General features: G+C 39.9%; 102 protein-coding genes and 4 pseudogenes (1 of these 106 only partly in view). 77 read left to right on the top strand and 29 right to left on the bottom strand.

Annotation, left to right across the window (positions count from 1 at the left end; translation table 11 throughout):
• The 22 genes and pseudogenes from rlmD to ODU39_RS01925 all read left to right on the top strand — a co-directional run.
• Window positions 1-1,135 carry the 3' portion of a 23S rRNA (uracil(1939)-C(5))-methyltransferase RlmD gene (rlmD, locus tag ODU39_RS02030; RefSeq protein WP_398579739.1) on the top strand. It extends 227 nt beyond the left edge of the window, so the window shows 1,135 of its 1,362 coding nt (coding positions 228-1,362); the start codon falls outside the window, past its left edge; the stop codon is at window positions 1,133-1,135.
• A 210-nt stretch (window positions 1,136-1,345) separates the two neighbouring features.
• Window positions 1,346-1,519 (top strand): hypothetical protein, encoded by a 174-nt coding sequence (locus ODU39_RS02025; RefSeq protein ID WP_208563098.1) that lies wholly within the window; start codon window positions 1,346-1,348, stop codon window positions 1,517-1,519.
• On the top strand, window positions 1,516-2,334 hold the full coding sequence (locus ODU39_RS02020) for a replication initiator protein A (protein ID WP_398579738.1): 819 nt from the start codon (window positions 1,516-1,518) through the stop codon (window positions 2,332-2,334). The genes ODU39_RS02025 and ODU39_RS02020 overlap by 4 nt, the downstream gene beginning before the upstream one ends.
• Window positions 2,335-2,483: 149 nt before the next feature.
• Window positions 2,484-3,839, top strand: a complete 1,356-nt coding sequence (gene dcm / locus ODU39_RS02015) for a DNA (cytosine-5-)-methyltransferase (protein WP_398579737.1) — start codon at window positions 2,484-2,486, stop codon at window positions 3,837-3,839.
• The gene (locus tag ODU39_RS02010; RefSeq protein ID WP_253222009.1) at window positions 3,823-4,251 is read left to right on the top strand and encodes a hypothetical protein; all 429 of its coding nucleotides are present in this window, start codon (window positions 3,823-3,825) and stop codon (window positions 4,249-4,251) included. The genes dcm and ODU39_RS02010 overlap by 17 nt, the downstream gene beginning before the upstream one ends.
• A 10-nt stretch (window positions 4,252-4,261) precedes the next feature.
• Window positions 4,262-4,645 (top strand): hypothetical protein, encoded by a 384-nt coding sequence (locus ODU39_RS02005; RefSeq protein ID WP_253222008.1) that lies wholly within the window; start codon window positions 4,262-4,264, stop codon window positions 4,643-4,645.
• A gap of 8 nt (window positions 4,646-4,653) precedes the next feature.
• Window positions 4,654-4,887 carry a hypothetical protein gene (locus ODU39_RS02000; RefSeq protein ID WP_001005705.1) on the top strand — a complete coding sequence of 78 codons (234 nt, stop codon included), beginning with the start codon at window positions 4,654-4,656 and terminating at the stop codon, window positions 4,885-4,887.
• Between the two features lie 2 nt (window positions 4,888-4,889).
• On the top strand, window positions 4,890-5,474 hold the full coding sequence (locus ODU39_RS01995; protein WP_253222007.1) for a CPBP family intramembrane glutamic endopeptidase: 585 nt from the start codon (window positions 4,890-4,892) through the stop codon (window positions 5,472-5,474).
• A 77-nt stretch (window positions 5,475-5,551) separates the two neighbouring features.
• A complete protein-coding gene (locus ODU39_RS01990; protein WP_002936460.1) occupies window positions 5,552-6,040 on the top strand; it encodes a hypothetical protein in 489 nt (162 codons plus the stop codon).
• Complete coding sequence (locus ODU39_RS01985) at window positions 6,040-7,857, top strand: VirD4-like conjugal transfer protein, CD1115 family (RefSeq protein WP_253222006.1); 1,818 nt, start codon at window positions 6,040-6,042, stop codon at window positions 7,855-7,857. The genes ODU39_RS01990 and ODU39_RS01985 overlap by 1 nt, the downstream gene beginning before the upstream one ends.
• Window positions 7,858-7,874: 17 nt before the next feature.
• Window positions 7,875-8,117, top strand: a complete 243-nt coding sequence (locus ODU39_RS01980) for a hypothetical protein (protein WP_001072182.1) — start codon at window positions 7,875-7,877, stop codon at window positions 8,115-8,117.
• Between the two features lie 18 nt (window positions 8,118-8,135).
• Window positions 8,136-8,990: a conjugal transfer protein TrbL gene (locus ODU39_RS01975; RefSeq protein WP_253222005.1), complete on the top strand. Its 855-nt coding sequence runs from the start codon at window positions 8,136-8,138 to the stop codon at window positions 8,988-8,990.
• 61 nt (window positions 8,991-9,051) lie between these two features.
• Window positions 9,052-9,405: a PrgI family mobile element protein gene (locus ODU39_RS01970; RefSeq protein WP_001097574.1), complete on the top strand. Its 354-nt coding sequence runs from the start codon at window positions 9,052-9,054 to the stop codon at window positions 9,403-9,405.
• Entirely contained in the window at window positions 9,362-11,713 is a 2,352-nt protein-coding gene (locus ODU39_RS01965; protein WP_398579736.1) for a VirB4-like conjugal transfer ATPase, CD1110 family, read from the top strand. The genes ODU39_RS01970 and ODU39_RS01965 overlap by 44 nt, the downstream gene beginning before the upstream one ends.
• 1 nt (window position 11,714) lies before the next feature.
• Window positions 11,715-14,516: a phage tail tip lysozyme gene (locus tag ODU39_RS01960; RefSeq protein WP_398579735.1), complete on the top strand. Its 2,802-nt coding sequence runs from the start codon at window positions 11,715-11,717 to the stop codon at window positions 14,514-14,516.
• A 341-nt stretch (window positions 14,517-14,857) separates the two neighbouring features.
• Window positions 14,858-15,493: a hypothetical protein gene (locus ODU39_RS01955; protein WP_044684044.1), complete on the top strand. Its 636-nt coding sequence runs from the start codon at window positions 14,858-14,860 to the stop codon at window positions 15,491-15,493.
• Between the two features lie 158 nt (window positions 15,494-15,651).
• Window positions 15,652-20,547: pseudogene (locus ODU39_RS01950) on the top strand (SspB-related isopeptide-forming adhesin).
• On the top strand, window positions 20,548-20,739 hold the full coding sequence (locus ODU39_RS01945) for a thrombospondin type 3 repeat-containing protein (protein ID WP_105203073.1): 192 nt from the start codon (window positions 20,548-20,550) through the stop codon (window positions 20,737-20,739).
• Window positions 20,723-21,274: a hypothetical protein gene (locus ODU39_RS01940; protein WP_205027502.1), complete on the top strand. Its 552-nt coding sequence runs from the start codon at window positions 20,723-20,725 to the stop codon at window positions 21,272-21,274. The genes ODU39_RS01945 and ODU39_RS01940 overlap by 17 nt, the downstream gene beginning before the upstream one ends.
• A gap of 49 nt (window positions 21,275-21,323) precedes the next feature.
• Window positions 21,324-28,148, top strand: coding sequence for an SNF2-related protein (locus ODU39_RS01935; protein ID WP_398579734.1), 6,825 nt, complete (start codon window positions 21,324-21,326; stop codon window positions 28,146-28,148).
• A gap of 70 nt (window positions 28,149-28,218) precedes the next feature.
• Window positions 28,219-28,518 carry a DUF5962 family protein gene (locus tag ODU39_RS01930; protein ID WP_398579733.1) on the top strand — a complete coding sequence of 100 codons (300 nt, stop codon included), beginning with the start codon at window positions 28,219-28,221 and terminating at the stop codon, window positions 28,516-28,518.
• 13 nt (window positions 28,519-28,531) lie between these two features.
• Window positions 28,532-28,819: a DUF5966 family protein gene (locus ODU39_RS01925; protein WP_398579732.1), complete on the top strand. Its 288-nt coding sequence runs from the start codon at window positions 28,532-28,534 to the stop codon at window positions 28,817-28,819.
• Between the two features lie 135 nt (window positions 28,820-28,954).
• Here ODU39_RS01925 and ODU39_RS01920 read toward each other — a convergent pair whose 3' ends face one another.
• The 4 genes from ODU39_RS01920 to ODU39_RS01905 all read right to left on the bottom strand — a co-directional run bounded on the left by ODU39_RS01920 (window position 28,955) and on the right by ODU39_RS01905 (window position 33,998).
• The gene (locus ODU39_RS01920; RefSeq protein WP_398579731.1) at window positions 28,955-30,196 is read right to left on the bottom strand and encodes a hypothetical protein; all 1,242 of its coding nucleotides are present in this window, start codon (window positions 30,194-30,196) and stop codon (window positions 28,955-28,957) included.
• Window positions 30,193-31,782, bottom strand: a complete 1,590-nt coding sequence (locus tag ODU39_RS01915) for an AAA family ATPase (RefSeq protein WP_398579730.1) — start codon at window positions 31,780-31,782, stop codon at window positions 30,193-30,195. Before ODU39_RS01915 ends, ODU39_RS01920 begins: the two co-directional genes overlap by 4 nt.
• Before the next feature lie 713 nt (window positions 31,783-32,495).
• A complete protein-coding gene (locus ODU39_RS01910; RefSeq protein ID WP_001291561.1) occupies window positions 32,496-33,713 on the bottom strand; it encodes a tyrosine-type recombinase/integrase in 1,218 nt (405 codons plus the stop codon).
• A gap of 81 nt (window positions 33,714-33,794) precedes the next feature.
• Window positions 33,795-33,998 carry an excisionase gene (locus ODU39_RS01905; protein WP_000814511.1) on the bottom strand — a complete coding sequence of 68 codons (204 nt, stop codon included), beginning with the start codon at window positions 33,996-33,998 and terminating at the stop codon, window positions 33,795-33,797.
• Between ODU39_RS01905 and ODU39_RS01900 the strand changes: the two genes are divergently transcribed.
• On the top strand, window positions 33,982-34,233 hold the full coding sequence (locus ODU39_RS01900; protein ID WP_001845478.1) for a hypothetical protein: 252 nt from the start codon (window positions 33,982-33,984) through the stop codon (window positions 34,231-34,233). The genes ODU39_RS01905 and ODU39_RS01900 overlap by 17 nt on opposite strands.
• A gap of 225 nt (window positions 34,234-34,458) precedes the next feature.
• Here the strand turns inward: ODU39_RS01900 and ODU39_RS01895 are convergent, their stop codons facing one another.
• Window positions 34,459-34,689 carry a helix-turn-helix domain-containing protein gene (locus tag ODU39_RS01895; protein ID WP_000857133.1) on the bottom strand — a complete coding sequence of 77 codons (231 nt, stop codon included), beginning with the start codon at window positions 34,687-34,689 and terminating at the stop codon, window positions 34,459-34,461.
• Window positions 34,686-35,108 (bottom strand): sigma-70 family RNA polymerase sigma factor, encoded by a 423-nt coding sequence (locus ODU39_RS01890; RefSeq protein ID WP_000804885.1) that lies wholly within the window; start codon window positions 35,106-35,108, stop codon window positions 34,686-34,688. Before ODU39_RS01890 ends, ODU39_RS01895 begins: the two co-directional genes overlap by 4 nt.
• Window positions 35,109-35,612: 504 nt before the next feature.
• On the opposite strand from ODU39_RS01890, the gene ODU39_RS01885 reads away from it, so the two are divergent.
• Complete coding sequence (locus ODU39_RS01885) at window positions 35,613-35,966, top strand: helix-turn-helix transcriptional regulator (RefSeq protein ID WP_001227347.1); 354 nt, start codon at window positions 35,613-35,615, stop codon at window positions 35,964-35,966.
• 59 nt (window positions 35,967-36,025) lie between these two features.
• Here ODU39_RS01885 and ODU39_RS01880 read toward each other — a convergent pair whose 3' ends face one another.
• The 8 genes and pseudogenes from ODU39_RS01880 to ODU39_RS01845 all read right to left on the bottom strand — a co-directional run.
• Window positions 36,026-36,193, bottom strand: a complete 168-nt coding sequence (locus ODU39_RS01880; RefSeq protein ID WP_000336323.1) for a cysteine-rich KTR domain-containing protein — start codon at window positions 36,191-36,193, stop codon at window positions 36,026-36,028.
• A 118-nt stretch (window positions 36,194-36,311) separates the two neighbouring features.
• Window positions 36,312-38,231: a tetracycline resistance ribosomal protection protein Tet(M) gene (gene tet(M) / locus ODU39_RS01875; protein ID WP_000691736.1), complete on the bottom strand. Its 1,920-nt coding sequence runs from the start codon at window positions 38,229-38,231 to the stop codon at window positions 36,312-36,314.
• A gap of 15 nt (window positions 38,232-38,246) precedes the next feature.
• Window positions 38,247-38,294: pseudogene (locus tag ODU39_RS01870) on the bottom strand (hypothetical protein); the annotation flags it as partial.
• A gap of 313 nt (window positions 38,295-38,607) precedes the next feature.
• The gene (locus tag ODU39_RS01865; RefSeq protein ID WP_001224318.1) at window positions 38,608-39,540 is read right to left on the bottom strand and encodes a conjugal transfer protein; all 933 of its coding nucleotides are present in this window, start codon (window positions 39,538-39,540) and stop codon (window positions 38,608-38,610) included.
• Window positions 39,537-40,538, bottom strand: a complete 1,002-nt coding sequence (locus tag ODU39_RS01860; RefSeq protein ID WP_398579729.1) for a lysozyme family protein — start codon at window positions 40,536-40,538, stop codon at window positions 39,537-39,539. The genes ODU39_RS01865 and ODU39_RS01860 overlap by 4 nt, the downstream gene beginning before the upstream one ends.
• Window positions 40,535-42,712 (bottom strand): CD3337/EF1877 family mobilome membrane protein, encoded by a 2,178-nt coding sequence (locus ODU39_RS01855; RefSeq protein ID WP_000804748.1) that lies wholly within the window; start codon window positions 42,710-42,712, stop codon window positions 40,535-40,537. The genes ODU39_RS01860 and ODU39_RS01855 overlap by 4 nt, the downstream gene beginning before the upstream one ends.
• A gap of 2 nt (window positions 42,713-42,714) precedes the next feature.
• A complete protein-coding gene (locus ODU39_RS01850; RefSeq protein WP_000331160.1) occupies window positions 42,715-45,162 on the bottom strand; it encodes an ATP-binding protein in 2,448 nt (815 codons plus the stop codon).
• Window positions 45,146-45,445: pseudogene (locus ODU39_RS01845) on the bottom strand (conjugal transfer protein); the annotation flags it as partial. The pseudogene ODU39_RS01845 and the gene ODU39_RS01850, both read right to left, overlap by 17 nt.
• 97 nt (window positions 45,446-45,542) lie before the next feature.
• On the opposite strand from ODU39_RS01845, the pseudogene ODU39_RS01840 reads away from it, so the two are divergent.
• From ODU39_RS01840 to glf, 3 genes and pseudogenes are all read left to right on the top strand, one after another.
• Window positions 45,543-45,731, top strand: a pseudogene (locus tag ODU39_RS01840) (hypothetical protein); the annotation flags it as partial.
• Between the two features lie 12 nt (window positions 45,732-45,743).
• A complete protein-coding gene (locus ODU39_RS01835; RefSeq protein WP_398579728.1) occupies window positions 45,744-46,361 on the top strand; it encodes an SAP domain-containing protein in 618 nt (205 codons plus the stop codon).
• A 783-nt stretch (window positions 46,362-47,144) separates the two neighbouring features.
• Entirely contained in the window at window positions 47,145-48,257 is a 1,113-nt protein-coding gene (glf, locus tag ODU39_RS01830) for a UDP-galactopyranose mutase (RefSeq protein ID WP_398579727.1), read from the top strand.
• A 96-nt stretch (window positions 48,258-48,353) separates the two neighbouring features.
• Here glf and ODU39_RS01825 read toward each other — a convergent pair whose 3' ends face one another.
• From ODU39_RS01825 to ODU39_RS01815, 3 genes are all read right to left on the bottom strand, one after another.
• The gene (locus ODU39_RS01825) at window positions 48,354-48,899 is read right to left on the bottom strand and encodes an NADPH-dependent FMN reductase (protein WP_398579726.1); all 546 of its coding nucleotides are present in this window, start codon (window positions 48,897-48,899) and stop codon (window positions 48,354-48,356) included.
• A 62-nt stretch (window positions 48,900-48,961) separates the two neighbouring features.
• Entirely contained in the window at window positions 48,962-49,411 is a 450-nt protein-coding gene (locus ODU39_RS01820; RefSeq protein ID WP_009909619.1) for a MarR family winged helix-turn-helix transcriptional regulator, read from the bottom strand.
• Between the two features lie 512 nt (window positions 49,412-49,923).
• On the bottom strand, window positions 49,924-51,087 hold the full coding sequence (locus ODU39_RS01815) for an IS30 family transposase (protein WP_398579725.1): 1,164 nt from the start codon (window positions 51,085-51,087) through the stop codon (window positions 49,924-49,926).
• A gap of 176 nt (window positions 51,088-51,263) precedes the next feature.
• On the opposite strand from ODU39_RS01815, the gene ODU39_RS01810 reads away from it, so the two are divergent.
• From ODU39_RS01810 to ODU39_RS01725, 18 genes are all read left to right on the top strand, one after another.
• The gene (locus ODU39_RS01810; RefSeq protein ID WP_398579724.1) at window positions 51,264-51,761 is read left to right on the top strand and encodes a DUF5590 domain-containing protein; all 498 of its coding nucleotides are present in this window, start codon (window positions 51,264-51,266) and stop codon (window positions 51,759-51,761) included.
• Window positions 51,758-52,939 carry a pyridoxal phosphate-dependent aminotransferase gene (locus ODU39_RS01805; RefSeq protein ID WP_398579723.1) on the top strand — a complete coding sequence of 394 codons (1,182 nt, stop codon included), beginning with the start codon at window positions 51,758-51,760 and terminating at the stop codon, window positions 52,937-52,939. The genes ODU39_RS01810 and ODU39_RS01805 overlap by 4 nt, the downstream gene beginning before the upstream one ends.
• A gap of 14 nt (window positions 52,940-52,953) precedes the next feature.
• Complete coding sequence (gene asnS, locus ODU39_RS01800; RefSeq protein ID WP_105153407.1) at window positions 52,954-54,300, top strand: asparagine--tRNA ligase; 1,347 nt, start codon at window positions 52,954-52,956, stop codon at window positions 54,298-54,300.
• Between the two features lie 109 nt (window positions 54,301-54,409).
• A complete protein-coding gene (relB, locus tag ODU39_RS01795; protein ID WP_105139407.1) occupies window positions 54,410-54,637 on the top strand; it encodes a type II toxin-antitoxin system RelB family antitoxin in 228 nt (75 codons plus the stop codon).
• Complete coding sequence (locus ODU39_RS01790) at window positions 54,627-54,896, top strand: type II toxin-antitoxin system RelE/ParE family toxin (RefSeq protein WP_105178740.1); 270 nt, start codon at window positions 54,627-54,629, stop codon at window positions 54,894-54,896. The genes relB and ODU39_RS01790 overlap by 11 nt, the downstream gene beginning before the upstream one ends.
• 405 nt (window positions 54,897-55,301) lie before the next feature.
• On the top strand, window positions 55,302-56,621 hold the full coding sequence (locus ODU39_RS01785) for an MATE family efflux transporter (RefSeq protein WP_398579722.1): 1,320 nt from the start codon (window positions 55,302-55,304) through the stop codon (window positions 56,619-56,621).
• A 50-nt stretch (window positions 56,622-56,671) separates the two neighbouring features.
• Window positions 56,672-57,049: a RidA family protein gene (locus tag ODU39_RS01780; protein ID WP_029171852.1), complete on the top strand. Its 378-nt coding sequence runs from the start codon at window positions 56,672-56,674 to the stop codon at window positions 57,047-57,049.
• A gap of 21 nt (window positions 57,050-57,070) precedes the next feature.
• Window positions 57,071-57,958, top strand: coding sequence for an RNase adapter RapZ (rapZ, locus tag ODU39_RS01775; RefSeq protein WP_024412169.1), 888 nt, complete (start codon window positions 57,071-57,073; stop codon window positions 57,956-57,958).
• The gene (locus ODU39_RS01770) at window positions 57,955-58,929 is read left to right on the top strand and encodes a YvcK family protein (RefSeq protein WP_002937257.1); all 975 of its coding nucleotides are present in this window, start codon (window positions 57,955-57,957) and stop codon (window positions 58,927-58,929) included. Before rapZ ends, ODU39_RS01770 begins: the two co-directional genes overlap by 4 nt.
• A complete protein-coding gene (gene whiA / locus ODU39_RS01765) occupies window positions 58,926-59,843 on the top strand; it encodes a DNA-binding protein WhiA (RefSeq protein ID WP_398579721.1) in 918 nt (305 codons plus the stop codon). The genes ODU39_RS01770 and whiA overlap by 4 nt, the downstream gene beginning before the upstream one ends.
• 285 nt (window positions 59,844-60,128) lie before the next feature.
• Complete coding sequence (locus ODU39_RS01760) at window positions 60,129-60,824, top strand: Crp/Fnr family transcriptional regulator (RefSeq protein WP_014638193.1); 696 nt, start codon at window positions 60,129-60,131, stop codon at window positions 60,822-60,824.
• Window positions 60,825-61,085: 261 nt separating this feature from the next.
• Entirely contained in the window at window positions 61,086-62,315 is a 1,230-nt protein-coding gene (arcA, locus tag ODU39_RS01755; RefSeq protein ID WP_029694042.1) for an arginine deiminase, read from the top strand.
• The gene (locus ODU39_RS01750) at window positions 62,315-62,755 is read left to right on the top strand and encodes a GNAT family N-acetyltransferase (RefSeq protein ID WP_044768172.1); all 441 of its coding nucleotides are present in this window, start codon (window positions 62,315-62,317) and stop codon (window positions 62,753-62,755) included. Before arcA ends, ODU39_RS01750 begins: the two co-directional genes overlap by 1 nt.
• A gap of 18 nt (window positions 62,756-62,773) precedes the next feature.
• On the top strand, window positions 62,774-63,787 hold the full coding sequence (gene argF / locus ODU39_RS01745; protein WP_174853984.1) for an ornithine carbamoyltransferase: 1,014 nt from the start codon (window positions 62,774-62,776) through the stop codon (window positions 63,785-63,787).
• A gap of 314 nt (window positions 63,788-64,101) precedes the next feature.
• Window positions 64,102-65,049, top strand: a complete 948-nt coding sequence (gene arcC / locus ODU39_RS01740) for a carbamate kinase (protein WP_136670242.1) — start codon at window positions 64,102-64,104, stop codon at window positions 65,047-65,049.
• 342 nt (window positions 65,050-65,391) lie between these two features.
• Window positions 65,392-66,894, top strand: coding sequence for a YfcC family protein (locus ODU39_RS01735; RefSeq protein ID WP_024396021.1), 1,503 nt, complete (start codon window positions 65,392-65,394; stop codon window positions 66,892-66,894).
• Between the two features lie 118 nt (window positions 66,895-67,012).
• Window positions 67,013-68,353 (top strand): dipeptidase, encoded by a 1,341-nt coding sequence (locus tag ODU39_RS01730; protein ID WP_398579720.1) that lies wholly within the window; start codon window positions 67,013-67,015, stop codon window positions 68,351-68,353.
• A 371-nt stretch (window positions 68,354-68,724) separates the two neighbouring features.
• A complete protein-coding gene (locus tag ODU39_RS01725) occupies window positions 68,725-72,984 on the top strand; it encodes a family 16 glycosylhydrolase (RefSeq protein ID WP_398579719.1) in 4,260 nt (1,419 codons plus the stop codon).
• A gap of 289 nt (window positions 72,985-73,273) precedes the next feature.
• Here the strand turns inward: ODU39_RS01725 and ODU39_RS01720 are convergent, their stop codons facing one another.
• Both ODU39_RS01720 and queA read right to left on the bottom strand, forming a co-directional pair.
• Window positions 73,274-73,747, bottom strand: coding sequence for an arginine repressor (locus ODU39_RS01720; RefSeq protein WP_002941715.1), 474 nt, complete (start codon window positions 73,745-73,747; stop codon window positions 73,274-73,276).
• A gap of 63 nt (window positions 73,748-73,810) precedes the next feature.
• Window positions 73,811-74,839 (bottom strand): tRNA preQ1(34) S-adenosylmethionine ribosyltransferase-isomerase QueA, encoded by a 1,029-nt coding sequence (gene queA / locus ODU39_RS01715; RefSeq protein WP_024400153.1) that lies wholly within the window; start codon window positions 74,837-74,839, stop codon window positions 73,811-73,813.
• Window positions 74,840-75,185: 346 nt separating this feature from the next.
• On the opposite strand from queA, the gene ODU39_RS01710 reads away from it, so the two are divergent.
• From ODU39_RS01710 to dltD, 10 genes are all read left to right on the top strand, one after another.
• Complete coding sequence (locus tag ODU39_RS01710) at window positions 75,186-75,890, top strand: glucosamine-6-phosphate deaminase (RefSeq protein WP_398579718.1); 705 nt, start codon at window positions 75,186-75,188, stop codon at window positions 75,888-75,890.
• Window positions 75,891-76,350: 460 nt separating this feature from the next.
• Window positions 76,351-76,698, top strand: coding sequence for an SSU0592/SSU0593 family protein (locus ODU39_RS01705; RefSeq protein WP_398579717.1), 348 nt, complete (start codon window positions 76,351-76,353; stop codon window positions 76,696-76,698).
• A 407-nt stretch (window positions 76,699-77,105) separates the two neighbouring features.
• Window positions 77,106-77,420 (top strand): SSU0592/SSU0593 family protein, encoded by a 315-nt coding sequence (locus ODU39_RS01700; RefSeq protein WP_105249516.1) that lies wholly within the window; start codon window positions 77,106-77,108, stop codon window positions 77,418-77,420.
• A 431-nt stretch (window positions 77,421-77,851) separates the two neighbouring features.
• Entirely contained in the window at window positions 77,852-78,226 is a 375-nt protein-coding gene (locus ODU39_RS01695; RefSeq protein ID WP_044768161.1) for an SSU0592/SSU0593 family protein, read from the top strand.
• Window positions 78,227-78,335: 109 nt separating this feature from the next.
• On the top strand, window positions 78,336-78,686 hold the full coding sequence (locus tag ODU39_RS01690) for a hypothetical protein (RefSeq protein WP_105249515.1): 351 nt from the start codon (window positions 78,336-78,338) through the stop codon (window positions 78,684-78,686).
• 472 nt (window positions 78,687-79,158) lie between these two features.
• On the top strand, window positions 79,159-79,284 hold the full coding sequence (gene dltX / locus ODU39_RS01685) for a teichoic acid D-Ala incorporation-associated protein DltX (protein WP_002937209.1): 126 nt from the start codon (window positions 79,159-79,161) through the stop codon (window positions 79,282-79,284).
• A 16-nt stretch (window positions 79,285-79,300) separates the two neighbouring features.
• Window positions 79,301-80,836, top strand: coding sequence for a D-alanine--poly(phosphoribitol) ligase subunit DltA (gene dltA, locus ODU39_RS01680; RefSeq protein ID WP_136647366.1), 1,536 nt, complete (start codon window positions 79,301-79,303; stop codon window positions 80,834-80,836).
• On the top strand, window positions 80,833-82,074 hold the full coding sequence (gene dltB / locus ODU39_RS01675) for a D-alanyl-lipoteichoic acid biosynthesis protein DltB (protein ID WP_398579716.1): 1,242 nt from the start codon (window positions 80,833-80,835) through the stop codon (window positions 82,072-82,074). Before dltA ends, dltB begins: the two co-directional genes overlap by 4 nt.
• Window positions 82,075-82,116: 42 nt before the next feature.
• A complete protein-coding gene (gene dltC / locus ODU39_RS01670) occupies window positions 82,117-82,356 on the top strand; it encodes a D-alanine--poly(phosphoribitol) ligase subunit DltC (RefSeq protein ID WP_002937198.1) in 240 nt (79 codons plus the stop codon).
• Complete coding sequence (gene dltD / locus ODU39_RS01665) at window positions 82,349-83,614, top strand: D-alanyl-lipoteichoic acid biosynthesis protein DltD (protein WP_398579715.1); 1,266 nt, start codon at window positions 82,349-82,351, stop codon at window positions 83,612-83,614. The genes dltC and dltD overlap by 8 nt, the downstream gene beginning before the upstream one ends.
• A 258-nt stretch (window positions 83,615-83,872) precedes the next feature.
• On the opposite strand, the gene ODU39_RS01660 is transcribed toward dltD, so the two are convergent.
• Window positions 83,873-84,835 carry a glutathione S-transferase family protein gene (locus tag ODU39_RS01660; protein ID WP_398579714.1) on the bottom strand — a complete coding sequence of 321 codons (963 nt, stop codon included), beginning with the start codon at window positions 84,833-84,835 and terminating at the stop codon, window positions 83,873-83,875.
• 134 nt (window positions 84,836-84,969) lie between these two features.
• Between ODU39_RS01660 and ODU39_RS01655 the strand changes: the two genes are divergently transcribed.
• Both ODU39_RS01655 and ODU39_RS01650 read left to right on the top strand, forming a co-directional pair.
• Window positions 84,970-85,686: a pseudouridine synthase gene (locus ODU39_RS01655; protein WP_398579713.1), complete on the top strand. Its 717-nt coding sequence runs from the start codon at window positions 84,970-84,972 to the stop codon at window positions 85,684-85,686.
• Between the two features lie 13 nt (window positions 85,687-85,699).
• A complete protein-coding gene (locus tag ODU39_RS01650) occupies window positions 85,700-86,179 on the top strand; it encodes a glutathione peroxidase (RefSeq protein WP_105139421.1) in 480 nt (159 codons plus the stop codon).
• A gap of 18 nt (window positions 86,180-86,197) precedes the next feature.
• Here the strand turns inward: ODU39_RS01650 and ODU39_RS01645 are convergent, their stop codons facing one another.
• The 5 genes from ODU39_RS01645 to ODU39_RS01625 all read right to left on the bottom strand — a co-directional run bounded on the left by ODU39_RS01645 (window position 86,198) and on the right by ODU39_RS01625 (window position 91,559).
• The gene (locus tag ODU39_RS01645) at window positions 86,198-87,199 is read right to left on the bottom strand and encodes a FecCD family ABC transporter permease (protein WP_398579712.1); all 1,002 of its coding nucleotides are present in this window, start codon (window positions 87,197-87,199) and stop codon (window positions 86,198-86,200) included.
• Window positions 87,196-88,221: an iron ABC transporter permease gene (locus ODU39_RS01640; protein WP_105243424.1), complete on the bottom strand. Its 1,026-nt coding sequence runs from the start codon at window positions 88,219-88,221 to the stop codon at window positions 87,196-87,198. Before ODU39_RS01640 ends, ODU39_RS01645 begins: the two co-directional genes overlap by 4 nt.
• Before the next feature lie 13 nt (window positions 88,222-88,234).
• Window positions 88,235-89,164 carry an ABC transporter substrate-binding protein gene (locus ODU39_RS01635; RefSeq protein ID WP_398579711.1) on the bottom strand — a complete coding sequence of 310 codons (930 nt, stop codon included), beginning with the start codon at window positions 89,162-89,164 and terminating at the stop codon, window positions 88,235-88,237.
• Between the two features lie 12 nt (window positions 89,165-89,176).
• Window positions 89,177-89,962 (bottom strand): ABC transporter ATP-binding protein, encoded by a 786-nt coding sequence (locus ODU39_RS01630; protein WP_398579710.1) that lies wholly within the window; start codon window positions 89,960-89,962, stop codon window positions 89,177-89,179.
• A 151-nt stretch (window positions 89,963-90,113) separates the two neighbouring features.
• Window positions 90,114-91,559, bottom strand: a complete 1,446-nt coding sequence (locus ODU39_RS01625) for a UDP-N-acetylmuramoyl-L-alanyl-D-glutamate--L-lysine ligase (RefSeq protein WP_398579709.1) — start codon at window positions 91,557-91,559, stop codon at window positions 90,114-90,116.
• Between the two features lie 145 nt (window positions 91,560-91,704).
• Between ODU39_RS01625 and ODU39_RS01620 the strand changes: the two genes are divergently transcribed.
• The 7 genes from ODU39_RS01620 (at window position 91,705) to ODU39_RS01590 (ending at window position 98,579) form a co-directional block, all read left to right on the top strand.
• On the top strand, window positions 91,705-92,451 hold the full coding sequence (locus tag ODU39_RS01620) for a 1-acyl-sn-glycerol-3-phosphate acyltransferase (RefSeq protein ID WP_105120315.1): 747 nt from the start codon (window positions 91,705-91,707) through the stop codon (window positions 92,449-92,451).
• A 66-nt stretch (window positions 92,452-92,517) separates the two neighbouring features.
• Window positions 92,518-93,177: a helix-hairpin-helix domain-containing protein gene (locus ODU39_RS01615; protein WP_398579708.1), complete on the top strand. Its 660-nt coding sequence runs from the start codon at window positions 92,518-92,520 to the stop codon at window positions 93,175-93,177.
• A complete protein-coding gene (locus ODU39_RS01610; protein WP_398579707.1) occupies window positions 93,161-95,404 on the top strand; it encodes a DNA internalization-related competence protein ComEC/Rec2 in 2,244 nt (747 codons plus the stop codon). Before ODU39_RS01615 ends, ODU39_RS01610 begins: the two co-directional genes overlap by 17 nt.
• On the top strand, window positions 95,401-95,640 hold the full coding sequence (locus ODU39_RS01605; protein WP_398579706.1) for a transposase: 240 nt from the start codon (window positions 95,401-95,403) through the stop codon (window positions 95,638-95,640). The genes ODU39_RS01610 and ODU39_RS01605 overlap by 4 nt, the downstream gene beginning before the upstream one ends.
• Window positions 95,641-95,723: 83 nt before the next feature.
• Window positions 95,724-96,380, top strand: coding sequence for a CBS domain-containing protein (locus tag ODU39_RS01600; protein WP_002935353.1), 657 nt, complete (start codon window positions 95,724-95,726; stop codon window positions 96,378-96,380).
• Between the two features lie 94 nt (window positions 96,381-96,474).
• Window positions 96,475-97,302: a hypothetical protein gene (locus ODU39_RS01595; protein ID WP_398579705.1), complete on the top strand. Its 828-nt coding sequence runs from the start codon at window positions 96,475-96,477 to the stop codon at window positions 97,300-97,302.
• 5 nt (window positions 97,303-97,307) lie between these two features.
• Window positions 97,308-98,579 carry a toxic anion resistance protein gene (locus tag ODU39_RS01590; protein WP_105119667.1) on the top strand — a complete coding sequence of 424 codons (1,272 nt, stop codon included), beginning with the start codon at window positions 97,308-97,310 and terminating at the stop codon, window positions 98,577-98,579.
• Between the two features lie 37 nt (window positions 98,580-98,616).
• On the opposite strand, the gene ODU39_RS01585 is transcribed toward ODU39_RS01590, so the two are convergent.
• Window positions 98,617-99,483 (bottom strand): YitT family protein, encoded by an 867-nt coding sequence (locus ODU39_RS01585; protein ID WP_002935357.1) that lies wholly within the window; start codon window positions 99,481-99,483, stop codon window positions 98,617-98,619.
• 528 nt (window positions 99,484-100,011) lie between these two features.
• On the opposite strand from ODU39_RS01585, the gene tmk reads away from it, so the two are divergent.
• From tmk to ODU39_RS01540, 9 genes are all read left to right on the top strand, one after another.
• On the top strand, window positions 100,012-100,650 hold the full coding sequence (gene tmk / locus ODU39_RS01580) for a dTMP kinase (RefSeq protein WP_105119666.1): 639 nt from the start codon (window positions 100,012-100,014) through the stop codon (window positions 100,648-100,650).
• Window positions 100,647-101,531 carry a DNA polymerase III subunit delta' gene (locus tag ODU39_RS01575; RefSeq protein WP_398579704.1) on the top strand — a complete coding sequence of 295 codons (885 nt, stop codon included), beginning with the start codon at window positions 100,647-100,649 and terminating at the stop codon, window positions 101,529-101,531. Before tmk ends, ODU39_RS01575 begins: the two co-directional genes overlap by 4 nt.
• A 19-nt stretch (window positions 101,532-101,550) precedes the next feature.
• Window positions 101,551-101,868: a DNA replication initiation control protein YabA gene (gene yabA / locus ODU39_RS01570; protein WP_002935361.1), complete on the top strand. Its 318-nt coding sequence runs from the start codon at window positions 101,551-101,553 to the stop codon at window positions 101,866-101,868.
• Window position 101,869: 1 nt separating this feature from the next.
• Window positions 101,870-102,733: a 16S rRNA (cytidine(1402)-2'-O)-methyltransferase gene (gene rsmI, locus ODU39_RS01565; protein WP_398579703.1), complete on the top strand. Its 864-nt coding sequence runs from the start codon at window positions 101,870-101,872 to the stop codon at window positions 102,731-102,733.
• A gap of 468 nt (window positions 102,734-103,201) precedes the next feature.
• Entirely contained in the window at window positions 103,202-104,293 is a 1,092-nt protein-coding gene (gene serC / locus ODU39_RS01560) for a 3-phosphoserine/phosphohydroxythreonine transaminase (protein WP_398579702.1), read from the top strand.
• On the top strand, window positions 104,293-104,850 hold the full coding sequence (locus ODU39_RS01555) for a GNAT family N-acetyltransferase (protein ID WP_398579701.1): 558 nt from the start codon (window positions 104,293-104,295) through the stop codon (window positions 104,848-104,850). The genes serC and ODU39_RS01555 overlap by 1 nt, the downstream gene beginning before the upstream one ends.
• A 53-nt stretch (window positions 104,851-104,903) precedes the next feature.
• Window positions 104,904-106,085 (top strand): phosphoglycerate dehydrogenase, encoded by a 1,182-nt coding sequence (locus ODU39_RS01550; protein ID WP_014638089.1) that lies wholly within the window; start codon window positions 104,904-104,906, stop codon window positions 106,083-106,085.
• A gap of 2 nt (window positions 106,086-106,087) precedes the next feature.
• Window positions 106,088-106,594, top strand: coding sequence for a methylated-DNA--[protein]-cysteine S-methyltransferase (locus ODU39_RS01545; RefSeq protein ID WP_024413536.1), 507 nt, complete (start codon window positions 106,088-106,090; stop codon window positions 106,592-106,594).
• Window positions 106,578-106,931 carry an arsenate reductase family protein gene (locus ODU39_RS01540; RefSeq protein WP_002935368.1) on the top strand — a complete coding sequence of 118 codons (354 nt, stop codon included), beginning with the start codon at window positions 106,578-106,580 and terminating at the stop codon, window positions 106,929-106,931. Before ODU39_RS01545 ends, ODU39_RS01540 begins: the two co-directional genes overlap by 17 nt.
• Before the next feature lie 16 nt (window positions 106,932-106,947).
• On the opposite strand, the gene ODU39_RS01535 is transcribed toward ODU39_RS01540, so the two are convergent.
• Window positions 106,948-107,847: a cation transporter gene (locus ODU39_RS01535; protein ID WP_024407083.1), complete on the bottom strand. Its 900-nt coding sequence runs from the start codon at window positions 107,845-107,847 to the stop codon at window positions 106,948-106,950.
• A gap of 291 nt (window positions 107,848-108,138) precedes the next feature.
• Window positions 108,139-108,966: an exodeoxyribonuclease III gene (locus ODU39_RS01530; RefSeq protein WP_012775042.1), complete on the bottom strand. Its 828-nt coding sequence runs from the start codon at window positions 108,964-108,966 to the stop codon at window positions 108,139-108,141.
• Between the two features lie 155 nt (window positions 108,967-109,121).
• Between ODU39_RS01530 and ODU39_RS01525 the strand changes: the two genes are divergently transcribed.
• The 3 genes from ODU39_RS01525 (at window position 109,122) to ODU39_RS01515 (ending at window position 113,497) form a co-directional block, all read left to right on the top strand.
• Complete coding sequence (locus tag ODU39_RS01525; RefSeq protein WP_136671880.1) at window positions 109,122-110,783, top strand: hypothetical protein; 1,662 nt, start codon at window positions 109,122-109,124, stop codon at window positions 110,781-110,783.
• A 159-nt stretch (window positions 110,784-110,942) separates the two neighbouring features.
• A complete protein-coding gene (locus ODU39_RS01520) occupies window positions 110,943-112,331 on the top strand; it encodes an amino acid permease (RefSeq protein ID WP_398579700.1) in 1,389 nt (462 codons plus the stop codon).
• 329 nt (window positions 112,332-112,660) lie between these two features.
• Complete coding sequence (locus tag ODU39_RS01515) at window positions 112,661-113,497, top strand: DUF975 family protein (RefSeq protein ID WP_398579699.1); 837 nt, start codon at window positions 112,661-112,663, stop codon at window positions 113,495-113,497.
• 17 nt (window positions 113,498-113,514) lie between these two features.
• Here the strand turns inward: ODU39_RS01515 and ODU39_RS01510 are convergent, their stop codons facing one another.
• A complete protein-coding gene (locus tag ODU39_RS01510) occupies window positions 113,515-114,390 on the bottom strand; it encodes a lysostaphin resistance A-like protein (protein WP_398579698.1) in 876 nt (291 codons plus the stop codon).
• A 123-nt stretch (window positions 114,391-114,513) separates the two neighbouring features.
• On the opposite strand from ODU39_RS01510, the gene ODU39_RS01505 reads away from it, so the two are divergent.
• Window positions 114,514-115,164: a DUF3885 domain-containing protein gene (locus ODU39_RS01505; RefSeq protein WP_398579697.1), complete on the top strand. Its 651-nt coding sequence runs from the start codon at window positions 114,514-114,516 to the stop codon at window positions 115,162-115,164.
• Window positions 115,165-115,343 lie beyond the last annotated feature (179 nt).

Below are 115,343 nucleotides of genomic sequence, written 5' to 3'. Positions count from 1 at the left end.
AAGAACAGGTATTGCTGACTTGGGGCATCTCACTTATCCAGCCCAACTAGCTTTTAAGAAAAAACAAGTTGAGAATAATCTACGTAAGATTGCAGGTCTGCCAGAAATAGCAGTAGCAGATACTTTGGGAATGGACAATCCTCTTGCTTATCGCAATAAGGCAGCTGTTCCTGTTCGTCGTGTGAATGGGCAGTTAGAAACAGGATTCTTCCGAAAAAATTCACATGATTTAGTTCCGATTGAGGATTTTTACATTCAACATAAGGAAATTGATGCCTTGGTTCTAGCGACACGTAACCTGTTGAGAAAATTAGACTTGAAGCCTTACGATGAGAAAGAACAGACAGGACTTGTGAGAAATATTGTTGTTCGTCGTGGTCATTATTCAGGTCAGTTGATGCTAGTTTTAGTTACGACTCGTCCGAAGATTTTCCGTGTTGAAACCCTTGTTGAGCGTTTGACAAGCCAATTTCCAAATCTTGTTTCTATCGTTCAGAATATTAATGACCAGAATACCAATGCTATATTCGGTCAAGAATTCCGTCTTTTGCATGGCAGTGAAACTATTACAGATACCATGTTGGGTAATGAATTTGAAATTTCTGCACCGTCTTTCTATCAAGTCAACACAGAAATGGCTGAAAAACTCTATCAGACCGCCATTGACTTTGCAGAATTGTCGGTATATGATGTCGTGATTGATGCCTATTCGGGTATTGGGACAATTGGTCTCTCCTTTGCAAAACAAGTTAAGCATGTTTACGGTGTAGAAGTCGTTGAAAAGGCTGTCCTTGATAGTCAGAAGAATGCTGCTCGAAATGGGATTGATAATGTTACCTATGTCTGTGATAGTGCAGAATCCGCTATGCAAAAATGGGTGGCAGATGGAGTCAAGCCAACTGTGATTTTTGTCGACCCACCACGAAAAGGTTTGACAGAAAGTTTTATCAAAGCAAGTACTTCTGTAAAACCAGAGAAAATCGTTTATATCTCTTGTAATGTGGCAACCATGGCGCGTGATATTAAACTTTATGAGGAATTGGGGTACAAATTGACCAAGGTACAGCCGGTGGATCTTTTTCCAAATACGCATCACGTGGAGTGCGTAGTGTTGCTACAACGAAGCAAAGGATAAGAATCCTTTATTTTAAGCACTTTTTCAAACATTTTGTCTTTATTGAAAAGAGTGATTTTGACATAAAAAAGGTTCAAAAAAAGTACATTGATGTGAACGTCTGTTTGGATGTCGACTGCGTAGTCAAAAAATAGATACGTCATAAAATATAATAGTTCAGCGAGAACAATTTAATAAGTGTTCTCGCTTTTTTTATTTCAGGAGGAATTCATGCAAAAGAAAGAACAATCATCACGTCAAATGGTGATGTGTCATCTCGTGACTATCTTGGGAGTTGATATTGAGAAAGCAACGCAGCTAATTGATGAAATGGAACAAGTAGGTTTAGTCCGATTTGATGAATTTGGAAATGTTGGAATATTAGTCTTGGAGGGACAATCATGAAACGTATTACCGCTAATCAATATCAGACATCAGAGCGATATTATAAACTCCCCAAAGTTTTGTTTGAGAGTGAACGTTATAAGGATATGAAGCTGGAGGTTAAGGTAGCCTACGCGGTTTTAAAAGATCGTTTGGAGTTATCTTTGAGTAAAGGCTGGATTGATGAGGATGGGGCTATTTATTTGATTTATTCCAATTCAAATCTGATGGCACTATTAGGCTGTTCAAAGTCAAAATTACTCTCTATTAAGAAAACCTTACGTGAATATGGCTTGATTGATGAAGTCCAACAATCATCCAGTGAAAAAGGTCGAATGGCAAATAAGATTTACTTGGGAGAATTAGAACATGAACCTACCCCAGTCTTACATTCAGACGGGGCTAGTGTTAAAAAAATACTAGGGGGGTCTCAAAAAAAGACGGGGCCGGTCTTAAATTCAGCCCCTAGTGAGACTGAAGGAAGTGAGACTAAATATAGTGAAACTGAAGGGAGTGATTTCCTTATTGAGGACGAGGAGGAGAGGCAGCTAGTAGATGAAAAACAAGAAGAAAACTTTACTCCAAAAGTAGATGATGTGACCAAGTACGATCGAGACTATATTTGGGCTTTGGTTCATGACCAATTAAGACAATCAGGTCTATCTCAGTCGGCTAGTGACTATGCCATGATCTATTTCGGTGATCGTTATCAGTACGCATTGGAACATATGAGATTTGCTCGGTCAGCGGAAGTGATAGCTGAATACGTGTTTAATGGTGTGCTGTCAGAATGGACCAAGCAACTGAGACGACAAGAAGTAAAGGGAGGTGATTAAGATGATTTGGTGGATACTAGGTGGAATCTATTTGATTTCAATCATCATTTTGATTGTTGAAATCATCCGAGCACCAGAAATGGATGATCATATATAGGCAAGAGTTTTACAAATCGTAAGGTTCTTTTTTATTTGGAAAGAGAGGAAAAATGAAGTTTTTAGATTTATTTGCTGGGATAGGTGGTTTTAGACTAGGAATGGAATCACAGGGCCATGAGTGTTTGGGCTTTTGTGAAATTGATAAATTCGCTAGAACATCCTACAAAGCCATGTTTAACACAGAAGGAGAAATAGAATACCATGACATTAAAGAGGTCACAGACCATGACTTTAGACAATTTAGAGGGCAAGTGGAGGTTATCTGCGGGGGATTTCCTTGCCAAGCATTTTCACTCGCAGGCAGACGATTGGGATTTGAAGATACTCGAGGGACTCTCTTTTTTGAAATTGCTCGAGCGGCCAAACAAATCCAACCACGTTTTCTATTTTTGGAAAACGTCAAAGGCCTACTCAATCACGACAAGGGACGGACGTTCGCCACAATCCTCTCCACGCTGGATGAATTGGGGTATGATGTCGAATGGCAGGTGCTTAACAGTAAGGACTTCCAAGTCCCGCAAAACAGAGAACGGGTCTTTATTATCGGACATTCTAGAAGATACCGTTCCAGATTCATATTTCCTCTCAGAAGAGAAAACAGCCCAGCTCATCTTGAAAGGCTAGGCAATATCAATCCCTCTAAACGTGGTTTGAATGGTGAAGTCTATCTGACGAGTGGACTTGCTCCTACACTAACGAGAGGTAAAGGAGAGGGGGCAAAAATCGCCATTCCTGTCTTAACCCCAGATAGAATTGAAAAACGTCAAAATGGGCGTCGATTTAAGGATAATCAAGACCCTATGTTTACTTTGACCAGTCAAGACAGACACGGGGTTGTTGTCGCAGGAAATTTGCCGACTAGCTTTGACCAGACCGGAAGAGTATTTGACATTGCGGGCTTGTCACCGACCTTGACCACCATGCAAGGTGGAGATAAAGTGCCAAAGATTTTGCTGAGGGAGGAGCTGCCATTTCTGAAAATCAAGGAAGCCACAAAAAGAGGGTACGCAAAGGCAACTCTTGGAGACTCTGTCAATCTGGCTTATCCAGATTCAACCAAACGTAGGGGACGAGTGGGAAAGGGAATATCCAATACCTTGACGACTTCAGACAATATGGGCGTGGTAGTTGCTGCTCTGGAATATCGACAGGATAAGTGGTATGAAGTCACAGGCATTGTCTTAGAGGGGAAACTTTATCGCCTAAGAATAAGACGACTGACACCAAGAGAGTGTTTCAGACTGCAAGGCTTTCCTGATTGGGCTTATGAAAGAGCAGAGAGTGTTTCCAGTAAGAGTCAACTATACAAACAGGCAGGCAATAGTGTGACTGTCACAGTTATTGAAGCCATTGCGAGAGAATTTAGAAGAATGGAAGAGGAAGAAAAACATGAACCTACTACATAAGAAAAGTATCCTAGAGTGTACTGAATTAGAAGAACGTATTCACCAAGCTGAAACCAATCAGCTATTACAAAAGATATTGTCGCTCCCCAATTTTGATTGTGACTTTGAGGTTACTTTTGAAGATGATTACCACAAAGAGATGAATGATCCCCTATTCTACGAATCCAATCTTCATCGGATTTCGGATTTTTTGGAAACTAGGGATATTAAAAATGGTGTAGATACCCTATTGACGAAAGACAATCACCTAGCCTTTCGTGCCTTTGGTGAAAATTATTCTGCTAGGGGAAAGGAGGGCATTGTAACGACTCTAGTGACGGTCAAGTGCTTTGGTGAAGGACGGTTGCCCATTGATATGAGTCGCTATTTATCAACTTCTGAACAAACAGTTGAAAATAGCCTAACCCTATAAGGAGGAGCCTATGCTTGAGGTATATCTAGGAAATAATGCTAATACAAATCAAGACTTACTAACCATTTTGACGACCTATGGAGTGGCTTATCGTTGTACAAAAGCGTGTGATGTAAACCGTGAAATCTTACTGTCACTCTTTGCCAAAACAATGGATTGTTTTGAGTTATTGTCGCCACGATTTCTTCGCTTTAAACGTCAATATTCGATAAGTTTGAATGAGATGATTCAGCTTATTCTCCAAAAACCAGACCAAAACCTTCGTCTGCCCCTCATTGTCTGCCAAGATCATGTCTATCCAGCTATTGGGCTAGACGAAGTGAGAACCTTTCTTCCCAGACAGGTAAAAGAAGAGCTGTTTCAGGCCAGTCTGATAAAACAAGTGACAGGCTAGGTGTGAAGATGAATGAACGATTTTGGGACAATTTAGAAATCATTCTGGCAGAAAAAGACCTCACTTGGGCAGAACTAGCTCGCAAAGTATTCAAAGGTCAATATGTTTATCCAAGTGAGTTTAATCGCCTCTATCAAAAATTACGACATTACAAATCCAATCGTCTAATGCCACAGACAAGATGGGTTGAGCGAATTGTTTTGGTATTAGATATTGATTATGAAGATTTATTCAAGAGGTGACAATGATAAGGATAGTGTTGTTTTATCTAGCCATAAAGCTTAACGGTCTTCTGGTGAGTTTATACCTGAAAGAGTATCTGACAATTGAGGGTATAGTCTTGCTACAAATGCTTCTTTTAGGTGTAGCTTGTCTAGAGATTACTCATCACAAAACTATTCAATCAAAAAATATGACCATACAAAATCGCCTAAGATGGTTGCTTCTTGGTTTTGCGTGTATGGTTGCTTTTGCAGTCTTTATCAGTTTTCTATTTCCAGCTCAGACTAGGAATCAAGAGGTATTGGTAGAAGTTGGAAAGCAGGTTCCTCCTATTATCTTTTTATTGTTTCTGGTCAATGCAAGTATCCTTGAAGAGATTGTTTATAGGCAATTGCTGTGGGAAAAATTGACATTCCCTTTTGTACAAATAGGCGTGACCAGTTTTCTCTTTGTTCTATCCCATGGCCCCAATCAGTTAGGGAGTTGGCTCATGTATAGCTGTCTTGGCTTGACCTTGGCTGCTGTTCGATTGAAAACTGATTGTATGACGGCAATCATCTTACATTTACTTTGGAATAGTTTGGCTTATGTCGTAACTTTCTTGTGATACCAAAATCAAGAGTGTTTCCGTATTATGGAAACACCTTATGTTTGAGAGGGAATCGAAAAAAAGAGGAGGTCACCATGTCATCTGAACAACAAGAACGTCAAGCGATGCAATACGTGGAAAGAAGTAGTTTATTGACAGTTAGAACCCTCTTAAAGCTCTTAGAATGGTCGGCTAGGCAAGCCTTAGCTCAAGATTCAGCTTATAAGATTGGGGTTCAAAAACTGGAAGAACTCCTTCAAAGCCCTTACGCCATTGAAGCGATTGATGTTAGTAAAGACATTCTAGATAAGCCAATCGATGTGGAGAAATTTAAGGAGTTGATGGAGTCAGAAAAACTGCCAATCGCAATTAGTTGGCAAAAAGACTATCTCTACTTTTATGCCAAGGATAAGACCTTGCTCGATCATCACTTGGATGAATTGTTGAAGAAACTGATGTCTAATCCAGAGAAGCTAGAAGGTTTAACCTTTGATAAAACCTTGGACCAAGAGATAGAACTGGCCAAAGAGAAAATTAGAGTGACAGAACCTTCGGCAGTCAAAACCAAGGAGGTGACCTTGTAATGTATTCCAGGCAAAAAGCATTTGTCTTTGGACTCTTGGGTCTCGCCTTTGGCTATTTCTGCCATCGTCTAACCCTACTCTATGATAGTTTAACCAATGCCCCACCTATGGAACGTATTGCCTACCTCTTAGGAGAGGGGTTAAATAAGGTTTTCAATCCTTTATGGCTATTTTCCTTTACTCAAAAATCTTTTCTTGCCTTTATCCTTGGGGTTCTAACGATGACGCTAGTCTATCTTTATGTATCGACAGGACAGAAGGTCTATCGAGAAGGGGAAGAATACGGTTCTGCACGATTTGGAACCAGTAAGGAAAAGCGGAACTTTTACAGTAAGAATCCTTTCAATGACACGATTTTGGCTCGTGATGTTCGTCTAACCTTGTTGGAAAAGAAGAAACCCCAGTTTGACCGAAATAAAAATTTGATTGTCATTGGGGGTTCTGGGGCAGGTAAGACCTTTCGCTTTGTTAAACCCAACCTTATCCAACTTAACTGTTCCAATATTGTCGTAGATCCTAAAGACCATTTGGCCGAGAAGACAGGTAAACTCTTTTTGGAAAACGGTTATCAGGTCAAGGTTTTAGACTTGGTTAATATGACCAATTCAGACGGTTTTAATCCCTTTCGTTATGTAGAAACAGAGAATGATTTGAACCGCATGTTAACGGTCTATTTTAACAATACCCGTGGATCTGGTTCTCGCAGTGATCCATTTTGGGACGAGGCTTCCATGACATTGGTGAGAGCTATTGCCTCTTATTTGGTAGATTTTTACAATCCACCAGGAAGTTCCAAGCAAGAGCAGGAAGCAAGACGTAAGCGTGGCCGTTATCCAGCCTTTTCTGAAATTGGGAAACTCATCAAACTCTTATCAAAGGGAGATAATCAGGACAAAAGTGTTCTTGAAGTCCTGTTTGAAGATTACGCTAAAAAATACGGTCACGAGAACTTTACCATGAGAAACTGGGCGGATTTCCAAAACTATAAGGATAAGACCTTGGATTCGGTGATTGCGGTCACAACAGCTAAATTTGCCCTCTTTAATATCCAATCGGTGATTGATTTGACGCAAAGAGACACTATGGATTTGAAAACGTGGGGCACTCAAAAGACCATGGTCTATCTTGTTATTCCAGACAATGATACGACCTTTCGTTTTCTATCTGCTTTATTTTTCTCTACGGTTTTCTCCACTTTGACCAGGCAGGCTGATGTTGACTTTAAAGGGCAACTGCCGATTCATGTTAGAAGCTATCTGGATGAGTTTGCGAATGTCGGAGAAATCCCAGACTTTGCTGAACAAACCTCAACAGTTCGCTCTAGAAACATGAGCTTAGTTCCTATCTTACAAAATATTGCTCAACTCCAAGGACTTTATAAGGAAAAAGAGGCTTGGAAAACCATACTGGGGAACTGTGACAGTCTCCTCTATTTGGGTGGAAATGACGAGGAAACTTTCAAATTTATGAGTGGTCTTTTAGGCAAACAAACCATTGATGTCAGAAGTACCAGTCGTTCTTTTGGGCAGACGGGTTCAAGTTCCACCTCTCACCAGAAAATTGCTCGTGACTTGATGACGGCTGATGAAGTAGGGAATATGAAACGAGATGAGTGCCTCGTACGCATTGCTGGAGTTCCTGTTTTTCGAACCAAGAAATATTTTCCACTTAAACATAGGAATTGGAAATGGCTTGCGGATAAGGAAACCGATGTACGCTGGTGGAACTATCACATCAATCCATTGGCTAAAGAGGAAGAATTGGACTTGTCAGACTATCAAATAAGGGATTTAAGCACAGAAACGTCACTACATTAATAGAAATGAGGAAAAATATGAATCAAAAACTAACAGGCTTTGTTTACGGAGTGGACGCCAGCTCCATGTTCTCTCAAGCCATGTCTCTATTACAAAAAGGCTTAATTGCAGTAGGAGCCTTTCTTGTTGTCATGGGCATTATCAACCTTTCAACCAACATTAAAGATGGTGGGCCAGGTGTCCGAAATGCCATTCTAGAAATTGTTGGTGGGGTCATGGTGGGAGCCGCTGGTGCTTTTGTGACTCAGATTACCATTTAGGGGAGGACTGCACATGACATGATAATGAATTTTACGTCACCTTTTGTATTTCTAGCCTCAGAAAAAGTATCTAGCGATAGCCTTTTTGAAGGTTTTCAAGTGGATTTAGAATCAACTGCCAACTTGGTTAAGTCACTAGCGGACTTTAATCCGACGGTGTGGTCTTACATGACAGCCATTACCAAGGGGATTATGCAGCCCTTGGGAGTAGCTATTCTTGCGGTTGTTCTCGTACTCGAATTTTCAAAAATGGCCAAGAAAATCGCAAACTCAGGTGGTGCAATGACCTTTGAAGCCATGGCACCTATGATTGTCAGCTACATCATGGTCGCGGTCGTGATTACCAATACGACGGTTATTGTGGAAGCCATTATTGCCATTGCCTCTTATGTTATTGAACAAGTGGCAGGGCTTGTCACAAATGGTGGTGCTAATTACGATACCATCACAGGCATCAAGGGATCTGGGATTGTAGGAAAAATGATTATTGGCTTTTTTGCGATTCTCATTTGGTTGGTACGAATGGCCAGCATCATGGTTGTCAATATCTTGATTACCATTCGCTTTATCCAACTCTATCTGATGATTCCTTTTGCCCCTATTACCATTCCGACCTTCCTTAGTGATGACTGGAGAAGTGTTGGGATTGGTTACCTTAAAAACATCATGGTCTATGCAGTTCAAGGTATTTTGATTTTTCTAATTGTATCGCTTGTTCCCTTGTTTGAATCGGCTGGTAAGATTGCCGTATCAAATGGAGCTGGAGTCATGGAATCACTCGCCATTATGTTTGGTGGCTTGGTACAGGCCATATTGTTAATCATTGCCTTAGTTGGCAGTCAACGAACCGCCCGAAGTATTTTGGGGATGTAGGAGGAAGGGAGTCACTATCTCGCCTCCTCTTTTTATAGCTTACTTAGATTGGAGAACATTTATGAACACACGTGTCTTTAAGGACATCTCAAAGGTTCAACACAGGGCATGGTTAGGATTTACAACTAGACAGGTTATTTTTGTATTTCCAGCCGTCGCCATAACCATTTTGGTATTGGGCTTGAACCTATTTTACTGGCAATTTGGAGATTGGTTTGTCTATGGTTTTGTTTTTAGCATTACCATTCCACTCATGTTATTTGGGGTCTATCGACCCAATGACTTACCATTTGAAACCTATCTCAAGTACCGTTTTCATTATGAACTAACGGTGCCAGACCGCACATTTACTGGAAGAAAAGGAGACCAACGTGAAAAAATTAAAACACTCAATGAAACTAAAGACCTCTTCTAATGACAAAAAGCAAAAGACGAAAACACAGAAGCAAGAGATCAGACCTTCTACCGTAAATACGTTAGCCTATCAAGGACTTTTTCCGAATGGCCTTATGCAGATCAGTCCAAGCTATTTCTCACAAACCTATCTTTTAGGTGATGTCAATTATCAAACAGTTGGCTTAGATGATAAAGGAGCTATTGTTGAGAAATATTCCGATTTAATCAATTCACTGGATGATAAGACCAATTTCCAACTGACTATATTCAATCAAAAAGTTAATTTGGAAAAATTCCGTAAGAGTATTCTCTATCCCTTGCAGGAAGATGGGTTTGATGCTTATCGTGATGAATTGAATCGCATGATGGATGCCAACTTAGAGGCGGGTGAGAACAATTTTTCAGCCGTCAAGTTTCTTTCATTTGGCAAGAGCGACCAAACACCAAAACTAGCTTTTCGTTCTCTGTCTCAAATTGGAGAATATTTCAAGAGTGGCTTTTCAGAGATTGATGTATCTCTTGGTTTGCTCGGTGGAGAGGAGCGAGTGAATGTCCTTGCGGATATGTTACGAGGCGAAAATCATTTACCGTTTTCTTACAAGGATTTGACTCTCTCAGGTCAATCCACCAAACACTTTATTGCCCCAACCTACCTTTCCTTTAAACACAAGAATCATATTGAATTGGACGAACGATTATTACAGATTGTTTATGTTCGTGACTATGGCATGGAGTTAGGGGATAAATTTATTCGAGACCTCATGCAGTCAGATTTGGAAGTGATGATTAGCCTACATGCCAAAGGCTCTACCAAGTCTGAAACCATGACCAAGCTACGAACCAAGAAGACCTTGATGGAATCACAAAAGATTGGTGAACAACAAAAAATGGCTCGGACTGGAATCTATTTGGAGAAGGTCGGCCATGTTCTTGAGAACAACATCGATGAAGCTGAAGCTCTTCTTCAAACCATGACCCAAACAGGAGATAAACTGTTTGACACCGTATTTCTAATTGGAGTGCTTGCGGATACTGAAGACCAACTAAAACAATATCTTGATATTATCAAGCAAGTTGCAGGGTCTAATGATATGATTATTGATAATTTGACCTATATGCAAGAAGCTGCTTTTAATAGTCTCTTGCCATTTGGGAAGAACTATCTCGAAGGTGTTTCTCGGTCTCTATTGACTTCAAATATTGCCGTGAATGCACCTTGGACTTCCGTAGATATTCAGGACAAGGGTGGGAAATTTTATGGCATCAATCAAATCTCAAGTAATATCATCAGTATTGACCGAGGCAAGTTAAATACTCCGTCAGGTTTGATTTTAGGGACTTCTGGAGCGGGGAAAGGGATGGCGACAAAACATGAAATCATCTCTACAAAGCTCAAGGAAGCAGATAGTGATACTGAAATTATTATTGTTGACCCAGAAAATGAGTACAGTATTATCGGTCAAGCCTTTGGTGGGGAGAGTATTGATATTGCCCCAGACTCTACCACCTTCTTAAATGTTTTAGATCTATCTGATGAGAATATGGATGAGGACCCAGTTAAGGTCAAATCCGAATTTCTCTTGTCTTGGATTGGAAAGCTCTTGGACCGCAAAATGGATGGTCGTGAAAAATCCTTGATAGATCGTGTGACACGCTTGACATATAAGCATTTTGACACACCGTCCTTGGTCGAATGGGTCTTTGTCTTAGCTCGACAACCTGAACAGGAAGCTAAGGACTTGGCACTGGATATGGAACTCTATGTGGAAGGGTCGCTGGACATATTTTCACATCGTACCAATATTAAAACAGACAGTCATTTCCTGATTTACAATGTCAAAAAGTTAGGCGATGAATTAAAACAGATTGCCCTCATGGTTATCTTTGACCAAATTTGGAATCGGGTGGTCAAAAACCAAAAGCTAGGGAAGAAGACCTGGATTTACTTTGATGAAATGCAGCTACTCTTATTGGACAAGTATGCCTCTGATTTTTTCTTTAAACTCTGGAGTCGTGTCCGTAAGTATGGGGCGATACCGACAGGTATTACTCAGAATGTAGAAACGCTTCTATTGGATGCCAATGGCAGACGCATTATTGCCAATAGCGAGTTCATGATTCTTTTAAAACAGGCTAAGAGCGATCGCGAAGAATTGGTGCATATGCTTGGACTTTCTAAAGAGCTGGAGAAGTACTTAGTCAATCCTGAAAAAGGGGCAGGCTTAATTAAGGCCGGTTCCACCGTTGTCCCATTCAAGAATAAGATTCCACAACACACCAAGCTCTTTGACATCATGAGTACGGACCCTGAAAAAATGAGGACATGAGATGAAAGAGGATAAAAAGCTAGTCAAACAGGCTAGGCAAAACTTTCGAAGTAACTTAAAATCAGCCCGTATGCATTATCGGAAAGAAGTTAGAACCTTAAAACAGACTGTTCCTAAAAAAGGAAGATTTCTAAAATCAGCCAAAAATTCTCTGTTTCAGGGAAAGAAAACAGAGTTAAAAGGAAATCTACTCAGTAGCCAAAAGGAAGCAGAAGAGAAGTTTCTAAAGGAAATTACCTATGTTTCTCCTAGACTGTTGAAGGCAAAGGAAATCAAGAACTATCGACTTCCTCAAGCTCAAGAACGTTTGCGGACGGCAAGAAAACATCTGTCAGAAGTGAAACTAAGTGAGAAACAACAGGTAGTTAATCCCAAGTTTACTTTCCAAAAAGAAAATCCTTCCCTGAAGTCTCGCTTTCAGTTTCACCAAGAAAAATCATTTGATAGACTCAGTGCAGAAAAAGACGTAAGTTCTGCCAAGCGTGAGGTTAAACAACTCAAGAAAGTCCGAAAGTCTAAGAAAAACTCTACCAAAGTCAAAGTTGGATTAGGCTTAGCTGCATCTGAATCCCTTGACCTGATAGCACAGGAGGATGATTTAGATGGTCTAAGAACCATGAAGGATACTAGTTTGAAAGCCAGACGCTATGGAAGGTTTACCTTTCAAGCAGGTAAGGTGGTAGTAAAAAGTGGACAGACTGGTGTGCGGTTTACCAAAACAAAATTTTCTCATGGAAAGGAACGATTCCAGAACTTCAAAAAGGGAAAAGGATTCACACGCCAGCAACCTCTTAAACCAAGAAGACGCTACCAAACCTTTTTAAAGCTTGCCAGAAAACAAAGTGTCGCAGGTTTCAAAGGAATCGTCCAAGCCATTAAGGGAAGTCTGACCTTCTTTTCTGCAATTGCGGGAAATCCTTTGACTTGGATTGTCTCAGGCATTTTCTTGATACTCCTTTTGATGATGAGCTTTTTCATGAGTGTCTCAGGTAGCAGTGCCATTCAACAAGATGAGATGGAATTGACCAAGGCCTATACCCGCATGACGTGGGAAGATGCGGAACATACGAGAACCAACGAAAAAGGGATTGCCTACTACACCAAAATTGATGAGGTCATGGTTTACATGAATCATCAATACCAAGACTACAAGCTTGACGATTTCATGGAAAAAGGTGGTGCGACCTACAAAGTATTTCTCAGTCAAGTGTGGATGGACTTAAATGGTGGTGATTCTATTAAATCTATGTCTGACTTGTATAAAGAACCTGCTTACAAGCTGTCTGAGGAGGACCAGGAAGAGCTAAAGGAATTGACCGAAGAAGGCAACTATTTAGCCCTTCAAGAATTGGACAATCCCTTTCAGGGACAGACTGATGAAGATAGCTTAAACATGACCTACCGATATGGTTATGAGGTCATTGATGAAAAACCAACGCTTCATCACCATATCATCTTAGAAGCAAAAGAAGGTCAAGTCATTGTGGCTCCGATGGATGGCAAGGTATCTCTTGATGAGGAGAACGTTGTTTTGACATCTGGTAAGGGAGTCAATAAGACTAAACTAACCTTGTTTGGCATTCATTCAGGCCGAGTGAATGAACATCAAAAAGTCTTGGCAGGAGATATTATTGGTCAAACCAAGGATGGAACGGGTCTAAAACTCACCTATCAAAAGGTTGATGATGACACGGATAAGTTGGTCTATGTCAATCCAGCTTTCTACTTTCCAAAAGTAATCCAGGTTCAGACCACCATTCTTCCAACTATCGGTCAATTTGGTGGCGACGAGTTCGAGAGAGCAAAGGCTATTTATGACTATCTCAAAAGCAAAGGTGCGACCAATCAAGCTATTGCAGCCATTTTAGGAAATTGGTCGGTAGAATCCTCTATTAATCCCAAGCGTGCGGAAGGCGACTATCTATCTCCCCCTATTGGTGCGACAGACAGCTCGTGGGATGATGAGGGCTGGCTCTCACTTAATGGTCCAACGATATACAATGGACGCTACCCCAATATTCTCAAACGTGGTTTAGGCTTAGGACAATGGACAGATACCGCGGATGGGTCACGCAGACATACCTTATTGCTCGAATATGCCAAAGGAAAACATCAAAAGTGGTATGACTTGGGGTTACAACTGGATTTCATGTTGCATGGGGATAGTCCTTATTACACCAACTGGTTAAAGGACTTCTTCAAAAATTCAGGTAATCCAGCCAGTCTTGCCCAACTCTTTCTCATTTACTGGGAAGGAAATAGTGGTGATAAGCTACTTGAACGTCAGACACGGGCCAGTGAGTGGTATTACCAAATTGAAAAAGGCTTTAGTCAACCCAACGGTGGGACTGCACAAAGCGATCCAAAAGCACTTGAAGCTGTACGAGGAGATCTTTTTGAAAACTCTATTCCAGGAGGTGGTGACGGTATGGGTTATGCTTACGGTCAATGTACGTGGGGAGTCGCAGCCCGTATCAACCAACTGGGTCTAAAACTCAAAGGTAAGAATGGTGAGAAGATTCCAATTATCAGTACCATGGGCAATGGCCAAGATTGGGTACGAACAGCCGCAAGCCTCGGTGGTGAAACAGGCACGACTCCGAAAGCAGGAGCTATACTCTCATTTGCGGGTGGTGGACATGGTACACCAGCAGAATACGGACATGTGGCTTTCGTTGAAAAAGTCTACCCAGATGGCTCATTCCTTATCTCCGAAACCAACTATAATGGCAATCCCAACTACACCTTCCGTAAATTATCTGGAGTGGATAGTAGTTTGAGTTTTGCTTATACGACGAAATAAAAATATTAGAATACTTGTCTTCTTGTCCCAAATATTGTATGATATTTAGGACAAAGTGGTCATTTCATCTAAACTTTAAGCGTGAACATAGGTGTTGACAAATAAGGAATTATCCTGTATAATAAGGATAAATAAAGATTATAAATTACTTGTGGGCTAGTGGATATGGTCTGCACCCGCCTGTGGGCTCCGCACTCAGTTCAAACTGTTTGTTGAGAAAAAGAATAGCAGGACTGCCTACCCTTGAGGAATAGATAGGGCATATCTAGCGTGAGGTGAAACTCAATACGTGGAAGAGAAGGAAGCACCTGCTTCCTTCTCTTTTTTAGGAGAAAATTAGAATGACATATACTTTGGAATGGCTCGAGACCTTTGATGGAGAGATTGATATTCTCAATGTCGATATGTCTTGTTTGGCCAATACTATTGAGAAATATGTTTCTCAGTACAAATACGTTTATCAGACAAATATGGAGGACTATCCTAAAATTGTTCTCTCCGTCCCAAATTCCTCTATTCCCCATCTATTAGGATTATCAAGAGATCATCATGTCAATTTACCAACTAATAATGCAGGGAGTATTTTTGAAGGATTAAAGGATGATTGGACATTGCAGCGTCTAAATAAGGCTGATAATGGATGGTTTAACGAAAATAAATTCAAAATCGTTGGTACATTACTACTTTATCAAATGTTACATGTGATGGAATGTAAATTTTATACAACGGATGGTATTTTGAATAGAAAAGTTGGTAAACGATTTAGAAGAGATAATATTTATTTTGTGGTCTTCAAATTAAGTAATGGTATTAGTTACACCGTTGAATTATCACATGAACAAGGAAATCAATACTTTCCAAGAAGTCTTAAAATCAACGACACCTTAATTACAAATTGTAGAGAAATAGAGCTGAAACTTGTTGACAAGAAACGCTTTAAGACTGCTAAAGTTAGAAAGGTTAATTGGCCGTCTTAATGTAAAAATTGATTTGGTGATAATCAGGTCATCCACTTTTATGGGTGGCTTTTTTCTTTTCCCTGAACTTATTGTGATAACAAAATCAAGCCTTCTTTTTTATGATGAGGAAAGAGTGACAGTTTGTTGCTACAGAAAAAAGAAAAGAAGGACACATTATGACCAAAACATGTAATCATCACTTTCTTGTCAATCAGGAAAAAGGCGAGAAACACGTCTTTCGTAAGAGTAAAAAATACCGTACTCTATGTTCGGTTGCCCTTGGAACCATGTTGACCGCTGTTGTTGCTTGGGGTGGGACGGTTGCACATGCAGACGAAGTCACATCATCAGTTGACACCACCATTCAACGAACGGAAAATCCAGCCACGAATTTACCAGAAGCACAACCAAACCCTGTATCTGAACAAACTGAAAGTTTAGGGTCAACTGGACAATCTAATGGTGCAATCGCTGTCACCGTACCACATGATACGGTAACACAAGCAGTTGAAGTGGCCAAGGCTGAAGGTGTTTCTACGGTTGAAGATAGCCCAATGGATTTAGGAAATACAACTTCTGCGTCAGAGACCAACCAACAAATTTCAAAATCAGAAGCAGATGCCCAAACACAGGTTGAGGCTATCAATGAAGTCACTGAAACCTACAAAGCTGACAAAGCAGCTTATGAGGATGAAAAAGTCCGAATTGAACAAGAAAATAAGAAGCTGACACAGGCTTACCAAGGTGTCAACCAAACTGGTAAAGAGACAAATGCTTGGGTTGATACCAAAGTCAATGACTTAAAATCCCAGTATGCAGATGCTGATGTGACAGTAAAAGAACAAGTAGTTTCATCAGGAAACGGGACATCTGTCCTTGACTATACAAACTATGGCAAGGCTGTTGAAACCATTCAATCAACTAACGAATAAGCTGTAGCGGATTATCTATTAAAGAAAATCAAGGCAGATGATATTGTTGCAAAAAACCAAGCCATTCAAAAAGAAAATGAAGCTGGACTTGCTAAGGCAAAAGCAGATAACGAAGCCATTGAAAGGCGTAATCAGGCAGGTCAAGCTGCTGTAGATGCTGAAAATCGTGCAGGTCAAGCTGCGGTGGATCAGGCTAATCAGGAGAAACAACAATTAGTTTCAGAGCGAGCAGCTGAGATTGAAGCCATTACAAAACGCAATCAAGAAAAAGAAGTCGCAACTAGAAAAGAAAATGAAGCGATTGAAGCCTACAATGCCAAAGAAATGGAACGCTATCAACGTGACTTGGCCGAGATTTCAAAAGGTGAAGAAGGTTATATTTCTGAAGCCCTTGCTCAAGCCCTCAATCTCAATAATGGTGAACCCCAAGTACAACATGGGGCTATTACCCGAAATCCTGATCAGATCATTTCAACTGGCGATGCTATGCTTGGGGGCTACTCAAGAATCTTAGATTCCACGGGCTTCTTTGTCTATGATAGCTTCAAAACAGGTGAGACCCTTAGTTTTAACTATCAAAATCTTCAACATGCACGATTTGATGGGAAAAAGATTAGTCGTGTGACTTACGATATTACCAACCTTGTATCACCAGCTGGAACCGATGCCGTGAAATTGGTTGTACCAAATGATCCTACCGAAGGCTTTATTGCCTATCGAAATGACGGAAATGGTGACTGGCGAACAGACAAGATGGAGTTTCGTGTAGTTGCTAAGTATTTCTTAGAAGACGGTTCACAAGTAACCTTCTCCAAAGAAAAACCAGGTGTCTTTACACACTCGTCCCTCAATCATAATGACATTGGTCTAGAATATGTTAAAGATTCATCTGGGAAATTTGTGCCGATTAATGGCTCAACCGTTCAAGTGACTAATGAAGGTCTAGCACGTTCTTTGGGTTCCAACCGTGCAAGTGATTTGAACTTACCTGAGGAATGGGATACCACATCAAGTCGTTATGCTTATAAAGGAGCTATTGTCTCAACGGTCACATCGGGCAATACCTACACAGTCACCTTTGGACAAGGCGATATGCCACAGAATGTTGGATTATCTTACTGGTTTGCCTTGAATACCCTACCAGTGGCACGTACAGTAACACCTTATAGTCCCAAACCTCATGTAACGATGGAACTTGAACCCGTTCCAGAACCGATTACGGTAACACCTGATGTTTATACACCAAAAACCTTTACACCAGAAAAGCCTGTAACCTTCACGCCAAAGCCTTTGGAAGAAGTGGTGCAGCCTAGTCTAACTTTGACCAAGGTAACCTTACCTGTTAAACCTATTCCAAAAGAACTTCCAACACCACCACAAGTACCGACTATCCATTATCATGCGTACCGTTTGACGACAACTCCAGAGATTATGAAAGAAGTGATCAATAGTGACCAAGCTAATCTTCATGATAAAACTGTCGCAAAAGATTCAACGGTGATTTATCCCTTAACAGTTGATGCCTTATCATCCAATCGTTCTAAAACGACTAGTCTCATTTTTGAAGACTATTTGCCTGCAGGTTATTTATTTGATAAGGAAACAACACAAAAAGAGAATGGAAACTATGTCCTTAGCTTTGATGAGTCTAAGAATTTTGTGACCCTGACTGCCAAGGAAACTTTGCTTCAAGAGGTCAATCAAGACCTCACTAAGTCTTATCAACTGACTGCTCCCAAACTTTATGGAACTGTTCAAAATGATGGGGCAACCTATTCCAATAGTTATAAACTCCTTTTGAACAAGGGCACAACCAATGATTATACAGTCACTTCAAATATTGTGACGGTACGTACACCAGGTGATGGGGAGACAACTACACTTATTACACCTGATAAGAACAATGAAAATACGAATGGTGTTCTCATTAACGATACAGTCGTAGCTCTTGGTACAACCAACCACTACCGATTGACTTGGGATTTGGACCAGTATAAGGGAGATCGTTCTGCTAAAGAGACAATTGCACGAGGCTTCTTCTTTGTGGACGATTACCCAGAGGAAGTGCTTGATGTGGTGGAAAATGGCACGGCTATAACAACGCTTGATGGTCAGAAAGTATCAGGAATAACGGTTAAAACCTATGCTTCGTTAAATGAAGCCCCTAAAGACCTTCAAGATAAATTAGCTCGTGCTAAGATTAAACCGACAGGTGCTTTTCAAGTCTTTATGCCAGATGACAACCAAGCCTTTTATGACCAATATGTCAAAACAGGTACATCTTTAGCTTTACTGACCAAAATGACGGTTAAAGATAGTCTCTATGGTCAGACAAAGACCTATACAAACAAGGCCTACCAAGTGGATTTCGGCAATGGCTATGAAACCAAGGAAGTGTCCAACACCCTTGTTACTCCAGAACCTAAGAAACAAAACCTCAATAAAGACAAAGTGGACATCAATGGGAAGCCTATGCTAGTGGGAACTCAAAATCACTATACTCTCTCATGGGATTTGGACCAATACCGAGGGATTAAAGCAGACAACTCTCAGATTGCACAAGGTTTTTACTTTGTGGATGATTATCCAGAAGAAGCTTTATTGCCGGATGAAGCAGCTATTCAGTTTGTCACATCTGATGGCAAAACAGTTTCAGGAATCACGGTGAAGGCTTATTCTCAATTATCAGAAGCTCCTAACACCTTACAAGCAGCCCTTTCTAAACAAAAAATTCAGCCTAAAGGAGCTTTCCAAGTTTTCATGCCAGAAGACCCACAAGCCTTTTATGAATCGTATGTGACTAAGGGGGAGAATATTACCATCGTCACTCCGATGACGGTTTTGGAAACCATGCTTAATTCAGGGAAGTCTTATGAAAACGTGGCCTATCAGGTGGATTTTGGACAAGCATATGAAACTAATACGGTGACCAATTTTGTCCCTAAAGTAACTCCACACAAGTCTAATACCAATCAAGAAGGCATTTCAATTGATGGAAAGACTGTCCTTCCGAATACAGTCAATTATTACAAAATTGTCTTGGATTACAGTCAATACAAGGAAATGGTCGTGACGGATGATGTTCTTGCCAAGGGATTTTACATGGTAGACGATTACCCAGAAGAAGCCCTTACCCTAAATTCTGATGGCATTCAAGTTTTGGATAAGGATGGCAATCGTGTATCTGGTTTCTCTGTCAGTACCTACGCAAGTTTGTCAGAAGCTCCGAAAGTCGTTCAAGATGCCATGGCTAAACGTCAGTTTACACCTAAAGGGGCCATTCAAGTTCTTAGTAGTGATGATCCAAAAAACTTTTATGAGACCTATGTGAAGACTGGTCAAACCTTGGTTGTTACGCTTCCGATGATGGTTAAAAATGAGCTGACCAAAACAGGTGGTCAGTATGAAAATACAGCCTATCAGATTGATTTTGGCTTGGCTTATGTCACGGAAACTGTGGTCAATAATGTTCCAAAATTAGACCCACAAAAAGATGTGGTGATTGATTTATCTCATAAAGATGAGAGCCTTGATAGGAAAGAAATGGCCTTGCATCAAATCTTTAACTATCGCTTAGTTGGAGCGATGATTCCAAGTAATCGTGCGACAGAATTATTTGAATATGGTTTTGAAGATAACTATGATGAAAAGCATGATGAGTACAATGGTGTTTATCGTAGCTATCTCATGACGGATGTCACCCTCAAAGACGGTTCGGTCTTAAAAGAAGGAACGGAAGTCACGAAATATACTTTGCAACAGGTAGATACAGAAAATGGCCTCGTGTCAATTTCATTTGATAAATCCTTCTTAGAGACTATCTCTGATGATTCAGCCTTTCAGGCAGATGTTTACCTTCAGATGAAACGGATTGCGACTGGTCAGGTAGAGAATACCTATCTCCATACAGTGAATGGCTATGTCATTAGCTCAAATACAGTTGTAACACATACACCTCAACCTGAAGAACCAAGTCCAAATCAACCCACACCACCTCAACCACCAATTGAGACTATTGAACCGCCTGTTCCTGCAAGCATTTTGCCAAATACAGGGGAACAGGAATCCCTTTTGGGCTTGATTGGAGCTGGTATTCTACTTGGTACGGCTTATGGACTGAAGAAAAAGGAGGAAAAATAGATGAATCCGAAAACCATTTATGAAAAGGATTCAGACCAAGATGGTCTGACTGACGCTCAGGAACTGGCTTTAGGAACTAATCCATATGCTATTGACACAGATGGTGATGGTTTAGCTGATTTAGAAGAGCTACAATCTGGACATTCACCACTAGTCCCACAAAAGGAGTTGTGCGATGACTTGGAACTTTGACACCATGAAAGAGGCTTTGTCTGAAATGGAGAAGGTCGATTACCAAGAGTTTATCAAAGCCTTTCTCTCTTTGGAATTAAGTATTTCTGATAGAACAATCCTCAATCAGGTTTATCAAGATTATATGGATGAGGATGACTTATCCTTGATTAGTGATGAGCTACGAGTTAAAGTTGATAGTTATCAGGATGAAGTACAAGCAGATATGACTGACATTCTGGAAAAGCTGTACCGAACAGGTGAAGGCTCTAGTTTTATTATGGATTTAATGTCCTCAAATAGTCTCTCAGACACCTTGGAACAGTATGAGGTTTTGGATAGTGACGATTATTCACCACTTAGCCTTGAAACCTTACAGGCCATAATTCAACAGGAATTGGCTATTTCCAGTCAGGATTATTTTGGAGATTTGGTTCACCTTGCCTTGCAAAAAGATTTACTAGACCATAAAAGTCGTTTCTTACAACACTATGTGGCAACTGTAATGGAAGGAATGCCACAAGAAAAAGACCAACGAGCCTTGGTCCTAGATTAACACAAAGGGCTGAGAAACACTCTCAGCCTTTTTGAAATGGGAGGGAAAAATGAATCAAGAAGTCTTACTACAAATGATGAGAGCCACCATTCCTCGTGATAGGGCCCTGCTTGAGGCATTTTTATATTACCAAGCAGAGCATTTTGATGAGGAGTGGGATAGTCTTATTCGTCAGTTTATGACCAATAGGCAGGGAATCAAAAGATCTGTTCAGGTACTTCACTTTGAGACAGATGTTTCAGCTTTTGTCCAGGCTAGTCCTTATGATACTGCTCATGATCTATTGACCTATACACAAGTATTCGGACAAACTGGTCTCCAAAAACTCGACAAACTATCGCCGTCTGAAAAAGACTTGGTGATTGAAGTGGCCATGTTCAATCTTGCCACACGTTTTCAACTATTGGATTCCAATGGTCACTACCAAACCATTTCGACGGCTTCTCTGCTAGAAAAAGGGAAGGGAGCTAATCTGGTCAATGTGTACCGTGTGGCCAATAATTTAGCAGATCGCATCAGTCGGGATATTGAACAGTTTCTCTTGACCTACCAACCTGAACTTGAAGCAAGAGTTGATGAAATAGTTCAAGAACAAGAAGAAACTGGTGATGAGCACAAAACAAGTGTTCATCAGGCAATATCTTTTCGAGAAGAGGGCTCTCTGGTTATTGCTAGTTTGGATGTAGATTTGTCTCAACTAGATGTTCAAACAGGAAAAACCAGTCATCTGCCAGCTTATGAAGAGTTATCTTTACGACGTAAATTTGAGATACTAACATATTTTGACCAAATTCGAAATGAACGTTCCAAAGTCCCAAGTTTTAGACGAGGTGATTTTGATACTGAGATGGAAATGACACCAGTCTTTGAAGGAGAAGAGTTACTTACCTATCTAGAGGCTGATGGCAGTCCCTATGAGCTGAAACGAACGTTGACTACAGTCGAAGAAAAGGAGTTAGAAAAAATTGGACAAGCCATTAGGATAGAAAATCAAGAAAAATTGACTCAAGTGGGGATTGAGCTATCTCAGTTTGACCCAGACCAAGTTGGTATTTTATTGGATGCGGTAGGTCGTTTTCGTTTGAAAAATGCGGATCTTGCTTTACTAGGTGGCTATCCCAATGCCTCTGTAACTCAACTCGCCCTTGCGACCGAACTACTCCAAATGGGATTGAGTCATGAAAAAATTGAATTTTTCTTTGGTAGCCAGCTTTCCATTGAAGAGCTGCGACAAATTGCTTACGCCTTTTTACACCAAGAACTTAGCAGAGAAGACGCGGAGCAATTTGAAAAAGATAAAGGCAATCAGCCAGATTTAACCCTCAGAGATTGGAAGAACAAGCTAGAGAAAGCTGAGGGAAAAGAAATAGTTGATGAAGAATTTGCGGAAAATCCACTGGTTCAGAGAGTATTGGACACTTATCCTCTGAGGTCATTGGTTTCCTATAAGGGACAGGACTTTGAGGTCGTGTCGGTCAGCGATGCTCGATTGAACGGTTTGATTCGGATTGAGTTAGTCAATGATTTTTCGGATATCATTGAACAAAATCCAGTTCTTTATATGAGGACCTGGGAAGAAGTCAGTCAGGCACTTCATCAGCTAAAGGCAGAAAAACAAACAGAGTTAGAAGAAGCGGACCAAGAATTAAACCTATTCTCATATCTGGAAGAGGAGCCAGTTCAGAGTATTGGACTATTGGAACCAGATGGTTCAGAAAAAGGTCATAACGATACTGAACTTGAAGAATCAGATAATCAAATTCCTGAAGAGGAAGTCGTCGAAACAATTCCAGAGATTCCAGTAACGGACTTTTATTTTCCAGAAGATATGACGGACTTTTATCCAAAGACTGCTAGAGATAAGGTTGAGACAAACATTGCGGCCATTCGTTTGGTAAAAAATCTAGAAGTAGAGCACCGCAATGCTTCATTAAGTGAACAAGAACTCCTTGCCAAGTATGTGGGCTGGGGTGGACTTGCCAATGATTTCTTTGATGACTATAATCCAAAATTTTCTATGGAACGAGAAGAACTGAAAAGCCTAGTCACTGATAAAGAGTATTCGGATATGAAACAGTCCTCCCTGACAGCCTATTACACAGACCCTGCCCTGATTCATCAGATGTGGGATAAGTTGGAAAGAGACGGCTTTACAGGTGGCAAAATCCTAGATCCTTCCATGGGAACAGGGAATTTCTTTGCGGCTATGCCTAAACACTTAAGAGAAAAGAGTGAGCTATATGGCGTAGAGCTAGATACCATTACAGGAGCCATTGCCAAGCACCTTCACCCGAATAGCCATATTGAAATTAAGGGCTTTGAGACGGTGGCTTTTAACGACAATAGTTTTGATTTGGTGATTTCAAATGTGCCGTTTGCCAATATACGAATTGCGGATAACAGGTACGATAAGCCTTATATGATTCATGACTACTTTGTCAAAAAGTCACTTGATTTGGTCCATGATGGTGGACAAGTAGCGATTATCTCTTCCACAGGAACCATGGATAAGCGAACAGAAAACATCTTACAAGATATTCGTGAGACAACTGAATTTCTTGGAGGGGTTCGATTGCCTGACTCTACCTTTAAGGCCATTGCAGGAACGAATGTTACAACGGATATGTTATTCTTCCAGAAACACTTGAACAAGGGATATGTGACAGATGACTTAGCCTTTTCAGGTTCCATTCGTTATGAAAAGGATAGTCGCATTTGGCTCAATCCTTACTTTGATGGAGAATACAATAGCCAAGTGCTAGGAACCTACGAGGTCAGAAATTTTAACGGCGGAACACTTTCTGTTAAGGGGACTAGTGACAACCTCATCGCAAGTGTTGAAACTGCTCTACATCAAGTAAAAGCCCCAAGAGAGATTGATAGAAATGAAATCATCATTAATCCAGACATATTGACCAAACAAGTCATGGATACTTCCATTCCAGCTGAAATGAGGGAGAATCTGGGTCAGTACAGTTTTGGTTACCAGGGTTCTACAGTTTACTATCGAGATAACAAAGGCATTCGAGTGGGGACCAAGACGGAAGAAATCAGTTATTATGTCGATGAAGAGGGCAACTTCAAAGCATGGGACACCAAGCATTCTCAAAAACAGATTGATAGATTTATTAGCTTAGAGGTGACTGATAGCACTGCTCTAGATGTTTATGTGACCGATGATGCAGCCAAACGTGGTCAGTTTAAGGGTTATTATAAAAAGACAGTTTTCTATGAAACTCCCTTGTCTGAGAAAGAAGTGGCACGGATTAAGGGAATGGTCGATATTCGCAATGCCTACCAAGAAGTTATTGCCATTCAACGCTATTATGACTATGATAAGGAGACCTTTAACCACTTGTTAGGCAAACTCAATCGTACCTATGATAGCTTTGTCAAACGCTACGGGTATTTAAACAGTACAGTGAACCGCAATCTTTTTGATAGTGATGATAAGTATTCGCTTCTGGCTAGTTTGGAAGATGAACGTCTGGATCCAAGTGGAAAGTCTGTTATCTATACTAAATCCCTTGCCTTTGAAAAGGCTCTAGTGCGTCCTGAAAAAGAGGTTAAAAAGGTACATACTGCCCTTGATGCCTTAAATTCCAGTTTGGCTGACGGACGTGGTGTTGATTTCGCTTATATGATGTCTATCTATCAGGTTGAATCGAAGATGACCTTGATTGAGGAGTTAGGTGACCTCATTATGCCTGATCCTGAGAAGTATTTGAATGGGGAACTGTCCTATGTTTCTCGCCAAGACTTTCTGTCAGGTGATGTCGTCACTAAGTTAGAAGTGGTGGACCTATTCGTGAAACAAGACAATCAGGACTTTAACTGGCCGCATTATGCAGGACTTCTAGAAACAGTCAAACCAGCACGCATTACTTTAGCAGACATTGATTATCGAATCGGTTCACGCTGGATTCCTTTATCTGTTTACGGAAAATTTGCCCAAGAAACCTTTATGGGGAAAGCCTATGAACTGTCAGACCAAGAAGTAACAACAGTCCTTGAAGTCAGTCCCATTGACGGAGTTATCACTTACCAATCTAAGTTTGCCTATACCTATTCCAACGCAACGGATAGGAGTTTAGGTGTACCAGGTTCTCGTTATGATAGTGGTCGTAAAATATTTGAAAATCTCCTGAATTCCAATCAACCAACCATCACAAAACAAATTGTCGAAGGGGATAAGAAAAAGAATGTGACGGATGTGGAGAAAACAACAGTCCTGCGTGCCAAGGAAACACACCTACAAGAACTCTTTCAAGATTTTGTAGCAAAATATCCAGACGTCCAACAGATGATTGAAGACACCTATAACAGTCTCTATAATCGTACAGTATCAAAGACCTATGATGGTAGCCATTTAACCATTGATGGACTTGCCCAGAATATCTCCTTACGTCCCCACCAAAAGAATGCCATTCAACGGATTGTGGAAGAAAAACGAGCTCTACTCGCCCATGAGGTAGGGTCTGGAAAAACCTTGACCATGCTTGGAGCTGGTTTCAAGTTGAAAGAACTAGGAATGGTACATAAACCACTTTATGTGGTGCCGTCTAGTTTAACTGCTCAGTTTGGTCAAGAAATCATGAAATTTTTCCCAACTAAAAAAGTTTATGTGACCACCAAGAAGGACTTTGTCAAAGCCAAACGTAAGCAGTTCGTATCACGTATTATCACAGGCGACTATGATGCCATTGTCATTGGAGATTCCCAGTTTGAAAAAATACCGATGAGTCGAGAGAAGCAGGTTACCTATATCAATGACAAGCTGGAGCAACTCAGAGAAATCAAACTAGGAAGTGATTCTGATTATACGGTCAAAGAAGCAGAGCGTTCAATCAAGGGACTAGAGCACCAGTTGGAAGAACTCCAAAAACTAGAGCGAGATACCTTTATTGAATTTGAAAACCTTGGAATTGATTTTCTTTTTGTGGATGAAGCTCATCACTTCAAGAATATCCGTCCAATCACTGGACTTGGGAATGTCGCGGGAATTACCAACACCACTTCAAAAAAGAACGTGGATATGGAAATGAAGGTGAGACAAGTTCAGACAGAACATGGCGATAGAAATGTCGTTTTTGCGACAGGAACACCAGTCTCAAACTCCATTAGTGAACTTTTCACTATGATGAATTACATTCAACCAGACGTCTTAGAACGATACCAGGTATCAAATTTTGATTCGTGGGTTGGGGCTTTTGGGAATATTGAAAATTCTATGGAGTTAGCCCCGACTGGTGATAAATACCAACCTAAGAAACGGTTTAAGAAGTTTGTCAACCTTCCTGAACTCATGCGGATTTACAAGGAAACAGCAGACATTCAGACTTCAGACATGCTTGATTTACCTGTACCTGAAGCCAAGATTATTGCGGTGGAAAGCGAGTTAACGCAAGCTCAGAAATACTATTTAGAAGAACTGGTAGAGCGTTCAGACGCTATCAAGTCAGGTAGTGTTGATCCAAGTAGAGATAATATGTTAAAGATAACCGGGGAAGCTAGAAAACTAGCCATTGATATGCGGTTGATTGACCCTGCTTATACCTTATCAGACAATCAGAAAATCCTTCAAGTCGTTGATAATGTCGAGCGGATTTACCGTGAAGGAGCTGAAGACAAAGCCACTCAGATGATTTTCTCTGATATTGGAACTCCTAAAAGTAAGGAAGAAGGGTTTGATGTCTACAATGAATTGAAAGCTTTGCTTGTCGATCGAGGGATACCAAAAGAAGAAATTGCCTTTGTCCATGATGCCAATACCGATGAGAAGAAAAATTCTCTCTCACGCAAGGTCAATAGTGGGGAAGTACGGATTCTCATGGCTTCTACGGAAAAAGGTGGAACGGGTCTAAACGTGCAATCACGCATGAAAGCTGTCCACCACTTAGATGTTCCTTGGCGTCCCTCAGACATTGTCCAGCGAAATGGAAGGCTCATCCGACAAGGAAACATGCACCAGGAAGTAGATATTTATCACTATATCACCAAAGGGAGCTTCGACAATTATCTCTGGCAGACTCAGGAGAATAAGCTCAAATATATCACTCAGATTATGACCTCAAAAGACCCTGTACGGTCGGCAGAAGACATTGATGAACAAACCATGACCGCTTCTGACTTCAAAGCTCTAGCGACAGGTAACCCCTATCTCAAACTGAAAATGGAATTGGAAAATGAACTGACGGTGTTAGAAAATCAAAAACGAGCTTTTAATCGCTCAAAAGATGAATACCACCACACAATTTCCTATTGCGAGAAGCACCTCCCTATTATGGAAAAACGGTTGAGTCAATATGATAAAGATATTGCCCAATCTTTGGCAACAAAGTCGCAAGATTTTGTCATGCAATTTGATAATCAGAAAATGGATAATCGTGCAGAAGCAGGGGACTATCTGCGAAAACTCATTACCTATAACCGCTCAGAGACCAAGGAAGTCAGAACACTTGCAAGCTTTAGAGGATTTGACTTAAAAATGACTACACGAGGTCTTAGTGAGCCCTTACAAGAGACCGTCTCTTTAACGATTGTAGGTGATAACCAATATACAGTCGCTCTTGATTTGAAATCAGACGTGGGAACCATTCAACGGATTAGTAATGCCATTGACCATATTATAGATGATCAAGAAAAGACTGAAGAAATGGTTAAAGATTTACGAGATAAGTTAAAAGTAGCTAAAGTTGAAGTTGAGAAAGTCTTTCCAAAGGAAGAGGAGTACCAGCTTGTAAAGGCCAAGTATGAAGTTTTGGCTCCCTTGGTCGAAAAAGAAGCTGAGATAGAGGAGATAGATGCAGCTTTGGCCAAGTTTAGTGAAGATTCAACACCCCAAATGAAGCAACAAATAGCACTTGAGATATAAGAAAAAAGGCTGACAAATATTTTTGAACGCGGTAAAATGAAGTCAAGAAATCACAAAAGGAGAATAGATCATGGTCCAAACACTAGAAGAAATGCGTTGTCAACTTGAAGAATGGTTGGCACAAGGCTTTACAAGCCCAGAGGATAGAGCCAACTACCAAGCTTTAAAGGAACAGTATGAAGATGAAACTCTTGATTATAGCTTTTCAAAGTGTGAAATCACTGGACAGCTGGAACTCATCATCACGAGTCGTGAGAATGATTTTCCAAGCTTAGATGAGGTTACGAAAGCGGAATACCTTGACTTGGTTGCCCAACTTGATGAACTTGACCAGGAACAGGCTGACTACTATCGCAAGCAATTAGCCTAGAAAGAGGAGTAAGATGTTGGAACAAATTCTACAAAACATTTTGATTATCGCAGCAATAGGACTAATATTGCTTGTCCTATATCGGATTGTGAAAGTTTCAGGTGCTTTGTTTCTTATCGGACTCATCAGTGGATTAGTCTTTATTGAAATCTATGGAATCTACCTCTTTTTTACAGAAAGATACCTCTATACAGAAGATTTAGCCACCAATGGTATTTGGAGTTTTACTGCTTTCTATGTTGGTTTTAATGTACTAGTTATATTTGGATTTGTAACAAAAACTGTTAGAAGAAGAGATTAACTAAAGAGGGATACCTGATTTCGAGGCATCCCCTTTTTAATACCTTTTGTTGTCCTATTAGTTTTCCTTTTGTCCACTTTCTTTGCTAGCAATTAATCATTTGAGATATCTACTTTTAAATTATTCATCACATTTTTAACTGAGTTTCCATCCTTTGATTCTTTCATAAGCATCTTTTTTTAATTTACCAAGTGATTTATTAATAAGTTCATTCTCTTGCGCGAATACTACTTCTCCATATATTAGAGTATCTATTTTTCTATTGATTTCTTCCTCTGTTCCAGTTAATAATTTTATTAGTGAATCTCTATATTCTTGCCCATATTCTATTTCTCTATTTACCATCTCTTGAACTTCTAAATCGTGAATTTTGTAAGCTTTATCCAGTTTCAAAACATTAATTAAATCATTCTCTAAGTCAGGATGAGTATTAATATGGACTAGTTTGTTATCTTTAATATGTTTTAATTCAATTTGATAATTCTCATTGGACTTTATGATATCAAATTTTACACAATTATTTTCACATTTCAAGAAAGGATTAATTTTTAAATCGTAGGTCCCCTTAAGACGATTGCATGTTCCACAACTAGGTATGAAATTATATAGAGATACTGCAAATATTGGAAAATCATTTTTGTTATAAAAATGATCCATCTCAGCTGAAAATGAGTCACCTCTACTATTGATGTAATTTCTATTACAGTATGGGCATACTATTAAACCATAGCTATCTGAAATTATAAAATTTCGAATCATATAGTTATTAATTTTTTCTAGTTTATTATTAATTTCAATTTCCTGTGATAAGTTGTATATTTTTTTAATATTCCTAAAGTTGGGTGGTTGATAATTAGGACAATTTTGTATATAAGAATTCATATGCTCAGGTTTGATTATTATTAATTCTCTAAAGTAATCAACAAAGTCATTAGTGTCTACTTTTTTGTAGCTCTCAACGAAATTTATAATTTTTTGACTCTTTCTCATAATTAGTGAATTTAAATTTTTCACAAAATCGTCATACCACGATTCAGTTCTGTAGTCTTTGAAATTATTTGTAGTTATTTTATTAATAAGAATTTTGTTGCTTGTTCCTAGTTTCGCTTTTACAAACGTTCCTAAATCAGTTTTATGTGTTTTCGCATAGAGAGTTATTTCATTAAAATGGTTTTCATGAAAATAGTATTCTTTAATTAGACATTTTATAACGGTCGCACTACTGTAGCCAAAGGTTTTTCTGATATTTGGTTTATAGAATTCAATTCTTTTCAACAATGATTTACTAATAATGGCATCTAAATATTTGCAAATCATCAATTTAACATAGGCATCAATAAATTCCTTTGGATATTTGGGTATTTCTAAGGCCATCATTTGGAATTGTCCTCCTCAAGTTGTTTAAGTTGTTCTTGAAGCTTAGCAATTTTGTCTTTTATCTCCTCAATTTCATCTTTGTTTTCTAAAAAAGCTCGGTTAAATAATTCTTGTAGTTGATTAGCAATAATGGGCTCACCGACAGATTCAATAATTTTTTGAGCCGTTTTCTTTTGCAAATTATCACTAAGTTCCTTAAATAAGCTTTCAGGTCGAATACCCTTTGAATCAGAATTGATTTTAAAATTTAGGTATTCGAAAGTATCTTCAATGCTCTTATATGCATATTCTCCCATTAGCCTATTTAGAAAAAAAGAGTTTTTGTAAAGAGTATAGATATTCTGGCCGAATGTCTTATTGAACTTATTATTTTCATATTCTGTATTCTCTTTAGATAGGTAGATAATATTTTCTTTATAGATATCTGATAGAAAGATTGGTGAATGAGTTGTAATTATTATTTGTAAATGTTTGTTATCAAATATTTTTTCAATGATAGGTAAAGCAGTGCTGACCCACTTTCGTTGCCATTCGGGATGCATCCCTAGATCGACTTCGTCCAAAAGTATTAGAAAATTCTCTTGGTCAATCCCTCGAGGAGTTTTTCTTTGTAATGCCAATTTTGCTGAATATAGACTTGCAAAAGATCTTAATAATCCTAATTCTCCCGAACTTAATCCAACCCATCTAAATTGTAGAGATTCTTCTAGTTCTGGTATAGAAATCTCTGAAATGGTGCTTATAATTTCGGATAAAATTTTAAAATCTGTATTGATTTCATGCAACTTGTATAATAACTCCTCGATATCTTTGAGTCGTTCGATCTCACTACTAGGTATTCCATTATCTTTTAACTTGGTCCATACCCTATCTGGGATTAATTTATGTTTAACAAAGTAACCATGTTCAGTTAATTCAAAATAGGATGTATAACTTATCGCTTTAGCAACTCTAAAACAAGGCGCTTTGATTTTTTGCCAAACCTGATCCCATTTTTTTAGTGATTGCGTGTAAGACGTTGACTGATCAAAAAGACCATTTTCTAGTTCTTTATAAGATACTTTTATCTGTTCAATCTGCTTTTTTAATTCATCAATCTCATTTGTTGAGAAATTGAAGTTGTATTGAAGCTTTTGCTCCAACTCTTTTAACATTGTACTGATTTCTTCGTGATATTTATTATCCCTTCCTACCTTTGATTTAACTACATAATTAAAATAGAGATTTATAATATATAAGGTATGCCATATTTCTATCCATTGTTTAATATTTGAATCATTAAGCTGGATATCGGATACATCATTTCGTAAACCACCAATGCTATAATCATATGGCAGGAAGCGGTCAGAATCAATTCCAATTGATTGGTATTGATTTTGAATGTTTTTATTATTCCTAAAATTTAAATGAAGATTCAATAGTTCTTCATACTTTATTTGTGAGCGATTCTTTTCGCTATACTCTATATCAATGATGTAATTTATCAATATTGAAAAATATTCCACTACTTTATGATTAATAAAGTCTCTGTCAATTTTATTTGTTAATTTTTCAATCTTATCTAGATATAGTAGCTGGTTACTCATATTGGGTAATTTGTTACCCTCGAAAGTCACATTCACTCCTTTTTGAGTATAATCTACAAATTCAATAATTTTATGTTTAAATTTTTCAACAAATTTAATTTGGTTTATTGTTTCTTTCAGTATTATAATTTTATCATTTTTATCAAATCCAATAATATTTTTATAGTTTGAAGCGTCAATTGCACCTGAGCGAATGTAGATATCGCCACTTGGAAATTCTTTTGCATTTGAAAATTTAATAATATAGGGATGTGTAGAACAGTGTGGGATTGAAATTGATTCTTGTGCTAAATCAGGATATGTCCAAAATTTGTCATTTTGTTTGAAAATAAGGTAAATTTGGCTTTTTCCTTTTCCTCCCCTAAGTATTTGGTTAATAATAGTTGTTTTCCCTGACCCATTTTCACCAACTATGACAGATAAATTTTTTATATCTCCGACATATGGTATTTGAAATACATCTTTATGAATAATGTCAAAGCAATATTGTCCCTGACTATTTTTTTTATGGAGCCCATTTTCATGAATTTTTTTATAATAAACAAAGTATAAATTTCTAATTATCTTTTTATATTTTCTTAAATGCTCGTAAAGCCTTATTCTATGTGCTTTCGAGTATTTTTACTGTAGGAAGATACTTCACGTTTCTTTGCATATTTCCTCATGTCTTAGCTGTCAGAAGTGGTAAATAAGTAGTAAATTCATTTGTACTACTAAGCAACAAGACGCTCCTGTTGCTTCTCTTTATTCAAGCGTTTCATTTCTGCCATTGCAGAATCGAATGTTGCATGTGCGTAATAGTTCAGCGTCATGGCTATATTAGCATGTCCCATAATGTACTGTAATGCCTTTGGATTCATTCCTGCATTTGCATAGTTGGTACAGAATGTATGTCGCAAACTATGTGGAGTGATGTGTGGCAATTTATCCTCGTTATACTTATTGTATTTCTTAACAAGACCTTTCATCATGCCGTTGTAATCACTTGCCACTTTTGGATAGTTCTTTCTATTAAGAAAGAGGAAATCACTATATCCATCAATCTCAACACGCTTATCATTCTTTCGATTCGCTAACACTCGCTTAAATGCTTGATAGGCTTCTTCAACCATAGGAACTTGACGTTCGCCACTTTTGGTCTTTGGTGTTTCAATGTAGTACCCAATTTCAGTATCTCTCAATAGCTGATGGTCTATATTGACAAGACGATTCTCAAAATCTAAATCTGGAAGTGTCAAACCACCAAACTCTGAAATACGAAGACCTGTTTTTAAGAGTATCAGAATTTCATCATAATTTTTGCTGTAGGTTTTATCAGCTTTTGCAAAGGCTAACAGTTTTTCTTCCTGTTCTTCTGTTAGTACGGTCTTAGGGACAGTATCATCATCAAGAACTGCTTTCAGTTGAAAGTCAAATGGATTCTTCCGAACACAATCATCTTGTATAGCAATATAGAATGAAGCCTTTAAAGAACGTTTGTAGTTATTGATGGTTTGATAAGCATAACCATTTTCACTCATTCTAATAGCCCATTCTTTAGCGTCTGATGGCTTAATACTGTCAATACTTCTTACACCTAACTTGTCTTTCTTCAAAATATCCATAAGATATTTGCGTCCAGTTTCAGTGTTTTTTCTAACCTTTGGTCTTTGAGCGTTCTGTTTTGCGTAAAGCTGGCAGAGTGTCATTTTCTTTCCTACAACATCAATACCATCATGAATGTCTTTCTGTAACTCTGCGATTTTCTCTCTAAGTGAGATACAATCACGCTTTCCTGCTGGTACTCGGTCTGTAGCCACAAGTTTCCACGAGTAAACAAATTGCGGTTCTCCAAATGAATCTATATATTTGTATAAGTATCTTCCGTCTTTTCGTTGGCTCTCTCCAGTCTTTAAGATTCGACCTTTATTGTCACGTCTTTTTTCTGACATGGCATTTGCTCCTTTCCTTTATGGAAAGAGCCTTGATACGACTTAATACTATTTTATCATATACAAGACCCTTTGGCGACGCTAGATTGCGTCCAATGTATCTATAATTTTTTCAAATTGTTTTCGTTTAATCTGAATACGATTGCCATTCATAATCAGCCAATTTGCATTTTTATTTTCCTCTGCCAAGCGTCGTAGCTTGTTTTCGCCAATACGAAAATATTTTGACGCTTCTTCAATGGTTAGGGTATAACGTTCCCAAATAGGAATGTCAGTCTGCTTCATAAAATCCTCCTTTCCAAATCACTTATTTGGATTTCATAAAAGTTGTTTTACCAGCAATCGAACAGCTTTAGCAAAGCTCACGGGAGTTCCACCCCTGCATGGTTCTCATGTAGCCATACTCATTGCCTGCGACGGTTTTATCACGCTCGGACTATTGACTGTATGGGAGTATCATTATCACGATAAGAATGTCGTTGCAGGCAATCCTGCTAAAGATTGCTTCTCGGATCACTAACATGAATCGCTCGCTATCTTTATAAGATAGGTCATGGCGGTTAGTTCCGTTGGCTCTTTTCTTATCGAAACGTATTCGATTACTTTTATTCAGTTTTCAAAGAACAATGGCTCGTTAGCCTATCAAAACACATTGAAAGCTCAATATGCTTTGGTGGAATAACAAACCTCCCTGTTCGGGAAGCGTGGAATGGTTTAGCACGCTTCCACGAAAGGAGAGAGGATATTACTTAATTTCAAATGACAAAATCTTTGTAATCAGTCTGGTTTCCATTCTTCCACGTAAGACTTCATCAACGACCATACTTTGATTGCCATATTCATCTTTCATAAGTCGTAGGGAACGCTTCGTTATGTACCCTCTGTAATGATGTAGAATCTGGTTAATCGCTTCGGTATCGCCATCTGTTGCCTTTACAATGAGAGGAAAGGGAATCATAGGATATTGTGTTTTCATTCTTCAAATTCCTCCATAAACTTTTTAATTAAGGCTAGTCCACTGGTTCTATGCCGATAGACAGTAGAACGGTTCAATTTCAACAGGTCTGCAATTTCTGAATCGCTCATGTCCATAAAGTAAAACAGCAGTAGAATTTCACGTTTCTTGTCTGGCAACTCACGTAATGCTTCACTCAACAAATCATTTTCAACGCCTACTGATAACCCATTGAGTGTAAAAATCTGAAAGTCAGTTGAATAGTTATCTGTTGTCGCAAACTGGCTAACAAGATAATCGCCAACATCCGAAAAGGACACCTCACGCTTTGCAATCCTTGAAAGATAAAGCATATAATTCTTTCGCTCGTCTTCCATAGCACGTTTACAGATATAGTCAAACTGATTTTCTATTGTGGTCTGAAAAGAAGATGGTTTCATGTTTCTCACCCCCTTTCTGTCTAGGAAAGGAAGTGAGCCTTGCTCGTTTATCTCCTTTCACTCTTAGTCCCAATGTGAAAGGGGGATTTGTTGCATTACTGATAAATAAACTTTGTAAAAAAGTTCTGAATAGCCAAAAAAGCATATAAACAGATTTATTTCTCTGTTTACATGCTTCTGTTATTCTATCTATATGATTTATAAAACCACATTGGTGGACGTACTTATCTATTGCAGATAGACGACTTTTTTTGACAAGAACCCAATGTAAGGAAATTTATTGTATATGATGTACTTCATGGCGACGTTGACCTCCAACAAACCGCCATTTGGAAGTAATATACAATATTTTAACAGCGTAAATAGCACTACCATATAACGGTTTTTTTTATTGGCGTTTAGTAGTGCTTTTTATTAAATATAAACCTATAAACCATATAACACGTTTTTCTATACCTGTTTTTAATTCAGTAGGAACAATAAAATGTATAGAGGTGGTCTACTATGCGTAAAAAAGAAGATAAATATGATTTTAGAGCCTTTGGTTTAGCCATTAAAGAAGCTCGATTGAAACGAGGTTTAACTCGTGAACAAGTGGGAGCATTGATTGAAATTGACCCACGGTACTTAACTAATATTGAAAATAAAGGGCAACACCCCAGCATACAAGTTCTTTATGACCTTGTATCGTTACTTCATGTTTCCGTTGATGAATTTTTCTTACCTGCTAATAACTTGGTAAAAAGCACCCGACGATTACAGATAGAGAAATACATGGATAGCTTTACAGACAAAGAACTATCCTTAATGGAATCTTTAGCCAGCGGTATCAACGAAGCAAGAAACATCGAAGACTAATTAAAAGAATCCATACATAACGGAAAGAGCCGATAAAATGAGATTGTATTAATCTCATTTTATCGGCTCTGCGTCTTTGCGTCTGGCTCTGTAATCACAGTTACTTTGAACTGCTTTATTTCAATTAAATTTTCTTGTCTGCATTTCGGACAATAGAGGGGGAATTTTTTTAATTCAGTATCTTCCCTTATCTTTAATCGTGTTTTATTTCCACATACAGGACACAATATCCACTTGTAGTTTATAATAACTATCTCCTCCTTTACACTTTAATTCAAATCTTTATTAAAAAATATTTCATCTTATTTAACAAGAAACCATATTTATATAACAACATAAAATACACTAAGTTATTTTATTGAACATATATCGTACTTTATCTATCCGACTATTTGGACGACGGGGCTGGCAAACAGGTTCACCGGTAGTAACATGGTACCCTTTTAACTCTGTTAAACAAACACTACGTCCATTTGTAAAGAAAGTTAAATCACTACGATATTCTTGAATACACCGAGCAGGGATTTCTCCACTAAGAATGACCTCATTATTTTTCAATTGAGTGTCTACGATGTTCGCACAATATTTAGGAGCATCGTTGTATGCTCGTGAAAGATATTCCTGTGGCGCATAAATTTTAAAACTAAGATATGGCTCTAACAATTCTGTTCCAGCTTTTTTTAAGACTTGTTCCAATACAATAGGAGCAAGCATCCGAAAATCTGCTGGGGTACTAACAGGGCTATAGTATAAGCCATACTTAAAACAGATTTTACAGTCCGTCACATTCCAACCATACAATCCTTGTTCACAGCCATAGCGTATCCCCTCCATAACTGCATTTTGAAACGATTGATTTAAGTATCCAAGAGAAACCGAGCTCTCATACTGCATTCCACTTCCCAACGGAAGCGGTGATACAGATAAACCAATGGAAGCCCAGAAAGGATTTGGCGGCACTTCGATGTGAATGGTATATTCTGCATTTTTTAACGGTCTCTCCATATAAATGACTGTAGGCTCTTTTAGTTCTATCTCCACATGATACTTTTCTTGCAACAGTGCACTAATCACTTCCATTTGTACTTTCCCTAAGAAAGAAAGTATAATTTCATGTGTCGTAGAATCCACGTAATATCGTAGAAGCGGATCACTATCTGAGATTTCCAAAAGGGCATCAAGCAACATTTCTCTCTGTTCAGGTTTACTCGGTTCAACAGTTGTTTGTAGTAGAGGGTGCGGATTTTCAATCTTTTTTCTCTGTGGCAATAGTTTTGTATCTCCAAGAACACTATTTAACTTCAAAAACTCATTTTGCAAAATAACAATTTCTCCAGAATAAGCTCTATCAATCTTACATAATTCACCATTTATTGAAGTATACATTTCTGTAACTTTTATTTTTTCTTTTTCTGATACTCTAACCGAATCTCGTAAATGTAGTACTCCACTATAAAGGCGTATATATGCAAGACGTTGTCTTTTTTTTGTATATTCAATTTTGAAAACATTTCCGCAAAGTTCAGACGGACCTCGATGTGTTGATGAATAAAATTTATTAGTAATAACTTCTATAAGGTTATCAATCCCTATATTACTTTTTGCACTTCCATGATAAAGAGGGAACAGAGAACAATTCTGAAATCTTATGCTTTCCTCTTGTTCGAGTTCCAATGCTTCTAATGATTTACCGGACATATATTTCTCTAAAAGGTCATCGTTTCCCTCTATTACCGTATCCCATTGTTCAGATTCGGTAAAGTTCGTCACACACATATTAGGATACAGTTCTACCTTCTGTTTGATTACAATTTCGGCAGAAAGTTTCTCTTTAATATCCTGATAAACCGTTGATAAATCAATTCCATTTTGGTCAATCTTATTGATAAAAAAGATTGTGGGAATCCCCATTTTCCTAAGTGCATGAAATAATATACGAGTTTGTGCTTGTACGCCATCTTTTGCAGAAATCAGTAGAATTGCCCCATCTAAAACTGATAATGAACGATATACTTCTGCTAAGAAATCCATATGTCCTGGCGTGTCTATGATGTTCACCTTCGTATTTTCCCACTGAAAAGAGGTTATTCCTGTCTGAATTGTAATTCCTCTCTGACGTTCTAAAAGCGTATTATCCGTCCTCGTTGTACCTTTGTCCACGCTTCCTAATTCTGTAATCGCTCCACTGTTATATAATAAGCTTTCTGTTAAGGTAGTTTTTCCTGCATCAACATGAGCTAAAACTCCAATATTAATAATTTTCATGTGATTTTCCTCCATTCAAAAACCCAAAAGGGCATAAAAATCCCAGTGATAAATACTTTTATCACTGGGATTTTTATGCATAACCATAGGCATACAAAGCATACAGATATTCTCCGGATACTTTAGAATCACATGATAAAGGTATTTTTAAACTGGGTACAAAAAACTAAGCCCTCCTAAAAAAGGACATCCAATTATTTGTTCCCACTATCAAATTGACAGTTTATTTAAGAATACCTTGCCGCATATTTATTAACTCCTTTTAAATAGATACTTAAATAATAGCACGTAAGAGCATATTTGTAAAGGAATCTCCAATTTTTTATCAAAGAGAGTACGTGATTACAAAATAGCTGTAATAATGTACCAATATTTGTTATTCTATAATCTTCCAATTACTCCCGTTCTTTTCAAGTACCAAATCAAATTGAGATACCTGCGTTGCTTTGGTCTGCTGGTCGATATACTCCACTGTCAGCGATACCGTGACTTGATTATCCTTACGATTGTGAATAGGATTTACCAGTTCTTGAAAGATGTACTCTTTTCCGATTGGTTTTAATATCCCGTCATTCACATAGTAGGAAAGTTCACTGGCTGTCGCTGTAGGATAGAGCTTGAAGAACGTCGTTAAAAACTCATTGATTTCATTGGTTGTAATGGAATCAACCGTCCCCTCACTTTCAATGGCTTTTGGTTTATAACTTGATTTCTTAGGTATGTTGGTAATGGTCGGATTCTTAACCAGTACCATATTTCCAGAACCATCTACATAGACACTCACTATATAAGCAGAGTGGACGGTCTTTGTATTTTCTCCCTCTGTAATGAGCTGGTCTACACTGTAGGTTACATTAAACTCATTGTCGCCAGTTGGCTCTACCGTCCATATCTGAAATCCTCTTACAGAAGACGATACAGGAATATCTTTGCGTACTGTATCAACATTGAGAGCTTGAAGTTCATCTGTCAGATAGCCTTTTAGACTTTCCATTCGATTATCAATGGACTTATCGGATTGCTCCCATGAATAGTAGACTTTCGCAAAGTTCTCTACAAAATTTTCTACATGATGAGTATCAACGTATTCCTTTTCTATGATAGTTGTTTCGTGAATAGTATGAGTATCTATAGCTGTAAAGTGCTTGAATATCGCAAAGCTGAAACTAAGCCCTAAAAGTACCCACAAGGCAATCACAACCTTTTTATGAGGATTGACCTTATAGACACGAGGTTTCTTTTCCTTTGGTATCTGTTTTTCTTTATTCTGATTTTTTCTAAATTTCATCATTAAATCTTCCTTTCTCATTGTTTGATTCGTCCTGCTCCCACTAAATGCTGTTGCCAGTAGGGGCTTGTTAAGTCGGCATAACCGATTGGGTCGCCTGCATGAAACATACGGTTATTGCCAAGGTATATCCCAACATGAGTAATATAAGAGCCAGCGTTATAGGTAGAATGAAAGAAAACCAAATCGCCAGCTTGTGCTTCCGATAGTGGGATATGCTGGGTCACATCATATTGCTGTTGTGCGGTTCGTGGTAAGTTAATTCCAGCTTTTCCATACGTCCATTGTGTCAGTCCGCTACAATCAAAAGAAGTAGTCGGGGAAGCTCCACCGTAAACGTATCGCCAGCCCTCATATTTCAGTGCTTCGTCCATGATGGCTTGTACCGTATCATCATCAAACTCTGTTGTGACAAGATACTGCGTTACCAGTTGCACATAAAACATATTGCCATAGTTGTATCGCCAGCCCCCATTGATAGGTATGGCTATGGGATTGGGGTAAGACACTTTTTCGCCACCTGAATACTCTTTTGAGAAACTTTGAGCCAGTTCAAAGGTATATTTATTTCCACGATTAGCCACATACCTTAAGAAACCACCACCATAATTGTAGGACTGGATAACCGATTCTAAATCTACACTGAGCCTTTCGCTACTGGCTAATAATTCACTGAAATACTTCACACCTTGCTTAATGGATTCTTCTGTACTCAATGAATTAGGTGGAAGACCGAGGGATTCCGAGGACTGCATAACATCTTCCGCAGTACCGCCCGATTCCACCTGTATAATCGCAAGAAGTATGTTGACATATTCTTCAACGCCATATTCTTTGGCATATTTTTCTACCATAGGCTTATGAGCCAGCACTTCTGCGGAAACATTCACACCTCCATAATGAATATTGGAAATTCCGCTGTCCTGTTCATCTGAAAATAAAATGGCAACAAACAGAAGCAGTGAGAAGACCATCAAGAATAATCCAGAACCACCAATCACTAAAGTTTTCAACTTCATGGTTTCTTACCGACTTTCTTAATGGTGGCGGTTTTGATTGGTGGTCTACTTCTTGTATTTTGTAGTGGTACTCTTTGAACAGTAGACGGACGTTCTTTTGTGATTGGACGTTGTGAAGTTCTATCTGCTGTAGTGGTTGAAGTTGCTGGCTTTTGAACGGTTTTTTCTTGAACGGTATTGCCTTGGCGTTCCACTTTTGGACTTGAAAAATCGGACTTAACTGCTGGACGCTCTTGTTTGGCTTGTTGAGATTCCTTATATGAAGTCTGAATATTAGACTGTTTTGAGGTCTGTTCATCATGATATTGTTCTTGTCTTGTAGTCGGTCTTTCATGAACAGAAGAAGCAGGCTGTTTTTTCTGTTTGACCTGTTCCATTTCAGAGCGACGCTTCGCAATGGTTTTTCGCCTTTGTTCCTGCTGTTCCTTGCGTCCACTGGCTCTGTCCGCTTTGGTTTGAGAAATACTACTGGTTAAATCACGGACATTCTCTTTTACTTTGGATTTTCCTTGATATACTGCATATCTTGCATTGGTCGGCAAATCTTTAACCTGTTCTTTCAAACCACTAGCAGTGTCTACCATTCTGTCTTTGGTATCAGCTACTGTACCGATGGTTTGACCGATACGTTTTCCAAGTGTTGATTTTTCCTTTCCGTCTGGTCGGGAGTGATCTGCTTGTGTCCTTGCAGAACTCCCCGAACCCGACTGTCCTTTTTTACCTGTAACAATGGCAGACCCAGCCCCTAGAGTAGTCATGGAACGTCCAAGTTTCCGCTGTAGACGGTGCATGTGAGCGTGCATAAGCATACGAGGTTTTCTCATCACACGACTTCCCACACTTTGAGAATCGTTACTCTGTAGAGAAAACATACTCATTAAATCGCCCAGCTTGAAGTAGATTCCTGCAAAGGTCACAATCTGTAGAAAAGCAATCAAAAAGAACGGATAACCAGCCGATAAGGTATAGAGCATGGTTGAAATACTAAATGCTGTCGTAATAATCAATGTGATTCCAGCTCGTGTCAAAATGGTATTAAAGAGCTTTGTTATGGCTCGTTTTGACATACCATCAAATGATGGAATCATGCTTAAAATAAAGCTCACAGGCAGAAACATAGCATAGATGATAAAAAGTACCTGCGAGAAAATCATGATTCCTGTTAATAGGAATACAAATATGGAAATCCCAATATTGAAGACAAATAGGAAGAAGACTGTACCTAAACGGTTAATGGTCTTTGTAATGGTTAGATTGGTATTGCTTCTGTCTTCAATTTCTTCCGCAACAATTTTTTCTCTGTCTTCGCCATTGTTGGAATCTGGGCTGGTGGAGAGCAGGCTTTCCACACGGTCAATACCGATACTTTCAATGTCTGAACTGTTGTATTGAAGCAGTAGCCACGGTTGCTGAACCTGTATGGAAAACAGGCTATCTCTGATTAAGTCCACGCTGTCCTTGCCTTGACTATCGGAATGGGGCATGACAATCTTCGTGCCAAGTGATAAACTGGCATTACTGATGTCTGATGAAAAGTCATTGATTTTTTTAATGTAGTCGGGAGCGTAGGCAATAAAGGAAGCCGATAGGATAAACACCAGCACAAAATTCATAATGGCATGAATTGCCTTTGTGGTTTCTCTCTTTATCAGTCCCGTATAGGCAACATAAACCCCAAGAACCAAAATCAAGAGTAAGAGGAATCCAACATAGAAACCCTCTGTTGAAAATCCGTTTGCACTCACACCAGCTAAGGTCTGCATATTCTTACCAATGGAATCTGCTGTAGCGGAAATGAAGTCTAAGGAATAGGCTTCCTGTACTAAGTAACCTGTCGCATTGGAAACATACAAACTGATTGTCCAAATAAAATTGGTAATGGCATATAGTCCATACATGACCTGTTTTCCAATCCCGTCCGACCAGTTCCACGGAAGCCAGCCCCAGCTATTATCCACATAAAAATCCAGTTGATAGTTTTCAAGTGGGTATCGGCTGTATTCATTTGCCACATTGACCGTATCATCTACCAAGCCCGCAGCTTGAACCACCGTTCCCAGCATGGCTAAAAGAAAAATGGCAATCACAAGTGTGAAAGCCACTGTCATTGCCACTTTACCTAGACGTTTCAGCGTCCAGTTTGATTTTATTCTGTTTACTATTGATGGTTTCACATTTACACCTCTTTTCGCACAGGTGGTCTGGTATCAAAGGCATGGAGCAGTTCTTCAAATACAGGGTGGAACTGTATCACACCGACACGACCATATAAATCACTGATAAGGCATTGCCCGTTTTCCAAATCACGCAATCGCTTCTGATTGTTTTCGTCCTCTGGGTCTACACCAAAAAAGGCTAAGGTCTTTTTAATCTCGTTAAGGTCAGTGGAACGAAATGCAAATTTTAAGCCGAGGTTATTTTTCAGTTTTTCATCTAAGAGGTCGTCTGTATTTTGGGTCACGAAATATACCCCAGCGTTCATAGCACGACCAGCCCGAACCAGCTTCATAGATAGTGTTTTTCCTTGTGCTACCTGTAAAAAGCTCCATGCTTCGTCTAAATCTACAATCTTGAAAATGCTTCGGTCTGTATGGATAAAGTCTAAAGCAAAGGTACTAATGACAATCAGCATAGCAACGGATAAAAGCTCCATAGTGGTATATTCCTCAAAGGAAGTTTCCTTGTCGGGAAGTACCAAGTCCGCAACCTGTATAATGTTCAGTTGTTTTTCTAAGCTGATAGACTGCTCCACATAACCATTACTGAATAATAAATGTGCAAAGTCATAGTCTGTAAAACTTTCGATATGGTCGGCTATACTGGTACTTAGTGGCGTATTCTCAACCCGTAATTCCTCAATCACTTTCATCAACCCTCGTACTTCACTATTGGTTACTGCACGAATGGCTTTTCTAAGGATTGGGAAGCGTTCCCCATCACGAGAGGAAATCCCCGTAAGGAATGTCAGAATATCAATAGCCAGTGATTCAGAATCTTTGGGATTTTTCATAATCACATAAGGGTCAAGTAAGCCTTTGTTTTTCTCATCAGAAGTCAGAGTGACGATATTGATTTCATGGGAAATCTCTGGCAAGGTTTCTTTCCATCTGCCACGTTCTGCTTTTGGGTCTACAATCACTGCTTGTGCCCCATAAAGCACCGCATAATAGACGATAAGGTTATTCGCAAAGGATTTACCACCACCCAGCGAACCAACAAAAGCCGACGCTAACGCATTGGTTACTGAACCCTTAACCCCTTGACTGGCAAGAGCAGGTTTCAGATAGACATTGCGTCCAGTATCTAAGCTGTAGCCAACATAAATCCCCTCATTTTCCCCCAGCATTTGAGTAGCACCAAAACCTAAACCAGCGAGGAAATCAGAGGTCACGTATTGAATATAATCATTCATATAACGCTTGCTGGCAGGTAAAAATTCTTCATGTAAGCCGAGCATATCCCCAAATGGTCGTACCAGTTTTACGCTTAAATCGTCATAAAAATCTTTCACTTCATTACAACGACGTTTGAGTTCGTCAAGATCATTTGCTGATACCCTTACCACATAAGACAGCTTGTACATAGATTCCTTGCTTTGGTCTAAATTGGTTTCCAGCTCATTCACACTTTCCAGAGCTTCCGCCACATTGGAGCTGGTTTCATTATCACTTTGCCAAGCGTGGTTATCCAAGTCTTTCAGTTCTTTCTTTTTATTGCGGACAGTAGATAGGGCTTTACGATTCGCTACAATTTCCACATTCATTGACGTATCAATCGGGAATGTAAATTGCTGTTGCTGGTAGTAGAAGATTTCAGAGGACGGGAAGTCCAGTTCTCCGACAATGCTGTTAATGGTAAAGTAAGCTACATAGACGGTTTCATCTTCCTGCTGGATTTTCAAATATCGCTGTTTTTCTTCCACCAAACAGCGAGTAGGCTTAATCAAGTCATAGTATTTAATCAGCGTTTCATTATCCAGCTTTTTCTTTGATAGATGGTACTCATACTCTTCATAGGCAGTGCCTGTCTGTCCGTAAAGGTGTTCAATCAGATAGCCGAAGTCGTCCTTATCTAACCTGCGGATTTTGAAACGACGAGAGATTTTATTTTCTAAGAGCTTTTCCATCTTCTGAAAACGCAGGATTTCATCATTACTCATACTAACAAAATCGCCCATCAGCTTATGGTTCACATCATAGACAAAATCAGACAAAGCATTTTTTGCTTCAACGGTAAGACTTTTCATAGAAAACTCCTGATCGTTGAGAAGCAACTTAAAGCCGATAAAGAAACGGTAGTTCACTTGATTTTCGCCAATCATGGATATTAAAGCGTCTGTCTGTTGGTCGATTTTGTCATAGGCAACCGCTTTGAGCTTGCCAGTGACTTCATTTTTGGAACGCTCTTGTGCAGAACGTATGCTGGATTCTGTACTGATTTGTAAAGCATGAATTTTGCCATCACGATTTTGTGCGATAAGCTGTCTGAAAGAATCATGCACTTGTATTTTCTGTTCTGGACTTAGAAATGAGTAATTGTAAGGAACAAGCTCATAGTAAGCATAACATTCCCCGTCTTTATTCCAGACGAGATTGTTTTCAATGTATTTAATTGGATATGCCATAAAATTCACTCCTAACTGCTGTAATGGCTTCTTGTGGCTGGTTTCTGCCAAGCGTTACTTTTTTTCCTGCATAGGTCAGCTTTGGTCGCAGTGCATAAGCAATGACAGACTTCAAAAATCCATAAGGCTTTTTACCATCAAAAGTTTTTGTAGACATAAACCATGTGAAAGCCACAGGAATCCCAAAGTATTTGAGAAATGCTCCCTCTATCATGGAAAGAGGGGGCAAGTTGCCAAGTATCATCACTGCAAAGAGTGACACGACAAACCATATAGAAGTAGTCGGTTTGTTAGAAAAACGCATTTAGGTTGTCCAGCTTGCTTACCTGTTTTCCGGCAAGCTGCTTCAAAGGTCCCCAGGACCTTTGAACTCCCAAAGAGAATGGCACTTCAAAAATAAAATGAATGAGGGGAAAATTAAAGAATTTGACGGTATCACTTTGATTGTTTGGACATCCGATAATAAGATAAAAGTATTGAAAGAGTTTGGTTGTAATTGTAATAACTACAATCCTTACAAAGAGAGTGAAACACCATTGTTTAGAGATGAAAAAGTAAATTGGTTTTGAGGAGATAAAATATTGATAGAAAGTAGACCTGAGTTTGACAAAATTACATCGTTTAACGAGTTTAATAAATATTATTGGTATCGTGAAGAACTTTCACAGATATGCAAGTCATTAGGATTAGAATATAGAGGTACAAAACAGGAATTCAATTATATTATTGAGCAATACTTTAAGGGTAATTTCATTAAAAAGTCAACAACAATAAATGAAAAGAAACAGGTAGAAACTATTACCTTAGATATGCCATTACTTGAATGTGGTTTTTCCTTTAATGCAAAGTTCAGAGAATATTTCTCTGTTTTAACAGGTATCTCACCATTTAAATTTACTGCTGATATGGCAACAGCTTGGAGGAAAGTAAAAAGAGAAAAGGATTTGAGTTTTACAATTCAAGATATGCTAAAAGTTTATTATGGAAAATCAAATTATGCTAAGTATGACAATTCGGTTTGTCAATGGAATCAATTTTTGAAGGATTTCTGTGCAGACGAAAATAGTTGCAACTACTCAAACAAATTAAAAGTAGCTTCTATTCTTTGGAAAGAAGTCCGAAATTCAAAAAATGAAAAAATTTATTCAAAGAATCTTTTGACTAAATATTCGACTAAAATAAAAGAGTATTGCAAGTAGGATATTCTTAGCTTGCTAACCTAACAATTCGATAAAAACTAACACATGAATAGTAAATCAAAAAGTGAATAGATGTTGGAATTTTTTGGTAAGTATTCAATGTCAATGATTTTAATAGGAATAGTCTTAGTAGGAATCATTATTATAGGAATTGCAATAAATTTATCTATTGTAATTATGACGAAAAAAGAAGATTAGAGAATAGTATTCTTTGATATTAGTTTGAATTAGGAAGCTGATATATGGAGAAAAAATGCTGCTGCATTGTTTTTTATTTTAGGCTTTGTAGACTTGTTATGTGACTTTCAGTCCATCACGCTCTGCAAGGTGCGCGACGAAGGTTATACCAAAAAAACTCCAAACGCGATACAATAAAGGTGTTCAAGCCTATTGTAAAGCGAGAGGAGAAGAAAAATTATCCAGTGGATGATTTTTGCCGAAACTAAAAAAATTAAAAGTTGAGGGGCACAAAAGGCACATAGCTAGAGGGATACGGACTACAGCTACGAATTGAACAAATTATTCTAGCTCATAACTTACGCTATTTTGAAACGAACTAGCACCACGGGTATTATTTTATCTTAGTCCTCTTTATCATTGCTAAACTTGATGAAGGTTGTATTGTCTGTTATAATATTGGATATTGCAAGCTTTAAGTGAAAGGTTTTAGGGAAGAGATTATCACAACTCATTCTTTATTGGCTATGAGACGATGGTATAAATGATAGTCTAGTAAAAGATTTGGAGAAATGACTTCCCTAGAAGGTTAAATGTAAAAACAATATGAAAAAACACGATTATTTAGTTGTTGGTGCAGGGCTGTTCGGTGCGGTCTTTGCTCATGAGGCAGCTAAAAAGGGTAAAAAAATAAAGGTTATCGAAAAACGAGACCACATTGCAGGTAACATCTATACAAAAGAAGTAGAAGGTATTCAAGTCCATGAATATGGCGCACATATTTTTCATACTTCTGAAAAAGAAATTTGGGATTATGTGAATCAGTTTGCGGAGTTCAACCGCTATACAAACACACCAGTTGCCAACTACAAGGGTGAGATTTACAATCTTCCATTCAACATGAATACTTTCAATAAACTGTGGGGCGTGGTGACCCCTGCTGAAGCAGAAGTGAAGATTGCAGAGCAACGGGCTGTATTGGGTGGTAAAACGCCTGAGAACTTGGAAGAGCAAGCCATCTCACTTGTTGGTACAGACATCTATGAAAAATTGATCAAGTCATACACCGAGAAACAATGGGAAAAACCGTGTACGGAGTTACCAGCCTTCATCATCCGTCGCTTGCCCGTGCGTTTGACTTATGATAATAACTACTTTAACGATACTTATCAAGGTATTCCAATCGGTGGTTACACGCAGATTGTTGAAAAAATGTTGGAACATGAAAATATCGATGTGGAGACAAATGTTGATTTCTTTGCCAATAAGGAAGACTATTTAGCTACCTATCCAAAGATTGTCTTTACAGGAATGATTGATGAATTCTTTGATTACCAACTTGGTGAATTAGAATATCGTAGCCTTCGATTTGAGACAGAAGTGTTGGATATGGAAAACTCTCAAGGGAATGCGGTTGTGAACTACACAGATAGCGAGACACCATATACTCGAATCATCGAACACAAACATTTTGAATTTGGTACACAACCGAAAACCATTATTACACGTGAGTATTCGAAGACCTGGAAACGAGGCGATGAGCCGTATTATCCAGTGAACAATGATCGTAACAACAAACTTTATACTGCTTATAAACGCCTCGCAGAACAACAAGAGAATGTCATATTCGGTGGGCGTCTTGGTCATTATCGTTACTACGATATGCACCAAGTCATCGGAGCAGCCTTGCAGTGTGTGAGAAGTGAAGTTGGGGAATGATTTTGAGAAGTCATCAAAGTAGTAATTGATTCTTGGCAGAAGTCGGAATACTCTTAAAATGATAATCAAAAAAACCAGAATTTCTGGTTTTTTTGATTATTGAATTGCTGCCAACAGGTCAGCTGCTTGTTGCTCGAGTTTTGTTAGAGTTTCGTCAGATAACTCCAATACACCTGTTCCCCATGCTTCTGGATTGATGGTTGAACCTGTAAATTCACCAGCAATCTGAGTACGGATAAATGGAAGAAGGTGTTGGAAGTCTTTGAATAGGTGGTCGTGACCACTGTTTGCGACTGCAGAGACAGTTGTGATTTTATCTTGTAGGATAGATGGTCCTTTTGGAGTGGATAAATCGAGCGAACGACTGAGCCAATCGAGAGCATTTTTTACGATGCCTGGGATTGCATAGTTATATACTGGTGAGAAAATCCAGATAGCATCCGCAGCGTCTACTTGTGCACGTAGCTCTGCAATTTCAGGAAGGATAGGTGTCTCGATGTCTTGGTTGAATAGGGGAATTTTTGCAAGATCAATGTAAGATACTTGAGCCTTATCAGCCAAGAACGCTTCGGCTTTTTTTGCCATTTGATGGTTAAAAGAACCGTCACGTAGTGAACCAACTAAAAACAATACGTTTGCCATGATGGCCTCCTTTTCATAAAAACATAAATTTAGTATATCGTATTTGTCTTTTGTTGGCAATCCTAGGTCTGCTGATTCTTGAATTTTTTAAGTATCTCGGCTAATTGGTCTTGTTCTTCTGAACTAAGGACAGAAAAAATCTCTCCAACGTGATCATAATGCTCTGGAAGGATTTTTTCAATGGTTTCGCGTCCAAGTGGAGTGAGAGCAATCAAGGAAGCACGACGGTCATTTGTATCGATAGTCTTGTAGATATAGCCATCTCGAATCATGTTTTTTATAACGACAGTCATGTTGCCAGATGTGCTTAATAATTTATCAATTAAGTCTTGAATCCGCAGATTTCCTTTGTTGTAGAGTGCCTCCATCACTCCAAACTGACAAACTGTCAGTCCGTATTTTTTGATTGTTTCTAATTCTGATTTTGCGATAGTATTAGCTGCTCTGCGAAAGACGACTAGACTGTGAAGTGCATGCTTGTTCTCGTTTAAAGATTGTTCAACAGTTCTCATGAGAATATTTTAGCAATAAATAGTTCGGTTATCAAGCAAAAAAAGTTAGATTCTATATTCATAGGTAAAGTGCTTTTATAGAAAAGATAGTTTTTCGTTAATCAAGTTCGTTTTTTGAGGTAATACTAACTGTACTGGAAAAAACGAGCAATGAGCATTTGAAAAATAGTCTTAGATGGAAGTGCAAAACTGTGAATGTAGGTTCTTATATCCTTTTCTTTGTGCGAAGGAAAAGGAAATGGTAAATTCTCAAAGTAAGTTCTAGTTCCCGTCCTTCCAGAAGTTACTTTGAGAAAACTGCATAACACCAACAGAATTTAGTCTCAGACTAAGTTCTGTTTTTGCCTAAAGCTGCAGATTCAAGGAATTTTTAGGGTTGAAAATGTTGAAAAAAAGAGTACACTAAAGTTACTGGCTCTGAGACGTCTCAAAGTAAGTTCTAGCTATCTGGAATTTTGGATGGGACAAGTTCCTTTCTATTTTTGATAAATTTTTATGATAAAAACTAGCGATTATTTATCCAATAATCGAGGTGATTGGATGACGTTCTCAGGGTCAATTTTAGAGATGCCCAAAAGTGTTGCCAATTCTTCACCGTAGGTAAATGTAAAGAGTTCATAAGCCGATTTTCCGTTGAAAGCAGCTCGTTTGACGCTGTTGACATGCGAACAAACCAGGTTGATATCATCCTGTGTCAAGTTATCAAACGAACTTCCTTTAGGAAGAATGTCTCTGATAAGTGTGTGATTCTTCTCGATTCTCCCCTTCTGATCGGAGCGATTTGGGTCACAGAAGAATAGCTTAGATTCTCCACGAACATCCATTTCGATATCGTCTACTCTAGCGAATTCACCACCATTGTCGGTCAGAATGACAGGGAATATTTCGCAGAAGTCTATCTCTTTCTGATGCAGGTCGTTCTTGATAATGTAGAGGTGTTTAGCGACCTCATTAGCTGTTTTATTATCAAGTAACCGAGCGAAGATAAAGTTACAGAAGGAGAGGTTAAAGGTGAGAAATACCTTTCCGCCGATCCGTCCAGTAACGGTGTCTATTTCCAGCCAATAGCTGATTCCTTTCTCTGTGAGGAAGCGTTGGAAGTCCTCGTAAGACCGTCCTTCTTTGGCAGTTTTAGGAATGGGTTGTAGTTTTCTGGTTCTCCGTTTTCTGAATTTCACGACACGGGGGAAATCAATAGGCTTTGTGGACAGATAGCCTTTTTCAAGGTATCGGTAGATAGAAGCTCTGGATGCCGCCAGTTCGTTTGAGGCGATGATGTGGTTGAGGTGTTGTCCTTTTTTGATGGCAGAAGAGACAATCTCGTCCATACGATAGAATTCTTCCTTGTTTAGGGCAACACCTGTTCTCGAATCTGAGAGCTTAGCTTCATAATCAAGCTGAGCTCTTTTTGCGTAGTAGAACTGTTTCTGGTATCCACAATTGATTCTCTTTTTCGGACAGGCATTACAAACGTAGGGAGCCTTTTTGAGCAGAGGGCAGGCCTCGCAATTGGAAGTACTAGAGTTCTCTTTTATCACCCTATTTCTCCGAACTTCTTTTGAGATTGTGGACGGGTCTTTTCCTAGCTTAACAGCGATAGCTGAGAAGGGCTTAAGTTGTTCAATTCCTATTTGAATATCATTGCGATCAGAGAGAGTTAAGTGTTTGTTTTTCATTGTCGGTTACCAACTTGTCCCATAGTAAGTTCTACCTTATTTCTTTGTCTCATTCTAGTTTCCAGTTTTTAAGACAGACTAGAACTTACTTTGGGAATTTACTGGAAAAGGAAATTTTATTTACAATCACGGAAAGAATGGAAATATGCTTTAATTTGTAGTATAATGGGACTACTATGGAAAAAAAGATTTTTCAACTGTTGGAGTGGATGGCTTCCAAGACTGGTCAGTTAGTGTTGGGCTCTTTTATCCTTCTCAGTGTTGTGACTTTTTCAATTTTTACTATTTGGGATATTGCTGCTGCCCCTTTCAACAGTGTGCGTAGTCATGCAGTTGCAGTAGCTACAGAATATGCTGATTTGCAAACTGTCAATGATTTTTCTATCTACAATGGTACTGAAACCTATTTTTGTGTATTTGGTGTCACCAGTCAGGGAGAAGAGGTTGCAGTTTTGATTCCAGAGGCTTCTAGCACAGTATATGTCTATCCTTTAGCTCAGGGAATTTCGCAAGAAGAAGCGCAAGCTATTGCCAAGAAAAACGGTGCAAGCCAAGTAGAGCAAACTATTCTAGGTTTAAGGGATGGCAAACCTATTTGGGAAGTTAAGTCTGGAACAGCATACTACATAGTTGATTTTGAAACAGGGAACTTTATCAAACGGGAGGGCTTATGAGCAAGTTATCAAGACGAGTCTTAGAGATGGAAGAAAGTGTAACTCTGGCAGCAGGTGCGCGTGCAAAAGCCTTGAAGGCAGAAGGCCGTGATATTTTAGAGCTGACCTTGGGTGAGCCAGACTTCGTCACACCGAAAAATATTCAAGAAGCTGCTATTAAGTCTATCAAAGATGGTAAGGCGAGTTTTTATACGGTAGCTTCAGGACTTCCAGAATTGAAGGACGCAGTCAATACCTACTTTGAAAATTTCTATGGCTACTCTATCGAACGCAATCAAGTCGTTCTTGCCACAGGTGCCAAGTTTGTTCTTTATGCCTTCTTTGCGGCGGTCATCAATCCTGGTGATGAGGTGATTATTCCGACACCTTACTGGGTTTCTTATGCAGATCAAATCAAGATGAATGATGGGGTGCCTGTCTTTGTCACTGCGACAGAAGAGCACAATTTCAAGGTAACGGTTGACCAGCTGGAAGCGGCTCGTACGGATAAGACCAAGGTTCTCTTGCTCAATAGTCCGTCCAATCCGACGGGCATGATTTACAGTCGTGAGGAATTGGAAGCTATTGGAAACTGGGCTGTAGAGCACGATATTCTCATCTTGGCAGACGATATTTACGGTCGTTTGGTCTATAATGGAAATACCTTCACACCGATTTCTAGTATTTCAGAAAGCATTCGCCAGCAGACTATTGTTGTCAATGGGGTGGCCAAGGCCTATGCCATGACAGGTTGGCGGGTTGGATTTGCGGTTGGCAATCCTGAGATTATTGCGGCAATGAGTAAGATTGTCGGTCAAACGACTTCTAATCTATCCACCGTTGCTCAGTATGCGGCCATTGAGGCCTTTACTGGTCCGCAAGATACGGTAGAAACCATGCGTCAGGCTTTTGAAGAGCGGCTTAATACCATTTATCCCTTGCTGGCAGAAGTGCCTGGTTTTGAAGTTATCAAGCCAGAAGGTGCCTTCTATCTCTTCCCAAATGTCAAAAAGGCTATGGAAATGAAGGGCTATACAGATGTGACTGAATTTACCACAGCCATTTTGGAAGAAGCGGGAGTTGCAATGGTGACAGGTGCTGGTTTTGGAGCTCCTGAAAATATCCGCCTCAGCTATGCGACAGATATGGACACGCTCAAAGAAGCAGTGGCCCGACTACACACATTTATGAAAAAATAAAAAGAGGAAAAATAATGTCTAGAAAATTGATTACCATTAACCAAGTGAAAGATTATGTTGGTCAAGAAGTGACCATTGGTGCCTGGGTTGCCAACAAGTCAGGCAAGGGCAAGTTAGCTTTCCTACAGTTGCGTGACGGAACAGCTTTCTTCCAAGCAGTTGCTTTCAAGCCAAACTTTATCGAGAAATTCGGTGAAGAAGCTGGTACGGAAAAATTTGAAGTTGCCAAACGTCTTAGCCAAGAAACCTCTGTTTATGTGACAGGTATTGTCAAGGAAGACGAGCGTTCTAAGTTTGGCTATGAGTTGGATGTGACAGACCTTGAAGTCATTGGTGAGTCACAAGATTACCCAATCACACCAAAAGAACACGGAACAGACTTCCTTATGGACAACCGCCATCTCTGGTTGCGTTCGCGTAAGCAGGTTGCTATCCAGCAAATCCGTAACGCGATTATCTATGCGACCTATGAATTCTTTGAAAAGAATGGTTTTATTAAGTTTGATAGCCCAATCTTGTCTGGAAATGCGGCAGAAGATTCGACAGAATTGTTTGAAACAGACTACTTTGGTCAACCTGCCTATCTCAGCCAATCAGGTCAGCTTTATCTTGAAGCTGGTGCTATGGCACTTGGTCGTGTTTTTGACTTCGGACCTGTTTTCCGTGCGGAAAAATCAAAAACTCGTCGTCACTTGACAGAGTTCTGGATGATGGATGCCGAGTATTCATTCCTCAGCCATGAAGAGTCACTTGATTTGCAAGAAGCCTATGTCAAAGCTTTGATCCAAGGTGTTATCGACCGTGCTCCACAAGCCTTGGAAACTCTTGAGCGTGATGTGGATGCTCTCAAACGCTACATTGCAGAACCATTCAAACGTGTGGCTTATGATGATGCCATTACCCTTCTGCAAGAGCATGAGGCTGATGAAGATACAGACTACGAGCACATCGAGCATGGTGATGACTTTGGTTCGCCACATGAAACTTGGATTTCAAACTACTTTGGTGTACCAACATTCGTGGTCAACTATCCAGCAAGCTTCAAGGCCTTCTACATGAAACCAGTTCCTGGCAATCCAGAGCGCGTGCTTTGTGCAGACCTTTTGGCGCCAGAAGGCTACGGTGAAATCATCGGTGGTTCTATGCGTGAGGACAACTACGATGCCTTGGTGGCTAAAATGGATGAGCTGGGCATGGACAAGTCAGAATACGAATTTTACCTTGACCTTCGCAAGTACGGTTCAGTGCCACACGGTGGATTCGGTATCGGTATCGAGCGTATGGTGACCTTCGTCGCGGGTACAAAACACATCCGTGAAGCCATTCCGTTCCCACGTATGTTGCACCGCTTGTATCCGTAAGCAAATCAATAAATACACAAACAGACTACAAACGTGGTCTGTTTTCTTGCAGTTGACATTTTGAACGAATTGTTTTACAATGTATTACAAGAAGAAAGTAGGTGGAATGATGGGAATTGTATCCTTGCGATTAAATGAAGCTGAAGAGGAAATTTTCAGAAGTTATGCTATTCATACTGGAAAAAGCCTGTCTGAGCTATTCAAAACTGCACTTGCAGAACAGATAGAAGACCAGCTGGACTATGAAATTGGTATCAAGGCTTTGAAGAAATTCCAAGAAAATCCTGTTACACACTCGATTGATGATGTTCTTGCGGAGTTAGAAGATGGCTTATAAACTTGTTCTGAGCGATGATGCTTTGAAGCAGTTGAAAAAAATGGACAGGCATGTGGGGATGATGCTTGCTAAGGATTTGAAAAAACGTTTGGACGGTTTGGAGAATCCAAGACAATTTGGGAAGACCTTGGTAGGAGACTATAAGGGGCTGTGGCGGTATAGAGTAGGGAATTACCGTGTGATTTGCGATATTATTGATAACAAAATGGTCATCCTAGCTCTTGAAATCGGGCACCGGAAAGAAATCTATAAAAAGTGAAGTTCTAGGTAACTAGGCTCGGTATCGGTGCACTTTTCAGAGTTCGTGTCAACATCTCAGCGCAGAGGTTGATTGGCTTTAACAGTTCAGTGGAGTGAAACAGTTCTGGGAACTGTTTCAGCCCGAGCCTTGAAACAGAAAAGCGAGGTAAAAAGGTTGGAGATAAGGCTTGCGAAGCAAATCTCAGCAATTCGTGTTTTCCACTCCAAATCTGACCTATACGACTGAAGCGAACGGAGTTCGCCTTATCTCCAAGCTCCAAAGGTTCCCCGAACCTTTGGAGCTATGCGGGGGTGGGGAGATGAACTCCTTTTTGACTTATCGAGTTCTTCCCCACTTCCTGTTTTCTTGCTTTTTCACCTGTTTTTATTTATAATTACTCTAAATAAATCTGTGGAGAGGAAAATGAAGCAAGAAAGTTTAGGAAAAGAAATTATTCGTTTGGCCTTTCCTGCGACGCTGGAAAATATCTTTCAGACCTTAGTTGGTTTTGTGGATACCCTCTTGATTGCACAGCTGGGGCTGGTAGCGGTGACGGCAGTGGGTCTAGCCAATACGATTTTGAATGTCTATTTGGCGGTCTATATGGCTTTGGGAGTTGGGGCAACGGCTTTGATTGCTCGGTCTATTGGCGCAGGAGATAGGGAATCTCTTACCTTTCATGTCCGTCAAGCCTTAGTGCTTTCAGTAGGTGTAGGTCTGCTATTGGGTTTACTATCCCTTATTTTCGGGCGGCAGATGCTGGTCTTGATGGGAGCAGATGCGGAGAGTTTGGCTGGTGCCCAGGCATTTTTTTACTGGGTTGGTGGTTTGACGATTTTTCAGGCCCTGATGACCATTTTGGGAACAATCCTGCGAGCATCTGGCGACGCGGTAACTCCCATGAAAATCAGTCTTTTGACCAACATTTTTAACGTGGGCTTGGACTATATTTTGATATTTGGGCTTGGCTCCTGGTCAGGTTTGGGTATTGTAGGGACGGCCTTGGGAACCGTCTTAGCTCGCTTGCTTGGTACTATCTTGCTTTACCGAAAAGTACAGCAGACTGACTTGGCAGTAGATCTCAAACAATTGTTCCACTTCGGAAGTCCTAAGGAAATGGTGGATTTGACCATACCTGCAGCCTTGGAACGCTTGGTCATGCGGTTGGGACAGGTGGTCTATTTCAGTTTGATTGTGGGGCTGGGGACGACTGTCTATGCTTCTCACATGATTGCAGGCAATATCGAGAGTTTTACCTATATGCCAGCCTATGGTCTTGCGACAGCGGCAGCGGTTTTGATTGGTCAAGCCTTGGGAAAGAGGGACATCCTCACAGTTAGACGAGTCGCATTTCTCAGCTCTGCCTATGGAGTAGCCATCATGTCTCTGCTCGGTACCATCTTATTTTTCGGAGCTCCAAGTTTTGCTCTGCTATTTACCAAAGACCTAGAAGCCGTCAAACAAGTCGTCACAGCCTTACGGATCGATGCTTTCAACCAGCCAGGCCTTGCGGTTTCTTTGATCATGGCTGGCGCTCTGCAGGGCTTGGGGGATACCAAGTCGCCACTCTACTCCACAATGATAGGGATGTGGGGGCTGCGCGTCGTAGGTGTTATCGTCTTAGGTCAGATGTTCGATTTAGGAATTGCCGGCGTCTGGCTGTCGATTTTGATTGACCTGCTCTTGCGAGCAATCTTCCTAAGCTGGAGATTTACTATTACAACGCGAAAACTGGCTGATTAGGCTAGTTTTTTGGTATAATATCAGTAGAATGATAAAAAGGAGATAATCAGATGAAAACCATTCACACAGATAAGGCACCTGCAGCAATTGGCCCATACGTTCAAGGGAAGGTTGTTGGAAATTTCCTCTTTGCCTCTGGGCAAGTTCCTTTGTCACCTGAAACTGGTGAAGTGGTTGGTGAAACCATTCAGGAGCAGACTGAGCAAGTCTTGAAAAATATCGCAGCAATTTTAACAGAAGCAGGAACAGACTTTGACCATGTGGTGAAGACGACTTGTTTCCTAAAAGATATGAATGATTTTGTAGCTTTTAATGAAGTTTATAAAACAGCTTTCTCAGCAGATTTTCCAGCTCGTTCAGCGGTGGAAGTTGCTCGCTTGCCACGTGATGTTAAGGTTGAGATTGAAGTTATTGCAGTTATTGATTAGAAGAGAAAAGGAGGGAATGTCATGTCGGACAAACTCCATTTAGTGATTGTGACAGGGATGTCTGGAGCTGGTAAGACGGTAGCCATTCAGTCTTTTGAAGACTTGGGTTATTTTACCATTGATAATATGCCACCGACTCTCTTGCCAAAGTTTTTAGAGTTGATTCGCCATAGCCAGGATAACAATAAGATTGCTCTTGTTGTAGATATGCGGAGTCGCTCCTTCTTCTCGGAGATTCGAGAGGTGTTGGATGAGATTGAGGGGGCAGAGGATTTAGATTTTAAAGTCCTATTCTTGGATGCGACGGATAGTGAATTGGTTGCTCGCTATAAAGAAACTCGTCGTTCCCATCCTTTGGCGGCTGATGGTCGTGTTTTGGACGGGATTCAGCTAGAGCGTGAACTTTTGGCTCCCTTGAAAAATATGAGTCAAAATGTTATTGATACGACAGAGCTGACTCCTCGTAATCTGCGTAAGGAAATCTCGGAGCAGTTTGCTAGTCAAGATAATCAACCGTCGTTTCGCATAGAAGTGATGTCCTTTGGTTTCAAATATGGGCTACCTCTGGATGCAGACTTGGTTTTTGACGTTCGGTTCCTACCAAATCCCTACTACAAGTTAGAATTACGGAATCTTACAGGACTAGATCAGCCTGTCTTTGACTATGTCATGGAACATCAAGAATCGGAAGAGTTTTATAGTCATTTGCTCGGCTTGATAGAACCGATTCTTCCTGGTTATCAAAAGGAAGGAAAATCCGTTCTAACGATTGCCGTTGGATGTACGGGTGGTCAGCATAGAAGCGTAGCCTTTGCTAAACGTTTGGCAGACGATTTAGAGAAAAATTGGAATGTCAATCGTAGTCATCGTGATAAGGATAGACGGAAGGAGACGGTCAACCGCTCATGAGAAAACCAAAGATTACAGTTATCGGGGGCGGGACTGGTATTCCAGTCATCTTGAAGAGTTTGCGGGATAAGGATGTAGAGATTACCGCTATCGTGACGGTAGCTGATGACGGAGGATCTTCGGGGGAAATTCGTCAGGCTTTGCAGGTGACCCCTCCAGGTGATTTGCGTAATGTCCTTTTGGCTATGTCGGATATGCCCAAACTTTATGAACAAATTTTCCAGTATCGTTTTGCGGATTCAGATGGTCCTTTGGCTGGTCATCCGCTAGGCAATCTCATCATTGCTGGCATTTCAGAAATGCAGGGTTCTACCTACAATGCAATGAGGTTGTTGACGCGCTTTTTCCATACGACAGGGCGGATTTATCCATCTAGCGAACAGGCCTTGACCCTTCATGCTATTTTTACAGATGGGACCGAGGTAGCAGGTGAGAGCAAGATTTCCAAGCATAATGGGATGATTGATCATGTCTATGTGACAAATTCTTATAACGATGATGAACCGAAAGCCAGTCGCCAAGTAGTTGAAACGATTATGGAAAGTGACATGATTGTACTTGGACCGGGTTCTCTTTTTACCTCAATCTTGCCGAATCTGATGATTTCTGACATTGGCAAAGCCCTAAAAGAAACCAAGGCTGAAGTGACCTATGTGTGTAACATTATGACCCAACGGGGAGAGACTGAGTTTTTCTCAGATGCGGACCATGTGGCGGTTCTCAATGCCCACCTAGCTGAACAATTTATTGATACAGTTTTGGTCAATATTGAGCCAGTTCCACAAGAGTATATGAATAGCAATCAGTTTGATGAATACTTGGTACAGGTAAAACACGATTTTGCAGGTTTACAAAAACAGGCTAATCGTGTGATTTCTTCGAATTTTCTTCGTTTGGAAAATGGCGGAGCTTTCCATGATGGTGACTTGGTGGTAGAAGAGTTGCTCAAGATTTTGCAGGTGCGGCCATGAGTTTTACAGTACAAGTAAAGGAAGAATTGCTGCTTCAGTCTAGCCAAAATAAGAGCGAGCTATCTGCTATTATCAAATTATCAGGTAGTTTGGGCTTAGCTTCATCAGGTTTGACTCTTTCTATCAGCACGGAAAATGCAAAGATTGCCCGTCACATTTATGAACTGTTACTCCATTTCTACCAGATTAAGGCTGATATTCGCCATCATCAAAAACCTAATCTCAAAAAGAATCGTGTGTATGCAGTTTTGATAGAAGACGGCGTGAATGAGATATTGAACGATTTGCATTTGGCTGATAGTTTCTTTGGATTAGAGACGGGAATTTCTCCCTTGGTTTTGGAAAATGATTCATGGAGTCAAGCCTATCTTCGTGGAGCATTTTTAGCGGCAGGCTCTGTTAAGGATCCTGAAAAAGGAAAATACCAGCTTGAAATAGCTTCTGTCTATAGTGACCATGCCAATGACCTGGCCAATCTGATGCAGAAATTTCTTTTGGATGCCAAAGTCATTGAGCGAAGTAAGGGAACCATTACCTATCTGCAACGTGCAGAGGACATTATGGATTTTCTTTTGGTGATTGGAGCAGAAGAGGCAAAGACAGAATTTGAGAATGTTAAATTGCTTCGTGAGGCTCGCAATGATCTAAATCGAGCTACCAATGCGGAAGCTGCTAACATTGCAAAGACGGTCAATGCTAGTATGAAAACAATTAATAATATTATCAAAATTATGGATACTATCGGTCTAGATCAGTTGTCAGGTGACTTGCAGGAGATTGCCCAGTTGCGAATTCAGCATCCAGATTATTCCATTCAGCAATTGGCGGATAGTCTAACGGTACCGATCACTAAAAGCGGTATCAACCATCGTTTGCGGAAAATCAATAAGATTGCGGATGAATTGACTGAATAGATAGGTATACATAGAATGTTGTAGTCATTTGAATTAACTTTGATACATCGTTACATTCGGCTTGCCGTACTCTAGTATTGCTTGCACCTCAGTTCCTTGTCTGAAAGTTAATTCATTTGACGATACTAAGACTGGTTCGAGAGGACCAGTTTTTTGTATTAGCTGTAATAGCATTCTTCTTCACAGGAATGATCCTGTTTTATGAATTTTTTAGTAATGATTAGCATAGAACGTTAATATATGTTAAAATAGATAGAAGGATACTTTAGCTAGAAAGGAGTTTTGATGATAAGCAACGAACAATATGATTATCTAAGGGCACATCCAACTTTTGAACGTTTGACACGTGATAGCTTTGATCAATTAGCTAAGCATATTCGTTTTCGAAAGATTCCTAAGGGACAAATCTTTTTTTACGCAGAGGATCCTAGAGATTATCTATTTGTATTGTATAAGGGCTATGCTCGGATTGAGCAATATGATGAGACGGATAGTTTTACGTATTTGGACTATATTCGGCAGGGCGGTGCCTTTCCTTTTGGAGATATGTTTCAGGACAAACCTTATCATTATACTGCTATTGCCATAACGGACCTAGAGTATTTTATTGTGCCGATGGTCTTGTTTGAAACCTTGTCGAAGATAAATCCTAGTCAAATGGCCTATATCTGTCAAAAATTATCCAAGGTACTTCGTTTTCAAGAGTTGCGCTTGCGAAATGCGATGCGTTCCAAGGCATCAGATCGAGTCGTTCAAGCCTTGGCTCTTCTTTATTGGGATATGTGCCAGCGCGATCAGTTTGCTACCTTGCCATTTGAAATTCATATTCAAGAGATTTCGCGTTTAGCCGCTACGACACGGGAAACGGTTAGCCATGTTTTGAAGCAACTGAAACAGGATGGTAAAATTGCTTATAGCCATAAACAGTTAACTTATTTAGATATTGATTATTTCTTAGAAAATTTGACAGAAACTCATTGAAGTTTCTGTTTTTTTATAAAAAAATAAAAATTCATATAATGATATAACGGAAAGAATTATGCAGAATATAGGCGATATAATCGATAATTATTTATAAATAAGGTTAAAAATGTGAAGAATTTCTCAAAATGAATGTGAGCGTTTTCAAGTTTTTGTTTTTTTGCTCTGTTAAACTATGGATGTAAAGAGGAAATGAGAGGCAGGAAAGCGTACGGTCCTCCTCGTTTCCCATCATGTATAAATCTACAAGGAGGACAGATCATGTCAAACCATCCAATTCATGTTTTTTCAGAAATTGGTAAGCTGAAAAAAGTTATGTTACACAGACCAGGTAAGGAAATTGAAAACCTGATGCCTGACTACCTAGAACGCCTACTTTTCGATGATATTCCATTCTTAGAAGATGCACAGAAAGAGCATGATGCTTTTGCTCAAGCTCTTCGTGATGAGGGGGTAGAAGTACTCTACTTGGAAAAATTAGCTGCTGAGTCACTTGTTACACCTGAAATTCGTGAACAATTTATTGATGAATATCTCGAAGAAGCTAACATTCGTGGTCGGGCGACTAAGAAGGCAATTCGCAAGTTGTTGTTGTCTATTGAAGATAACCAAGAACTGGTTGAGAAAACGATGGCCGGTGTTCAAAAGGCAGAATTGCCGGAAATCCCTGCTGAAGAAAAAGGTTTGACAGATTTGGTTGAATCCTCTTACCCATTTGCAATAGACCCAATGCCAAACCTTTACTTCACACGGGATCCATTTGCTACGATTGGTAATGCTGTTTCTCTTAACCACATGTATTCAGAAACACGGAACCGTGAAACCTTGTATGGTAAATATATCTTCACTCATCACCCAGAATATGGTGGAAAAGTTCCATTGGTTTACAATCGTGAAGAAACTACTCGTATCGAGGGTGGGGACGAATTGGTTCTTTCAAAAGATGTTTTGGCAGTAGGTATTTCACAACGTACCGATGCTGCATCAATTGAAAAACTATTGGTAAATATCTTTGAACAGCATGTTGGCTTCAAGAAAGTATTGGCATTCGAATTTGCTAACAACCGTAAATTCATGCATTTGGATACGGTATTTACCATGGTTGACTATGATAAGTTTACTATCCACCCAGAAATTGAAGGTGACCTTCGCGTCTTCTCTGTAACCTATGAAAATGATACGCTTCATATTGAAGAAGAACATGGTGACTTGGCAGAACTTTTGGCTGCGAACCTTGGTCTTGAAAAAGTAGAATTGATCCGTTGTGGTGGCGGTGATATGGTTGCTGCTGGTCGTGAGCAATGGAATGATGGTTCAAATACATTGACCATTGCACCAGGTGTGGTAGTTGTTTACAAACGCAATACGATTACCAATGCAATCCTCGAGTCCAAAGGGCTTCGTTTGATTAAGATTGGCGGAAGCGAATTGGTTCGCGGTCGTGGTGGACCTCGTTGTATGTCAATGCCGTTTGAACGGGAAGACATCTAATGCCAAGTATAGAACGAACAACAATCGGTTCGGAAGAATGGCAACGCGCAGCCTCTATCTATGTCCGCTATAAGGTATTTGTCCTTGAGCGTGGCATTGCAAAGGAAGATGAATTTGACCAGAATGATACTGAAGGAAGAGTTTACGCCAATCTCTTTATTGGTGAAGAGCCTGTTTCAACGGGACGTTTTCTTCCTGTCGGTCCTGGTCAAGCTCGTCTAACCCGAATAGCCACTCTACCGAATTTTCGTGGAAAAGGCTATGGAAAAATGATTATCAGCTCTTTGGAAGCTTATGCACGTGAAACAGGCTTTCATCAGTTGGATATACATTCGGAGTTAACTGCAAAGACTTTTTATGAGTCAGTCGGCTACCAAGCAACTTCTGAAGTTTATCAAGAAGATGGAGAATGGTGCCAGACATTGACAAAATTTATTTAAACATTAGGAGAAGAGACAATGACAAACGTATTTAAAGGCAGACATTTCCTTGCAGAGAAAGATTTCACACGCGCAGAATTGGAATGGTTGATTGATTTCTCAGCTCATCTGAAAGATTTGAAAAAACGCAATATTCCACACCGTTATTTGGAAGGTAAAAATATTGCTCTCTTGTTTGAAAAAACATCAACACGTACTCGTGCTGCCTTCACAGTAGCATCTATTGACCTTGGTGCCCATCCAGAATATCTTGGTGCAAATGACATCCAACTTGGTAAGAAAGAATCTACAGAAGATACTGCTAAAGTTTTGGGACGTATGTTCGACGGTATTGAATTCCGTGGTTTCAGTCAAAAAATGGTGGAAGAATTGGCAGAATTCTCTGGTGTGCCAGTATGGAATGGTTTGACAGATGCATGGCACCCAACTCAAATGTTAGCTGACTACTTGACTGTCAAAGAAAACTTTGGCAAGTTGGAAGGATTGACTTTGGTTTACTGTGGTGATGGCCGTAACAACGTTGCTAACTCACTTTTGGTAACGGGTGCTATCCTTGGTGTCAATGTCCATATCTTCTCTCCAAAAGAACTCTTCCCAGAAGAAGAAGTAGTTGCCTTGGCTGAAGGTTTTGCGAAAGAAAGTGGAGCACGTGTTCTCATTACAGACAATGCTGACGAAGCAGTCAAAGGCGCAGATGTTCTCTATACAGACGTTTGGGTATCAATGGGTGAGGAAGATAAATTTGCTGAACGCGTTGCCCTCTTGAAACCATACCAAGTGAATATGGAATTGGTGAAAAAAGCAGATAATGAAAATCTTATCTTCTTACACTGCTTGCCTGCTTTCCATGATACAAACACTGTTTATGGTAAAGATGTCGCTGAAAAATTCGGCGTAGAAGAAATGGAAGTAACAGACGAAGTATTCCGTAGCAAGTATGCTCGTCACTTCGACCAAGCTGAAAACCGTATGCACACAATTAAAGCGGTGATGGCGGCTACTTTGGGGGATCCATTTGTTCCACGTGTGTAATACTCTTCGAAAATCAAACTCATACGTTGTTGCCTCGATTTGATGACTGAAAAGCTCCAGTGGAGGTTTTCAGCCTGTTCCCTTGAAGTATAAAAGGAACGGAGTTCTATCTTCATATGTCGAAACGAACTTCGCTCGCTTTATTTCCAACCTCCAAAGGTTCCCCGAACCTTTGGAGCAAGTCTGATTTTGATTTTCATTGAGTATATTCTCTAGTCATCGCAACCTCCGGGGGCTGGCACCCAGCCCCCTTATTTTGAGGATAGATGTGTAAGCGATTACTATTTCGCGAAAGTGAGGAAAAAGCAAGAGATATGGCAAATCGTAAAATTGTAGTAGCCTTGGGTGGCAATGCCATTTTATCGTCCGACCCATCGGCTAAAGCACAAAAAGAGGCCTTGGTACAAACAGCCAAGCACCTTGTAAAATTGATAAAAAATGGGGATGACCTTATTATCACGCATGGTAATGGTCCTCAGGTTGGAAACTTACTTCTTCAAAACCTTGCTGCTGATTCGGAAAAGAACCCAGCTTTTCCACTAGACAGTTTGGTAGCTATGACAGAAGGTTCGATTGGTTTCTGGTTGCAAAATGCCTTGGAAAATGAATTGATCAAGGAAGGCATTGAAAAAGATGTAGCATCTGTTGTGACCCAGGTTATCGTGGATAAGAATGATCCAGCTTTCGAAAATTTGACCAAGCCGATTGGGCCATTCTATACAGAAGAAGAAGCGAAAGCAGAAGCAGAAAAGACTGGTGCAACCTTCAAAGAAGATGCCGGTCGTGGCTGGCGCAAAGTCGTCGCTTCGCCAAAACCTGTAGGAATCAAAGAAATTGGTACCATTCGTACCCTTCTCAATGCAGGTGAAGTTGTCGTAGCTGCTGGTGGTGGAGGTATTCCAGTTGTCCAAGAAACAGACGGTACTCTTACCGGTGTGGAAGCAGTTATCGATAAGGACTTTGCTTCTCAATGTTTGGCAGAATTGGTTGATGCAGACTTGTTTATCGTCTTGACCGGTGTAGACTATGTCTTTGTTAACTACAACAAACCAGACCAAGAAAAATTAGAAACAGTTACCGTGGCTGAATTGGAAGAATATATCAAACAAAATCAATTCGCACCAGGTTCCATGCTACCGAAAGTTGAAGCAGCTATTGCTTTTGTAAACAATAAGCCGCAATCAAAAGCAGTCATTACCTCATTAGAAAACTTAGGCGCTTTGATTGAATCCGATAGCGGTACTATCATTGTCAAGGGTTAATCAGCTGTATGTATCGTTGAGGCTTCTATTTATTGATGTACTCTGCATGCAAATATAGTTTTTAAACTAGACGGGTTATTTATTGATGGAGTTAGGGGAGTGGAAGTGTTGATAGTCCTACAAGGGGTCCCTTTAATCGAAACATGAAGGTCTGGGCTTCTAAGCTCCCTCCCCTTTCATCCATTTCCTATCAAGTATCTATCTATAAGCAATGATTTCAGATAATAGACTGAAGGAGATAGACATCTCTTGAAGATAGGTGGATATTTGATACGGTTATTACGGATACAATTTCCCTTAAATAGGGGATAAACTTTAAAAATATTATAGGAGGTTTTTGCGATGAGCGAAAAAGTGAAAAAAGGCTTTAAATTGCCTTCGTCTTATACAATATTGATGCTCATTATTGCCTTTATGGCAGTGATGACATGGATTATTCCAGCTGGTCAGTATCAGGTTGATGAAGCCGGACGTTTAGTGGCTGGTACCTATGAGAAGGTTGCTCAAAATCCACAAGGGATTTACGATGTTTTTATGGCTCCAGTTCGTGCCATGCTTGGACACGGTGCGACTGAAGCAGCGATTAACGTAGCATTCTTCATCATCATGGTTGGTGCCTTTCTTGGTGTAGTTAACGAAACAGGTGCACTTGATGTAGGGATTGCTTCTATTGTAAAACGCTTCAAAGGTCGTGAAAAAATGTTGATTTACATTCTCATGCCTTTGTTTGCCTTGGGAGGCTCAACCTATGGTATGGGTGAAGAAACAATGGCTTTCTTCCCGCTCCTTGTTCCTGTTATGATGGCGGTTGGTTTTGACAGTATTACTGGTGTAGCCATCATCTTGCTAGGGTCTCAAATCGGCTGTTTGGCTTCTACTGTAAACCCATTTGCAACGGTTGTAGCCTCTGATGCAGCAGGTGTAAGTGTTGCGGACGGTATGATTTGGCGCTTTGTCTTCTTCGTTGTTATTCTCTTGATGGGGGTTCTCTTTGTAGCCAACTATGCTGAGAAAGTGAAAAACGATCCGACTAAGTCCTTGGTTTACAAACAGCGTGAAGCAGATATGCAACACTTTAATGTAACAGCAACTCAAGAAGTGAATGCAGAATTATCACCAGCTCAAAAACGTGTTCTCTGGGTATTTGTACTAACATTTGTTCTCATGATTTGTAGCTTTATTCCATGGGAAGATTTGGGTGTGACTATCTTTACACAATTTAAAGATTGGTTGATTGGTCTTCCATTCATCGGTCAAGTGATTGGTTCTTCAACAGCTGCTCTTGGTACTTGGTACTTCCCAGAAGGAGCAATGCTCTTTGGTATCGCAGGGATTGTAGTTGGTTTAGTTTATGGTATGAGTGAAGAACGTTTGGTAAAATCCTTCATGTTCGGTGCGGCTGATATTTTCAGTGTAGCCTTGATTTGTGCTATCGCGCGTGGTATTCAAGTCATCATGAACGATGGTATGATTACTGCCACTATTCTCCACATGGGTGAAGAAGGATTGCAAGGTTTGTCTTCACAAGTATTCATCATTTTGACCTATCTCTTCTACCTACCAATGTCCTTCTTGATTCCATCTTCATCAGGTCTTGCAGGGGCTTCTATGGGTATCATGGCACCTCTTGGTGAGTTTGTAAATGTACCAGCGAGCTTGGTTATCACAGCTTTCCAAGCTGCATCAGGTCTCTTGAACTTGGTAGCTCCAACATCAGGTATTGTAATGGGAGCCTTGGCACTTGGTCGTGTTGAAATTGGTACTTGGTATAAATTTGTAGGTAAGTTAATCGTAGGCATCATGATTGCCTCCATAGCTATTTTGGTCATTGCGACATTCTTCTAATCGAAATTCTGGGTCAGATTTTATCACGAATACAGATAAAATTTGGCTCAGTTTTTCCTTTTATGATAGAATAGTGCTATAAAATATATCATATCTTATTATGTTGAAAGGGGACACAATGAGAACAAGTTTTATTCAGTCATCGCATCAGGAGGCATGTATTCAAGCCATCCAAGAACTGGTTGCTTTTCCTTCTGTTTTGCAAGAACATCAGGCAGATACGCCATTTGGTCAAGCGATTCAGGATGTTCTGGAGCACACGTTGGCATTGACAGAAAAAATGGGTTTTAAAACTTATTTAGACCCTGCTGGCTATTATGGCTATGCTGAAATTGGGCAAGGCGAAGAATTATTAGCAATCCTTTGCCACTTAGATGTGGTACCTGCTGGTGATCTTAGTCAATGGCAGACGCCACCTTTTGAGGCTGTGGTAGAGGGAGACTATATTATTGGACGCGGGGTTCAGGATGATAAAGGTCCTTCGATGGCGGCCTTATTTGCAGTAAAAGCACTTCTTGATGCGGGAGTCCAATTTAACAAACGGATTCGTTTCATTTTTGGAACAGATGAAGAGACCTTATGGCGGTGTATGAACCGCTACAATCAGTTGGAAGAAGTGGCAACTATGGGTTTTGCACCAGATTCTTCCTTCCCTTTGACTTATGCTGAAAAAGGATTGCTACAGGCCAAATTGCATGGTCCAGGTCACCCTTGTCTGAGTATCGAAGCGGGAACTGCCTATAACGTAGTACCTGCCAAGGCAAGCTATTCTGGTCATTTATTAGCGGGAGTTATTGCGGAATTAGATCAATTAGGCTTTGATTATGAAACAAAAGATGATCAAGTAACGGTTCTTGGTATTTCGCGGCACGCCAAGGATGCTGCCGAGGGGGTCAATGCCATCGTTCGTTTGGCAAAGGCCTTGGAACATTTCGAAAGCCATCCAGCCTTGGACTTTATCGTCAATGAAGTTGGTGAAGATGCCACAGGATTTAAGCTTTTTGGTGATGTGACTGATGAACCATCAGGGACACTCAGTTTCAATATTGCAGGTCTAACCATTAGCGCAAAAAAATCAGAAATTCGCTTGGACATTCGTATTCCTGTCACTGCGGATAAAGAAGCCCTAGTTTCTACATTACAAGCCAAAGCGCAATCATGTGGCTTGACCTATGAAGAGTACGACTACCTTGCTTCCTTGTATGTGCCATTAGACAGCCAGCTGGTATCTACGCTCATGTCTGTTTATCAAGATAAGACAGGAGATTTGACAAGCGAGCCAATCTCGTCAGGTGGGGCTACCTTTGCTCGTACTATGCCAAACTGTGTGGCCTTTGGTGCATGTTTCCCAGATACAGAACAAACAGAGCATCAGGAAAATGAACGCATGCCATTAGCAGACTTATATAAAACAATGGATATTTATGCTGAGGCAGTCTATCGCCTAGCTGCGGAATAGCCATTATCAGCATTGAATATTAAAATACAGTTTAAAAGCTCTTAGTGAAATATCTGAGGGCTTTTTTTATGAAGAATACCATTAAAAAGATGAGATAGAAATGTGTCACTGTTTACAAGAAGTATACAAAAATATATGAAAGTGTGACTTATTATATGCTGTTTTAGAAATAGACCCCATCTGCATATAGAATAAGTCAAGTTAGACTATTCTACAATAAAACGCTTACATGTTATATTTGTGACAGAAAATGCGATCGCACATCAACCAGTAAACTGAATTTTGAGTCTTATACGAGGCTAAAAAGGTTTACAAACTGCTTTATTTTGGCTATAGGTAGGATAAACTTGCAGACTTTATAGGAGGAAATAATGAAAAAAGAAACAAGTAAGTTTACGAAAAAAGTCATCCTTGGTCAGCTTCTCATCTGTACCAGTTTTTTGGTATGGGCAGGACAGACCGTTGCAGCAGAGGAGGTATCTCAGGGAGAACCAGTAGCAATCAACAATGAAACTCCACCTGCTATTGAAGCAAAACCACTTGTGGAAGCTACTCCATCAACTGAAACAGAACCTTCAACTCCAGAAGAAAAACAGGAGGAACCAAAGGTAGTTGAGAAAAATGTGGTAGAAGGGAAAAAGCCCGTAACTAACAGCCAGCATCAGATGGTTTCTGAATTATCAACGGTCCCTTCTGTTTCTATAAAAAATCCAGATGCAGCTACAGATGGGAGTGCTTACGGTAGTAGCGATGATGCCAATAGCAATACCAAAATCATTGCTGGTAAAGAAACTGGCGAATCAGATAACGGTTACTCCAAGTGGGATCATGTTTACGTTCAGTATGATTTTGAAAAGGAAGTTCCCGTCCATATTGTAAAAATTCATCGTAATACTTATGATAATGCAGTGTCTACTTTTAAAGATGTTAAAGTGGAATTGTCTACAAGTGCAGATTTTTCTCCTGAAACCACAGAAGTCATTTTCAAACAGGCAGATGTAGAAGAAACAGTTGCAAATAAAGGACAGCCTCAAGTCATCCAATTGCCAACATCAATCAATGCTCGTTATATTCGTATTTGGGGACGGGGGCATTATATCCAAAATACAAACAGTTCCTGGAAGGGATATAGTAATGGCGTTCTCTTTAACGAGATAGAAGTCTTTGCGCAGGTTGAAGCAGATGCTGGTACGAATGAAGAACCACAAACCGAGCTAGTCAACCTCGCTAAATTGAAAAAACCATATTTCTATGGTAAGGCTCCAACTAATCCAGAAGCCATTAACGATGGCAAGTTCGACGAGAATTATACTACTCAAGAATCAATAGGGAACCAGGCCTATCTTCAATATGAATTTAGAAATGTCTATACTATTGAGGAAATCAAGGTTCAGTTAGCTCCTGGAGAGTATCGTAATTTCCGGATAGATTTGGATGATGATTATAATGATGGTAATAATTATAATACAATCTATAAGAATGAAAATTTCACCATTGACAAGGAACAGATCATAACGATTAAAACTCCGAAGAACTCTAAAGCGCGTTATGTTCGCTTTAGAGGTACTCGCGTAGATGATACTCCTCTTCGCTATTCAGAAATTCAGATTATGGGACGAGGAAAATCTTATGACGAATCTGCTCCAGAATACGTTCCACCAAAATCTGAATACGATACATTAGTCTGGTCTGATGAATTTAATGGCGACAAGATTGATGAAAGTAAATGGCAAATTATTGATGGCATGTGGAATCATGCGGCTATATACAATCGTAAAGCAGTTTCTATCAAAAAAGATGGCGACAAGAGCTATTTGTCTATCCGTAGCACGAACCATAAGGATAAAAAAGCTTTGGTTGAAGCAGTTGGGCACGATCGGTATGATGATAAAGAATTACCAGATAAAGTAACATGGTCTTCTGGTCGCCTAGAATCTAAAGATAAGTATTCTTTCCAATTTGGTCGAATGGCTGTTCGAGCTAAGGTAAATGACTCTAAGGGAATCTGGCCTGCTATTTGGATGTTGGCACAGGATGAGACCGGGCATGACGAAATTGACGTTTTGGAATACCTTGGTCAAAATCCATGGGATGCATGGACAACTAACCATTTTGGTATTTTGGCAAAAAATAAAAAATCTGATGGCTCAGCTTATAAGAATTACGAAGCTTGGAGTCAGGAATTCCATGTCTACGAAGTCGAATGGACTCCAGATGTCATCAAATGGTATATTGATGGAAAATTTGTTTTTCAAACAGACCGTGGTAAGGATCGGGATGGTATGCACACCCGCCCTATGTTCCCAATACTGGAAACCCAAGTTGGTGATGGCTGGGTTGGTGATGTTGATTACAAACGCAACATGACTAAACAGGATAGTGAGTACTTGGTTGATTGGGTTCGAATTTATCAAAAAGCAGATCAAAGTAAGGTACGTTTTGATAATCTAGATGATGCCAAGCCTAATGATTATGTCATTAAGCCGCAGCAAAAACTTGGTCACCTCGTAACAGTCTCTAACGGGAAAGCAGCTCATGAAAACAAAAATAATTTCTACTATGGAGGTCAACCACGTTACGAAACAAGCAGGCTCTATGCTGATGGTGATGGCGAAAATGCACTAGTTTACAAGATTGCTAATCCAGAGGCTTTGCACTTAACGACTTATTACAAAACACTTGAAGACTATTCTGTCTATAATAAAGAAGCAGGGGCTAATGAAGGAAAATCTGTTCGCAAACATTTGATAAATGCAAAAGACGGTGAAATTGACTTCACTGTGTATTCATCTGTTGATGGCAAAAGCTGGAATAAAGAGAATGTTACTGTAGTGGATAATTTCGTAGAAGCAACCCCAGCTTATGCACGCACTACATTTGATATTCGCAACATTCGAAAAGGTACTAAATTTGTGAAGATCGTCTTTCCAACGGTCAAAGGTATTTCCTATAAGTTGGAAGATGGAACAGAGAAAGGTCTGCAAGCCAGTGATGTTCAGTTAGCAAAAGTAACTTTTGTAGCTACTCATCCTGAAGCAGAACCAGAAAAACCTATTGTTGATCAAGAAAAACTAGCTTTGTCTAAAGTCTTTTCACTCGATGCCGGTCGCAAGTATTTCTCTGTAAATCAGATAAAGGAGATTATTGATTTAATTTCTTCTTATGGTTACACGGATATGAACCTCTTATTGGGAAATGATGGTCTGAGATTTTTATTAGATGATATGAATTTGACCGTTGGAGATAAGGTGTATGACAGTGAAGCAGTTAGAAAAGCAATAATAAATGGTAATAAGCATTATTATGACGATCCAAACGGTACAACCTTAAGTCAGAGTGAGATGGATGATATCCTTGCTTATGCTAAGGAAAAAAATATTTCCATTATTCCAACTATCAATAGCCCAGGGCATATGGATGCGATTGTAGAAGCAATGGAAGAATTGGGGATAAAATCGCCAAAATTTAGTTATAATGGCAAAACATCTGCACGTACAGTTGATTTAAAAAATGACCAAGCAGTTGCTTTTACTAAAGCCTTAATTGATAAATATGCTAGTTACTTTGCAGGCAAATCTAAAATTTTCAATATTGGCTTAGATGAGTATGCTAACGATGCTACAAATGCTTCTGGATGGCACATTCTTCAGACACAAGGTGATTATGGTAAGTTTATTCAATATGCCAATGATTTAGCAGCTATCGTCAAGAAGCATGGTTTAGAGCCAATGGCTTTCAATGATGGTATCTATTATAACCACGATACTAGTTCGGGTACTTTTGATAAAGACATTATTGCTTCTTTCTGGACAGGAGGTTGGGGAGGATATGATGTTGCTTCCTCAAAATTCCTTCATGAAAAAGGGCATAAAATTCTTAATACAAATGATGCTTGGTACTATGTTATTGGACGTGAAGCAGAAGGTTTGGGATGGTATAACCTTGATCAAGGTCTTCGAGGAACTAAATCTACAAGGTTTGATCAAGTACCGAAATCTGAGAATACTAAGATACCCATTATCGGTAGTATGGTTGCGGTATGGGCAGATGACCCAAGCAAGCCTTACAGCTATGACTCAATTAAAAAACTTTTGCACAGCTTTACGGAAAACAATTCTGATTATTTTTTGGCAGAGTACCGAGATTTGCGAGAAGAAGTTGGGAAGATTCCTACTGATTTAAATTCCTATACACCAGATAGCGTGGCGACTTTAAAAGAGGTCTTGAACAAGATTGATTGGAAACTAAGTAGAAATAACCAAGCATTTGTTGATGGTTACTTGGCAGAAGTAAAAGCAGCGCGTGAAGCGTTAGTTCCTGTGACAGCAAAAGGAGACAGCGTCAAAGCGGAGCCCTTACCAGAAGGCAAGCTACCTCTGATTACTGCTAAAGGAAAAAGTGTCCAAGCAGAACCACGCCCTGCCTTTAAGGGATACCTAACCTCAAACTATGGACCATCTGTCACACCTTTATCTCTCGTATCAAAACCAAGCAGTGAGCAGTCAAATTCCAAGCAAGTAGCTTCTCAGAAGAAAGAATTGCCAAATACAGGCGCAGTAGATGGTCTTGGATTCACTCTTCTTGGACTTATCGGCCTAGCAGCTGCTATTCGTCGGAGGAAAGAGGAGTAACATAGCCATTTGAGTGAATGTTCAGGGCTTTCTAATTGTAATGATATAGTCATTTAGTTTTTCTTTCACTCGCTTTGCCGTACCCAAGTATAGCATGTAGCTCATTGCCTTGTACAAAAAGTAAACTAGAAGGCTATGAATAACAGGATAATTTTTATCAACTACTAAAAATCCCCCGTAATAAATCTTATTACGGGAGATTTTCGTTTATGAGTATAAAGGGAAGTTATTGATATTTATTTGAAAAATTATCTTTAAAATTAAGTATGTTGTTTGTGAACACAAATTTTTATAATTTACTAAAGAAAAATGGTGGAGTAAACTGTTTCAAGTGCTCGAAGCAAGCTTGTGCCCCCTCGACATCTTCACAAATGATGAGACAGACATCGTCACCGCAGACGGTCGCTACAATTTGAGGAATCTCCATGGCATCCAAAATAGAACCGAATGAGTTAGCCAATCCAGGTAGGGTCTTGAGAACCACTTGATGTTGGATAGGTTTTAGCATGACCAAAGCATCTTCCATATAGAGTCGCAGTCGTTTTTCCCAGCGAGTAGGAGCAATGGGGTTGATGACATAGTGAGAAGAATCATCTTCGTTGACTTTGACAAGATTGAGCATCTTGATGTCACGGGAGAGGGTAGATTGGGTGACGGAGACTCCGTTGACCTCTAGTAATTCTTGCAATTCCTGCTGGGTATGTATTTTCTTCTCCATGATTAGAGACAGGATCAGCTGATGGCGACTTTCAATCTTGTTCATAGGGCCCTCCTTGAGATGTAAGGAAAATAAAATCTGAACTCAGAATAATTTGGTGATAACAGCCTATTGAATGAACATTGCATCCCCAAAACTAAAGAAGCGGTAGCGTTCTTCAACAGCATGTTTATAGGCATCTAAGGTAAATTCTCTACCTGCAAAGGCAGAAACTAGCATAACCAAAGTAGATTTTGGTAGGTGGAAATTGGTTGAGAAGGCATCAACGATTCGGAAGGTGTAGCCAGGTTTGATGAAGATATTTGTCCAACCAGAATCAGCTTCCAAACGGCCATCAAATTTATTACCGATGGTTTCGAGGGTGCGGATGGATGTCGTGCCGACTGCGACGATACGACCCCCGCTATCTTTGACCTGATTGAGGGTTTGAGCAGCTTCAGCTGATAGGTTATAGAATTCCGAGTGCATTTCATGCTCATCAACGTTATCAACAGAGACTGGTCGGAAGGTCCCAAGCCCAACGTGAAGAGTCAAATAGACTAGTTTCACTCCTTTAGCTTCGATTTTTTCGAGTAACTCTTGGGTGAAATGTAGTCCAGCAGTTGGAGCTGCGGCAGAACCGTTTTCCTTGGCATAAACTGTTTGATAGCGTTCACGGTCTTCTAATTTTTCATGAATGTAAGGTGGAAGTGGCATTTCGCCTAGGCTTTCCAAGACTTCAAGGAAGATACCTTCATAAGAGAATTCAACAATTCTTCCACCGTGTTCTAATTCTTCTACGATAGTAGCAGTTAATCGCCCGTCACCAAAGGCAACTGTGGTACCGACTTTCAGGCGTTTTGCTGGTTTGGCAAGCACTTCCCACTGATCACCTTGGGTATTTTTCAAAAGCAAAAGCTCAACATGTCCCATGGTTTCAGGCTTGTAGCCATAGAGACGGGCAGGCAGAACACGTGTATTGTTCATGACCAGAGCATCACCGGGATTCAGCTGGTCGATGATATGGTCAAAGTGACTGTCAACCATGCTCCGTTTTTCGCGGTCGAGGATCAATAGTTTAGAGCTGTCGCGCTTTTCAAGGGGAACTTGAGCGATAAGCTCTTCGGGTAAATCAAAATCAAAATCTGCAGTATTCATATTCACTCCTTAGACTAAAATAAAATATAGGTAAAATAAATCAATAGGGCAAATGGCAAAGCCACCAATAGACTACCAATCAGGTAGAAAATAAACTTTAGGACCTTTGATTTAGAAATAAAATAGCCAGTAAGGCAGAACAGAATACCAATAAAAAATAAGTAAAAAAGCACATCTGTCATAAATGTATTATATCATAGTTAGACACTTTAGTCTTGATGGATGGGAAGAGATTTAAAATTATTTGTGTTTATTTAATACTCTATAGGTATAAATTCTTGACAAAAATTGGTCTATACCATATAATAAAGAAAAAACAAAATGGTATAGACCAAAGAGGTGTGTTATGAAAATTCATGTAGTAAACAATCAAGTTGAAGGAGCAACTGTAGCATTAGACATTTTGAGAGAAAAAATGAACGGAGGTGCCAAGGTATTAGGTTTGGCAACAGGCTCCAGTCCGTTAGAATTTTACAGATTGATTCGTGTGTCGGATTTAGACTTTTCAGATGTGACATCTGTAAACTTGGATGAGTATGTTGGTTTAGGTGAGGAGAGCGACCAATCCTATATCCATTTTATGAAGGAAAATCTTTTCAATGCCAAACCGTTTAAACAATCTTATTTACCGAATGGTTTGGCGACAGATGTAGCTGCTGAAACAGAACGTTACAATAAAATTCTGTCTGAACATCCAGTTGATTTCCAAATTTTGGGTATCGGACGCAACGGCCATATCGGTTTCAACGAACCAGGTGCTCCATTTGATGGTCAGACCCATCTGGTTGATTTGGCGCCATCAACCATTGAAGCCAATGCACGCTTTTTTGACAATCCAGAAGATGTACCAAAACAAGCTATCTCAATGGGCATCGCCAACATTATGGCAGCCAAGACCATTGTCCTCATGGCTTATGGTCAGGAAAAAGCTGATGCCATTAAGGCGACTGTGGAAGGTCCTGTGACAGAAGATGTCCCAGCAAGCGTCCTCCAAAACCATGACGATGTCGTTCTTATCCTCGACCAAGCCGCAGCAAGTAAATTAGTGTAGTATGTTGTAAACGATTATTCTTAGACATAAAGTTGGTTGTAACAGTACAATAAGTATAATTTCTGAATGAATCTAGGTTCTTTTCCCATTATGAATTTGACAAAAATTGTGAAAAGGCATGCAACTTATATTTTTAAGGGCATGCCTTTTGCTATTCTGATAATCCATATCAGTTGTTATATATTGAATGGATTATAACATTAAGTTGGATTTGAGAGAAACTTTCAACAAGAGGTATTGCTATCCTTTATCATGTTGAAAATTGATAGGAACAAGTGAAATAGGCGAAACAGTATCATTTTCTCTACGTTTTGTATAACGTTTTTATTTTTTCAGGTAGTTTTCTGGTTTTTATATAATCTTTTTCTAAAGTTGGTTTTTGAGTTATTTTTTTGTGCTATACTGTTACTACGTTTCCGATAGGAGGAAGCAAATATCTATACAAAGGAGATGTTTCATCATGAAACATATTGTAACAAAACGTAATTATAAAGTTGGCGCATGCGCTATGGCACTTGCATTGCTGATGACTACTGCAGGTGGTGCAGTTGTAAATGCAGAGCAACGACTAACATCAACAGGCAATATTTCAGAACGAGGAGATAGTGTCCTTCTAGCAACTCCAGCCCAAAATCAAGGTTTTCAAAATGGTGGAGTTCACAACTTAGAGTCTATCAACTCACCTATGCCTCAAGTAGCCCCTTCTGTACAAAAATCATGGTTTGGTTCATTTTGGGGTGGTGTAAAAACATTCTGGAATGCATTATGTTGTTCTGTGGGACTAACTGGGCTCAAAGTTAGTAAGTAACATAGAGTTATAATCTTGTAATATTTAGTCAATTAATTTGCAAATCCTTCATACTTCACTAACTTTCTTAAATTATTTAATTTTCTATATATTACCCTCTTAGAAATCTTTTTCATCTATACATTCATAACTTTAATAATATAACTCGAATTAGTATGCCCTCTATGAAAATAGAGGGTTTTAAACATTTTAGAGATATTTTTTCTTTATTATCACAATTATTCGAGACAAGTTTTTTGAACCACAAACATTGCATGTGTATTTTTTATCTTTATATTAATATTTCCATATCGTGGAGTTTTATAGTTTTTTATCTAACCTTTTTCTAAAGTTGGAATTTGAGTTGTCTGTTTGTGCTATACTATCACTTGTAGAGACGAATATCGTATAAAGGAGATATTTCAACAATGAAGCAACTTGTAACAAAACGTAGTTATAAAATTGGTTTGAGTGCCATGGCTTTGGCCTTGCTAATGACCACTGCAGGTGGCGCAACTGCACATGCAAGTACGGAGACCTACAGTGTCGAAACCCGAGGTGATATCAAAGTGTATAGGCTGTTGGAAGCTCCAGCGGAGTCTTTTGCACAGGGGAGCATAGTTTTGAAACCTGTGAATAATTCTACAACTAAACCATCTGAAACCAAATCATGGTTTGATTCTTTTTGGGGTAGTGTAAAAACATTCTGGGAAGCGTTCTGTCGTGGAGTTGGATGGTGTTAAGTAGAATGTTTACTATCTAGAGTTATATTCTTGTAATATTTAGTCAATTAAATTTGCAAATCCTTCATACCTTCATTAATCTTTCTTAAATTTTTAATTTTCTATATATTGCCCTCTTAAAAATCTTTTTCATCTATACATTCATAACTTTAATAATATAACTCAAAATAGTATGCCCTCTGTGAAAATAGAGGGTTTTAAATTTTTTAGAGATATTCTTTTTTTATTGCTTCGCTTATTCGAGACAAGGTTCTCTTGAACGGAGCGTATCCTATTTCCTGATTTTTATATTAATATTTTTATTTTTTGGAATTTAATGGTTTTTTATCTAATCTTTCTCTAAAGTTGGGATTTACATTATTTTTTTGTGCTATACTGGCACTACATTGTCTAAAAAAGGGCGAATATTGTATAAAGGAGACATTTCAAAAATGAAACGTATTGTAACAAAACGTAGTTATAAAGTTGGTCTGTGTGCTATGGCTCTTGTTCTTCTGATGAGCACTGCAGGTGGCGTAACTGCAGGTGCACAAGACTATCATGTCGAATCATCAGGTGCTCTTAAGCCAATTGGAAATGGAACGTTTATGAAAATGGAATACTCAGCTTTTACTAAGGATACTCCTATTGAGAATAATGGGGTCAGTGGGTTGAGACCTATTCATAGTCAGAATGCTGATTCAGCTAATTCATCTGATTCTTGGTTTTGGAACTTATGGAAGAAATTCAAAACAGTTTTCCAAACATTTATTGAAAAAGGGGTACGTCGTGGTTTTGGTATACAAAGATTATTTGGATTTAAATAGTCAATAATTAAAGTGTTATTCAAATGTTCATAATCTTGTAATATTTAGCGCAATTAATTTATAAACCTTCATATTAAAAAAACTAATACTTTGTAAAAGGAGACATTTCATGAAACAAGCTAATTCAAAACTAGCAGCTTTAACACTCATTACAACTCTCGCGGTTGCAACTTTTGCTAGCACAACCGCCTACGCAAATGACAATATTGATGAAGTAGATCAGACTGTGTCACGCGGTTTCAAACCAATAGATGACGAGTCACTGAGAAAAGCACTTGGAAATAGTAACTCACAGAACTATACAATACGTGCTAAACTACCAGAAAATACCAATCTCAAAAATCAAGGAATAAGTATTACCGGACCAGTTGAAATTCCATCTAAGACTCCTGAAAACTCTTCATGGTTTTGGGATCTTTGGAATCGTTTTACAACTTTTGTCAAAAATATTTTTAGCTAAGGTTTCTATTTTTCGTTGACTTCATATGGATAGAGAACAGTGGTTCATGTGAGCCTTTATTCAAATGAAAAGCGTATGAAATATTGGAAAGATCTAGGCATCTAAACCAGAGATTGTGCAAGAAATTATGTAATAGACCTCACATTTTTTGCGAATGGGATGTTGACACGAATTCCATATTTCTTGAGTCTCGGTTGTAATTTTTCTTAGATAAATTAAAGAGTGAAAAGTTTAGGATATTGTAATTGTTCTAAACTTTTTATATTGCATTGATAAAAAATACAGTCTTTGTATAACAGGTATATTCTTGTATTTTTTAGTGAAAAAAGAAATAAATTGACAAAATTATGGTAAAATATAGGTTGATTTAAAATTAATCATTTAATGAATAATGAGTTCGAAGTAAGTCAAGATTGACTAGACATTGTATTTAAAGCAATTCACAAGAATAAGAGATGGAAGGAGATAGAACATGCAACATCCAGTTGTACGATTTATCTGTAGAACCCTGTTCTATTTTTTTATATTGTTACTACTTTTGTATCTGTATAGTTATTTAGACATTGGACAGGGAGGATTTATCTATAATGAGTTTTAAGGAGGAGAGTATAAAAATGATTAGCAGCATGTTAGAGCGGGTAGAGCATTTTGCAACAGAAAATCCTGACTACCCTGTTTACCATCATCTAGGACAGTTGTATAGTTATGGGGATTTAAAGGCAGATTCAGATTCTTTAGCAGCCCATATTGATAGTTTGGATTTACCAGCAAACTCTCCTGTCCTTGTTTTTGGCGGACAGGAGTACCAGATGTTGGCAATCTTTGTTGCTTTAACCAAGGCTGGTCATCCGTATATCCCTGTAGATAGTCATTCTGCTTTGGATCGGATTGAAGCCATTCTGGAAATAGCAGAGCCGAGTTTGGTGTTTGCGGTAGTAGACTTTCCGCTAGAGACAAGTTTGCCAGTGCTTGGTTTGTCTGAAGTTGAAGCCATTTTTGAGAAGAAATCGACTTATCAGTTGATGCATCCTGTAAGCGGAGATGATACCTACTATATTATCTTCACTTCTGGGACGACGGGTAAACCAAAAGGGGTGCAAATTTCGCATGACAATTTGCTCAGCTTTACTAACTGGATGATAAGGGATAAGGAGTTTGCGCTACCAGAGCGACCACAAATGTTGGCTCAACCTTCCTATTCGTTTGACTTGTCGGTTATGTATTGGGCTCCGACGCTTGCCCTTGGTGGGACCTTATTTGCCCTACCGAAAGAGTTGACTTTGGATTTCAAGACCTTATTTGCAGCTATTCAAACTTTGCCATTTAAGATTTGGACTTCGACACCATCATTTGTAGATATGGCTTTGCTATCTCGTGAGTTTGATGGGGAACATTTACCAGATTTGACGCATTTCTATTTTGATGGAGAGGAGTTAACTGTAAAAACAGCTCAGAAGCTCCGCGAACGTTTTCCAAAAGCTGTGATTGTTAACGCTTATGGACCGACCGAAGCTACAGTCGCCTTATCAGCAGTTGCCATCACTGATGAGATGCTGGTGAATTATAAACGTTTGCCGATTGGTTATACCAAACCAGACTCGCCAACTTTTATTTTGGATGAGGATGGTCAAGTAGTACCGAATGGTCAACAGGGAGAAATCGTTGTATCAGGTCCTGCTGTCTCTAAAGGATATTTGAATAATCCTGAGAGAACCGAGGCGGCATTTTTCCAGTTTGACGGCTTACAGGCCTATCATACTGGGGATTTGGGTGTGATGACAGATGAAGGTCTGTTACTCTATGGCGGACGTATGGATTTCCAAATTAAATATAATGGTTATCGTATCGAGTTGGAAGAAGTTGCCCAACACTTAAATAAATCAACCTACATTGAGGCTGCGGTGGCTGTTCCACGTTATAATGCTGACCATAAAGTGCAAAATCTGTTAGCTTATGTTGTCCCTAAAGCAGGGATTATGGAGCAGTTCGATCGAGAGTTGGAGTTAACCAGGGTCATTAAGCAGGAGTTAAAAGAACGGATGATGGATTATATGATGCCTTCGAAGTTTATTTATCGAGACAGTCTTCCTTTGACTGCAAATGGGAAGATTGATATTAAGGGGTTGATCGCTGAGGTGAATGCTCAATGATGGAGTTTTTCAAACAGCTACCTCAGTTAGAGCCTTATGGAAATCCATTGTACTTTTTCTATCTAGTCTTAGCGCTAGTACCAATTTTTATAGGACTCTTTTTTAAAAAACGTTTCCCCTTGTATGAAACAGGTGTTAGTTTAGCCTTCATTGTCTTGATGTTTACAGGTACAAAGACAATGCAATTGCTGTCTTTATTGGCCTATATTATTTGGCAGGCAATGTTGATTTTTTTCTACAAACATTATCGTCAACGGGCAAATCAAAGCTGGGTCTTCTATTTAATCGTGTGTTTAGCTGTTTTTCCGTTGACTTGGGTAAAGTTGGCACCGACTTTTAGTCAGCATGGGGCAATTTTCGGTTTTTTAGGTATTTCTTATTTAACGTTTCGGTCGGTCGGAATGGTGATTGAAATGCGGGACGGTTTACTAACGGAATTTAGTTTAGGGAGTTTTTTACGATTTTTGCTATTTATGCCAACTATTTCGAGTGGTCCTATTGATCGTTATAGACGGTTTACGGAAGATTACAAACAAATTCCTGAGCGAACTGAGTTATTAAATATGCTCGATCAGACTGTGCATTATATTATGATGGGCTTCTTATATAAGTTTATTCTAGCCTATTTTATTGGGCATACTTTACTGGAGCCTTTAAAGGCAGTAGTCTTGGATCAAGGTGGATGGTTTAACTTACCTACTATTGGAGTTATGTATCTTTATGGCTTTGAATTATTCTTTGACTTTGCAGGCTATTCCATGTTTGCCATAGGTATTTCCAATCTTATGGGTATTCGCTGCCCAATTAACTTTGATCAACCGTTCAAATCGCGTGATCTTAAGGAATTTTGGAATCGATGGCATATCAGCTTATCTTTTTGGTTCCGTGATTTCGTCTTCATGCGTCTGGTTAAGACTTTGTTGAAACATAAGGTTTTCAAAAATCGAAATACGGTATCTAATGTTGCCTATCTGCTAAATATGCTCTTGATGGGCTTGTGGCATGGTGTAACATGGTATTATATTGCATATGGTCTCTTTCATGCTTTGGGGTTGATCATCAATGATGCTTGGATTCGTAAGAAGAAATCAATTAATTTAGCTCGAAAAAAAGCTGGGCAAGAACCACTGCCGGATAATCGTTGGACGAGTTTCGCTGGTATGTTTGTGACCTTCCATACGGTCATGTTCTCTTTCTTGATATTTTCAGGATTTTTAGATAAATTGTGGTTCAAGTAGACAATAGGTAACGATTATATGAATCGTAGAAAGGAATATAAAATGGATGTAAAAGAAACAATATTGAATATTATCGAAGAATTATTTATGGAAGATGTATCTGAAATGATGGATGAAGACCTATTTGATGCGGGTGTTTTAGATAGTATGGGGACTGTAGAACTTATTGTGGAGTTAGAAAGTCGTTTTAATATTACAGTTCCAGTTTCAGAGTTTGGTCGTGAAGATTGGAATACAGCTAACAAAATCATTTCTGGTGTTGTGGAGTTGATGCATGCGTAAGCAATTGTGGCAAATTTTTGGGCCTGTGATTTGTGCAACGTTTTTAGTTATTCTCACCTTGTTGTTTTTCCCGAGTGCTTCTCGGCCAAATTTCAAAGAAGAAAAACAAGATGCAGTAGCATTGTCTTATATTAGTTTTAAGAGCAAATATAAGAAAAATAGGGCTCTGGGAGACAAAAATCATCGTTTTGTTCCTTTCTTTGGGTCAAGTGAGTGGTCACGTTTTGATAGTATGCATCCATCAGTGTTGGCAGATGCTTATCAGAGAGAGTATACTCCCTATTTGTTAGGACAACGTGGTGCAGCTTCGCTGACACAATATTTTGGCATGCAACAGATTGGGGAACATTTAAAAAATAGTCAGGCTATCTATGTTGTTTCTCCTCAATGGTTTTCACCAAAAGGGGCATCATCTAAGGCATTTGAACAATATTTTAGTAGTGATCAAGCCACTCATTTTCTGCAAACAAGTGCTAAGGATGACTATGATAGATATGCAGCAAAGCGTTTCTTAGAGCTTAAATCAGACTGTAGTTTGACAGGAATGTTTCAAAAAGTAGCTAGAGGTAAGGAATTGTCAAAATGGGATAGAGAGCAGTTGAACTGGCAAGCCTATTTATTAGAAAAGCAAGATGCCTTATTTAGTCGCTTTGCTGATTCTGGTAGTAATTTAGGATTGGTAGAAACGGAAGCGATGAAACTTCCAGAGACTTTTTCCTATGACCGCTTGAGTAAAGTGGCTAATGAGGACGGGAGTCGTTCTACTCAATCAAATGATTTCCAAATTGATGATAGGTTTTATAGAAATCGTCTTCAGTCAAAAATCAAAAAACTCAAACAATCCCAGACAAAAATATCTTATCTGCAATCACCGGAGTACAATGATTTTCAGCTGGTTTTGAATGAATTTGCTAAACATCAGACTGATGTGCTATTTGTAATTCCCCCGGTTAATGAACGTTGGATGAACTACACTGGTCTCAATAAAGATATGTATCGGGCAACAGTAGCAAAGATTAAGTATCAGTTGACCAGTCAAGGTTTCAATCATATTGCTGATTTGTCGGAGCAGGGGGGGATAGATTATTTTATGCAAGATACGATTCACATCGGTTGGCAAGGCTGGCTGGAGCTTGATAAGTATATCCACCCATTCTTGACAGAACAACAAGCACCTGTTCATTATCAGCTAAAAAAAGAATTTATAACTTCCGAATGGGCTACATATAAGGGAGATTTAAACTTATTTTTGAAATAGTTAGATACAGTTATAATAAAAAGCAAGAAGGCTTTGAATTAGGAAGTCTCCTTGCTTTTTTTGTACGAATCCCGAGAAAAACTTGTTTTTAGTCCAGAGAGAAGTGAAAGAGGCTTAAAACGTACGAAGGCGACACGTCTACAAGATAATTACTATAGGTTACAAGAGAGTCCAGATTTGCAGGAGTTAAATAGACTTCTAGGAATTAAGTGGAATCGGAGGCTAAAGTTTGAGGAATTTAGTAAAACCTACTTGCCTTTAGTTTTCAAGTGTCCAGTCAAAGTCAGGGCCGACTGGGACAATACCTGTTGGGTTAATAGTTTTATGGCTACCATAGTAGTGTTGTTTGATATGGTCGAAGTCCACCGTTTCTGCAATACCAGCATGATTGTAAAGATGTTTGGTATAGTTCCATAGGTTTGGATAATCAACCAAGACCTTGATATTGCATTTGAAATGCCCAAAGTAAACAGGATCGAATCGCACCAAAGTGGTAAAGAGTCGAATATCAGCCTCTGTCAGTTGATTGCCCACCAGATAGTCCTTGTCTGCCAAATGCTCTTCTAATTTATCTAAGGCGGCAAAAAGGTTCTTGACCTCTTTTTCATAGACTGCCTGGCTGGTTGAAAAACCTGCCTTGTAGACGCCATTGTTGATGTTTGGATAGACAAAGTCATTCATGGCATCAATATCGGCTTGCAGGTTTGCTGGATAGCAGTCATCGTAATTTCCAGTAATATCATTAAAAGCAGAGTTAAACATGCGCATGATTTCAGCAGATTCATTGCTGACGATGGTATTTGTTTCCTTATCCCAAAGGACAGGGACGGTCACACGGCCAGAATACTGTGGATCAGCTTTCAAATATACCTGATAGAGATAGTCGCTGTTAAAGAGGGAATCCTTGATAACACCAGGTCCGTCCGCAAAAGTCCAACCATTTTCCAACATGTGCGGATGTACGATTGACAGGGAAATATGGTCTTCCAGACCCTTCAATTTTCGCATGATTAAGGTCCGACTCGCCCAAGGACAGGCCAAAGAAATGTAGAGATGGTAACGACCAGATTCCGCTTTGAAACCGCCCTTTCCTGTCGGACCAGCCTGTCCATCAGCTGTAATCCAGTTGCGAAATTGTGTTACGGTACGAACAAACTTGCCACCTGTTGACTTGGTGTCATACCATTGATCCACCCATTTGCCATCTTGTAAAAGTCCCATGAATTTTCTCCCTTACTGAAAAAATAGGAAATTCTATTATGGATTTCCTTTGTAAAAAAAAATATCACTAACTAGTATTATAAAGTTTTTTTTTTAAAAGAGTCAAGCCATATGATTTGTGATACAATAGTCCCATGAGATTAGACAAATGTATGGAGGCGGCTCAGATTGGCTCCCGCAAGCAGGTAAAGAAATTATTTAAGTCCCAACAGATTATTGTTGATGGGCGACCTGCTCAAAGCTTAAGCCAGATTGTTGACCCAGAACTCCAAGAGATTCAGGTGGCAGGGCGAAAAATCGAGCTAAAAGGCTCGGTCTACTATTTACTCAACAAACCAGCAGGAGTCGTTTCTGCTGTGACAGACCAGGAGCATCAGACAGTCATCGACTTGATTTCCCCACAAGATAGCAGGGAAGGCCTCTACCCCGTCGGTCGCTTGGACAGGGATACCGAGGGCCTAGTCCTCATTACCAACAATGGTCCGCTCGGTTATCGTATGCTCCATCCCAGCTACCATGTGGACAAGGTCTACTATGTGGAGGTAAATGGATGTTTGGCTGAGGATGCTTCAAAATTTTTTGCTTCAGGTGTTACCTTTTTGGACGGCACTCGTTGCCAGCCCGCAGATTTGACTGTCTTGGAGGCTTCTTTGGACCATAGCAGAGCGACCATCAAGCTGGCAGAAGGTAAGTTTCATCAGGTCAAAAAGATGTTTTTAGCCTATGGTGTCAAGGTCACTTATCTCAAGCGGATCTCCTTTGGTGGTTTTGAGCTGGGGGATTTGGAACGAGGTGCATACAGACAACTCACTCCAAATGAATTGGAACATTTATTCACTTATTTTGACTAGAGGAGGATATATAATGAGCATTTATAATTTTACAGTACAAAAACAAGATGGCACAGACCAGGCCATGGCTGATTATCAAGGACAGGTGCTTTTGATTGTCAATACGGCACCAGGTTGTGGGTTGGCACCTCAATACAAGGAACTACAGGATCTATATGGTTGCTATAAAGAAAAGGGTTTTGTCGTGCTCGATTTTCCTTGCAATCAATTTTTAAATCAGGCTCCCGGTTCTGCTGAAGAAATCAATCAGACCTGTAGTTTGACTTATGGAACAACCTTTCCTCGCTTTGCAAAAATTGAAGTGAACGGTGCAGGAGCTAGTCCGCTATATCGCTATCTTAAGAAAGAAAAATCGACCTTATTAGGAGGTCGAATCGAGTGGAATTTTACCAAGTTTTTGGTCGATAGACAAGGGCGTGTGGTCAAACGCTATTTACCAACGACTAGTCCATTAAAACTTAAAGAGGATATTGAACTTTACCTAGAAAAATAATAAGAAGGCTGGAGTCATCTAGCCTTCTTGTTTTAGTAACCACAGAAAATAGGGAGCGCCGATAAGGGAGACGATGATGCCGGTTGGGATGCCTGTTCCGACAAGTAGTATTCGTCCTATGGTATCCGCTAGAAGTAGAATGAAGCTTCCTATTATCATAGTAGCTGGAATGATGACACGATGGTCATTTCCTAACCATTTGCGCACAATGTGACCAGCAATGAGACCAACGAAGGTGATATTACCAACTAAAATGACACTAAGAGAGGCTAGGGCGGTAGCCAATACCAAGGTAATCCGCCTTTCACGCTGTAAGTGGAGTCCCAAAGCCATGGCTGTCTGGTCGTTTAGATTCATAATATTGAGTGAGCGACTTCGACTAAATGTTGCCAGCCATACCAAGAGAAGAAGAGGAGTATAGATTGCGATAGTTTTCCAATCTCCACCATTTACTCGACCACTGAGCCACTGGACAATGTATTCCATCTTAAAGTCATCTAATTGGCTGATGATGCTAACCATGATACCAGATAACATGCTCGAAATTCCAACTCCCGTGATAATTAAGCGTGCAGGATGGATGCCGTACAGCTTTTTACGTGCAATCCAGTAAACTAGAAAAATGGTTAATCCACCACCCATCATAGCAAATAGAGGCATGAGACTCAATAAGACAGGGCTGATTTTTGAAGAGAGACCGACAAATAGTGCCACAACAAGACCAGCTCCTGCGTTGATTCCTAATATTCCAGAATCTGCCAGAGGATTGCGGGTTAATGTTTGTAGCAACAAACCCGCCAAAGCCAGAGAAGCCCCTCCGATAATGGAGGCGATTATTCTAGGTAAGCGAATTCGCCCAATGATAAGTAGAGTCGATGAACTGGCACGACCACTCATGATGTCAATGAGATCCGAAAAGGATGAATTGCTATAGCCGATAGATAAGGAAAGGAGGAAAATGACAAATAAAAGGATTAGTAGGAATGTGAATATTTTTAGAGAGTTGTGATGTCTTATCAAAAGTGTTTCTCCTTTCTAATCAACCATAGGAAGCAAGGGAGACCAATGATACTGATGACTGCGCTAATGGGAGTTTCAACAGGTGGATTGATAGAACGGCAAACCAAATCTACCCAGATGAGGAAACTAGCCCCTGCAAAGGCAGTTAATGGCAAGAGTAGCTTGTAATTTTTCCCTGTAAACATGCGGATAAAGTGAGGAATAATGAGCCCGACAAAAGAAAGTGAGCCCACAAGAGCTACCGCAGAAGCTGAGAGTAGAAGGACAATTCCCAACAAAATCAAGGTCATCAGTAAGGTTCGTTGCCCTAGATTTTTAGCAACGGTTTCGTTGAGACTCAGGATGGTTAGCTGATGTGAAAAGAGTTGAGCAAGGATGAGGCCAATGATGATAAGAGGAGCGATGATGGCCAGCATCTTCCAGTTTACCTGTACCAATCCCCCTGCTTGCCAGCCAATCACTGCAGTTGATAAATCAAAGTAGATAGTAATAGCCTGACCAATAGCAGAAAATAGACTTGCTACCATGGCACCAGATAAAATTAACCGCAGTTGATTGTAGCCTTTTTGTACCTGATAAGCTAGACCAAAGACTAGACCGGCTGCCAGACAGGAGCCCAGTAAACATATTAATAAAATTTGACTGTAGTGCAAACCACCGAATAGAGCATAGGCAACAATGAGAGCCAGTCCTGCGCCAGCATTGATTCCTAATAAGCCAGGATCAGCAATCGGATTGCGTGTAATTCCTTGCATCATTGCCCCAGCTTGAGCCATGGCAGCTCCCACCAAGATGGCGGCTACCATTCTAGGTAAACGTAAATCGATGATAACATCCTGAGCGGAAGAATCTGTCAGTGGATGCTTTAGGGTTTCTATCAGTTGTTGGTGGCTATAAGAAACAGCTCCAAAGCGTAAACTAAGATAGACTCCAGCTACGAAAGAAAGACAGATGATGAAAAAAACAAGCCAAATATTCTTTGGCTTTGTTTTGGGATAACGAGAACTTACTAGTTTGTTCATATATCCAGTCCTTTTACTGAAGTTTTTGAATTTCTGAGACAAAGGCGTCAATTTGTAAATCTAAAGACATCGGATCGGAGAAGTAGAAGAGGTTATAGTCTATCTCGATGACGTGACCATTCTTTACAGCAGGTAGATTTTTCCAAATATCACTTTCTTTGAGAGAGGCAGCTGCTTCTTTTGTTTTATCATTGACGTTAACAAGGACATAGTCGCCAACATATTCTGGAAGAGCTTCTTGAGATACCCCAAACCAGCCTTCTTTATTGATGATGTCTTCTTGAACCTTTGCAGGAGCGGCAAAACCGAGAGCGCGATAGACTAATTCTCCACCACGACCAAAGTTGTTACCGTAAAGGAAGATGTTTTTATCGAAGAAGTCCATGACAGTAAATGTTGAACTTGTATCAATCAATCCTTTCAATTCCTCTTTCGCAGTAGCAACTTTCTTATCCCATTGATCTAACCAGGCTTGTGCTTCCTTTTCTTTTCCAAAAATCTGACCAACATCTGTCAGCATTTTCAGGTAGTCACTCTTTCCATAAGTGATTTCAATAACTGGAGCAATTTCTTTCAGTGTTTCTAAGTTATCATCACCAGCAAATACTAGAATGACATCTGGTTTTTGTGCGGCAATTGCTTCTGTATCTGCCGTTGTCAATTGTGGAACATCCTTTAGTTTGTCTCCAAATGCCGGACTATTTTTTTCTAAATCTAGACTATAGCTAGATACATCAATTCCTAATTGTAAGAGATAGCCTGTGTAAGAGTAAGCAAAGTTGACAACTTTTTTAGGATTTTTTGGAATGTCACCGTGGTAAGTAATTCCTTCAATCTTTGGCATGCTAGACAATTCTACGTCTGTTGAAGAGGAAGAGGTAGAACAAGCTGTTAAGAAAACCAGCCCAACAAATAAACTAAAAATAGCTAAAAACTTTTTCATTTTTTCTCCTTATTATTTTTTTAAATCGTAAGTTAGCAAAATAGGGTAATCTTGACCAGTAACCTGCATCAATTGAGGGTCAATGCTAAAAATGTCCCTCAGTATCTCAGTTGTCATCATATTGGACACAGACCCATGGTAGCGAATATCTCCCTCTTTCATGGCAATCATATAATCTGAAAATCGAGCTGATAAATTGACATCGTGAAGGACCATCACAATGGTTTTCTGTCGGCTTTGATTCAGTTCTTTTAAAAGTTCTAAGACTTCCAATTGATGATTGAGATCAAGATAGGTTGTTGGTTCATCTAAGAAAATGGTATCCGTATCTTGGGCAAGTGCCATCGCAATCCACACACGTTGCCTCTGACCACCTGATAAATCATCAACTGGGAACCTAGCGTAGGGAGCGGTCTGAGTAACCTCCAAGGCCCAGTTGATTTTCTCTCTATCCTGATCTGTGAGATGCCCCAGCCCATTTTGATGCGGAAAGCGACCATAGGAGACTAGTTCATAGACGGAAATCCCTTCTGTCGCTTCTAAGACCTGAGGGAGCAGGGCCAATTTTTTTGCGACTTCCTTGGTTGGCAGTTGTGAAATGGCTTGTCCATCTAAATAGATAGCCCCTTCTTGAACAGGGATAATCCTTGTTAACGCCTTAAGCAAGGTCGATTTTCCACAGCCATTGGCACCAATGATCGTCGTTATATTTCCTTTTGGAATACTTGTTGATAATTCATCAATAATAATCCGATTGTCGTAAGAGACTTGGATATCTTCCGCTTGAATAGAAGACACAAACTCCTCCTTTCCAGAATATGATTCATTAATATTTTGTTCCGACCAGTATTATATCAAAAAAATTTACCAAAACAAAGAGTTTTCTGAAAATTTTAATTTAATGAGAATCGTTATAAAAAAGTCCTTGTCTGTGAACAAGGACCCTATGTTACAAATATTGTTTTGCTACTTCCAAATCACCGTCATAGGCGGCCTTTTCGCCATTGACAATCTGGTAGGCGTCAGCCCCCTTGCCTGCGATGATGACAGCATCCTTAGGAGAGTTTGTCAGGTTCATGGCTGTGCGAATGGCTTCTTCCCGGTCCAAGATAAAGTCGCTTGGACGGGTCATGTGGGCACGGATTTGTTCAGCGATAGCAGCTGGATCTTCACGGTTGGGGTCATCAGCTGTCAGGATCATTTCAACCTGCGGATAGTCATTGAGCAGAAGACCGAAGTCTTTGCGGCGACTTTCTCCCTTATTGCCAGGAGCCCCAAGGATTAGGATGACCTTGCCTGTCTGGTGCTCTAAGACGACATCAATCAGCTTCTTGACACTATCGCCGTTATGGGCGTAGTCCACGAATACCTTGGCACCGTTTTGCTGGGTCAGGACTTCCATGCGACCAGGGACATTGGTTTGGGCAATCCCTGTGTGAATATCTTCCAGACTTGCACCCAAACGAAGACAGGCCAGCCCTGCTGCGATGGCATTTTCTTGGTTGAAGCCACCGATGAGCTGGATGTCGTAATGGCCAGCCAATTTGCCAGTCGCTGTGAAGTCAAAACCTGCTGACTGACTAATCTGGTTTTCAGAAGTCGGTCCATAAAAGTCATGGTCTTTGGAGCTGACTTGGTCTTTCACCACCTCAAAATGGTCCATTCCAGCATTGACAATAACCGCTCTGCTATTGTCCATCAAAAGTCGCTTGTGATAGAAATAGTCCTCAAAAGTCGGGTGCTCAATGGGGCCAATGTGGTCGGGGCTGATGTTGAGGAAGACGCCGACGTCAAAGGTCAGCCCGTAAACCCGCTTAACCAAGTAAGCCTGGCTGGACACCTCCATAATCAAGTGAGTCATGCCGTTCTTGACCGCCTCCGCCATCATGGCAAAGAGGTCCAGGCTTTCAGGCGTGGTCAAGGTGGACTTGAAGAAGGTTTTGCCGTCCAGCGTGGTGTTCATGGTCGAAAGCATGGCAGGTTTCTTGCTCTGTTTAAGGATGTTAAAAGCAAAATAAGCCGCCGTTGTCTTACCTTTGGTACCGGTAAAGGCCAGAAGCTTGAGCTGTTTCTGGGGATGACCATGAAATTCCATGGCAATCAGGCTCATAGCCTGCTTAATGTCGTGGACGATGATAGCAGGAATGCCGACCTCATAGTCGATTTCAGACACGTAAAAAGCCAGCCCAGCCTCGATAGCTTTTTCAAGAAATTCTTTCTTAAAGGCCAAACCCTTGGCAAAAAAGAGGGTTGTTGGGCTAACAGAACGGCTGTCATAGCTGAGAGCATCAAACTGGACATCCGTCCAAGTGCTATCAGTCTGGTTATTCTGTATGATATAGCGGAAATTGTTATCCGCTTTTAAGATGTCTACTACACGTTCAATTTTAATCATGCTTCTATTGTAAACCTATCTAGTGGTTTTTACAAGTCGGGACTTTGTAAATAAAGGCTTTTTGATTGTAAATTTGAATGTATATGACATTTCGTTCTGACGCAAATTTGTGCTATAATAGGAGGGATTGAAAAAGGAGAAGTTTATGTTTTATTCTTATCTACGAACACTATTAACATTCTTGTTGTGGGCCATCAATGGCAATATTCACTATCATGATAGAGAGAAGATTTTGCCACAGGAGGAAAATTATATTCTTATCGCTCCGCACAAAACCTTCTGGGATCCAGTCTTTCTTGGCTACGCAGCTGCTCCTAAGCAGTTCATCTTTATGGCTAAAAAAGAACTCTTCAAGGACCGTGGTTTTGGCTGGTGGATTTCAAAATGTGGAGCCTTTCCGATTGACCGTGAAAATCCTGGTATGGCAGCCATCAAGTATCCAGTTAACATGTTGAAAAAAAGTGACCGGTCGCTGGTCATGTTTCCTTCAGGAAGTCGTCATTCATCTGAGCTCAAAGGTGGTGTGGCGGTCATTGCCAAGTCAGCCAAGGTCAAACTCATGCCAGCTACCTATGTGGGTCCCATGACTATCAAGGGGCTCTTAGCTGGTGAGCGAATCGATGTGGCTTTTGGAAATCCTATCGATGTTTCGGACATCAAGCGTATGGATGATGCAGGTACAGCAGAAGTAACTAGCCGAATTGAGACTGAGTTCAAACGCTTAGATGACCATGCGGCATCCTTCCAAACCAAGAAAAAGCCAAATATCTTGACTTATATCTATCGTATCCCAGTTCTTTTGCTGGTTGCTCTTATCTTGGGACTGACCTATGCCTTTAGCTATGTCGCCAGCTTCTTCTGGCAACCAAGTACTCAGTTGGATAAAAAATAAGTAAATGAAACTCGCAGCTTGCGGGTTTTTTGTATCTTTTACGAACTATATAGGTGGAGGTAATTTATGGATACGATTAAAACTTATATTGAAATGCTTAAAGAATACAAGTGGCAGATTGCTCTGCCAGCAGTTGCAGGTCTGCTTCTGACGACATTCTTAATATTCAGCCAACCAGCTAAGTCAGATCAAACAGGACTGACAGATTTTCCACAGTCCGAACAAACCTCTAATAGCTCTGAGTTGGTCGAGGAAACCAGTACAGAAGTAAGTGAGGAGTCTAGCCAGCTGGTCGTTGATGTCAAAGGAGCGGTAGCAAAGCCAGGGCTCTACACATTAGAAGCTGGTGCGCGTGTCAATGACGCAGTTGAGGCAGCTGGCGGCTTGACCAGTCAGGCAGACCCCAAGTCTATCAATCTAGCTCAGAAGCTCAGCGACGAAGCGGTGGTCTATGTGGCTAGTAAGGACGAATATATCTCGGTGGTTGCCAGCACGACTGCCAGCTCTGCCATATCCCCAGAAGGAAATGAAAGTAAGGTCAATCTCAACACGGCGACCGAGGCCGACCTGCAGACCATTTCGGGTATCGGCGCCAAACGGGCGGCGGACATTATCGCCTATCGTGAGGCCAATGGCGGCTTCAAATCGGTGGACGACCTCAACAATGTATCGGGCATCGGCGACAAGACTATGGAAAGCATCCGGCCTTATGTCACGGTTGACTAAGCTCCCCTGCCAGCCCATCCACCTAGCCATCTTGGCGGTGGCGGCCTACTTCGCAGTCCATGCCTTTTCTCTTTTGACAATGATCCTGCTGAGTTTGTTGCTAGCTGTCTTTGGGTTTCGGCAAGGTAAGGCAGTCTTCCTCAAAACGCTGCCGCTTCTAGCCCTGTGCGGTCTGTTTTTCGGATGCCAGAAGGTCCAATGGGAGCGGGCAGCCCAGTCAGCCTCAGAGCAAGTGACGACTGTGCAGGTCATTCTAGATACGATTGAAGTCAACGGGGACAGCCTGTCCTTTCGGGGTCGGACTGACGGACAAACCTATCAGGTTTTCTACAAATTAGCCAGTCAGGAGGAGCAGATTTATTTTCAACAACTAACAGACCTAGTCCAACTAGAAGTGGAAGCAGAGGTTAGCCTGCCAGCAGGTCAGCGGAATTTTAACGGCTTTGACTATCAGGCTTACCTGAAAACACAGGGTATCTATCGGACAGTCAAGCTAACGGCGATTAAGAAGATTGTTCCTATCCAGTCTTGGAATATTTTTGACTGGCTGTCAAGCTGGCGGAGGCAGGCCTTGGTCTATGTCAAAACCAATTTTCCAGCACCCATGAGTCACTACATGACAGGGCTCTTGTTTGGGGAGCTGGATAGTGAGTTTGACCAGATGAGTGACCTCTATTCCAGTCTAGGTATCATTCATCTCTTCGCCCTGTCTGGTATGCAGGTGGGCTTTTTCATCGACAAGTTTCGTTGGATTTTGCTGCGTCTGGGCTTGACCAAGGAAACGGTGGATAAATTGCAGATTCCCTTTTCTCTTGTCTATGCTGGTTTGACAGGCTTTTCGGTGTCAGTGGTGCGGTCTCTAGTCCAGAAAATTTTGGGCAATATAGGCTTGCGGAAGCTGGATAATTTTGCGGTGACGGTCTTTGTCTGCCTGCTGATGCTGCCCCGCTTTCCACTGACAGCAGGAGGAGTGCTGACCTTTACCTATGCTTTCTTGCTGACTGTCTTTGATTTTGAGGACTTGGGGCAGGTCAAAAAGGCTGCGGTGGAAAGTCTTAGTATTTCTCTTGGAATTTTGCCGGTGCTTATGAGCTATTTCTATGCCTTTCAGCCCTTGTCCATTCTCCTGACCTTCGCCTTTTCTTTTGTCTTTGATGTCCTGCTTTTGCCAGGCTTGTCGGTCATTTTTCTCCTGTCGCCAGTTGTCAAGGTAACCTGGGTCAACGGATTTTTTGTCTTTATGGAAAAAATCATTGTCTGGGTGGCAGATTTGGGATTGCGACCTTGGATACTGGGCAAGCCGTCTGGGCTGGTTCTCTTGCTTTTGCTGGTCAGCCTGTTCTTACTTTACGATTTCCACAGGAAAAAGAAATGGTTCCTAGGACTGAGCCTGGTCCTCGCTCTGCTATTTTTCACGACCAAACACCCGCTGGAAAATGAGGTGACGGTGGTGGATATCGGGCAGGGGGATAGCATCTTTTTGCGGGATTTGCGGGGGCGGACGGTCCTGATTGATGTGGGCGGTCGGGTTGATTTTGTGGCTAAGGAGGAGTGGCAGGAGCGGTCTTCGCAGGCAAATGCAGAGCGAACCTTGATTCCTTATCTGCATAGTCGGGGCGTGGACAGGATTGATAGTTTGGTCCTGACCCATACCGACGCTGACCATGTGGGCGATGTTCTGGAAGTGGCGAATCAGGTCCAGATTGGTCGGATTTACGTGTCGCCAGGAAGCCTGACGGTGCCTGACTTTGTAGCCACCTTGAAAGAAATCAATGTCCCAGTTCATGTGGTGGCGGTGGGCGACCGCTTGCCGATTTTTGACTCCTATTTAGAAGTTCTCTATCCGGACGGGACAGGAGACGGTGGCAATAACGACTCCATTGTCCTTTACGGTCGCTTGCTAGAAACCAATTTTCTCTTTACAGGGGACTTGGAGCAGGGGGAGTTGGACTTGATTAAAACCTATCCCAACTTGCCTGTCGATGTCCTCAAAGCTGGTCACCATGGCTCCAAAGGATCTTCCTATCCTGAATTTTTAGACCATATCGGAGCCAAGATTGCCCTGGTATCTGCTGGAGAAAACAACCGCTACAAGCACCCTCACCAAGAAACCTTGGACCGCTTTGACAGTCGAGATATCCAAGTCTATCGCACCGACCAGCAAGGAGCTATTCGCTTCCGAGGTTGGAAGGAGTGGAGGATTGAAACGGTGAAGGAGGTAAAATGATAAATCCTATGCACTTATGGTTCGATGGTTTCAAAGTTCACGTGCTCGCTGCCTTATCTGGCTATATTCTGCACTATGTTACTACGCCAGCTTCTGTTAACGACTTCAAAGAGGTTGCTGCCTTATTGGAAAGATGCCAACAATCTGTGATTGTAGCAGATTTGAGCTATCTCAGTCAGCAGTTTTGCTCACTCCATTGTATTTCAAATAGTCTATATTTTGAATTTAAAAATTGATTTTCATTTCTTTTCATTAAATATTGAAATCGTTTTCGAATTTGTGGTATAATAAAGTATGATTTACCAAAGGAGGAAGTCCTATGTCTGTTAAAGATTTTATGACCCGTAAAGTTGTTTATATTTCACCAGATACAACCATTGCACACGCTGCAGATATTATGCGTGAACAGGATTTGCACCGTCTGCCTGTTATTGAAAATGATAAGTTGGTTGGTTTGGTCACTGAGGGAACAATCGCAGAAGCTAGTCCATCGAAAGCAACTAGCCTATCTATTTACGAGATGAACTACCTTTTGAATAAGACTAAGGTCAAGGATGTGATGATTAAGAATGTTATCACAGTCTCAGGTTATGCTAGTCTTGAAGATGCTGCCTATCTCATGTATAAAAACAAAGTGGGGATTCTTCCAGTTGTTGATAACGGTCAACTCTATGGAGTCATTACTGATCGTGATATTTTTGCAGCTTTTCTTCATGTCTCAGGTTATGGAGAAGAAGGAGTACGCGCTCGGTTCCTTGTTGAAAATAAGGCAGGGGAGTTAGAAAAAATTATTCGATTGGTGGCAGATAAGGATTATAATATTGTGTCTACTGTGCAACTTGCTACCAAGTCTGGAAAAGTTGTCATCGAAGTACAGATTGACGGAAAAGTTGATGTTGAAGAAGTTCGAACTCTTTTTGAGGGTGCAGGTATCCAAGTGGATAGCTTGGTTCCGACTGTTGCTAAAAATATTTAAAAACCGAGATTTCTCGTTTTTTTTTCTTTAGCTATCATTCTAGTATTTTAGGGGAATGTGATATAATAAAGTATATCATGTATGAGGAGGCTCTATGGGGCACAAATATAAAAAGTATAAGAAGTATGGTAAAAATAATTCAGGACTTGTGGCCCTCCTTGTTTTATTGGCAATCGGTTTTGTCATGAGTTTCTGGTATATCTTATTGCCCATTGGACTCTTAATTGGCTATTTTTACAAGAGAGAGGCTATCCAGCGTTTTTTGAATAGAGATTCTATAAAACGCTTGCAGGTATTAGCGCTATCTATTCGTTCGGGCTATGAAAAGCACCAAGAACTCTTGGTGGAAAAGGGTGAGGATAAGGTTGTGTTACAGTTGCGAAACAGACTGTTAGGACAATTATTTGAATTAGATCAGCTCTATCAAAAAGTTGGAAAATATCTGAATGGATATGAAAGTAAAGAAGTTGTAGATACCTTGCAACTAAAATATCATTTAAAACTGCCAGAAGCTAAAACAGAAAAAAATACTGACACACAGGTTTCTACTAGTGGTAATGCTGTGATGGATGAACAAGGCATGATAGCGGATTTAGCTCCTGAAATTCTAGAAACCTATTGTAATATTCAAAGAGACAATCTTGTTATTCTTGAAAAGCTGGAAAAGGCGACAGATAAGAGGGAAGAATTGACAGCTATCCATGAGGCCAATATGAGTCGGTTTAACGATATTTTACAGGGCTATTTGAAAATTAAAAAATCACCGAAAGATTATTTTAACGCAGAAGAACGATTGGTGCAGGCAAAATCAGCCATGGAAATGTTTGATAAGGATTTGGATGATACCATCAAACAATTTAACGAAGCGGATATGAAAGATTTTGAAGTCAGTCTGCGTATGATGAAAAGAGAAGAGGAATAGAGAAGATGTCAGGATTTAATTTCGATATTGATCAGATTGCTAATAATAGTTTATCAACCAAAGATAAGACAACAGAGCTTATTCAAGCGACTCCGACTGGAGATAATTCAAAAGTGTCTTTCTTGGCACAGTTGACACCGGAACAACAAACAGGTATTCGTGCCAAGGCTCCCCAATTGGTGGATAATTTCTTAGCTAATCAAAATGCCCTCTTGGATTTTGGTAAGGAAGCGGTAGAAGAAGTCAATGCCACGGTCAATCACATTTTGTCAGAACAGAAGAAGATTGAAATTCCACAGGTGGATGAGCTTTTGGCCAATACCAACCGTGAATTGAATGGTTTTGTGGCTAAGTATAAGGACATTTCCACAACTGCTGAATTAGAAAAGAAACCAGGTTTCTTCCAACGCCTGTTCAAGCAGACCAAAAATGATTTGCAGGAATTTTACTTTGATTCGCAGACCATTGAAAAGAAAATGGATAGCATGGCAGCCAGTGTGGTCAAGCAGGAAGAGGTGTTGGCGCGCAATATTGTTTCTGCAGAGCTTTTGATTGAAAATAATACCAAGTCTATCGAGAATTTGGTTGGGGTCATCGCCTTTATTGAAGCGACTGGTCAGGAAGCTGCAGAGCGTGCAAAATTGGCACAAGAAAACCTCGCAACTTTAGTACCGACTACAGTCGATTATCAAGTAGCTTCTGAGAAGTTGGCACGTGTAACAGAGGTTGCTAATATCCTCGAACAACAACATTCTGAGTATATGAGTCGCTTATATGTCGCGTGGACAACGACACCGCAGATGCGTAATCTGGTCAAGGTTTCTTCGGATATGAAACAGCGCCTTGGGATGTTACGTCGCAATACTATTCCAACAATGAAATTGTCCATTGCACAGTTGGGCATCTTACAACAATCTATCAAGTCTAGCCAGACGGCAGATGCGATTGTCAATGCTAATAATGCTGCCCTTCAAATGCTTGCGGATACATCAAAAGAAGCCATCCCGATGATGGAACGCACAGCTCAGAATCCGACCCTTTCAGTAGCATCTGTTACCAAATTGGCAGAAAGTTTGGTTGCCCAAAATAATGGCATTATTGCAGCTATAGATGAAGGGCGTCAGAAACGTCGGGAGTTGGAAGCAGCTATTGTACGGTCTGCAGAGACTATCAATGATTCTGTTAAGCTACGCGATCAAAAAATTATTGCAGCTTTGCTGGAGCAAGGAAAAGAAGCACAGTCTGAGGCAGAGCAACCACTTGAAACCAATCCATAATATAAAACCTGCAGTTCAGTGAAACTGCAGGTTTTATTTAATGGCGTTCTATTGGTTTTTTATCTCGATCTAAAGTAAATCCCTCGCCGAGTACTTCATGTGCGTCTGTAATGGTGATAAATGCGTGGGGGTCAATGCGATGAATAAGCTCCTTCATCTCTTGGAGTTGGCTCTTATATATGACTGAGTAAATCATGTTGACATCGGCTTTGCTGTAGAAACCTTGTGCTTTGATAAAGGTGACACCACGCTCGATTTCACAATCAATAGCCTGAGCCAATTGGTCAGATTTTTGGGAAACAATCATAACTCCCTTGCTACCATATCCGCCCTCCGTGACAAAATCAATAACCTTGGAAGCAATAGCAACCATCATTAAAGTATATAGAACTGTTCGGAGGTCTTTAAAAACAATAACAATTAGAGTTAGGATGAGGATGTCGACTGCAAGAATGATTTGTCCAATGGAGTAAGGTAGGAATTTATGACCTATACGAGCAATAATATCGCTTCCCCCAGTCGTTCCCCCAGCACGGAAGATGGTTCCTAATCCTAGTCCCATAAGAATCCCACCAAGGATACTAACGAGTATCAAATCTTGTTGTAGATTGATTGAAAAATGGATTTTTTCAAAAATGGCCAACCAAAAGGTAACGCTAAAGGTTCCTAAGATACTGAGATAGAGAGTCTTCTTTCCGAGTATTTTCCACCCGAGGATGAACAATGGAATATTAATCACAATGTTCATTATCCAAGGTTGAATATGAAAAAGGTAGTAAATAATCAGCGTCAATCCAGTTGCGCCACCCTCGAATAGACGATTGGGCATGATTAAATAATTTAGCCCAAAGGCAAATAGCCCTGCACCAAGCAAAATAAGTAAAATATTTTTCAAACGAACCATAAGCATCTCCGAATATGTGTATATATCAATTTTAAAAGATTTTCTCCTTAAAAACAAGTCAATTTTCAAGTGATTTTTTGACTAATTTTTGGTAAAATGGAATGAATATCTAAGAACCAGTATTCACAAGTGAAATGCTTGTATATATGGTCATTTAGTTTCTCTTTTATTACTTCAACGAGCGAGGAAGCGTCGTTTCCTTATTTTCAAGTTCAAACGGGAGTGGGAAAGAACTCGACTGGTCTAAAAAGAGTTCCCCCTCACTTCCAAGCAGTTGGCTCGGGCTAAAATAGTCCACTGGACTATTTTACTCCCACCCCCCGCACAGCTCCAACTATCTCTCAGATCGTTGGAGCAAGTACTAAAAGTAAACTAAACGACTATAAGAGATAGTTTTTCGCTAATCAGGGCAGTTTTTTTGAGGGAATACTGACTGTATTTTGAAAAAAACTAACGAAGACTAGTTGAAAAACTAGCCTTCGATGGAAGTGCTGAACTGTGCATACAGGTTCTAAGAGCGAGGGAAAGATGAGAAACGGTTTTTTTATTACATTTGAAGGCCCAGATGGAGCTGGAAAAACAACTGTATTGCAACAGTTATTGCCAGCCTTGCAGGAATTGGGGCCAGAAGTAGTCACAACTAGAGAGCCAGGTGGAGTGGCTATTGCAGAAGAAATTCGCAATATTATTCTGAATCCTGCAAATACAGCGATGGATGATAAGACGGAGCTGTTATTGTTCATTGCAGCACGACGTCAGCATTTGAAAGAAAAGATTCTTCCCCCCTTGGCACAGGGGAAATTGCTCTTGATTGATCGTTTTATCGATTCCTCTATTGCCTATCAAGGATTTGGACGGGGTTTGGCTATAGATGACATTCATTGGCTCAACCAGTTTGCAACAGATGGTTTAAAACCAGATTTAACTCTCTATTTTGATATTGATACAGAAGAGGGGCTGGCTCGAATTGCCCGCAATGCTGACCGTGATGTGGATCGCTTGGATATGGAAAAAGCAGATATGCATAGACGGGTGCGTCAAGGCTATCTTAGTATTTTAGAGCAGGAACCAGAGCGGTTGGTAAAGATTGATGCCAGTCAGCCACTAGAGGCTGTTGTTGCAGATGCTCTAGCAGTCATTAAGAAACGGTTTGCAGAAAGAACATGAAGATTGAAGAACTTAGAAACTTACAACCCAGTATATTTCAACGTTTTGTGACAATTTTAGAGCAGAGACGTTTGGCACATGCCTATCTATTTTCAGGTGACTTTGCTAGTTTTGATATGGTAATTTTTCTCAGTCAATCGTTATTTTGTCAGGAGAAAGAAGGCGTCCTTCCTTGTCAGAAGTGTCGGTCTTGTCGTCTAATTGAAGCAAATGAGTTTTCAGATCTTACTGTTATTGCACCGCAGGGAAATGTTATCAAAACAGATACGATACGTGAATTAGTTAAGAATTTTTCACAATCTGGATTTGAATCCAATAAGCAGGTTTTCATTATTCGTGATGCTGAGAAAATGCATGCTAACGCAGCCAACTCTTTGCTAAAAGTGATTGAAGAACCTCAGTCAGCTATTCACATCTTCTTATTGACCAATCAGGAAGAGGCTGTCCTTCCTACTATCAAGAGTCGGACACAGATTATAGGTTTTCCTAAAAATATTCCGGCCATGGAGCGAATGTTAGAAGAGGAGGGCTTGTTAAAAACACAAGCGAATCTCTTAGCTCAACTGGTTTCAAGTCAAGAAGAAGCGAAAAAGTTAGCAGAAAATAAAAACTTTTTAGATTTGATGGGACAGACAAAGAAATTTACAGACTTGCTCTTGGTGGAGCCTACACGTGCTTATTTGCAAGTTGGAATCCTAGTGTCTTTAGCTGTGGAAAAAGCTGAGCAGGGACGTTTGTTTGACCTTCTGAGTCTGATATTATCTGAGAAAATGATGGACTCGGCAAACGTACGTGAAAAAATGGATGCTGTTCTTAAGGCTAAGACGATGTGGCAGGCAAACGTAAGTCTACAAAATAGTCTAGAGTACATAACTCTGTAAAATAAAAGAAAGGGAGATAATGGATAAAAAAGAAATTTTTGATGCCCTAGATGATTTTTCGCAAAATCTTCTAACCACGTTGGCAGAAGTGGATGCTATCAAAAAGCATTTACAGGGAGTTATTGATGAAAATACGACCCTCCGTTTGGAAAATTCCAAGTTGCGCGAACGTTTGGAAAAAGAAGATAAGACAGGCCATAAATCTTCCAACTTTGGTAAGGAGAATTTGGAGAATATTTACGAAGATGGTTTTCATATTTGTACCTTCTCTTATGGTCAACGTAGGGATAATGATGAACCTTGTATGTTCTGTGTAGAATTATTGAATCGAGATTAGGATGAAAGTACAAAAATCATTTAAGGGACAGACGAGTTTTGGGACTTTATATCTGGTGCCAACTCCTATTGGAAACTTACAGGATATGACATTCCGAGCTGTTCAGACCTTAAAAGAGGTGGATATAATTGCAGCGGAAGATACGAGAAACACAGGCCTCCTACTCAAACATTTTGAAGTAGAAACCAAGCAAATATCCTTTCATGAACACAATGCCCATGAAAAAATTCCAGTTTTGATTGATTGGCTCAAATCTGGTCAGTCCATTGCGCAAGTTTCTGATGCAGGCCTGCCTTCCATTTCAGATCCTGGTCATGACCTGGTACGGGCAGCGATTGTGGAAAATATTCCTGTTGTAGCACTTCCAGGAGCATCGGCAGGAATTACAGCCTTGATTGCATCTGGTTTGGCACCCCAGCCACATATTTTTTATGGATTTTTACCGAGAAAAGCGGGGCAGCAAAAAGAATTTTTCCAAGAAAAAAAGACCTATCCTGAGACGCAAATTTTCTATGAATCTCCATATCGTGTGGCAGATACCTTAGAAAATATGTTGACAGTTTATGGTGATCGTCAGGTAACGGTTGTTCGAGAATTGACCAAGTTATACGAAGAATACCAGAGAGGAAGCATTTCCGAATTACTAGAGTATTTGGAAGAAAATCCACTTAAGGGAGAATGCTTGATTATTGTCGAGGGTGCTGGTGAGGAAGTCTATCCTTCTGCTGACGAAGTGGACTTGAAGGCTGAGGTAGAAAGGGAAATTGCAAGTGGCATAAAACCTAATCAGGCTATCAAAGAAGTGGCCAAACGCTACCAACTCAAAAAACAAGAAGTATACGATATATATCATGGACTAGGTTAAGACCTAGTTTTTTGTATGTTTATGCAAACTATACTCTTCGAAAATCAAAATTATCCGTTGTCAAGAGCCTTGATGAGTGAAAAGCTCCAGTGAATCTTTTCAGCCTGTTACCTTGAAATGAGAAAGTAACAAAGTTCTATCGTCGGCTTAATGACGCGAACACAGTTCTCTATACTTCCAGCCTTCAACTATATCCCAGCTAAGCTACTTTTGATTTTCATTGAGTATTAATATGCAGATAACAATTGGCGACACTCCCCAAACAGTCAAATCTGGTCATAAAATTTTCATTGAAAACTGATAAATCCCTGTGAGTCAAGCGCCTTCGTTTATGGCTAAAAGTAAGAGGAGTTTTAGAAAGTAGAATAAATATAAGAAATCCGAATATTTTTACAAAATAATCATATTTTATGGAATTGTCTGAATATTTGTGATATAATGAACAGACTAACTTAATGGAGGGATTTTATGACAATCTACAACTTCTCTGCAGGTCCTGCAGTATTGCCAAAACCAGTACTTGAACGCGCCCAAGCTGAATTCTTGGACTACAATGGTTCGGGAATGAGCGTTTTGGAGATGTCGCATCGCTCCAAGGACTTCGATGATATTATAAAAGGTGCTGAAGCAACGCTTCGTGAATTGATGGCCATTCCAGATAATTACAAGGTTATTTTCTTGCAAGGTGGAGCTTCTTTGGAATTCACAATGATTCCCCTCAACTTCGCTCAAGGCAAGAAAGCCTACTATCTTGTAGGTGGCTCATGGGGTAAAAAAGCCTATACTGAGGCTGTGAAGCTGTCTAAAACAATTGCCTTTGAACCAATTTTGCTTGGATCAACTGAAGATATTACCTATGCAGAATTGCCAACCTTCGATAAAAATGATATTGATCCAAGTGCAGCATATGTGCATTTGACAACAAATAACACTATTGAAGGAACAGCAGTTTATGATATTCCTGACACCAATGGTGTGCCAGTCATTGCTGACATGTCTTCAAATATTTTAGCAGCTCGCTATAATGTTGAAGATTTTGCCATGATTTATGCTGGGGCTCAAAAGAATATTGGCCCTGCAGGTGTAACTGTGGTGATTGTTCGTGAGGACTTTCTCAATGATCAACCAATGCTTTCAAGCATGTTGGACTACCGTATTCAAGCTGAAAATGAGTCTCTATATAATACTCCGCCAGCATACTCTATCTACATTTCTAAACTTGTCTTTGACTGGGTAAAAGAAATTGGTGGTGTCGATGAGATGGAGAAAATCAACCGTGAAAAATCTAGTTTGCTTTATGACTATATCGACCAGTCTAATTTCTATACAAATCCTGTTCGTAAAAAAGAAGAGCGTTCAGTAGCCAATATTCCTTTTGTTTCACCAAGTGAGGAATTGGATGCCAAGTTTGTCAAAGAAGCAACAGCAGCAGGTTTTAAAAACATCAAAGGTCACCGTTCAGTAGGTGGGATGCGGGCGTCGCTCTATAATGCTTTCCCACGTCAAGGTGTGGTTGAATTGATTGAATTCATGAAAAAATTTGCAGCGGAGAATGCCTAATGGAAATCAGATTAGCACATCCAAATGAGATGGAGGCTATTGTCAATATTCTTGAAGATGCTCGCGCATTTCTAGCAACCTCTGGTATTAATCAATGGCAGGGAGAGTATCCAAATAAAGAGAATATCTTTGATGATATTCTTTCTGGCCAAGGTTATGTTGGTCTAGTGGACGGTAAGGTGGCAGCTTATGCCGCTGTTCATCGTGGTCAAGAAGCAGAATATGAGGCCATATATGAAGGAAAATGGCAGCACAATCATCCTGTATATACAACATTTCATAGAATTGCAGCAGCTGACGAATTTCGTGGTCAAGGAATCATACAAACTTTTTTGCAAGGTTTAATTGAAGGCCAAAAAGGACCGGATTTCCGCTGTGATACCCACGAGCAGAATAAGACAATGCAGCACGTTCTAAAAAAATTAGGCTATGTCTATTGTGGTAAAGTCCCAATAGATGGAGAACGTCTAGCTTATCAAAAAATCAAGCACAAGAGCGAGCGGAGTCTTTACCAGGAAATCAGTGAAGACGACCGCTGGTTACTCGGAAATAATTAATGAAATAAAGAAAGAAAAGGCGGTAGCTATTCCGCCTTTTTAGGTAAAAATAAATGGTATTTAGCGTACGTACTTTTAACAATATCAATCAAATCGGTCTTAAGGAATTAGGCAATAAATTCCAGATTGACGGAGATCATGCAGCAAATCCAGATGCCTTTATTATTCGATCTGAAAATTTGCATGGATTTGATTTTCCTGAAAATCTAAAAGCTATTGCCCGTGCGGGTGCAGGGACTAACAATATTCCAATCGAAGAGGCAACAGAGAAAGGTATTGTTGTCTTTAACACTCCAGGTGCCAATGCCAATGCCGTAAAAGAGGCAGTCATTGCTTCCATCCTTTTGTCAGCACGTGACTATATCGGAGCGACGGCGTGGGCAAATACATTGTCAGGAGATGATGTACCTAAGCAGGTTGAAGCAGGTAAGAAGCAGTTTGCTGGGACAGAGATTTCAGGTAAGACTCTTGGTGTTATCGGACTTGGTGCTATTGGTGCGCGTATTGCCAACGATGCCCGCCGTTTGGGAATGAATGTTCTCGGTTACGACCCTTATGTATCAGTAGAAACTGCATGGACCATTTCAAGCCATGTCAAACGTGTGGATGACTTGAAAGAAATCTTTACCAATGCGGATTACATTACTGTTCATGTTCCTTTGACAGATAAGACACGAGGACTCTTCAATGCGGATAGCTTTGGTCAAATGAGAAAAGGAACAACCTTGATCAATTTTGCCCGCGGTGAATTGGTTAATAATGCTGATTTGTTTGAAGCAATTGAGGCAGGAGTTATCAAGAACTATATCACGGATTTTGGGACAGAAGAAGTGCTCAACAAGGACAACATTATCGTCTTTCCGCACGTTGGTGGGTCAACAGAGGAAGCAGAGCTCAACTGTGCCATTGCTGCTGGTCAGACCATTCGTCGTTTTATGGAGACGGGTGAAATTATCAACTCAGTTAACTTCCCAAATGTGAAACAATTCCTAGATGCACCGTATCGTATTACCTTGATTAATAAGAATATTCCTAATATGGTAGCAACGATTACAACGGCTGTATCTGAGTTGGGAATCAATATCGATAATATCATCAATAAGTCTAAAGGTGACTATGCCTATACTTTACTTGATTTGGATGAAGCGGATAAAGTGAAAATTGAGCAGTTGGTTGCTAAATTTGAAGCAACGGATGCAATTGTCAAAGTGCGTGTCATTCAGAATAAAAACTAATCATGCTGTATAAACAAGTCTATCATAGTCCACTTGGGCCCATGTCATTAATGGCTAGTGATAAGGGATTAAGAGGGGCCTGGTTTGAAGGGCAAAAATATTTTGAACGAGGCTTGAACGAGAAAGCTATTTTAGCCTCCCATCCCATTTTAGACCAGACAGCTCGAGTGCTTGACAAGTATTTTTCAGGGGATCAGGTGGACTTTTCAACCCTTCCATTAGAAGCTGTGGGAACAAATTTCCAAGAGCATGTCTGGCAATTATTGAAGACGATTCCGATTGGTCAGACGACTACCTATGGACAACTGGCTCAACAACTGGGCCTTCGTTCTGGTCAGGCAGTAGGAGGTGCAGTTGGGCGTAATCCTTATTCTATTATTGTTCCTTGTCACCGAGTTCTCAATCAGAAAGGACAGTTGACAGGTTATGCAGGGGGACTGGATAAGAAAATCTGGCTCTTGCGACATGAGAATCCAGAATTTGAGGTGAAAGATGATTTTATTTTATGAGTATCCAAAATGTTCGACTTGCCGAGCAGCAAAGGCGGAGTTGAAGAGTTTGGGATTGGAATTTGAGGCTATTGATATTAAGTCAACACCGCCTAGTGCTGAAGAGCTAAAAGCTTGGATGGAGGCGACAGGACTAGAATTGAAAAAGTATTTTAATACTTCTGGTAATAGCTATCGTGAATTAGGCTTGAAAGATAAGTTTGATAGTCTTAGCTTGGAGCAGGCACTTAATCTTCTAGCTAATGATGGTATGCTGATTAAGCGTCCCCTACTGATTCAGGATGGTAAAATCTTACAGATTGGCTATCGAACAAAATACGAAAATCTCGGTTTATAAGCCGAGATTTTGTTTATTATAGCGCATATTCTATTGAAATATATTCATGATGTTTTTTCAAAAGATAGAGCATCTGAGGCTTATCTTCTAAGAGTTTTTGGATAATTTCGTGATGGACATTGTGGAGATTGATTTTAACGCGAATCTTCATGCCTTGTTTGAAAATATGGATTTCGACATCATTGCTATCTTCCTTTAAGTAAGGCTCCAATAGCTGATAGATAGAATCATGTATCTCAGGGAAATGGATCGTTCCGTTGGCGAGTTCCTTGAAAGATGCCACTAATAAGTTCCAAGGTTCCTTAAATGAAATGATTGCTAGTGCTAGTGTCAAAAAGAAGTCACCAGTATAATGCAGGAAGCCTAACCAAGAGTTGATAGGAACAAGATAGAGCAGAAGAATTGCAATTCCAATTGCACCTGAAATGAGTCCGTCTATAAGGTTGCCTTTTGCTTCTGCTAATATGATAGTAGACAGATGATTGACTTTGGCACTCATATGGCGGTTGTATAGGTAAAGCCCCATGCAGACAAAAAACATGGTTATGGTATAAGGTAGAACGGGACCAGTAGTCATTTGATGACCGATTCCATGAACAAAGTAAGCAAAGGCTGTCGCGCTAGTTTCAAGTACAGCAAATACCAGGAGTAGTAGAGTTGCGAGAGATTTCATGATAGCGTAGAGAGGTTCTAGAAAATACAGTCCTTGGGGAAAAGTCTCGGTTTTCCGATGACTATTTTTCGATATGTAAACTGCAACTAAGGACGAAATAAATGCTATCAGAGAAAAGACTCCGTCTAGGAGGAGGGCGTTTAGGTCAGTCATGATATAAACGGCAATGCCTGCTAATCCAGATAAACCGTTCACAACAGAGGAAACAGTTAGAGATTTGCGTTCGATAATTTTATGGTCCATAATCCCTCCTTTTAATGTATATCTATATATTTATTTTACCATAAAATGACATCGCTTTCAAATCAAGCAAATTAAAACAAGGTAGAGTGATAAGAAATAAAGGCTCAAAACCCTTGCAATAGACCTACGGGTTTTAAGCCTTTAATATCTGTTATCTGATAATTGAAATCATGTTATACTCTTCGAAAATCAAAATCAGACGTTGTTGACTTGATTTGATGAACTTCAGTTCTATCTGCATCTGCGTCGCCTAGTCTGATTTTGATTTTCATTGAGTATTAATATCCACTATTAGAATGAAATCTCCATTACAATTGGTGTATGGTCCTGACGAGCACCGGAGTCAATCATATCTGACTTACTTACTTTGTCGGCGATGCGGTCGCTGACAAGCCAGTAATCAATTCTCCAGCCTGTGTTGTTGATTTTACTGGTGCGGCTACGTTGTGCCCACCAAGTATAGGCGTTGAGAACATCACCGTGCAAGTGGCGGAAGGTATCTGTAAAACCTTTTGCTAGAAGATTTGTAAAACCTTGACGTTCTTCATCTGTAAATCCTGGAGATTGACGGTTACTTGCGGGATTAGCAAGGTCAATTTCCTTGTGAGCAACGTTGTAGTCACCTGTTGCAAGAACAGGTTTGTGGCTATCAAGTTTTGCTAAGTAGTCAGCATACTGTACATCCCAGATTTGACGGTCAGCAAGTCGTTTCAAGCCATCACCAGCATTTGGCGTATAAACTTGTGTGACATAGAAATCGTCAAATTCTAGCGTGATGATACGCCCTTCAGAATCCATGGTTGTTGGAGCACCAATCTCAGGGAAGGTAATGGTTGGAGTTAGATGGTTTTTGTAGAGGAAGAGCGTACCAGCATAACCTTTGCGAGCTGGTTCTACAGATGAACGCCAGGTATTGGCATATCCAGGGAAGTAGCTTTCCAAAATTTCTAGATGCTTTTTAGTCGGTCCCTTATCTGACAATTTTGTTTCCTGAATGGCGATAATATCAGCATCTTCTGTCACAAGTGTATCGATGACTGCGCGTGATAATAGGGCGCGCGGAGATTCTGCAGTCAATGCAGCGTTAAGAGAATCAATGTTCCAAGAAATGAGTTTCATAATTTTCCTTTTCTAGTCTGTTACTGTTTTACATTATACCAAAAATAAAAGTTGCAGGCGAATATGGAAACTTGAAAAAAATTTTATAATTCTTGTATTATAACATTAAAATTGTGATACAATAGAACTAATAAATCTGTGTCAAGGAGGTTATTATGAAAAGAAAATTATTTGTTTTTGCCTGGTTAGCCCTAGTTTTGGAAATGCTAATCTACTACTGGTACCAGTTGCCTGCTTTAAATATTTTGAGTGTGGACTTCTGGATATTTTTCCTTCAATCTGTCGGACTGGTTTGGCTCATACTTTCCATGTTCAGCTCCAAAGGTGCTTTTCAAAAGGTGACTAAGATTTCCGGTCGCCAGAGACAAGTGGATACCTATCAGATTAAAACCTCGCAACTGCCAGCTTACTTAAAATGGTTGGGACGAATTTGGGTATTGGTTGTCCTGGCTTTGTTGGGGCTGGGGCTTATCAACTCACGTGTATTTCGTGCTAAGGATTACGCTGCTGTCATAAGCGTCAAGGATGCGGATTTTAAAGCAGATTTTCCTGAAACAGACATATCCAAATTGGCCCTTTTAGATCGTGCCTCAGCCGAAAAAATCGGTGATACTTATCTAGGTACCATTGACAAGGTCTCCCAGTTTGGCATTTCGGATGATTATCGCCAGATTACTATCGGTCAGCAACCATTCCGTGTATCGCCTTTGGAATATAAGAATTTTTGGAAATGGCTGAGCAACCATCAAGATGGGATTGGTTACTACGTGAAGGTTAATCAGACAACAGGGAAGGCAGAACTTGCCAAGTTGAGCAAAGCCATGCACTATTCAGATTCCGAATTTTTGCTGAATGATACCTTGCGTCATCTTCGCCTGCAATACCCGACAACTATTTTTGGGAAACCATCCTTCGAAGTGGATGACCAAGGAAATCCATATTATATTGCAACGATTTACGAGCCAAAATTTGGACTTTCATCAAATGACCCGATTGGCGCTATTGTATTGGATGCAGTAACAGGGGAAAGTAAGAAGTATAGTCTGGAAGATATTCCAGAGTGGGTAGACCGTGTTTATTCAGCAGACAATGTTATCAGCCGTGTAGATGACCACTATACTTATCAAAATGGTTTCTGGAATACCATTTTCAGTCAAACTGGTGTGAAAAATACAACAGACAGCTATAATTATATTTCTATCGGCTCAGATATTTATCTCTACACAGGTATCACTTCAGCAACTGCTGATTCATCCAACCTTGGATTCATTCTTGTCAATATGAGAACTCGTGAAATTACCAACTACAAATTGGCTTCGGCGACGGAAACAGCAGCGCAAAAGTCTGCAGAAGGTGAAGTACAGGAGAAGGGCTATAAAGCCACTAATCCAAGCCTGGTTAAATTGGCAGATACAGCTTACTATTTAGTATCCTTGAAAGATGATGCCGGCTTGGTTAAATCATACGCTCTTGTTGATGCTGAAGATTATCAACAGGTTACTGTTAACAACGATATTGCGCTCTTAATTTCTCAAGTCACAGGAACGGATGCTTCTAGCCTTTCAGGATTGACGGTGACTGAAAATGGAGAAGTTGGTGAACAGACTGAGGTTATCAGTGGAAAAGTAGAAGCTTTAGCGAGTCAAATAATTGGCGGTGCGACAATCTACTATATTGAGTCTGAGGGTAAGATTTATAAAGTCAAAGCAACGGAAGATAGTACAGATCGTTTACCGTTTATCAAAGTAGGAGATCACTTTAGCGGTCAGTTAGATAAGAAAAATTATCTTAAAAACTTTAAGGTTAATCCAGAATAATCATAAGAAAGAGTGAGGTAGAACAGCCTTGCTCTTTTGCTTGTCATCACTCATGCGAAATATTTCAACTTATGGTATAATGGGGCGTTGAGGTTCTCTGACAGGAATCGGTAGCTTGTTCTGTCAAGTATCCATATTCTTATTCTGAAGGAGTATTTTGTGAGTTTATTTAGAAAAAAACAAGCAGTCGGTCGCAATAGTCAAATGCGCCGGCATTTAGGCTTGGTTGATTTGATATTTTTAGGTATCGGTTCGATGGTTGGAACAGGTATCTTTACGGTAACTGGTTTGGCAGCAGCCCAGTATGCAGGTCCAGCTCTGATCATCTCAATTGTTATTGCAGCAATTTCAGTCGGACTAACAGCCTTGTTTTACGCAGAATTTGCCTCTCGTATACCGACTAACGGTGGTGCCTATGGTTATCTCTACTCGGTTTTTGGTGAATTTCCTGCCTGGATTGCTGGCTGGCTGACAATCATGGAATTCTTGACTGCTGTATCGAGTGTTGCATCTGGTTGGGGAGCTTATTTGAAAGGACTCCTAGCTAATTTTGGTATCGCTATGCCGACAGCTCTGAATGGAACTTTTAACCCCGCTGCTGGTACCTATGTAGACCTCTTACCAGTTATCGTCTTAATTTTCGTAGTAGGAGTGGTCTTGCTTAATTCTAAGGCAGCTCTTCGTTTCAATTCAGCCTTGGTAGTTTTGAAATTTTCAGCGTTGGCGTTATTTATTTTAGTAGGGTTATTCTTTATCAAACCAGAAAACTGGTCGAACTTCTCTCCTTTTGGTTTTGGTGCCATTTATGGTGGACAGGCGGGAATTATGGCGGGAGCGTCTCTCATGTTCTTTGCCTTCCTGGGATTTGAGTCTATTTCATTAGCGATTGATGAGGTGAAAAAACCTGAGAAGAATGTACCAAAGGGAATCGTGTTGTCTCTATCCATTGTAACAATTCTTTATGTCGTAGTGACATTAGTCTTGACTGGTATGGTTCACTATACTAAGTTGAATGTAGCAGATGCGGTTGCCTTTGCACTTCGAGAAGTTGGATTGGATTGGGCAGCGAGTTATATTTCTATTGTAGCAATCCTAACATTGATTACAGTATGTATTTCGATGACCTACGCCTTGTCGAGAATGGTCTATTCCATCAGTCGTGATGGTTTGCTACCGAAATCATTGAGCCGATTGACACAAACAAGCAAGGTTCCTAAAAATGCGACCATTCTTGTGGGGATTTTTGCAGCCGTTTGTGCAGGTATTTTCCCACTAGCAAGTATTGCTTCCTTCCTCAATATCTGTACCTTAGCTTATTTGATCATGCTGGCGCTGGGTATTATTCGTCTGCGTCAAGTCGAAGGTTTGCCACAAGATGGACAATTTAAAACACCTCTTGTTCCCTTGTTGCCTATCCTCTCGATTATCATTTGTCTTTCATTTATGTTCCAATATAGTTTAGATACTTGGTTAGCATTCGGAGTATCCTTGGTCATTGGAATTTTGATTTATTTCTGTTATGGCTATCGTTATTCGGAAGCTAAATAATAGATTTCCCTTCTTTATTTGAAGGGATTTTTTGTACAATTTTTTTATAGAAATAATGGAAAACTTAAAAATAAAATAGTATAATATATATATAAATGCAGATATAATAAAGGAGAAACGTATCCACAGTAGCCTAGGGAGTATGGTATTAATAAATTATTAGGAATCCCTTCGTATTTTGGAGGGATTTTCCTGTTTTTAAGAGATGTTCTGGAAAATTAATGGATAAAGTTTTATACTAATAGTAGGATGGTAAAGTAGTCCGATGTAGATAGAATATTTGCGACGTGACTTTATAAATAAGGAGAGAAAATTGGAGGGGAATTGTGATGAGGACGAGTGATATAGTATCAAGAGCGATGATGACTCGCGAGCGGACAAGAGGTACAACACTACTATTTTTGCCCTCCATTTTGCTATCTATTGTTTATGCTATACCAGTAACAATTTTTCGCCTACTGACATTTCTAGAGCTCCGTCAAAACAGTGCTTTTGTGGAAGGGCGATTGGTTTCTTCAATCAGTTTGACCTATTTAGGTGAGTTCGGCTTCGCTCTGCTATTACAGCTATTCATCGGTCTGTCCTGTTTTCATTTATTGGAATTGTTAAGAGGGGATAGACAGGAGTTTTCTTTAAAAGATAGTTTTTCATTTCTAAAGACAGAATGGAAGAAGCCTATCTGTACCACTTTTCTTTATTATTACTTGCTTCTTTTTATGGCTGGACTTCCAGCTAATCTAGGGGCTGCTTTATTTATTAAAGGCTTCACAATGAGTAGTTTGATGGTCTTATCTCCTGGGGCAATGGCAGAGCTGGCAGTTCATCAGCCTAGTCAATTAATGAAGATAGGGGCTCCGATTTTCCTGATAGGAATGATTATTTACCTTTTTGTCTACTATACCTACTCACAGGTTGTGTTTGTCTTGTATGACCATTTGGATAATGCTAGTTATACTGGTCCCTTGGCTGTATTTAGGGAAAGTCGTTTCTTGATGAAAGGAAACTATTGGCAACGTATTTGGTTAGATTTATCCTTTTTAGGTTGGTTTATTGGGGAATTATTGACCCTTCATCTGTTATCTTTTTTTGTGACTCCTTACTATCATTTATCTAGGACTATTTTCTACGAAAAATTGAAAAAACAAAGACTGTCAGCTGAAGAGTAGCTAACAGTCTTTTATGATTATAGGGAGCTTGTTTTGGGCTTGAAATAGAGGTCGTAAACCAACCAGGAAATCATTATTCCTTGGACAAGCAAGCTGATGACGGAGCCTTCTACACCAAACTTTCCACCAGATAGCCACTCAGGACCAGTGATACCGATTTGAACAAAGGCCTGACCAGCATCGGTGCCGCTGACTGGGAAAGCAAAAACATTCCCTTGGAAACAGTTCCACGCAGCGTGTAAGCCACCAATCACCCAAATGTTTCCTGTTTTGAGCATAATGAGGCAGGCAAGAACGGCAAATAGGGTTAAATCCAAAATTGGAATGAGTGAAATAGCATTGTTTCCGAGGTGGAGAAATGTGAAGAAGAGGGAAGAAACAATGATACCAATGGGAATATTGTGTTTAGCTGAAAGTGATGAGAACATCCATCCTCTTGTTAGAATTTCTTCTGTCGTACCCTGGATAGACCAGGCAAGGATAAGGATAATAAATTCTCCGACTAATTTTGTAGAGAGCTGGATGCTTGTAAATTCAATCGCGCCTAATCCCCACATGATGAGTGTGCAAGTGGTCAGCATTGCAGCTCCGATTCCCCAACCTAGTAGAAAATCTTTTCCCGCCCCTTTTTTGGTAAAACCAAGTCCTGCCCACGGGCTTTTTTCAATATACCGTGCCCATAAAATGACCATCAGACTGATAAAAGCGAAGGCGAACAGTTCAAAACTTACAGAAAGGGTTTCGCTAATTGGGAGTAAAAAGGTTACTGGAGTAAGAATAACCGCTCCTAGTGAATCTCCCACTATCAACAAAATAGTAGCTACAATAGGAGAGGTGAGGATGTTGAGATTGAAAGCTGATTGAGCTTTCTCATTAATAAATTCGGTTTTCATGGGACCTCCTTTTTATAATATACTTTACTAGTTCACTATTCTACCATATTTTTCCAAAGAAGACTAGACCTAATTTCCTAGTATATGGTAGAATAGTACAAAGCTATATAAGGAGAATAGTGTATGGAATTGAATCAATGGCTGAAGTCCTTCCAACTGAAAGATAATCAATTAGTGGGGCCATTTTTTTACGGGACACCTCTTGCGCTTAGATTTGAAATTGGGCCTGCAGACGAAGTAGAAGAATTACCAAGAGCAATCTATCTTGAAAGAGCCTATGCACGTGCAGTAGAACTTTTTGAGCAGGCTAGTTCAGAATACGACTATGTGCTCCTTTCGCTCCTTCGACAGGAAGATAGGGATATAGACACCTACCTCTGGCATTTTTCATCGAAATTTAACTTCGACAAGGTTCCTGAGCCTGAGTTGATAGAAGTGGAGGATTGGACGGGAGATGTGCTAGTCTTTGAGCGCTATCTTTTCCCAGTTACCGACCAAGACCTGAACGCTTTGTTGAGGGAGATTGTCAAAGCCGACCATGGAGGTTTTAACTATCTATCAAGTTCAGTTCTCTTTCTATCTAGTCAGGACAATATCATCTATCATTGCTACGATGATCGGGGAGTTGATATTGCTGTTTTAGATGATGACAAACGTTTGGAGCTCTTTACAGACTGCCATGACCTCCTATTTGACTATGATATGGAGGAGATGGAGAGAAGGGTGAGGGGGGAGAAAATCACTACTAAAGGTGATATACCATCTCTTAGATAAAAGTCCTTCACAAGTGAATACAGGTTCAAAAAATCCACAGTAAAATCTGTGGAAAATATGGTAGAATAGAACAGTAGAAAAGTTCCGAAAGCGGGGTGGAAATCTATTTTGGGAGGTGGCAACTTTATTTTTGGTGGAAAGCAAAACTTTCTCATAAAAAAACGCCAAAATCTAGTCAT

Origin of the sequence: Streptococcus sp. 2021WUSS126, from assembly GCF_044427255.1 — a bacterium.
Taxonomy (GTDB): Bacteria; Bacillota; Bacilli; order Lactobacillales; family Streptococcaceae; genus Streptococcus; species Streptococcus hashimotonensis.
Note: the sequence above shows the minus strand (reverse complement) of the source record. Positions and strands in the feature narration are given on the sequence as shown.

Coding starts and splice junctions, on each gene's coding strand:
- ODU39_RS01660 (WP_398579714.1), bottom strand. CDS start 84,835: ATGGGACTTTTACAAGATGGCAAATGGGTGGATCAATGGTATGACACC.
- rapZ (WP_024412169.1), top strand. CDS start 57,071: ATGTCGGACAAACTCCATTTAGTGATTGTGACAGGGATGTCTGGAGCT.
- ODU39_RS01640 (WP_105243424.1), bottom strand. CDS start 88,221: ATGAACAAACTAGTAAGTTCTCGTTATCCCAAAACAAAGCCAAAGAAT.
- glf (WP_398579727.1), top strand. CDS start 47,145: ATGAAAAAACACGATTATTTAGTTGTTGGTGCAGGGCTGTTCGGTGCG.
- ODU39_RS01505 (WP_398579697.1), top strand. CDS start 114,514: ATGGAATTGAATCAATGGCTGAAGTCCTTCCAACTGAAAGATAATCAA.
- ODU39_RS01945 (WP_105203073.1), top strand. CDS start 20,548: ATGAATCCGAAAACCATTTATGAAAAGGATTCAGACCAAGATGGTCTG.
- ODU39_RS01695 (WP_044768161.1), top strand. CDS start 77,852: ATGAAACGTATTGTAACAAAACGTAGTTATAAAGTTGGTCTGTGTGCT.
- ODU39_RS01985 (WP_253222006.1), top strand. CDS start 6,040: ATGTATTCCAGGCAAAAAGCATTTGTCTTTGGACTCTTGGGTCTCGCC.
- ODU39_RS01725 (WP_398579719.1), top strand. CDS start 68,725: ATGAAAAAAGAAACAAGTAAGTTTACGAAAAAAGTCATCCTTGGTCAG.
- ODU39_RS01600 (WP_002935353.1), top strand. CDS start 95,724: ATGTCTGTTAAAGATTTTATGACCCGTAAAGTTGTTTATATTTCACCA.
- ODU39_RS01825 (WP_398579726.1), bottom strand. CDS start 48,899: ATGGCAAACGTATTGTTTTTAGTTGGTTCACTACGTGACGGTTCTTTT.
- ODU39_RS01770 (WP_002937257.1), top strand. CDS start 57,955: ATGAGAAAACCAAAGATTACAGTTATCGGGGGCGGGACTGGTATTCCA.
- arcC (WP_136670242.1), top strand. CDS start 64,102: ATGGCAAATCGTAAAATTGTAGTAGCCTTGGGTGGCAATGCCATTTTA.
- ODU39_RS01920 (WP_398579731.1), bottom strand. CDS start 30,196: ATGATGGCCTTAGAAATACCCAAATATCCAAAGGAATTTATTGATGCC.
- dltB (WP_398579716.1), top strand. CDS start 80,833: ATGATGGAGTTTTTCAAACAGCTACCTCAGTTAGAGCCTTATGGAAAT.
- ODU39_RS01700 (WP_105249516.1), top strand. CDS start 77,106: ATGAAGCAACTTGTAACAAAACGTAGTTATAAAATTGGTTTGAGTGCC.
- ODU39_RS01610 (WP_398579707.1), top strand. CDS start 93,161: ATGTCACGGTTGACTAAGCTCCCCTGCCAGCCCATCCACCTAGCCATC.
- asnS (WP_105153407.1), top strand. CDS start 52,954: ATGTCTAGAAAATTGATTACCATTAACCAAGTGAAAGATTATGTTGGT.
- ODU39_RS01655 (WP_398579713.1), top strand. CDS start 84,970: ATGAGATTAGACAAATGTATGGAGGCGGCTCAGATTGGCTCCCGCAAG.
- ODU39_RS01865 (WP_001224318.1), bottom strand. CDS start 39,540: ATGAGAAAGGAAGATTTAATGATGAAATTTAGAAAAAATCAGAATAAA.
- ODU39_RS01650 (WP_105139421.1), top strand. CDS start 85,700: ATGAGCATTTATAATTTTACAGTACAAAAACAAGATGGCACAGACCAG.
- ODU39_RS01545 (WP_024413536.1), top strand. CDS start 106,088: ATGCTGTATAAACAAGTCTATCATAGTCCACTTGGGCCCATGTCATTA.
- ODU39_RS01890 (WP_000804885.1), bottom strand. CDS start 35,108: ATGAAACCATCTTCTTTTCAGACCACAATAGAAAATCAGTTTGACTAT.
- ODU39_RS01585 (WP_002935357.1), bottom strand. CDS start 99,483: ATGGTTCGTTTGAAAAATATTTTACTTATTTTGCTTGGTGCAGGGCTA.
- ODU39_RS01815 (WP_398579725.1), bottom strand. CDS start 51,087: ATGAAAAACAAACACTTAACTCTCTCTGATCGCAATGATATTCAAATA.
- ODU39_RS01970 (WP_001097574.1), top strand. CDS start 9,052: ATGAACACACGTGTCTTTAAGGACATCTCAAAGGTTCAACACAGGGCA.
- ODU39_RS01590 (WP_105119667.1), top strand. CDS start 97,308: ATGTCAGGATTTAATTTCGATATTGATCAGATTGCTAATAATAGTTTA.
- serC (WP_398579702.1), top strand. CDS start 103,202: ATGACAATCTACAACTTCTCTGCAGGTCCTGCAGTATTGCCAAAACCA.
- ODU39_RS01575 (WP_398579704.1), top strand. CDS start 100,647: ATGAAGATTGAAGAACTTAGAAACTTACAACCCAGTATATTTCAACGT.
- ODU39_RS02020 (WP_398579738.1), top strand. CDS start 1,516: ATGAAACGTATTACCGCTAATCAATATCAGACATCAGAGCGATATTAT.
- ODU39_RS01535 (WP_024407083.1), bottom strand. CDS start 107,847: ATGGACCATAAAATTATCGAACGCAAATCTCTAACTGTTTCCTCTGTT.
- ODU39_RS01940 (WP_205027502.1), top strand. CDS start 20,723: ATGACTTGGAACTTTGACACCATGAAAGAGGCTTTGTCTGAAATGGAG.
- ODU39_RS02025 (WP_208563098.1), top strand. CDS start 1,346: ATGCAAAAGAAAGAACAATCATCACGTCAAATGGTGATGTGTCATCTC.
- ODU39_RS01555 (WP_398579701.1), top strand. CDS start 104,293: ATGGAAATCAGATTAGCACATCCAAATGAGATGGAGGCTATTGTCAAT.
- dltA (WP_136647366.1), top strand. CDS start 79,301: ATGATTAGCAGCATGTTAGAGCGGGTAGAGCATTTTGCAACAGAAAAT.
- ODU39_RS01810 (WP_398579724.1), top strand. CDS start 51,264: ATGGAAAAAAAGATTTTTCAACTGTTGGAGTGGATGGCTTCCAAGACT.
- ODU39_RS01960 (WP_398579735.1), top strand. CDS start 11,715: ATGAAAGAGGATAAAAAGCTAGTCAAACAGGCTAGGCAAAACTTTCGA.
- ODU39_RS01850 (WP_000331160.1), bottom strand. CDS start 45,162: ATGGCATATCCAATTAAATACATTGAAAACAATCTCGTCTGGAATAAA.
- ODU39_RS01930 (WP_398579733.1), top strand. CDS start 28,219: ATGGTCCAAACACTAGAAGAAATGCGTTGTCAACTTGAAGAATGGTTG.
- ODU39_RS01625 (WP_398579709.1), bottom strand. CDS start 91,559: ATGATTAAAATTGAACGTGTAGTAGACATCTTAAAAGCGGATAACAAT.
- ODU39_RS01525 (WP_136671880.1), top strand. CDS start 109,122: ATGAAAAGAAAATTATTTGTTTTTGCCTGGTTAGCCCTAGTTTTGGAA.
- ODU39_RS01510 (WP_398579698.1), bottom strand. CDS start 114,390: ATGAAAACCGAATTTATTAATGAGAAAGCTCAATCAGCTTTCAATCTC.
- ODU39_RS01760 (WP_014638193.1), top strand. CDS start 60,129: ATGATAAGCAACGAACAATATGATTATCTAAGGGCACATCCAACTTTT.
- relB (WP_105139407.1), top strand. CDS start 54,410: ATGGGAATTGTATCCTTGCGATTAAATGAAGCTGAAGAGGAAATTTTC.
- ODU39_RS01785 (WP_398579722.1), top strand. CDS start 55,302: ATGAAGCAAGAAAGTTTAGGAAAAGAAATTATTCGTTTGGCCTTTCCT.
- dltD (WP_398579715.1), top strand. CDS start 82,349: ATGCGTAAGCAATTGTGGCAAATTTTTGGGCCTGTGATTTGTGCAACG.
- ODU39_RS01790 (WP_105178740.1), top strand. CDS start 54,627: ATGGCTTATAAACTTGTTCTGAGCGATGATGCTTTGAAGCAGTTGAAA.
- ODU39_RS01550 (WP_014638089.1), top strand. CDS start 104,904: ATGGTATTTAGCGTACGTACTTTTAACAATATCAATCAAATCGGTCTT.
- ODU39_RS01860 (WP_398579729.1), bottom strand. CDS start 40,538: ATGAAGTTGAAAACTTTAGTGATTGGTGGTTCTGGATTATTCTTGATG.
- ODU39_RS01705 (WP_398579717.1), top strand. CDS start 76,351: ATGAAACATATTGTAACAAAACGTAATTATAAAGTTGGCGCATGCGCT.
- ODU39_RS02010 (WP_253222009.1), top strand. CDS start 3,823: ATGAACCTACTACATAAGAAAAGTATCCTAGAGTGTACTGAATTAGAA.
- ODU39_RS01955 (WP_044684044.1), top strand. CDS start 14,858: ATGACATATACTTTGGAATGGCTCGAGACCTTTGATGGAGAGATTGAT.
- ODU39_RS01690 (WP_105249515.1), top strand. CDS start 78,336: ATGAAACAAGCTAATTCAAAACTAGCAGCTTTAACACTCATTACAACT.
- whiA (WP_398579721.1), top strand. CDS start 58,926: ATGAGTTTTACAGTACAAGTAAAGGAAGAATTGCTGCTTCAGTCTAGC.
- ODU39_RS01895 (WP_000857133.1), bottom strand. CDS start 34,689: ATGAAAACACAATATCCTATGATTCCCTTTCCTCTCATTGTAAAGGCA.
- ODU39_RS02005 (WP_253222008.1), top strand. CDS start 4,262: ATGCTTGAGGTATATCTAGGAAATAATGCTAATACAAATCAAGACTTA.
- ODU39_RS01635 (WP_398579711.1), bottom strand. CDS start 89,164: ATGAAAAAGTTTTTAGCTATTTTTAGTTTATTTGTTGGGCTGGTTTTC.
- ODU39_RS01540 (WP_002935368.1), top strand. CDS start 106,578: ATGATTTTATTTTATGAGTATCCAAAATGTTCGACTTGCCGAGCAGCA.
- ODU39_RS01735 (WP_024396021.1), top strand. CDS start 65,392: ATGAGCGAAAAAGTGAAAAAAGGCTTTAAATTGCCTTCGTCTTATACA.
- ODU39_RS01885 (WP_001227347.1), top strand. CDS start 35,613: ATGCGTAAAAAAGAAGATAAATATGATTTTAGAGCCTTTGGTTTAGCC.
- ODU39_RS01980 (WP_001072182.1), top strand. CDS start 7,875: ATGAATCAAAAACTAACAGGCTTTGTTTACGGAGTGGACGCCAGCTCC.
- ODU39_RS01530 (WP_012775042.1), bottom strand. CDS start 108,966: ATGAAACTCATTTCTTGGAACATTGATTCTCTTAACGCTGCATTGACT.
- ODU39_RS01805 (WP_398579723.1), top strand. CDS start 51,758: ATGAGCAAGTTATCAAGACGAGTCTTAGAGATGGAAGAAAGTGTAACT.
- ODU39_RS01710 (WP_398579718.1), top strand. CDS start 75,186: ATGAAAATTCATGTAGTAAACAATCAAGTTGAAGGAGCAACTGTAGCA.
- ODU39_RS01595 (WP_398579705.1), top strand. CDS start 96,475: ATGGGGCACAAATATAAAAAGTATAAGAAGTATGGTAAAAATAATTCA.
- ODU39_RS01990 (WP_002936460.1), top strand. CDS start 5,552: ATGTCATCTGAACAACAAGAACGTCAAGCGATGCAATACGTGGAAAGA.
- ODU39_RS01820 (WP_009909619.1), bottom strand. CDS start 49,411: ATGAGAACTGTTGAACAATCTTTAAACGAGAACAAGCATGCACTTCAC.
- argF (WP_174853984.1), top strand. CDS start 62,774: ATGACAAACGTATTTAAAGGCAGACATTTCCTTGCAGAGAAAGATTTC.
- dltX (WP_002937209.1), top strand. CDS start 79,159: ATGCAACATCCAGTTGTACGATTTATCTGTAGAACCCTGTTCTATTTT.
- ODU39_RS01780 (WP_029171852.1), top strand. CDS start 56,672: ATGAAAACCATTCACACAGATAAGGCACCTGCAGCAATTGGCCCATAC.
- ODU39_RS01620 (WP_105120315.1), top strand. CDS start 91,705: ATGTTTTATTCTTATCTACGAACACTATTAACATTCTTGTTGTGGGCC.
- dltC (WP_002937198.1), top strand. CDS start 82,117: ATGGATGTAAAAGAAACAATATTGAATATTATCGAAGAATTATTTATG.
- ODU39_RS01615 (WP_398579708.1), top strand. CDS start 92,518: ATGGATACGATTAAAACTTATATTGAAATGCTTAAAGAATACAAGTGG.
- ODU39_RS01605 (WP_398579706.1), top strand. CDS start 95,401: ATGATAAATCCTATGCACTTATGGTTCGATGGTTTCAAAGTTCACGTG.
- tmk (WP_105119666.1), top strand. CDS start 100,012: ATGAGAAACGGTTTTTTTATTACATTTGAAGGCCCAGATGGAGCTGGA.
- arcA (WP_029694042.1), top strand. CDS start 61,086: ATGTCAAACCATCCAATTCATGTTTTTTCAGAAATTGGTAAGCTGAAA.
- ODU39_RS01900 (WP_001845478.1), top strand. CDS start 33,982: ATGTCAGTCTGCTTCATAAAATCCTCCTTTCCAAATCACTTATTTGGA.
- ODU39_RS01905 (WP_000814511.1), bottom strand. CDS start 33,998: ATGAAGCAGACTGACATTCCTATTTGGGAACGTTATACCCTAACCATT.
- ODU39_RS02000 (WP_001005705.1), top strand. CDS start 4,654: ATGAATGAACGATTTTGGGACAATTTAGAAATCATTCTGGCAGAAAAA.
- ODU39_RS01750 (WP_044768172.1), top strand. CDS start 62,315: ATGCCAAGTATAGAACGAACAACAATCGGTTCGGAAGAATGGCAACGC.
- ODU39_RS01915 (WP_398579730.1), bottom strand. CDS start 31,782: ATGAGTAACCAGCTACTATATCTAGATAAGATTGAAAAATTAACAAAT.
- ODU39_RS01935 (WP_398579734.1), top strand. CDS start 21,324: ATGAATCAAGAAGTCTTACTACAAATGATGAGAGCCACCATTCCTCGT.
- rsmI (WP_398579703.1), top strand. CDS start 101,870: ATGAAAGTACAAAAATCATTTAAGGGACAGACGAGTTTTGGGACTTTA.
- ODU39_RS01910 (WP_001291561.1), bottom strand. CDS start 33,713: ATGTCAGAAAAAAGACGTGACAATAAAGGTCGAATCTTAAAGACTGGA.
- ODU39_RS01925 (WP_398579732.1), top strand. CDS start 28,532: ATGTTGGAACAAATTCTACAAAACATTTTGATTATCGCAGCAATAGGA.
- ODU39_RS01515 (WP_398579699.1), top strand. CDS start 112,661: ATGAGGACGAGTGATATAGTATCAAGAGCGATGATGACTCGCGAGCGG.
- ODU39_RS01995 (WP_253222007.1), top strand. CDS start 4,890: ATGATAAGGATAGTGTTGTTTTATCTAGCCATAAAGCTTAACGGTCTT.
- yabA (WP_002935361.1), top strand. CDS start 101,551: ATGGATAAAAAAGAAATTTTTGATGCCCTAGATGATTTTTCGCAAAAT.
- queA (WP_024400153.1), bottom strand. CDS start 74,839: ATGAATACTGCAGATTTTGATTTTGATTTACCCGAAGAGCTTATCGCT.
- ODU39_RS01730 (WP_398579720.1), top strand. CDS start 67,013: ATGAGAACAAGTTTTATTCAGTCATCGCATCAGGAGGCATGTATTCAA.
- ODU39_RS01975 (WP_253222005.1), top strand. CDS start 8,136: ATGATAATGAATTTTACGTCACCTTTTGTATTTCTAGCCTCAGAAAAA.
- ODU39_RS01720 (WP_002941715.1), bottom strand. CDS start 73,747: ATGAACAAGATTGAAAGTCGCCATCAGCTGATCCTGTCTCTAATCATG.
- dcm (WP_398579737.1), top strand. CDS start 2,484: ATGAAGTTTTTAGATTTATTTGCTGGGATAGGTGGTTTTAGACTAGGA.